Source organism: Kosakonia sp. Marseille-Q7440, from assembly GCF_965119485.1.
Genome location: NZ_CBCPLT010000001.1, coordinates 230,164 through 344,420, shown reverse-complemented (window position 1 = coordinate 344,420; position 114,257 = coordinate 230,164). Strand labels below are relative to the sequence as shown.

The following is a 114,257-nucleotide window of genomic DNA, read 5'->3' as shown; positions in this document are numbered from 1 at the left end:
GCCAGCGGCTGGTAGCCAGATGCTGATCGGTGTTTTTGTTCTCTTCGCTGTCGGCAACTTCCGTCTCTTCAGCGTTAAAACTCCATTCACCTTCAGTACGAGGGCTTAAACCGTGAGGTTCTTCGCCATAAACGCGCTCAAACGGCTGCAAATGTTCGTCGGTAAACGGTGTGCGCTTGCCGAAGCTCGGCATATTGGTGCGCAGGTCATACACCCACACGTCATCGGTACAGTTCTTATCCTGATTCGGGTTCGCCACCGTGCCTTTGGTAAAGAAAAGCACGTTAGTTTTCACGCCCTGGGCGTAAAAAATACCGGTCGGCAGACGCAGAATGGTGTGCAGATGGCACTTATCCATCAGGTCACGACGAATATCGGTACCTTTGCCGCCTTCAAACAGGACGTTATCCGGCACCACTACCGCCGCACGACCGCCGGGGTGCAGCGTTTCGATAATATGCTGCATAAAGCAGAGCTGTTTGTTGCTGGTCGGGTGAACAAAGGTGCGGGTAATGTTGGTGCCCGCCGCACTGCCAAACGGCGGGTTGGTGGCAACAATATGTGCCTTCGGCAATGTTTCGCCATCGCTACCCAGCGTATTACCCAGACGGATGGCACCGCCGTGGTCGAGATTACCTTCAATATCGTGTAGCAGGCAATTCATCAGCGCCAGGCGGCGGGTGCCGGGCACCAGCTCAAGGCCGATAAACGCGCGATGGATCTGGAAATCCTGGGTATCGCCATCAAGGTCATCCAGATCGTTGGTCTGCGACTTAACGTAGCGGTCGGCTTCAATCAGAAAGCCCGCCGTTCCCGCAGCCGGGTCCTGCACCACTTCGCGCGGCTGGGGTTTTAGCAGCTGGATAATGGTTTTGATTAGCGGACGCGGGGTAAAGTATTGACCCGCGCCAGACTTGGTTTCGTTGGCGTTCTTCTGCAACAGCCCTTCGTACATATCCCCGAAGTCATCGCGAGATTTGCCGTGCGCGCCGTTGTACCAGTCCAGCGAATCCATATTGCTGACCAGCTCGGTCAACTGTTTCGGCTGGGTAATGGTGGTATTGACGTTCTGGAACACCGCCTGCACCAGCTTTTGGTTATCGGCACCGAGGTGAACCAGCAGGTTACGGTAGAACTGCAACTGTTCCTGGCCAATGCGGGATTTCAGATCATCCCAGCGGTAACCTTTTGGCAGGTAGTCAGCCTCCTGCCCGGTCTCTTTACACATTTTCAGAAACAGCAGCGAGGCGAGTTCATTAACGTAGTTTTGATAGGAGACGCCGCCATCGCGCAGGTTGTCGCACAGCTTCCACAGCTTGGCGACCAGATCGTTATTGTTCATTGAGGGTTCCGTAAATAAACAGCGGCCCTTATCGGGGCCGCAGAGGAAGAAATTGCCGGAAATGATAACGCGTTAAGCAGGCTCATCCCAGATGTAATCACTGAACTTATCGAGCAGGCTGTCGAGATCATCGTCGAACGTTTTTTGCAGCATCGCCTTGCCGCCACGGCGATGGAAATTGCCCGTTTTGAAGACATCATCGTCGAGCACTACCTTCTCTTTCAGCGCCTGAGCCAGACGCTCGAGCCAGCTTAACTGCTCGCTGTTCCAGTCGTTCTCGCTTTTGATGCGCGTCAGCGCATGATCGACTCGCTCATCGAACGGCATCAACGCATCGCCTACCGCTGCACGGCGAATATGACCGATTAGCCGGGCGGCGATATCTTCATTACGCGTCTCTTTCCACGCTTTACGCAGGGCGGATTCATCAAAGTGCTGGCGATCAAACCACTCCTGCAGCTCGACAAGCCCCTTGCGAGTGAGGTCGCGGGGCCGATTGATCACCGCCTCCAGTGCCGGCTGCGCATTAGGCGAGCGCTGCACCAGCGAATCAAAGGCTTGGAGGAAATCCTGCGGCGTGTCGTATTCACCATACAGCGATTTAACGCTCACCACTTCATCGTCAATATCGAGGAAGATCGGTGACGCAGTCAGGTTATTGATGTCAGTTTTCAGTTTTTCCAGACGGGCAATAAAGCCAGGCAGCTTGTTGAGGACTTCGGCACTCCAGTGCGCTCCTTTTTGGCGCAGGCATGAAGCGAAGCCGTTAAAGTTAACGCCCGCCGCGTCCAGGCATAGCTCATCCAGACGACGCACTTGCTTATCGATCGTCTCACTACGGTCACGGTTAAACGTTGCCAGACCGATAATACGCTGCAGCTTGGCGACCAGCTGTTCATGGCTGTGCTCGGCGAAGCTGCGACCATCCGCTTCGATGGTTTTGTAAGTCTCGGAGTCGGTGATTTCGTTAACCAGAGTTTGCAACTCAACCTGAGGACGTACCACCACCGGCCGCATGGTATCGACACTTTCCAGCGAGCTGTAGATATCAACGCAGTCGAAAATCTTGAAGCTGGTTTTATTCACATCCGGGCATAAGCGTGTGGCACGGCCTTTCATCTGCTCATACAGAATGCGGCTACGTACCTTGCGCAGGAAAACGATATTACAGATCGACGGAATATCAACGCCGGTTGTCAGCAGGTCGACAGTGACCACGATATTGGGCAACCGCTCTTTATTAAAGCGGGTGATCATGGTCTGTACTTTCCGCGCGTCTTTATCGGCATCACCAGTGATCTTGATAATCGCGTCATGCTCCAGCTGCGGATACTTTTTCTTAAACGCGGTGCGCAGCTCATCTACCACCATATCGGCATGAGCATTGGTGACGCAGAACACCAGCGTTTTTTGCGGCCCGGTCGGGTCGAGATAATTAGTGAGTTCGTTACAGACGGCGCGGTTAAACTCAGGAATAATCAGGCCACGGTTAAAGTCAGCCACCTCAAAGTCCTGGTCATCTTCCAGCGTATCGTTAATCACTTCTCCCTGCGGGCTGATGCGCTCTACCTGCTCGCCCTGAGAGAGATAAACGCCATCTTGTGCGTTGCGGGTAATGATCTGGATCGGCGGATCCTGATCGATCAGATAGCCATCAATTACCGCGGTACGGTAGGTGTAGCGATAGACCGGTTCACCAAAAATCTGCACCGTATGCAGTGCAGGCGTGGCGGTCAGAGCAACCTTGACCGCATCAAAGTGATCAAGAATACGGCGATAAGCAGAGACATAATCAAGCTGGCTACGGAATTGCAGCTCGCCCTCGGTCTGCTCTTTATCGAGAATGTAGCCACGATGAGCTTCGTCAACGACGATACAGTCGTAACGGCCTACCGGCATCGTTTCATCCGATTGCAGCGTGCGTTTAACCAGCGATTGAACCGTGGCCACGTGAATTTTGGTGCTGTCTTCCGGGAATTTGTCGGTCAACCCTTTGATATCAAAGATGCTGTTAAACGTATCGCCATTAATACGCGTATCTTCAAACGCGCCAAGCGCCTGCTCACCGAGTGAACGGCGGTCAACCAGGAAAAGAATACGTTTGAAACGCTGGGACTGGATTAGGCGGAACATCAGCGCAATCGCAGTACGGGTTTTACCGGTACCGGTAGCCATAGCCAGCAGGATCTCTTGCTGGCCATTAACGATGGCGTTTTCCACCGCACGCACGGCATCTTCCTGATAATAGCGCAGGCCCAGCTCGCTCATTGCTGGGTTATTAGCAAACCACTGATTTTGTTTCTGCGGATCGCTGCCGAGCATTTCCAGCAGCTCTTCCGGGCGATGCCACTCCGGTAATGCTTTCGACATGTTGGTGGTATGGCGGACATCGCGATACCAGATGCCGCTTTTGGTTTTCATCGCAGCGCGATATTCACGCCCGTTGGTGGAGTAGCAAAAGGGGATTTTGAAGCGCTGTTCGCCGCTACTATCCTGCCAGTTGATTTCATACACCGGTACCGCTTCGTGCACTTCGTCAGGGGCGTAATGCTCCAGCAGTGTGTCGCGTAAGAAGGCATTATCGAAGTATTTGCTGTAGCGATACGACTCGTTGAGTTTGCCGGAAACATCAACGTTTTTACGTTTTGCCTCGACAACCGCGATGGGCCTAAGGCCGACAAACAGAACATAGTCCGCAAAGCCTTGTTTGCCCGTTTCATCAATAGCGGTTGGCCATTCGGCAATCGCTTTGTTAACGCCAGGCTCCGGGCGGGCGCCTTTAGAGAAGCGCAAGGTTTTGCTGTCGGCCTGCCAGCCCGCTTTACGCAGCTGGGCGTCAATCAGGAAACGGCTCTCTTCTTCATTGAGGTTGAGCGTGCGCTTAATCGCCTGATCGGTAATTTCTTTATGGTAAGCCTTACGCTCCAGCTCGGTCTGTTTCGCCAGCTCCGCATTTTTCTCGGCTAACTGTGCTTCCAGAGCCGCAAGCCGTGCCTGTGTTTGTGCTTCAGTTTCCTGCTGCTTACTTTCCAGGATGGCAATATAGCCGTTCAGGGCAATCATCTTCTGGTGCTGTACTGCCAGCTCTGTCTGACTCTGCTCTTTTTCACGAAGCTGTTGTTCGATTTGCTGTTTCAGCGTCAGCACTTCCTGGTGATAGAGGCTTTCACCACGTTCCGGCAAAACAAAAACCGGCACCGGGAAGTCATAATCTTTAGTGACCAGGCGGTAGTACCAGACAGCCAGGCGAAAGCCCAGCCGCAGACACATCTGCGCGTCGTCAAGATCGTTATGATATTCGTGTACTGCCTGGTTACCGACCCGGCGCAATTTGTGGAAGACAGAAAGAATGTTGTCATCAACGAATGCGATCTTGCCGAGTTCACGTAGCAGATCGTGTTGATTTTCGCAGGGGGGGATGTCCAGCAGCAGGCCAAGATGTTTCGCTGTCGCTTCGCCAAACATACGCATTTTAACAAGCGCAGTATTGGGATCATCCGGGTAGTTATTTTCCGCCGCACAGGCGATAGCATAGGTAAAGTCGTTGATGCCTTTCAGGAAATCAAAATTGGACTTAGTCATCTTTAAGTATCAATCCATCACTGTGCAGGCCTGACCATACATTTAAGACCTGTAACTCTTTATCATAACGTCCAATGTTGGCCTGGACAATGGCAAATTTCACAGTGATAGGGTAATTCTTAAGGGTCGGTTTGAAATTTGCAAAGCTCCCGTCCCCAATTTAGTCATGTTCAGCTCATCGAGGATATAGAATGTATCTTAGGCTCTGAATAAAGCGTTAACTAACAATTTAGAGGATTATCCTACACTAGTCTGTATAGATGCTATTTAGCCTCATTTTTTTAAATATATCCACGGATATACCCGCATCATTAAGTTGAGGCTGGTTAAATGAAAAAGCGCAGACAATCCTACGGGCTCTAAATTTTATACAAAAAACTTCTAATCGAATTATTTTTGCATCTTATGGTGAGATGGGCGGGCTCGAATCGCAAGGTTAATCAAATAAATTATAAGCAGTGAACGATTAGCACTTTGACAAAGCATACTCAGTTTTATAATTAATGGTTTTCCTTTATAGCTCATCAAATACACTAAATGGCCAGCTATCTTTTCGTTAGAGCACCTTTCACCCAGGGAATTAAGTAAATTACTTTTGTTTAGCATAAGTGATTTTTATATAAATAGAAATTTTACCGCACAGTCTGATGTTATTAATACTGATCCAGCTTATACCTTCGCAGTACGATATAACTAAGATCACCACACCATAGTATTGGTTTACCTGTAGTAGCATATGCACAAGTACCAATAATTAGTGCATGACATCCATCTAACTCATCAAGACTATTTTTAACCTTGAATTGCTCTTTGAAGTCATTTGAAATTTCTTTATTAATACAGACACTTAATCCAGACTTAATATTTCCCGCATTTAACCAAATTTTGCCATCTCTTGTTTGCCCAACATCACTAATAAACCCCCAAAATATTCGACGAGCACCATCCATCCATGGTAAAACATTCACAAATTCAACAAATAGTTCTGCCCCATTTTCCGGTAGTTCGCTAAAAGATTGATTTTTAAAGCCCACCTTTTTATCGGCGTAACATAGTCCTTTGGACTTAACCAACTTGTAAAGTAATTTTTTTAAAGTAAAATGTGCCGGATATTTTAAACTTCCACCATCAACAGTTTTTTTACCTGTGAACCTTTGGCCATGAGGTGTATTTTCAGAGGTATCCGCTGCTGTTTTGACATCAATGTCATAGCTTTGAGTTAATCCCAAATCTAATACTATGCCACTGTCAGCATCTGATGCAGGTAACCCTTTATTTTCATCCCCTTCTCCAACCGCTTCGTATGAAGTCCCGAGTGAGCAATTTTCTTGGTGATGGGCACAAAAATGTGGTGAATCATTTCCGTAACTTGAGCGTCTAAACCATGCATCACCCTGACATTCAGTACAGAGTAAACTCCGTTTCTTTAGTTTTACCTCAGCAAGCGGCAATGCGTAAAATGCATCCGCGCCCCATTCTTTTTGATCAATAGTACAGAAAGCTTTATCCACAACGACCTCCTCGCGCAAGCTACCTATCAATCTTACCATTACTTATTAAGAACGTTTAGTTAGATGGTATGATCTAGCTCAAGTTATTAGAAAAACCTGCGCACTAATTTATCTTTACTCTTTTTCTCAACCTTAATCGTAGTTATTGGCATAGTAATACGGTGCTATTTTTTGGTTTCGATTAATGCCGAGAAAATCAGCTCATTTCTGTACTATTAAACTACGTTCATTCAGATTCTCAGAAGTATGAATATAAGCAGTGCGAACATTATTACGTTCTGAATGGCTCAGCTAGCGCTCAATAGCACCTTAGCTTCACAACCCTGACTAACCTAAAACGTCACGCGCCATCATCCAAAAACCACGACCGCAAAATTCATTTTTAATGTTATAGGCCATGTCTGAACGGTAGAACGCATAATGGCCGTAACACGCTATTGCAGGCGCTGAGCGACGTCATGCTTACCACTGGCAACAGCTTTCTCGATAGGGGATAGAAGATAGCTGGTTTTAAGATAACGAATATTAGACGGGCCGATATAAGGAAAGATATACAGCTCAAGATAACGGAGAACGCGCGATCTATGGTCTTCACTCCAGCGCTTATTGCTGGAATGTCATTCGAGAAAGATTGTTTGAAAAGTCTATGTCCCTACGTTTCCAACCTGACTTTCCTTCTGTTCAACTTTTGAATCCATGCCATGCACTAACAGCTTTTTAGCTTCATCACTCTTTGCTCTTGCCTGAGCAAACGTCACAGTAGGCCAAAAAATGTCATGCGCACTTTTTTGTCAATAGGACGTAAGTATTTCATTCTCAGTGCTTGCAACCAATCAGCGACATCATGCCATCACGATCAGATTGAGTCACGTTGACACAAGTTGATTTAAAAGCGCAAAAATTGCTACGGTCTTTGGATTTCAGACACAAAAAAAGCCGCTCCAGGCGACTTATCTTTGCATCTTATGGTGCCGAAGGCCGGACTCGAACCGGCACGTATTTCTACGGTTGATTTTGAATCAACTGCGTCTACCGATTTCGCCACTCCGGCACGGAAGGGGATGCGGGAACGTGTTGGATTATACCTGTCAATCGCCTCCATGCAAGCAGCGCCGCGCGTAACGTCTGCCAAGTGCTGAAATTTTCAGCGTTAAACCTCCCCCTCTCCTCCCCTCATAAATTCACCGAACTAATTGTTGGGTGATTTACATCACTGCGCATTTGTTATGTGATCACGTAACATTCACCGGTAATCCATCACCAGGAAAACCTATGCGTTTTTACCAGGTCGATCCCACGCTGGAAAACTACTGGCGGGGAGTGATCCTCTTTGGCAACAACTTCGCGACCTATAAGTTCGCGCTGGCGCATGCGCTGTACGATATCGATCGCAGCAACACATTCATCTCCTTGCAGGATCTGGCGGTCCCCTTTAGCCAGCATATCTGTGCGCACCTGAAAAACGCACCCAAGCAGATCCTCAACACCAGCAAGCCTGGCCCGTTTATCACCGCCTGCTTGCAGTTTAATCGGGGTGAGATTAGTTACGATGAGCTGTTGCAGGTGACGGCGAAGCAGGGTTTTAAGGTGGTGCTGAAGGCGTTTCATAACGTCAATGGCGGACCGATTGAGAAGCAGTTTTTTATTGATGAGCAGCGCGAAGGCAAAGGCATTCGCCTGACGGATGATTTTTACCGCCTGACGCAGACGCCGCAGTTCCAGAACCTGGTGCATGAGACGGACGCGCGCTGGACGCTGGTCGAAAAGGCCTGGGAGATGAACCTGCCGCCGCAGCTATTGGATGTTCACTATGATGACGAGCAGCAAACGCTCTTTACCCAGCTTAAAAGCGCGCGCATCACGCTGACCAGTTGCCGGAACAGCCTCAATGGTTACCAGAAAGGGCACTGTTTTTACTGCCATGCGCCGATAAGTATCGAAAGCAGCGATCCGTTATTAGCCGATGTCGATCACTTTATCCCGTTGATGGCGCGCGCAGGGCTGCCGGGCGTCAACCTGAACGGCGTCTGGAACCTGGTGCTGGCCTGCCAGAGTTGCAACCGTGGCACACAGGGTAAGCTTGCCCAGTTGCCGACATTGCCGCTGCTGGAGCGCCTGCATGCCCGTAATGAGTATCTTATTAATAGCCGCCTGCCGCTGCATGAGGCGATTATCAACCAGACCGGTAACAGTGAACCGAAGCGCAAAGCCTTCCTGAATGACCGCTGGAACAGGGCGCTGGCTTCACAGCTGAAAACCTGGGCTCCAGAGAGACAACAACAGAGAGTGCTCTGATGACGATGAATTACTACCAGAACCATGCGCAAACCTTCTTCGACGGCACGGTCGATCTTGATATGTCGCCGCTGTACGCCGACTTTATGACGCACTTGCCGGAACAGGCGTGCGTGCTGGATGCGGGCTGCGGCTCCGGGCGCGATGCGCTGGCCTTTGCCCGCAAGGGTTACCACGTGGAAGCGTTCGACGCCTCTGCCGAACTGGTGGCGCTGGCGCGTCACTACAGCGGGCTGCCGGTCAAGGAGATGGCCTTCGACCAGCTGAATGAAACGCAGAAGTACGACGGGATCTGGTGCTGCGCCTCGCTGCTGCACGTCCCGTATAACGAATTACCTGCGGTGATAAACACCCTGGCGCGCGCGCTGAAACCCGGCGGGATCTGGTATCTGTCATTTAAATATGGCGATAGCGAGCGCGAACTGGCGGGCCGCCGTTTTAGCGATATGACGGAGTCCCGGCTGACCGCGCTGCTGGCGCCACTGCCTGAGCTGACAATCCATAAAATGTGGATAACGCAGGATCAGCGCCCCGATCACGATGAAAGCTGGCTAAACGCGCTGGTTAACAAGCGCTAACCCGCCTGCAAAAACAGCGCCCGCTCTGCTTCGCGCCGCCGTGTCAGGCCGGGCAGCACTCTGCCGCCCGCTTTGTTCCAGCGCAGAAACTGGTCGGCGGCCTGCGTATATTCGCCCTGATTTAACAGCTTGAGCAGCGTCGAGCTCTGCAAGTTCCCGGCGCCAAGGTTGAAGGTAAACGACACCAGCGCGTCGAACTGGTCCTGGTCGAGATCGACCGTCACCAGCCTGTGCACGCCACGCTCGCTCGTCTGCAAATCCTTGCGCAGCAGCGCGTCAGCCTCCGCTTCGGTAATCGGACGGGGGAAGTTCTCGTTCGGCAGGATCAGGTGCCCGTAGCCAATGGTCCACTTGCCAACGGCATCGCGATACTTCTCCAGCCGTAGTCCTTCAAAGGATTTGATTAATGCGACGCCAGCATCGCCGGTGTGTTGCGGTTGATTCGCCATCATCGTTGCTCCTGTAGAGAGAGAATGGCGCTGAGCGTTGACTGCGCGTTGCGCCCTTATTTGAGGATGGTTCGGACACATCGTGTTGCAAAGTCGCTGCGGCTTAATATGCGGATGGAAAATCCTAAAAAACGCGGCTTTCAGAGCAATCGCTTAACGAAACGGGCGGTATGCACAGCCGCAGGCTGCCAGAGCGCCGGCAGATGCCCTACACTTCAAGCGTCTCCCTCAACATAAAGGAATCCGTGATGAGCATCATCAAAAACTACGCCGCGCCACAGGCTGGCGCCGAGCTTGAGCTTCAGGAATACGATGCAGGCCCGCTGGCGGCTGAAGATGTTGAAGTCGCCGTGGATTATTGCGGGATCTGCCACTCTGACCTGTCGATGATCGACAACGAATGGGGCTTCTCCCAGTATCCGCTGGTTGCCGGGCATGAAGTGATTGGCCACGTGGTGGCACTGGGTGACGCCGCGCAGAACAAAGGGCTGAAAGTGGGTCAGCGCGTGGGTATCGGCTGGACGGCGCACAGCTGCGGGCACTGCGACGCCTGTATCGACGGCAACCAGATCAACTGCCTGGAAGGCGCGGTGCCGACCATTCTGAACCGCGGCGGCTTCGCCGATAAGATCCGCGCCGGCTGGCAGTGGGTGATTCCCCTGCCGGACAGCATTGATATTGAAACCGCCGGTCCGCTGCTGTGTGGCGGCATCACCGTCTTTAAACCGCTGCTGATGCACAACATCACCGCCACCAGCCGCGTTGGCGTGATCGGTATTGGTGGTCTGGGCCATATCGCCATCAAACTGCTGCGCGCGATGGGCTGCGAAGTGACGGCGTTCAGCTCGAACCCGGCAAAAGAGGCGGAAGTGCGTCTGATGGGCGCGGATTATGTGGTCAACAGCCGCGATCCGGAAGCGCTGAAAGCGCGCGCAGGTCAGTACGATCTGATCATCAACACCGTTAACGTCGATCTTGACTGGCTGCCCTTCTTCGAAGCGCTGGCGCACGGTGGTCATTTCCACACCGTTGGTGCCGTGATGAAGCCGCTGGAAGTACCGGCCTTTACGCTGATTGGCGGCGATCGCAGCGTCTCCGGTTCCGCAACCGGTACGCCGTACGAGTTGCGTAAGCTAATGAAGTTTGCCGGCCGAGCGAAGGTTGCGCCGACCATCGAGATGTTCCCGATGTCGCAGATCAACGAAGCGTTGCAGCATGTGCGCGACGGTAAAGCGCGTTACCGCGTGGTGTTGAAAGCGGATTTTTAAGCCGTTCAGCCCGGTGAGCGCCAATGCCGCCGGGCAGGTTTAACGCCGTACGGCGCGTTGTTGGGCGTGCGGGTTAAATGCCGGATGGCGCGTAAACGCTTATCCGGCCTACGCGGTTTCAGCCAGCCGCATAATCACATACCGTTTGAGCAGGGCGCACAATCATATGCCGGATGGCGCGTGAACGCTTATCCGGCATGCGCCGTTTCAGCCAGACGTATAATCACATGCCGTTTGAGCAGGGCGCACAATCATATGCCGGATGGCGCGTGAACGCTTACCCGGCATGCGCTGTTTCAGCCAGCCGCATAATCAGATGCCGTTTGAGCAGAGCGCACCATTACGTAGGCCGGATAAGGCGAAGCCGCCATCCGGCAACTGTGCCCGGTTAACCACCGGGCACCCCTTCTTATTTCCCTATCGCGGCAAATACTTCGGCAATCGCTACTGCGCCGGGATCGGTCACGCCTTCAAGGTTCTCACTGTTGACGTAAGATGAACGCCCCGCGCCCGCTTTCTGCATGGTGGCGGTGCTCTCTGCCCCTTTGTTCGCGGCATCGATGGCAGCGGCTAATCCGCGATCGCGCAGGGCTTCCAGCGCCGGTTGTAGCGCATCGATCAGCGTGCGGTCGCCGAGATCCGCCCCGCCATAGTGTTTCATCTGCTTTAACCCCAGCAGCAGCGCGTCGGGCAACGGCGTGGCGTTATGCACCGCCTGGCCTGCGGCGGTAAAGAAGATCGACATCAGCACGCCGCTGGAGCCGCCCATCACCGTCGCCAGCCGCTCGCCAATCAGTTGCAGCAGTTGTGCGGTGTTGTTCAGCGGCAGCGCGTTCTGCTCCAGCAGGCGCTTGATCTCGCGTGCGCCTTCGGCAAAGGTCGAGCCGGTATCGCCATCGCCCACTTTCGCATCCAGCGCGTTAAGGCGGTTTTCCAGGTCGATCAGCGTCTGCGCGGCGGTGCCCATCAGCGCTTTTACCTGCGGGTTATCAGAAGGCTCAATCTCCAGCCCGGTGTAGACCGCTTTGTGCGGCTGGGTTTTCATCGGCGCGAAGGCGACCGGTTTCTGCCAGCCAACGGTCTGCACTTCGGCGCAGAGCGCCTGCTCAAACTCATCCGTTAAGCGCAGCAGCGAAAGGGAGAAGCCTTTCATATCGAGCGAACTGACCAGCGGTGCGGGGCCAATCAGGTAGGCCAGTTGATCTTTCAGCGCCGAATGGGCCAGCTCTTTGGTCAGCAGCGCCATCTCCAGCGCGGAGACGCCGCCGAGGTTATTGATCAGCACCGCCACGCGATCGCTGCCCACCTCCGCGCGCAGCGGTTCAACCAGCGTATCGATCAGCGATTTACTGTTGTGGGTCTCAAGGGTACTCGCGCCCGGCTCGCCGTGAATACCAAGGCCAAGCTCAACGTGGCCCTGCTGAATGCGCCCCTCTTCGCTGTCGCTACCCGGCAGGTTGCAGCTCTCCATCGCCAGACCGAGGCTGTAGACGTTGTCGCAAGCCTGCTGGGCGAGGTCGCGCACTTCGCTCAGGGATTTGCCCTGCTCTGCGGCGTAGCCGGCAATTTTGTGCACCAGCGCCGTGCCGGCGATGCCGCGCGGCTGTTTGTTGTCGGGCAGTGCGATGTCATCGGCGACAATCACCATCTCCACTTTCAGGCCGTAGCGTTTGGCTTTTTCGGCGGCGAGGCCGAAGTTGAGCCGGTCACCGGTGTAGTTTTTGACAATCAGCAGGCAGCCGCGATCGCCAGTCACTGCCACAATGGCGTTCAGCACCGCGTCTACGCTCGGTGAAGCAAAGAGATCGCCGCAGACAGCGGCGGTGAGCATGCCTTTACCGACAAACCCGGCGTGGGCCGGTTCATGGCCGGAGCCGCCGCCGGAGATAACCGCTACGCGGCTTTTATCCCAGTCGCCGCGGGCGACGATGCGGATCGCCGGATCGCTCTCAAGGCGTACAAGGTTGCCGTGCGGGGCGGAGATCACCAACCCTTCGATGGCGTCGTTGACCAGCTGTTTGCGGTCGTTGAAAAAGAATCTGGACATAATCTTCCGGGAGTGTAGTGAAACATCCCTCAAGCATAGCCCGCGCCGGACGCAGCGGGGCAAAGACCAGATTTTACTGAAAGGTATCAGGGCGTGGTGCGGCCAAAATCGGTGGTGTAACCGTGAGTATTACGCAACTTGTCGAGGCGGTTGCCCTGCCAGAAGGTAACGGCCATAGCCAGCAGCAGCAGGCCGCCATGCAGGTACATCGCAAGGTGCGTATCGAGGAGGAAAAACCCGGCAATCACCGGCAGCAGGGCGCTGATCGACAGCTCACTGAGCAGGGTCTCCGCCGCGGTAAAGCGTGCCAGCACGTGATCCGCCTGCGCCTCTTCGGGCGAGCCGCGGCGCACCGTGCCGACAGCTTGCGCCAGCGCATCGGCGCGGCGGATAAGCCACTGCACCAGCAGCAGCGCCAGCACCACCACTGCGGCTTCAAAAGCCAGCAATGCGCTGTCGCCCATAGCCGAGGTTAGCCACTGCCCGCTCAAAACTGCCATGGTGAAAAGGGCGTTGAGGATGCCGAACAGCAGTGCGGTAGAGAAGCGGAGCGCAAAGCGCCTTGCGAGGGAAAACATCGTGTGCTCCTTGCAAAAAAGAAGAGAGGCCGCAGCCTCTCTTGATGTTTTACTGGCTCTTGCGTGACATCAGCCACAGGCTCAGCAGGAAGAAGGATGCGCTTGGCAGCAGCGCCCCGACCACCGGCGGAATGCCGTAGACCAGCGTCAGCGGGCCGAAAATCTGATCCAGCACGTAGAAGACAAAGCCGAAGCTGATGCCGGTGATGACGCGCACGCCCATCGCCACGCTACGCAGTGGGCCAAAGATAAACGACAGCGCCATCAGCATCATCACCGCCACGGAGAGCGGCTGGAAGATCTTGCTCCACATATTGAGCTGGTAGCGCCCGGAGTCCTGACCACTCGATTTCAGGTACTTCACGTAGTTGTGCAGGCCGCTGATAGAGAGCGCATCGGGATCGAGCGCCACCACGCCGAGCTTGTCCGGCGTCAGGTTGGTTTTCCAGGTCCCGGTCACGGTCTGCGAGCCGGTCACCTGTTTCGGGTCGGTCAGGTTAGACTCATCGACCTGCGACAGATTCCAGATTTTATGCTCCGGGTCGAACTTCGCCGACGCGGCATAGCGCACCGACTGCAAACGACGATCTTTGGTGAACGCATAGATGCTGACGCCACCCAGTTCGGTATCGCTCTTCACCCGTTCGATATAGATAAAGTTACTGCCATCTTTCGCCCACAGGCCAGCCTGGGTCGAGAGCAGCGAGCCGCCGTACATCGACTGCGCACGCTGGTTACGCGCCATCTGTTCGCCCTGCGGCGCAACCCACTCGCCAATCGCCATGGTCAGCAGCACCAGCGGGATCGCGGTTTTCATCACCGCCAGCGCAACCTGCATACGGGTGAAGCCAGAGGCCTGCATTACCACCAGTTCACTGCGCTGCGCCAGCATCCCAAGCCCGAGCAGTGCACCAAGCAGCGCCGCCATCGGGAAGAAGATCTGAATATCTTTCGGCATGCTGAGCAGGGTATACCAACCTGCGCCGAGGGCATCGTAGCTCCCCTGCCCCGCTTTTTTCAGCTGGTCGACAAACTTGATGATGCCCGAGAGCGACACCAGCATGAACAGAGTCATCATGATGGTGGTAAAAATGGTTTTACCGATATAGCGGTCGAGAACGCCAAAAGCCTGCATTATACCGCTCCTCTACGGGTAAAACGGGCACGAACCCGGCGCATCGGCACCGTATCCCACAGGTTCAGCACCACGGCCAGCGCCAGATAGAGCAGGTTAACTGCCCACATCCAGATCATCGGGTCGAGCTTCCCTTTCGCGCCATTGGAGCGCAGGGTGGTCTGCAACAAGAAGAAGATGAGATAGAGCAGCATCGCGGGCAGCATCGAGAGCACGCGGCCCTGACGCGGGTTGACCACGCTCAGCGGAACCACCATCAGCGCCATCATCACCACGGCGAAAATCAGCGTTAAACGCCAGTGCAGCTCGGCGCTGGCGCGCGGATTGTCGGTATGGAACAGCGTGCGCATCCCCATCTGCTCGGTATCCGTCGGATCGAGCGCCACGGCCTGGTGACCGACAACGGCCTGATAGTTCTGGAAATCGGTAATGCGGAAGTCGCGTAGCATCGCGGTGCCTTCAAAGCGCGTGCCGCTGTTGAGGGTCACCACCTGCGAACCGTCTTTATGCTGGGAGAGCTGGCCGGAGTCCGCCAGCACCACAGAAGGACGGGCGTTGCCTTTTGGACGCAACTGGGCAAGGAAGACATTAGTGAAGTTCTTGCCGTCCACGCCTTCGATAAAGAGCACCGAGTTGCCGTCCGTCGCCTGCTGGAACTGCCCCTGCGCCAGCGCCGCCATGCCAGGGTTGGCTTTGGCATCGGCCAGCACCTGATCCTGATGGCGCGAAGACCACGGCCCGGCCCACATTACGTTTACCGCCGCCACAGCACCGGTAAAGAGCGCCAGCACCAGCGCCGCTTTTACCAGCACCGCGCGGCTCAGGCCGCAGGCGTGCATCACCGTAATTTCACTTTCTGTATAAAGTTTACCCAGCGTCATCAACAGACCCAGGAAGAGGCTCAGCGGCAGGATAAGCTGCGCCATCTCTGGCACGCCAAGCCCGAGCAGAGAGAGAACGAGGTTCGTGGGGATTTCGCCGTCAGCGGCTGCGCCTAAAATCCTGACCAATTTCTGACAAAAGAAAATCAGAAGCAGGATGAATAGGATTGCAAGCTGGCTTTTCAGCGTCTCCCGCACCAGATATCTTGTGATTATCACTTTAATTACGCCCGTAAAAACCAGTCTTTTTGCTGGAAAATCGCTTGTTTCATGGCTTAAACGTCATTTATTCTCTTGAGTCGTCGAAATGATCGCTAAGATTAATATACTCAGCGGATACGTGCGTGAGACCCGATTCTGACGTGCCGAAACCGCAGTAACGTTAAGATTAACACGAAGTCACCGCAACAGCGGACCTGAGTTACGAAAGCTTGCAATTCTATCCGTAGCCGCCGCCGTTGTCTTTAAGATTCAGGAGCGTAGTGCATGGAGTTCAGTGTAAAAAGCGGTAGCCCGGAGAAACAGCGGAGTGCCTGCATCGTTGTTGGCGTCTTTGAACCGCGCCGGCTCTCTCCGATTGCCGAGCAGCTGGATAAAATCAGCGACGGTTATATCAGTGCGCTGCTGCGTCGCGGCGAACTGGAAGGCAAGCCGGGTCAAACCCTGCTGCTGCACCATGTGCCAAATGTGCTTTCCGAACGTATTTTGCTTATTGGTTGCGGAAAAGAGCGTGAATTGGATGAGCGTCAGTACAAGCAGGTCATTCAGAAAACCATAAATACGCTGAATGATACCGGCTCGATGGAAGCCGTCTGCTTCCTGACCGAACTGCACGTTAAAGGGCGCAACACCTACTGGAAAGTGCGCCAGGCCGTTGAGACGGCGAAAGAGACGCTCTACAGCTTCGATCAGCTGAAGACCACCAAAAGCGAGCCGCGTCGCCCGCTGCGTAAAATGGTCTTCAACGTGCCGACCCGTCGCGAGCTGACCAGCGGCGAGCGCGCGATCCAGCATGGTCTGGCGATTTCCGCCGGTATCAAAGCGGCGAAAGATCTTGGCAATATGCCGCCAAATATCTGTAACCCGGCCTATCTCGCTTCCCACGCGCGCCAGCTGGCGGACTCCTACAGCAAAAACGTCACCACCCGCGTGATTGGCGAACAGCAGATGCGCGAGCTGGGCATGTGCTCCTATCTCGCCGTTGGCCAGGGTTCGCAGAACGAATCACTGATGTCGGTGATTGAGTACAAAGGCAACCCGTCTGAAGACGCGCGCCCGATTGTGCTGGTCGGCAAAGGGCTGACCTTTGACTCCGGCGGTATCTCGCTCAAGCCTGGCGAAGGCATGGATGAGATGAAGTACGACATGTGCGGCGCGGCGGCAGTGTATGGCGTGATGCGCATGGTTGCTGAACTGCAACTGCCGATCAACGTTACTGGCGTGCTGGCGGGCTGTGAAAACATGCCTGGCGGACGCGCGTACCGCCCGGGCGATGTGCTCACTACCATGTCCGGTCAGACGGTTGAAGTGTTGAACACCGACGCCGAAGGCCGCCTGGTGCTGTGCGATGTGCTGACCTACGTTGAGCGTTTCGAGCCGGAAGCGGTGATCGACGTGGCGACGTTAACCGGTGCCTGCGTGATTGCGCTGGGCCACCACATTACCGGTCTGCTGTCGAACCACAATCCGCTGGCCCACGAGCTGATTGGTGCGTCTGAGCAGGCGGGCGATCGCGCATGGCGTCTGCCGATGAGCGATGAGTATCAGGAGCAGTTAGAGTCCAATTTTGCGGATATGGCGAATATCGGTGGCCGTCCTGGTGGTGCAATCACCGCAGGCTGCTTCCTCGCGCGCTTTACCCGCAAGTACAATTGGGCGCACCTGGATATCGCTGGCACCGCGTGGCGTTCCGGTAAAGCGAAAGGCGCAACTGGTCGCCCGGTCGCGATGCTGTCGCAGTTCCTGCTCAATCGCGCCGGATTTAACGGCGAAGAGTAACATGTGACTTTGTGCGCCGGATGGCGGCTGCGCCTTATCCGGCCTACAAAACAGCGTAGGCCCGGTAAGCGTAGCGCCACCGGGCTTTGCATTTAAAACCTCAACCAAAAGCCCCATATATGAAAAATGCGACGTTCTATCTTCTCGACAATGACACCCAACAAGATGGTTTAAGCGCCGTCGAGCAGCTGGTGTGTGAGATTGCCGCAGAACGTTGGCGTCATGGCAAACGCGTGCTGATCGCCTGCGTCGATGAGCAGCAGGCCATTCGTCTTGATGAAGCGCTGTGGGCGCGACCGGCGGAGAGTTTTGTGCCGCACAACCTGGCCGGTGAAGGCCCGCGCGGCGGTGCGCCGGTCGAGATTGCCTGGCCGGCGAAACGTAACAGCAGCCCGCGCGACATCTTAATCAGCCTGCGCGCGGAATTTGCAGATTTTGCCACCGCTTTCACAGAAGTGATAGACTTCGTCCCTCACGAAGACTCTCTGAAACAACTGGCTCGCGAACGCTATAAAGCCTACCGCGTGGCCGGTTTTAACCTGAACACGGCAACCTGGAAATAATGGAAAAGACATACAACCCCAAAGATATCGAACAGCCGCTGTACGAGCAGTGGGAAAAGCAGGGCTATTTCAAACCGAACGGTGATGAAAGCCAGGAAAGCTTCTGCATCATGATCCCGCCGCCGAACGTCACCGGTAGTTTGCATATGGGCCACGCCTTCCAGCAGACCATCATGGACACCATGATCCGCTACCAGCGCATGCAGGGGAAAAACACCCTCTGGCAGGCCGGTACTGACCACGCGGGTATCGCAACCCAGATGGTGGTGGAGCGTAAAATTGCCGCTGAAGAGGGTAAAACCCGCCACGATTACGGCCGCGACGCCTTTATCGACAAAATCTGGCAGTGGAAAGCGGAATCCGGCGGCACCATTACCCGCCAGATGCGCCGTCTCGGCAACTCCGTGGACTGGGAGCGCGAGCGCTTCACCATGGATGAAGGCCTCTCCAATGCCGTGAAAGAGGTGTTCGTCCGTCTCTATAAAGAGGATCTGATTTACCGTGGCAAACGCCTGGTAAACTGGGACCCGAAACTGCGCACCGCCATCTCCGATCTGGAAGTGGAAAACCGCGAGTCCAAAGGCTCAATGTGGCACATCCGCTACCCGCTGGCTGACGGCGCAAAAACCGCCGACGGTAAAGATTACCTGGTAGTTGCCACTACCCGTCCGGAAACCCTGCTCGGCGATACCGGTGTCGCGGTAAACCCGGAAGATCCGCGCTACAAAGATCTGATTGGCAAATTCGTGCTGCTGCCGCTGGTTAACCGCCGCATTCCGATTGTTGGCGACGAACACGCCGATATGGAAAAAGGCACCGGCTGCGTGAAGATCACCCCGGCGCACGACTTTAACGACTACGAAGTGGGCCGTCGTCACGCCCTGCCGATGATCAACATTCTGACCTTTGACGGTGATATCCGTGAAAGCGCAGAAGTGTATGACACCAAAGGCAACGAATCTGACGTCTACGCCAGCGATATCCCGGCTGAGTTCCAGAAGCTGGAGCGCTTTGCCGCGCGTAAAGCGATCGTTGCTGCCGTTGACGCTCTTGGCCTGCTGGAAGAGATCAAACCGCATGACCTGACCGTTCCGTATGGCGATCGCGGCGGCGTGGTGATCGAACCGATGCTCACCGATCAGTGGTACGTGCGCGCCGATGTGCTGGCGAAACCGGCCGTTGAAGCGGTCGAGAACGGCGATATCCAGTTCGTGCCGAAGCAGTATGAAAACATGTACTTCTCCTGGATGCGCGACATTCAGGACTGGTGTATCTCCCGCCAGCTGTGGTGGGGCCACCGCATTCCGGCGTGGTACGACAACGACGGCGACGTCTACGTTGGCCGCAGCGAAGAGGAAGTGCGCCAGGAGAACAGCCTCTCTGCGGATGTCGCGCTGCGCCAGGACGACGACGTCCTCGACACCTGGTTCTCTTCCGCGCTGTGGACCTTCTCTACCCTCGGCTGGCCGGAAAACACCGACGCGCTGCGTCAGTTCCACCCGACCAGCGTGATGGTGAGCGGCTTCGACATCATCTTCTTCTGGATCGCGCGCATGATCATGATGACCATGCACTTCATCAAAGATGAGAACGGTAAACCGCAGGTGCCGTTCAAGACCGTCTATATGACGGGTCTGATCCGCGATGACGAAGGGCAGAAGATGTCGAAATCGAAAGGCAACGTTATCGATCCGCTGGATATGGTTGACGGTATTTCGCTGCCGGATCTGCTGGAAAAACGCACCGGTAACATGATGCAGCCGCAGCTGGCGGAAAAAATCCGCAAGCGCACCGAGAAGCAGTTCCCGGACGGCATCGAGCCGCACGGCACCGACGCCCTGCGTTTCACCCTCGCGGCACTGGCCTCAACCGGTCGTGATATCAACTGGGATATGAAGCGCCTCGAAGGTTACCGTAACTTCTGTAACAAGCTGTGGAACGCCAGCCGCTTTGTGCTGATGAACACCGAAGAGCAGGATTGCGGCTTCAACGGCGGCGAAATGGTGCTGTCGCTGGCGGATCGCTGGATCCTCGCCGAGTTCAACCAGACCATCAAAGCGTACCGCGATGCGCTGGACAGCTACCGCTTCGATATTGCAGCCGGCATTCTGTATGAGTTCACCTGGAACCAGTTCTGCGACTGGTATCTGGAGCTGACCAAGCCGGTAATGAATGGCGGTTCAGAAGCCGAACTGCGCGGCACGCGCAACACGCTGGTAACGGTGCTGGAAGGTCTGCTGCGCCTGGCGCACCCGATCATTCCGTTTATCACTGAAACCATCTGGCAGCGCGTGAAAGTGCTGAAAGGTATCGATGCCGATACCATCATGCTGCAACCGTTCCCGAGCTTTGACGCCGCCCAGGTCGATGAGCAGGCCGTGGCCGATACCGAGTGGCTGAAGCAGGCGATCGTTGCGGTGCGTAATATCCGCGCCGAGATGAACATCGCGCCGGGTAAACCGCTTGAGCTGCTGCTGCGCAGCGCCAGCCCTGAAGCGCAGCGTCGCGTAAACGACAACCTGAGCTTCCTGAAGACGCTGGCGCGTCTGGAGAGCATCACGCTGCTCTCTGCCGACGAGAAAGGGCCGGTTTCGGTCACCAAGATCGTTGATGGCGCGGAGTTGCTGATCCCGATGGCCGGTCTTATTGACAAAGAGGCCGAGCTGGCGCGTCTGGCGAAAGAGGTGGCGAAGGTTGAGCAGGAGATTGGCCGCATCGAGAGCAAGCTGGGTAACGAAGGCTTTGTTGCCCGCGCGCCGGAAGCGGTGATCGCTAAAGAGCGTGAGAAGCTCGACGGCTACGCGCAGACCAAAGCGAAGCTGATTGAGCAGCAGGCGGTTATCGCCGCGCTGTAATTCTCAGTCAAAGAAAAGCCGGGCATCGCGCCCGGCTTTTTTATTGGCTGCGGGATAAGAAGATTCCCCTACCCAACTGCTTTTGTCGGCCGGATAAGGCGACTCCCCTGCCCGACTGCTTTTGTCGGCCGGATGAGGCAACTTCTCTGCCCGACCGCTTTTGTAGGCCGGATAAGGCGTAGCCGCCATCCGGCACTTTCCACCGAACTAAATCGCAGCCGCCATCCGGCACTCTCTACCGAACTTAAATCGCCGCCGGATAGAACGACAAACCACGCGCCAGCAGGTTGGCCGGATCTTTCGCCGGCTGCACGCCGTGATCTTCCAGCGTCAGCGCTTCCAGGTTGCCGTGCACATGGGTATTTTCCAGCAGGTAGCGGGTCATACGCACTTTCGCCCACGGCCACGCCAGGAACAGCGTCACCAGGCACACCGCCATATTACTGATGGCGATCCACAACATGCGCCCAACGGTCACCGTGGAAGAGAAGCGAATATCCCCTTCCAGCACCAGCTGGCTGTAGAGGTAAGCGCGCAGCTTCACAAAGGCAAAGGTAAAGCAGACAATCGCGCCGAGAATATAGATCAGGTAGGTGAGCATGATTTTGCCGTACATCGGGCCCATCATCATCGCCATCTGCTCTGGATCGCCCTGCAGTAAATAGGCGGACTGCATCAGTTCAATCATCGCTGGCACAATCAATACCATCACCAGCGCGATAAACGGAATAAACAGCAGCATCGACAGCAGCACAATACCGATACATTTTTTCATTGAGAAACTGCCGGAGAATTTTAATTTGCCGTACTGCAAATTATTCGCCAGCATGCCATACCACTGCGCGGCAAATACGCCCTGCATCACGCCAATACCCAGCAATACGGCCAGCGATCCCACGATGCTTACCGTAACAATAGCGCTAATTGAGCCGCTGCTTGCCGCCATGGTCGCGAAGATAGAGAAAATAATCCCCACGCCAATGATAATCAGCAATGGGCAGCCCATCATCACCCACCACGCGCGCAGCGGGCTGGCGTAAAAGTTAAAGCGCACGCCGTTAATCTCGGTCATCAGCATCTGATAACGCAGACCCTGCGTAATTAACCATGGGAAGAAGAGAATAAATAAACCCATCATGCAGAGTTGCAGAATAAAGTTCTCATTCACCACGTTAACAATAAAAATCGCATACAGCGCCAGCAGGCAGAGCCAGCCAACAAAAATGGAACTGCCGGTCGCATGGTAAGAGAAACGCGCGCCCTCCAGCTCGGTGTTTTCGTAGAAATAACGACGCGCGCGAATTAACGCCCACGGTAAATAAATCCCCAGCGTTATTATGGTCAGCAGAATATTAACCAGCCAAACAACGAAATAGCCTTTCCCGCTACCCTGAAAGCGGAAATGGCGCACGGGAGCCGCCACAGAAGCATGAATGTCGGAAGTCATAACAATCCTTATTGTAAAAAAGAGGTGCTAACGGAGTTAACCACAGCAATATTGCTTAAGAATTATCTCCACTGTGCAGTGTAAATACCTTACGGTCAAAAAAATAGCGCCCAATATTCCTGGTCTTGCCAGATGCGCCCTGTAGTGGTATTAACCAGGATCCCCGAAAAAGCAACAGACAGAGTGCGAAAATGAATGTAACCGCGCCGGTAGAGGTCAAAATGCGCCGCATTGCCGCGACAGATAATGCGGCTATCGCCTCGGTGATCCGTCAGGTGTCAGCCGAATATGGCCTGACGGCTGATAAAGGCTACACCGTTGCCGATCCTGAACTGGACGAGCTTTATCAGTTATATAGCCGCGAAGGCTGCGCTTACTGGGTCGTTGAATTAAATGGCGACGTAGTGGGCGGCGGCGGCGTGGCGCCCCTGAAGTGCAGCGAGCCGGATATCTGCGAACTGCAAAAGATGTATTTTCTGCCCTGCGCGCGCGGCCAGGGGCTGGCGAAAAAGCTGGCGCTGATGGCGCTCGATCACGCGAAAAAAAGCGGCTTCACGCGCTGCTATTTAGAGACCACCGCCTTTTTAACCGACGCTATCGGTCTGTATGAGCATCTGGGGTTTGCGCATATCGACGGCCCGCTGGGCTGCACCGGTCACGTCGATTGCGAAGTGCGAATGTTAAAAACGCTCTAATCAAGTGCGGGCACATCGGCCCGCATCATCACTGCTCTTCCGTCGCCAGCACCAGCCGCACAATCGCGGCGGCTTTCTGCGGCGGTAGCGCCAGTACATCACCCCAAAGCTGTTGCAGCATATCGCAGACCAGCTTCTCTTTGCCGATGGCATTCTGCGGCGCATCCAGCAGTTGCAGATCATGACCATACTTCTGCGCCATCGGCTGCACTACCGTGGCGATATCCCGCTGCGCATTGGCGCGCTCTTCGGCAGTTACCGTATGCTTATTGGGCCCGTAAGAGGCGTTGAGCATCGCGGCTTCAGTGTCGAGGCGACGTTTTAACATCTCCGGGGAGATAAAGCGCACCGGGTTGATGCCCCCTTTTACCGCCGGGTATTGAAAGCGGAAGCAGGCATCATCGCTTTTCGCCTGGATCTCGGCGGCCTGCTCCATCATCACGCGCATTTCGGCGACCACCAGATCGTCTGGCGCAAACTGCAAACGCTGCATCTGCACCGCGAGGATCTGCGGCTGAATGGCGTCGATCACCTTCTGCTCATTCGCCCCCTCTTTCATCATCACCATCACCTGGGCGCGCAGTTTCGCCATCAGGGCGGGATCGTGCTCGGCGATAAATTTCCACGCCGGGACCTGCTGCACCGTCGCGTCAAACTTCTCATCCGCGGTCTGGGCTAACTTCTCTCCCTGCAAATATTTAATGTCGATCACGTTCCACAGGGCGATAAATACCACCACCAGCACGATCGCGCTCCCTTTGCTCAGCCACCCTTTTTTACGCAGCAGGCTGGCGACCACGGCGATCGCCATCCCGGAGTAGCCCGCCATCAGGATATGTGTCCAGTTCATTATTTTCCTTTGATCTCAAATCAGGCCGGTACGCCGCTGTGAAAACGGAACTCCGTATCCGGTGAGCTAATCAGCGCCGCTTCCACTTCGCCGAAATGGCGCACGCGCGGCGCAATATCGGTGGCCGAAATCTGCTGCGCCAGCGCGAGGTAATCCTGATAGTGGCGCGCTTCGGATCGCAGGAGCGACAGGTAAAATTTTTGCAAATCCGCGTCAAGACACGGCGCAAGTGCGGCGAAGCGTTCGCAGGAGCGCGCTTCGATATAGGCACCGCAAATTAATTTATCGACCAGAGTCAGCGGTTCATGAGTGCGAACTTCTTTCAGCATCCCTTTGGCATAGCGGCTGGCGGTAATTTTCACATAGGGAATGTTGCGGGCGAGCATCGCTTCGCGCACTTGCCAGAAGTGGTGCAGCTCCTCTTTAATCAGCAGCACCATGCTGTCGATCAGCGCCTGGCCCCAGGCATCATCGGTCTGCGGCATCACGCTTTTGCCGATCTGCTTATGCAGGGCGACAAAGTCCGGTTCCGGGCCTTCGCGGAAGGCAAACTCTTCATAAGGTTTCAGCCAGGCGAGCAGCGCTTCTGAGCCGGTTTTATCGGCAACGTAGCGGCGCACCAGCAGCATGGCGGTTTGTGCGGCCTTCAGTTCGCAGACCAGATGGTCGGTGAGCAGCAGCGGCAGCATCTCGGGCTGACGGGCTTTCTCTATCCAGGCGGTGGGGGTTGGGCAGTGCAGAAAAGCGCGAACCGGGGCGAGTAGTTGCGGGTAATCCATGGCATTTCCTTGCTTTGCGGCAGCGGGGCGCTGCCGCAACGTTCACTTAGTGACGGACACCGTCATCTTCTTCGTCAACGTAATCTTCGTCGTCTTCGTCGTCGCCCTCTTCGCCGTTCGGGTCTTCGTAGTACGTGCCCCAACCGTCGTACTCAACGTCGAATTTCTCTGCCAGGTTGATCAGTTGCTCAACCTGCGCGTCGATCAGATCGGCATTCAGCGCGCTTTCGCTCAGCACGTCGCAGCAAATGACCACTTCGCCCTCTTCCAGCTCCAGCTCTTCCGGCTCGGTCACTTCGTAGCCGAGTTTGAAGGCTTCAACGGCCGCTTTTTCCAGCGTTTCGAAATCATCTGCCGACAGGTGATGCTCAATGGTGTAAAGCGCATCAGGATCGCTGCCATCTTCCAGCAACTCTTCAATAATCAAACGCGTCTCTTCGCGCTGCTCTTCCAGGTGTTCCGGGTTTGCCATGGGTCGTTCCTCATCAAAGTGGCAGATACTCTTATTGTCACACACCGCCGCCATTGCCTCCACTCTTCGCCGAAAAGATTTATCCCTCAGGGTTGCAAATGAATATTCATCCATATAGATTGAATTTTAATTCAATAAGTGGCGTTCGCCATGCGAGGAAAAAATGTCACCTTTTTACCAGAAACATTTTCTGAAACTGCTCGATTTTACCCCTGCTGAAATCCACGCTCTGCTGCAACTTGCCGCGCAACTCAAATCTGATAAGAAAAAAGGCCAGGAAGTCCAGAAGCTTACCGGCAAAAATATCGCGCTCATCTTCGAAAAAGACTCTACCCGCACACGATGCTCTTTCGAAGTTGCCGCTTACGATCAGGGCGCTCGCGTCACCTACCTCGGCCCAAGCGGTAGTCAAATCGGGCATAAAGAGTCAATTAAAGATACCGCGCGCGTGCTGGGCCGGATGTATGACGGCATTCAGTATCGCGGCTACGGCCAGGAGATTGTTGAAACCCTGGCCCGCTTCGCGGGCGTGCCGGTGTGGAACGGCTTAACCGATGAGTTTCACCCCACGCAGCTGCTGGCGGATCTGCTCACCATGCGCGAGCACCTGCCGGGCAAAGCCTTTAACCAGATGACGCTGGTTTATGCAGGCGATGCGCGTAACAACATGGGCAACTCAATGCTGGAAGCCGCCGCGCTGATGGGCCTCGATCTACGCCTTGTGGCACCGAAAGCCTGCTGGCCGGAGTCGAGCCTGGTGGCGGAGTGCCAGGCGCAGGCGGTGAAAAACGGCGGCAATATTCTGCTCACCGAAGATGTCGCCGTCGGCGTGAAAGATGCGGACTTTATCTACACCGATGTCTGGGTATCGATGGGCGAAGCGAAAGAGAAGTGGGCGGAGCGCATCGCCCTGCTGCGTCCTTACCAGGTCAACAGCAAAATGTTGTCGCTGACCGGCAACCCGCAGGTGAAGTTTCTCCACTGCCTGCCGGCGTTTCATGACGATCAGACCGCGCTTGGCAAGCAGATGGCGCAGGAGTTCGGCCTGCACGGCGGGATGGAAGTGACGGATGAAGTGTTTGAATCGCGGGCAAGCGTGGTGTTTGATCAGGCGGAAAACCGCATGCACACCATCAAAGCGGTGATGGTCGCCACGCTCAGCGAGTAAGGCGTTTCCCCTCTCCTCGCAGAGAGGGGGAACAATCAGGCCACCAGCAGCTTAACCACCACTTTGCGTACTTGCGCGGGCACGTTGACCGCGCAGAGCGGTTTATGCACTTCGCCCGGGTAGAAGACGACAAAATCCCCGGCGCTCAGCACCACGGTTTTCTCCTGCTCGCCCTGCGGCAAAAAGGCGATATCTTTGTCCGCCAGCCAGTCGGTATCCGGCGCGCCCGCAGGCTGCGTGCTGAAGGTCATCCCCTCTTCGCCTTTTAAAACAATCTGGATATCCAGATAGCGCGCGTGGTACTCGGCGCGGCGCTCGGCAAAGGGCTGCGTCATATCTTCCGATACGAGGTAAAAGAGGCGGTTGCCATCGATATCGTGTTTGCCAACAGGCGTCGCTGCGGTCACATGCTGCTTGATATGCTCAATCGCCTGGCGCAGCTCTTCCGGCAGCCAGGGTTGTAGGTTGTGAATATTGCCAACGATCATTGCTAAACCCTCAATTAAAACAGCGTTTCATTTGCACCATTTATACGAGGATTCCCCCGCGCCTGCTACCCCAATCTGCCCGAGTTTTGCGTTAACGCATGTTTCATTCTTAGCGAGCCGCGGGCGCGTAAGCGGCGTGAAAAACGCATTACTATTCATAGAGAACCGTTTGCACTGCGTAAAGTGTGCATCAAACCCTTGATCCGCGAAAACAGCTGCGTATAATCCGGGACAATTTGCCGGGAGGAAGCATGGTCCAGTGTGTTCGAGAGTCTCTCTTACCGCGTCTGAATACAGGCGCTGGCCTGCCGTTTTTCGCTCCCGTGGCTTACCCCATATCCAGCCCCTCTTTTGAGGGGCTTTTTTTTGCGCCGTCGTCAGGAGATAACCATGGCTAATCCGCTATATCAGAAACATATCATTTCCATAAACGATCTCAGCCGCGAAGAACTTGAACTGGTACTCCACACGGCGGCGAGCCTGAAGGCTAACCCGCAGCCGGAGCTGCTGAAGCATAAAGTGATCGCCAGCTGCTTCTTTGAAGCCTCCACCCGCACGCGTCTATCCTTTGAAACCGCGATGCACCGCTTAGGCGCAAGCGTGGTCGGCTTCTCCGACAGCAGCAACACCTCGCTCGGCAAGAAGGGCGAAACGCTGGCGGACACCATTTCGGTAATTAGCACCTATGTCGATGCGATTGTGATGCGCCACCCGCAGGAGGGCGCGGCGCGCCTGGCGACGGAGTTCTCCGGCGGCATTCCGATCCTCAACGCCGGCGACGGTGCGAATCAGCATCCGACGCAGACGCTGCTGGATCTCTTCACCATCCAGGAGACTCAGGGTCGGCTGGAGAATCTCAATATCGCGATGGTAGGCGATCTGAAATATGGCCGTACCGTGCACTCGCTGGCGCAGGCGCTGGCGAAATTTAACGGCAACCGCTTCTACTTTATCGCCCCGGACGCGCTGGCAATGCCGCAGTACATCCTCGATATGCTTGACGAAAAAGGGATCGCCTGGAGCCTGCACGCCAGCATCGACGAGGTGATGGCCGAGGTCGATATTCTCTATATGACGCGCGTGCAGAAAGAGCGCCTCGATCCGTCGGAGTATGCCAACGTCAAAGCGCAGTTTGTGCTGCGCGCCGCCGACCTTGAGGGCGCACGCAGCAATATGAAAGTGCTGCACCCGCTGCCGCGCGTCGATGAGATCACCACAGATGTCGATAAAACCCCGCACGCCTGGTACTTCCAGCAGGCCGGGAACGGTATTTACGCCCGCCAGGCGCTGCTGGCGCTGGTTCTGAATCGCGATTTGGCTCTGTAAGAGGGAAACGACAATGACGCATGACAACAAACTTCAGGTCGAAGCCATCAAACGTGGCACCGTGATTGACCATATTCCGGCGCGTATCGGCTTTAAGCTGCTGACGCTGTTCAAGCTGACGGAAACGGATCAGCGCATCACCATCGGCCTGAACCTGCCTTCCGGCGAAATGGGGCGTAAGGATCTGATTAAAATCGAGAATACCTTTCTGACCGACGAGCAGGTGAATCAGCTGGCGCTCTACGCGCCGCAGGCGACGGTGAACCGCATTGATGAGTATGAAGTGGTGGGCAAATCGCGCCCAAGCCTGCCGGAGCGCATCAGCGGCGTGCTGACCTGCCCGAACAGCAACTGCATCAGCCACGCCGAGCCGGTATCGTCGAGTTTTGCGGTGAAAAAGCGCGAAAACGACATCGCGCTGAAGTGCAAATATTGTGAAAAAGAGTTCTCGCACCACGTGGTGCTGGCCAACTAATTGCGGCTGGTAAAGCCGGATGCCCTCCCTATAATGGATCGGCATCCTTTTTACCGCAGATTACAGGAGTGATTTATGACTAAAGTTATCGCCACGGAAAACGCGCCAGCCGCGATTGGTCCTTATGTGCAGGCCGTCGATCTGGGCAATATGATCCTGACTTCCGGTCAGATCCCGGTTGATCCGAAAACCGGCAGCGTGCCGGATGCGATCGATGCCCAGGCGCGCCAGTCGCTGGAGAACGTGAAAGCGATCGTTGAAGCGGCAGGTTTGACCGTGGGCGACATCGTGAAAACCACCGTTTTCGTCAAAGATCTCAACGATTTCGCCACCGTTAACGCCACCTACGAAGCCTTTTTCACCGAGCATAACGCCTCCTTCCCGGCGCGCTCCTGTGTTGAAGTGGCCCGTCTGCCGAAAGATGTGAAAATCGAAATCGAAGCCATCGCCGTTCGTCGTTAATGCCCCCCGCCGCCATCAGCGCCCTTGCCTGATGGCGGCTTCGCCTTATCAGGCATGGGGAAACCCATGTTGCTGAAACGGCGTAGGCCGGATAAGCAAAGCGCCATCCGGCAAACAGCCCGCACATTGCCGACCGGCGCAATGCCTGATGGCGGCTTCGCCTTATCAGGCCTACGAAACTGCGCCTTATCAGGCATGGGGAAACCATGTTGCTGAAACGGCGTAGGCCGGATAAGCAAAGCGCCATCCGGCAAGCAGACCGCACATTGCCGACCGGCGAAATGCCTGATGGCGGCTGCGCCTTATCAGGCCTGGGAAACTGCGCCTTATCAGGCATGGGGAAACCATGTCACTGAAACGGCGTAGGCCGGATAAGCGAAGCGCCATCCGGCAAACAGCCCGCACATCGCCGACCGGCGAAATGCCTGATGGCGGCTTCGCCTTATCAGGCCTACGAAACTGCGCCTTATCAGGCCTGGGAAAACCCATGTAACTGAAACGGCGTAGGCCGGATAAGCGAAGCGCCATCCGGCAAACAGCCGCTTTCCGCAGGCAATGCGGCACGCTATCTAGCGGTTAACCGTCGCGCGCAGCAGTTTTTCCAGCGGATACACCGCCGCAATAACCACTTCATCCTGCACCTGCGCCGCGCTATCCAGTTCACGCTGAATCGAAGCAATCTCCTTATCATCAAGCGTTCCCTGACGGGCAACGAGATCGGTTAACCGCAGGCCAATTGCCGCCAGTTTGTCGACCTCCTGCACCACCGGTTTCATCGCTTTCAGCTGGTAGTTAGCCTCGCAGAGTGTGAGCGCATCGCTGGTATTGTTTTGCCAGCGCATAAACAGATGCCGCAGCGCCCCGGCGCTGGCGTTATCTTCCGCGTCGCTAATTAGCCGATCTGCCCATTGGTTCATCTGCCGCACCGTGCTGCTCTCGGCAAACAGCGCATCGGCAAGACGGTTAAGCGGCTCAAACTGATGATAATTCCCCGCCTGAAACTTCAAATGCTGACGCGTGTAATAGTGCGCAGGCTCAAGGGCCTGGGCGAGGATTTGCAGCGGCACGGTATCGGCGCTGTTCGCCAGCCGGGTGAACTGCGTCAGTTGCTGGCTATGCTGCTGCAGGCCAACCGAGACCGAAGACCAGCTATCAACGGCCTGCAAACGCATATACATATTCTCGCTGTCGTTGACATCCTGCGCCGACCACAAACGCTCCGCCACCGCAAAAGCGCGCGGCCACAGCTTGATATCCAGCACCGGCGCAGCAACGTTTTCCGCCCACAGTGCCGCTTCTCCGCCGAGCAGATTCGCCTGCTGCGCGGCATCCGGCACCACCGGCGCGATCCCTTCTGGCACCGTTTCCAGCCGCGCGCCGCTGATGGGGTAACGCACATTGCCCAGCAGGAAATAGCCGCTCAATTTATCGTCTGCGAGGGTAACAACCGGGCGCGTCTCGCCCATCCAGCTGTCGACGGTAAAGGTCACCTGATCGTCGCTGCGCCAGCTGATATTCTCTACCGCGCGGCGGGATTTGCCTTTGAAATCAATAAATCCGCGCCATCCCTCGTCACCTTTCACTAGCGTAAAGCTGCCCTCAACCGGGCTGCCTTTCAGGCGCGGCATCGAAAATGACCAGCTCTGCGCGCTCTCGTTGTCGCCAATCACATCCACACCCTTTAACCCCTGCGGCACAATCTCATTGCGGTAGTGGTATGCGGTGTACTGCGGTTGATCGAGATAAAAACCGGTAGAGAGAATGCCTTTGTAGCCCTGCTTCGCGACCTCGCCCAGCGCGTCCTGGCCCTGCCAGGATTGAATCAAAATACTTTTCGGCAGATCCGGGTGAAAGATCTCATCCCAGCCGACCATCTGCCGGTGTTGTTTTTCGAGGATCGTTTCCAGCTTGCGGTTGAAGTAAGCCTGTAACGCGTGGCTGTCTTTGAGCTGATGATCGCGCATAAATTGCTGGATCTGTGGATTGTTTTTCCACTGGGTATCGTCCACTTCATCGCCGCCGATATGCAGGTAGGCATCCGGGAAGATCGCCGCCAGTTCGCTCACCATCGCCTCCGCAAAGGCGTATGTCGCCTCGTTTGTCGGATCGAGTACCGGTTTCAATACGCCCCAGTGACGCTCCATGGCATAGGGCCCCGGCGCGCTCAGCAACTCCGGGTAGGCAACCGCAATCGCGGAAGCGTGGCCCGGCATATCAATCTCCGGCACCACGCGGATGCCGCGCGCCGCCGCATAACGCACGACTTCGCGCATTTGCGCTTCACTGTAGTAAAGCCCGTCGCTGGCAAGCTGCGTCAATTTCGGGTAGCGCGTCGAGGCAAACCGCCAGCCCTGATCGTCGGTCAGGTGCCAGTGCAGCACGTTGAGCTTTGCCGCCGCCATGCCGTCAATTTGCCGCTTAATATCTTCAACGGGAATAAAGTGACGCGCTGAATCGAGCAGCAGCCCGCGCCACGGGAAGCGCGGCGCATCTTCGATGGTTACCCAAGGGAGTTGCGTCTGTTCGGCGCTATTTTGCAAAAGCTGAAGCAGCGTCTCGATACCGCGCTGCGCGCCAAAGCGGGTGTTGGCTGCAATTTTTGCGCCACTGCTGTCGACAGTCAGCGTATAGCGTTCATCGCTATCCAGCGCCGGAATGGGTGCCACCTTGTGGGCAATCGCGATCGTAATCGTGGCATTCGGTGGATTTGCCGCCTGCGGCTGCAGCGTCCAGCCAGTTTGCCGTGCAATACGCTGGCGTAGCTGCGTGATTATCTCGTCGGCATCGTCGCCGCTGACGCGGATGGTCAGTTGATTATTCAATGCCAGCGCGCCCTGCTCAGCCGGACGCGTCACGCTGGCAGGCCAGGGCATTAAGGGCAGATCGCCCGCCGGTGCGGCAAGAGCAGAGAAGCCGAGCAGCAGTCCGGCGGACAAGAGGCTGTAACGTAACATGCAGGTTCCTTAAGCGGGGAAAGCGAAGCAAAACACTCAGGTAACATGCACACATTTTCACCGTCAAGCGCGCCGCCCGACGGCGATCACACGCCGGTTCATTTAAGAGAAATGCCCGGTAAAACAGCACCGCCCCTGTGCCGGATAAGCGCAGCGCCATCCGGCAAACAGCCCGCACATCGCCCTCCGGCGAAATGCCTGATGGCGGCTGCGCCTTATCAGGCCTACAAAACTGCGCCTTATCAGCCCTACAAACCATGCCACTGAAACGGCGTAGGCCGGATAAGCGCAGCGCCATCCGGCACTTATCCGCGCTATTGCCAGCCGTAACGGCGGTAAAAGATCCCCTTCACACACTGGGTCAGGATCATATACCCCGCCAGAATTGCCACCAGCCACGGGAAATAAGCGAGCGGCAGCGCCTGCAATTGCAGGTAACCCGCCAGCGGTGAAAAGGGCAACGCAATACCAACGCAGATCCCCATCAGCGTCATCGCCACCAGCGGCCAGGCGGGGCGGCTCTGAATAAACGGCACACGGCGGGTGCGGATCATATGCACAATCAGCGTTTGCGACAGCACGCCCACCACAAACCAGCCGGACTGGAACAGGGTTTGCGCCTCTACCGTATTCGCCTTAAATACCCACCACATCACGGCGAAGGTAATAATGTCGAAGATGGAGCTTATCGGCCCGAAAAAGACCATAAAACGCCCGAGATCCGTCGGGTTCCAGCGCTGCGGTTTAGCGATCTGCTCCTCGTCGACGTTATCAAACGGGATCGCCACCTGCGACACATCGTAAATCAGGTTCTGAATCAGCAAGTGCAGCGGCAGCATCGGCAAGAAGGGCAGAAACGCGCTGGCCACCAGCACGCTAAAGACGTTCCCGAAGTTCGAGCTGGCGGTAATTTTGATGTACTTGAGCATATTGGCAAAGGTGCGACGCCCTTCGATTACCCCCTGCTCCAGCACCATCAGGCTCTTCTCCAGCAGGATGATATCCGCCGCTTCACGGGCGATATCGACCGCGCCATCCACCGAGATACCAATATCCGCCGCCCGCAGCGCAGGCGCATCGTTAATACCGTCGCCCATAAAGCCCACCACATGCCCTTCGCGTTTCAGCAGGCGCACAATGCGCTCTTTGTGCATCGGCGTCAGGCGGGCAAACAGCGTCACATGCTGCGCCACGTGCGCCAGCTCGTTGTCGCTCATGCGTTCGATTTCGCTGCCAATCAGCACATCGCCCACCGCTAAGCCCACTTCGTGGCACACTTTGCCAGCGACCAGTTCGCTGTCGCCGGTAAGGATTTTGACGGTGATGCCGCTGGCTTTCAGCGCCTTTAACGCCGGGGCGGTGCTCTCTTTCGGCGGATCGAGAAATGCGATATAGCCTTCGAGGATCAGATCCGACTCATCAATCCGCTGATAGTCACCGCTGCGCGCGGGCAGATATTTGGTCGCTACCGCCACGACGCGCAATCCCTGGCGGTTAAGGGTGCTGGTGACGCGCTCAATGCGCCGCAGCATGCTGTTATCCAGCGGCACAATCTCGCCGTTGTAGCGCACATGGCCGCAGACGCTGAGCATCTCGCTGAGCGCGCCTTTGCAAATCAGATGATGCGCATCCGCATCCTGCGCCACCACCACCGACATGCGGCGGCGCTCGAAATCAAAGGGAATTTCATCCACTTTGCGCCACTGTGTGGCGAGCGTCTGCGCCATCTCCGCCTCCACGCTCTCCAGCACCGCGGTATCGAGCAGGTTTTTCAGCCCGGTCTGGTAATGGCTGTTAAGCCACGCGCAATGCAGCACGCGCTCGCTCACTCTGCCGCTGATATCGGTGTGGTTCTCCAGCACGATTTTGTCCTGCGTCAGCGTGCCGGTTTTATCGGTGCAGAGAATATCCATCGCGCCAAAGTTCTGAATGGCGTCGAGGTGTTTCACAATCACTTTCTGTTTTGACAATTTCACCGCGCCGCGCGCCAGCGTCGAGGTGACAATCATCGGCAGCATCTCCGGCGTCAGCCCAACGGCGACAGAGAGGGCAAACAGCGCCGCTTCCCACCAGTCGCCTTTGGTGAAGCCGTTAATCAGCAGCACGATGGGCGTCATCACCAGCATAAAGCGGATCAGCAGCAGGCTGACGCGGCCGATCCCCTTCTGGAAGGCGTTCGGTTCACTCTCCTGCTCGCCGACGCGGCTGGCGAGTTGCCCAAACCATGTCTGGCCGCCGGTAGCAATCACCAGCGCCTGCGCGGTGCCGCTCACCACGTTAGTGCCCATAAAGCAGAGGGTGTCGCACTCCAGCGGGTTGCTCTGCGCCACCTGGCGGGTGATGGCGCTCTTCTCAACCGGCAGTGATTCCCCGGTCAGCGACGCCTGGGCGACAAAGAGATCCCGCGCCTGCACGATGCGCAGATCCGCCGGGATCATATCCCCGGCTGAAAGCTTAACAATATCGCCCGGCACCAGCTGATCGATTGGCAGCTCGCACCAGTCGCTCTCGCCGCTATCACTCACCACGCGCCGCACCGTCGCGGTGTTGGTGACCATCGCTTTTAGCGCATCCGCCGCTTTGGTCGAGCGCGCTTCCTGTAGCCAGTTCAGCAATGTGGAGATCGCCACCATCAGCGCGATCACTCCTGCGCCAAAGAGATCTTCCGAGGCATAGGAGATGATGCCGAGCACGGTGAGCAGCAGGTTGAACGGGTTGCGGTAGCAGAGCCAGAGATGCACCCACCACGGCGACGGTTTCTGCGCCGGAATCAGGTTTTCTCCGTGGATCTCCCGCGCCAGCCGCACCTCCTGCGCGTTTAACCCCTCCGGGTGGCTGTGAAAGGTTTCCCACAGCTGCGGCTGCTCCATCAGCGCCGTTTGCAGGCAGCGTTCACTCATTGAGGGCGGGATCTCGCCCTGGGTGGCGCTACGCACGCCGGGAAGCGGATCGCGCGCGACCAGGCGGCGCGGTAAGTGGCGATTCAGGCGAGCGAAAAGCTGCCGGGTAAATGTTTTCAGCATAGCGATCTCCTTGCCCCCGCATCACGCGGGTGCGTTAACTACGGGCGCGACAATGCCGCACCAGCAGGTATCAATAACTCGGGCAGGGACGATAGGGCGTCGCTGCCTTACGCATCCGGTAAGGCAGCACAGGCGGGCTTACCGGAAGGGTCTTCTCCATCGGGGATGAGGGGTGGGATCGGGATCCATAGCGCCTCCGGTAAGGGTTAAAAGGGAATGATTACGCAGCGGTATCATATACCCCGAAACGTAAACCGAACGTATACGACCGCAACTCGGGAAGCGCAGGGATAAACCAGACTTTACTCATTGTTGTTATTTGCGCTGAAGTGCAACACTTTCTGACTCTGCCAACCCCCATCGCCAGTATCAGGAGTGCTGCATGCCAAACCGGCTGACCATTAATGACATCGCGCGTTTAAGCGGAGTGGGAAAATCGACCGTCTCGCGCGTGCTGAACAATGAAAATGGCGTCAGCCAGCAGACGCGCGAACGGGTGGCGGCGGTGGTGAATCAGCACGGCTTCTCCCCTTCCCGCTCCGCACGCGCCATGCGCGGGCAGAGTGACAAAGTGGTAGCGATTATCGTGACGCGGCTCGACTCCCGCGCCGAAAACCTGGCGGTGCAAACCATGCTCCCGGCCTTTTATGAGCAGGGCTACGACCCGATCATGATGGAGAGCCGCTTTCAGCCGGAGCTGGTGGCGGAGCATTTACAGATGCTGAGCCAGCGTAATATCGACGGCGTGGTGCTGTTCGGTTTTACCGGCATTACCCCCTGCCTGCTTGCCGCCTGGCGCGACTCGCTGGTGGTGATGGCGCGCGACGTCAGCGGCTTTTCCTCCGTCAGCTATGACGATGAGGGTGCCATTGAACTGCTGATGGCAAAGCTCTACGCAGAGGGCCACCGGCAGATCGGTTTTATTGGCGTCCCGCACAGCGATGTCACCACCGGCAAGCGTCGCCACCAGGCTTATGAGGCGTTTTGCCGCCAGTACAATCTGACGCCGCGCGCGGTGCTGCCCGGCCTGGGTATGCAGCCGGGTTACGATCATGTCGCGCAGGTGCTGACGCCCGAAACCACGGCGCTGCTCTGCGCCAGCGACAGCCTCGCCCTCGGTGCCAGCAAATATTTGCAGGAGCGGCGCATCGCGCTTCAGCTTGCCAGCGTCGGCAACACGTCCCTTATCAATTTTCTCCACCCGGAGATCCTCACCGTCGATCCGGGCTACGCCGAAGCCGGTCGTCAGGCGGCGGCGCAGCTGATCGCCCAGGTGACCGATGTTGACGCCCCCCGCCAGCACGTCATCCCTGCCCGTCTGGTTTAACTTTTGCGCGCTTTTTTGATGCATTTTTAATCATCATAAAAGCGTGAAATTTTATATCTCCCCTGAATGCCCCGCCCGCTGTAGCGTCAGATTTTTACTTTGTCCTGAGTCAAAAAAGACGTAAACATCTTTGATGCAAATCACTATATATAGAAATTAGAATGCTCGCCGGCCCTACATGTTGTAGTTCTTGACTATTATACGAACAAACCTACCGCCCGGAATGCAGGTCATTCTGTGGATAATCGGGGCCAGAACGGGACGAACTTATTGGTTTTAATAATGAATAACCAACCGATGGGGCGTCTTTATCGTGTGGATAACCTGTTTTTGCAGAAGGGAGTGATCATGACACCGCATGTGATGAAACGAGATGGCTGTAAAGTGCCTTTCAGCTCGGCGCGGATCCAGGAGGCAATCTGGCGCGCCGCAACCGCAGCGGGAGTCGATGACGCAGACTATTGCGCCACCGTCGCAGCAGTTATCAGTAGCCAGATGCAGGATCGCGCGCAGGTCGATATCAGTGAAATCCAGACCGCCGTTGAAAATCAGCTGATGTCTGGCCCTTATAAGCAGCTGGCGCGCGCCTATATTGAGTACCGTCACGATCGCGATATCGCCCGCGAAAAGCGTGGCCGCCTGAACCAGGAGATCCGCGGCCTGGTGGAGCAGACCAACTCGGCGCTGCTTAACGAGAATGCCAACAAAGACAGTAAAGTGATCCCGACCCAGCGCGACCTGCTGGCGGGGATTGTCGCTAAACACTATGCCCGCCAGCACCTGCTGCCGCGCGATGTGGTGCAGGCTCATGAGCGCGGCGAGATTCACTACCACGATCTCGACTACTCACCCTTCTTCCCGATGTTCAACTGTATGTTGATCGACCTGAAGGGGATGCTGACTCACGGCTTTAAGATGGGCAACGCGGAGATTGAGCCGCCGAAATCGATCTCCACCGCCACGGCGGTGACCGCGCAGATTATCGCCCAGGTCGCCAGCCATATTTATGGCGGCACTACCATCAACCGCATTGATGAAGTGCTGGCACCGTTTGTTACTGAGAGTTTTGAAAAGCATCGCAAAGTGGCAAACGAGTGGCAGATCGCGGACGCCGACGCCTACGCCCGCTCGCGCACCGAGAAGGAGTGCTACGACGCGTTTCAGTCGCTGGAGTATGAAGTCAACACGCTGCATACCGCCAACGGCCAGACGCCGTTTGTCACCTTCGGCTTTGGCCTCGGCACCAGTTGGGAATCGCGCCTGATCCAGCAATCGATTCTGCGTAACCGCATCGCAGGCTTAGGTAAAAACCGCAAAACCGCGGTGTTCCCGAAACTGGTTTTCGCCATTCGCGACGGGCTGAACCACAAGTTCAGCGACCCGAATTACGACATCAAACAGCTGGCGCTGGAGTGCGCGAGCAAGCGCATGTACCCGGACATTCTCAACTATGACCAGGTCGTGAAAGTGACCGGCTCGTTTAAAACCCCGATGGGCTGCCGCAGCTTCCTCGGCGTGTATGAAGAGAACGGTGAGCAGATCCACGACGGGCGTAACAACCTTGGCGTTATCAGCCTCAACCTGCCGCGTATCGCGCTGGAAGCGAAAGGGGATGAAGCCGCTTTCTGGAAGCTGCTGGATAGCCGCTTAGCGCTGGCGCGCAAAGCGCTGATGACCCGCATCGCCCGCCTCGAAGGGGTGAAAGCGCGTGTAGCACCGATCCTCTATATGGAGGGGGCGTGCGGCGTGCGTCTGCAAGCGGATGACGATATTGCGCCGATTTTCAAAAATGGCCGCGCGTCGATCTCGCTGGGCTATATCGGCATTCATGAGACCATCAATGCCCTTTCCGGCAATAAACATATTTACGACAGCGAAACCCTGCGCGCGAAAGGGGTGGCGATTGTTGAGCGCCTGCGCCAGGCGGTGGATCAGTGGAAAGAGGAGACCGGCTACGGTTTCAGCCTCTACAGCACGCCGAGCGAAAACCTCTGCGACCGCTTCTGCCGCATCGATACCGCCGATTTTGGCGTGGTCGATGGCGTGACCGATAAAGGGTATTACACCAACAGCTTCCACCTCGACGTGGAGAAGAAGGTGAACCCATACGACAAAATCGACTTCGAAGCGCCCTATCCGCCGTTAGCCAGCGGCGGGTTTATCTGTTACGGCGAGTACCCGAACATTCAGCACAACCTGCGCGCGCTGGAGGATGTGTGGGATTACAGCTATCGGCATGTGCCCTATTACGGCACCAATACGCCGATTGATGAGTGTTATGAGTGTGGTTTTACCGGCGAGTTTGCCTGCACCAGCAAAGGCTTTACCTGCCCGAAATGCGGCAACCATGACGCCTCCCGCGTGTCGGTCACCCGCCGCGTGTGCGGTTATCTCGGCAGCCCGGACGCGCGCCCGTTCAACGCCGGTAAGCAGGAAGAGGTAAAACGCCGCGTGAAGCATCTTGGCAATGGGCAAATGGGTTAAGCCCGGAGATGTGCCCGATGGCGCGACGCTTATCGGGCCTACGGTTGCGCCATACCGGTTTTTGCAAAGCGACTCTGAAGCGATTTCGCAACACAGTTATGGCGGCAAGTGGGAAGCGAAAATGAAATATCACCAATACTACCCCGTCGACATCGTCAACGGCCCCGGCACCCGCTGCACCCTGTTCGTCTCCGGCTGCGTGCATGAGTGCCCAGGCTGCTACAACAAAAGCACCTGGCGGCTGAACTCCGGCCTACCGTTTACGCAGGAGATGGAAGATCGGATCATCGCCGATCTCAACGACATGCGTATCAAGCGCCAGGGGATCTCCCTCTCCGGCGGCGATCCGCTGCATCCGCAAAACGTGCCCGATATTTTAAAGCTAGTGAAACGCATCCGCGCCGAGTGCCCCGGCAAAGATATCTGGGTGTGGACCGGCTACAAAATCGATGAGCTGAACGCCGCGCAGCAGGAGGTTGTGGATCTGATCAATGTGCTGATCGACGGCAAGTTTATGCAGGATCTGAAAGACCCGATGCTGATCTGGCGTGGCAGCAGCAATCAGGTGGTGCACCATTTGCGGTGATGGGGTTACAGGCGGTGAGTGGCGCTGTGGTAAGCGGCCTCTTTTTCACGTTTACCGATCGCCACGACAAACACCGTCACCACGTTGTCCCTGACCTGGTAAATCAGCCGATAGCCAGAGGTGCGAAGCTTGATCTTGTAGCAATCCGGCAAGCCATGCAGCCGGGCCTTTTCAATTCTTGGCTGAACCAGCACCTCTGCGAGCTTCTTTTTAAACTGCGCCTGAACCGTCACGCCCAGTTTTTTCCACTCTTTCAACGCGCGCGGATCAAACACCAGTTCATAGATCATCCAGCCTGACCTTGATCCCTTTTTGCGGGTTCGCCAGGCGCTCTCTGACCACCTCCAGCAGCGCCGCTTCGTCTTCGCTCACCGTTACAGTTTTAACCGGCATGCGGCCATTTTCGGCAACGTATTGAAACAGCAGGCGCACCGCTTCGGTGGGCGTAATGTCGAGTTTCTCCAGCACTTTCCAGGCCTCCTCTTTGAGCTTGTCATCCAGTCGAACATTGAGCGTTGCCATTATGCCTCCGGGCATGTGGGAATGTGTAATGCAATATAGCATTACATTGGCATTACATCCGTTTTTGGATAACCGCTCTCAAAACCGGCTTACGCAGGCCATTGCCACGCGTTGAAAGGTGTCGAAATCGGCGCAGGCGCAGAGCCTGGCGGTGGCGCGTTCGCGCAGGAAGGTGACGAAGATATCGTAGATTGCCATCGCCTCTTCATACTCGCTTTTGCTGATCGCCAGTAAAAAGATGACGTGCGCGGTTTCATCGCCCCAGGCGATGCCCTGCGGGGCCAGCACGGTGTAAACCACGGTTTTCTTTGCCAGCAGGCCAAGGGCGTGCGGCAGCGCGATGCCTTCACCGAGCAGGGTGCTGACAATCGCTTCGCGCTCCACCACCGAATCGAGGAATTCACCATCGACAAAACCCTCCTGCTGTAGCTCGGCGCAGAGGGTGCGGAACAGGGTTTGCTGATCCATCGCCTCATCGATAATGCGAAAGTGGGCGGCGTCGAAATACTTCTTCAGCATCCACGGGCGGGTGCGATCCACCAGCACCAGTTTGCCAATCTGCTCCAGCTGGTAGTCGCTGGGGAACGGCGCGATGGTCACCACCGGTTTATCTTTTTCGCTGATGCGCGCGGTAGAGATAACAAAATCTTCCGCCAGCGTGTCGCACTGCTCGTAATCGCGCAGCGTCACGGTGCGGGTAATGACGATTTGCGGATATTTGCGTGCCAGCACCGCTTCAATCATCCGCACCATCGCATTCCCGGCATCGCACACCAGCAGCACGCGCGGCTGGCGCTGGTAGCCGACGTTGTAGTGCCGCTCCAGCCCGACGCCGATATGCAGCACCAGAAAACCGATCTCGTTTTCGCTGATGGTATAGGGCGTATATTTCCCCCAGCTCGACACCGCCGCCAGCGTCATATCCCACGCCATCGGGTAGTGCTGTTTAATGTTATCCAGCAAGGGGTTAGGGATCATGATCTGGTAGCGAACGCGGGTGATCATGGTTTTGATATGGGTCAGCAGGTCGGCATGCAGCTGCGCATCGCCCTGCAGGTTGTAGTTATAGTGGGTGTTGATATAGCCAAGGATGTAGTTCACCAGCGTTTCGTCATCATCAGCGCTGATGGCGCTGGGCGCCGGATCCTGCACCCGCCGGGCGGCAATATGCACCCGCAGCCAATGCTCCTCCGCCTCTGCCAGCGGTTTGCCCGCCAGCTGCTGCAACGCACTGGCAATATCCCGCGCGGCGTGGTGCACCTGCTCATCACCATCGTCGGCGGTGAACTCTGAGAGCGGAAACCCTTCGCTGATACGCCGCACGGCGACGGCGCAGTAGAGCTGAATAAAGCGATCGCCCTCATCGGTGAGGCGAATATGGTAGCGGCTAAAGCAGTCGTGCAGAAACGGCGCCAGCGCCTCGGGCACGCCCGCGTTAAGCGCATCTTCAGTAATCAGCGGGTTATGGGCGTTGTGCTGCGCCAGTTCCCAAAGCAGATCGGTCAGGCAGGCGCGCAGCGCCATTTCGCTGCCGAAGAGCTTCATGCCGTGGCGCGGCCGGGTCTCCAGCGTCAGGCGGTAGCGGGAGAACCACTCGCGCACCTCGGTCATATCGTTTTGCAGCGTGGCGCGGCTGACAAACCACTCGTCAGCCAGATCCTCAAGCTTGAGCGAAAAGGCCGAGGTGAGAAAGCGCACCACCAGGTAATGCACCCGCTCCGGCCCGGTGCGCGGAATGCGCAGCGCGCGCGGGCGGGTGGCTTGCAGCGCATGATAAAGCGCGGCATCAAGCACCTTCAACTGGTAACCGCTGCCGCGGCTCAAAATAAACTGCGCGCCGTGGTTCTCCAGCAACGCATTGAGCGCAGTGATATCGGCGCGGACGGTACGCGTGGAGACCGACAGCCGCTGCGCCAGCTCATCCTGCGGCAGCGTCTCGTTTTGCAGCAGGCTGAAGAGTTGCGCTAAACGTTGGTTCGGAAATCGCACGTCGTTACCTCATGGTTAAAAGTGCCGGAGATTGCTGATATATATCCAAATAATCAGGCCGGATAACGCCGGTGACAGGCCTTACACCAGCGCTTTAGTCATCATGAGCAGCTGGCGGACATCCGCCGGGCGGGTCTCGCCACTCACCTTATCAATAATTGAACTATAAATGTGCGGAATGATTTTGCTGACGCCCGCCGCCAGCGCGATCTCGACGATCTCACTGAAATTATCCAGATCGATGCCGCCGGTCGGCTCCAGCCAGAAGTCGTGCCGCGCGCAGGCTTCGGCAACGGCTTTGTACTCCTCGCGGCATTGCAGCCCGCCCATCGGGAAATATTTGATTGAGCTACCGCCCATATCTTTCAGCAGGGCAATCGCCGTTTCCACCGGCACAATCGCATCGGCGGCCTGGCTGCTGAGCGGCCCGGTGGAGATTTTCACCTGCCCTGGCGTGCCGGTGGGCGAGACCAGACCATTAACCACCGTCTCATTCTGCCCGAGCAGCGCGCGGCTGGTGCCCACGCCGGTAAAGACCTGATTCACATGCTGCGGCTGCACTTCGCGGGAGATGGCGCTGACCATCGCCGACTGGTTCGGATCGCCCGCGCCGAGGCCGACGGAGAGCGCATTATCGATCCTCAGCGCATACTGGCGCATATCGGCCACCGCCGAGTCGATATCCGGGTAGTTTTTTGACAGCACGCCGACCAGCACATGCCCTTCCGCCGCTTCATAGATGGCGCTGGCGTTATCGATGCTGCCTGCCAGCACGTTCAGGCATACGCGGTCGTGGTAAAAATTGGGGGTCAGTTTCATGGGCGTGGCTCCTTATTCAGTTCCTCGGCGATGCGTTGCGCGATGATGGTCAGTTGCTCAGAACTGACGCTGCGCACATCGGCTTCGATAATCCCTTCATTGGCTTTATAACCGCGAAAATAGATGGCGTACTCGCCCTGTTTGAGGGCATCGACCAGCTCACCGGTGGCGATGCCGGTGACGGCTTCATCAAATTTGATTTCACTGCGGGCGATGTCGCGCCCGGCGCTGTCCCACACCACGCGGGCGCTGACGCCATTAAGATTATTGAGCTGTTCAATAAAGGGCGTCATTTTGGCGACCATCTCCGCCCCGCTCTCCTTTTTCGCGTTGAGATAGTGCTCGATGGCACAGGTGAGGCCAAGAATGCCCTCTTTGCCTACCTTCATCGCGCGGCCAATGCCCGCCGTCTGGCGTTTCACCCACTCGACATACTGCGTTTTGCCAATCACCAGCCCGCTGGTTGGCCCTTCAATCGCTTTCGCGCCGCTGTAGATCACCAGATCGGCCCCGGCGCGGTAGTAGCACTGCAAATCCTCTTCGGCGGCAGCATCGACAATCAGCGGCAGGTTATGTTTACGCGCCACCACGGCGGCCTGCTCGACGCTGAGCATGCTCTTCTGCACGCAGTGATGGGACTTGATAAAGAGGATCGCCGCAGTGCGTGGGGAGATCGCCGCCGCCAGCTGATCGGCGGAGCATTCGTTGGCGTAACCGGCTTCAACTACTTTGCCGCCGCCAAGCGCCACCATCGTGCCGACCGGCGCGCCGTAGTTCACGTTGTGCCCGCGCGGCAGCACGATCTCATTGTTGTCGATCCTTGTGCTGTGCAGGTTCTCCAGCAGCCAGTCGCTCTCTTTCACCAGCACGGCGGCAACGGCTTGCGCCAGCCCGCCCGAGGCGCAGGAGACCACGGTCGCGCCTTCCACATCCAGCAGCTTCGCAATGTAGTCACCGGTTTTATTCACCAGGTCTTTCATTTCGAAGTAGTGGTTCATGCCCTGCAACGCTGCCTCAACCACTTCCGGGCGCGGGGTCGAGACACCGAGCGCCGTCATGCGCCCGGAGGCGTTAATCACCTGTTTTAACTGGTACTTCTCATAAATCGAAGACATGCTCTGCCCTCCCTTGTTCGGTCAGATAGCCCCGGCCCGCGCGAATGGCGGCCAGCGGCGTAAGTAACTGTTCGGCCTGCAAGGCGCTGTTCTCTGCATCGGTGAACAGCACCGGCTGGCGGCGAAGATCGAAAATTGTCAGATCGGCATCGAAGCCCACGGCCAGCCGCCCCTTTTTCGCCAGGCGCAGGCCGTCGGCGGCGTGGTCGGTCACGCAGGCGATTACCTGCGGCAGCGAGAGGCCGATGGCGAGAAATTTGGACATCACGTTCGCCAGCGATCGCACCGGGCCATCAATGCGGTTGCGGCAGTAGATATCGGAACTGATGGTGTGCGGCAAAATGCCGAGGCTGATAGCCTGCTTCGCCACCGCAAAGCTGAAGCTGGCGCTGCCGTGGCCGACATCGAGGCGCACGCCGCGCGTAATGGCGCAGGTCACCGCGGCGCGCAGTTCGCCGCCCGGCGTCAGAATGCGGTTCGGCTTGCCGTTATAGCAGTGGGTGATGATGTCCCCGGCGCTCAGCAGGTCGGCAATTTCATCGAGGTTCGGCGGGTTATTGCCGATATGCACCATCAGCGGCAGATCGCCATTCTCCTGCTGCATCGCCTTCGCGCGCTCCAGCGGCGTGATGCCGTTGTCGCCAACCACGCTGCTGCTCATGCGCGCCTTCAGGCCAACAACAAAATCGGGGTGGCGCTGCACGGCGTCGCGCACGGCGCTGGCATCAATATTGTCGAGGTTCGCCAGCTCGTTCTGCGCAATCAGCCCGACGCGGGAAATATTGAGCAGGGCGTAAACGTCGGTCGTTGCCTGGCGGGTGATGGCGTAGAAGTCATCAATATCATCCGCGCCGGTGCTGCCAGCATCGATAACCGTGGTGACGCCGGTTTCAATCCCGACGCTGTCCGGTTGGTCGTGGTAAATCGGCGAGTTGGGGTAGCAGTGGACGTGGGAGTCGATCCACCCAGCGCTGACATAGTGTTTGCCCGCCAGATCGACGCTTTTCACCGCCGGGCCGCTAATCTCACCAAGTGCGGCGATTTTCCCGTGGCTCAGAGCGATATCCGTTACCGTATCGTCCACCAGACGCGCCCGGCGCAGGAGTAAATCAAACATATCTCTCTCCAGAAGTGACGGGTGCCGCAGCACCCGTATCGATCAGAGTGCGACCGGGAAGATCGCGCCCAGCAACATTGCGCCGAGGATAGCGCCGCCGGTAATCGGCTTTTGCCAGAGGTAAAAAAGCAGCGCGCCCACCAGCGAGCCAATGCCAATCGGAATCGAGGCGGTCATTGCGCTTAAGATAATCAGCGGGCCAAGAAAACGACCGGAAGCGTTACCCGCACCCATCATTACGTCTGCGCCGTAGGTGGAGTCGCTCTGATTAATGGTGAATTTACGCGCCAGAATAATCAGGTAACCAATCGCCAGGCCAATCACCAGCCCGGTGGCCAACGAGGCAACAAAGTTGGCGACCGGGAAGACAAAGCCCGCGCCGAGCAGCAAGGCGGGCACACCAAGGCCAACACCGGTCTGGATCGCGCCGCCAATATCGAGAATGCCGACCAGCGACCCTTCGATAATGCGCGCAAACAGGAAGCTGGCACCGAAGGCGGCGACCGCGCCGTAAACGCCGGTATCCATGCCTGCGCGCAGCATCGAGACAAACGCCACTTCGTTAAACGCGCCGATGCCGTAGAGATAGTACATGTGCGTTCCGGCAAAGACGCCGGAGGAGAGCAGGCCAACGAAGATCGGGAATGACCAGTCGGCGTACCAGAAGCCTTTATTCTCTTCCATTGCAGATCCTTATTTGCCGCTCAGCGAGTTGTGGATGAGCTCCAGCCAGTTCGGCGCGCTCAGGTGGAATGACTCAATCATTTTCAGATCGAAGCCGCGGAAGAAGGCGCTCAGCACAAACAGGGCGACAATGGCGCTCATCATCACTTTGGTGACGCGGTTCCAGCCGCTCTCTTCCACCCCTTTACCGATCAGGATGCCGAGCACCAGGCCCGGTACGGCGTTGCCCATAATCAGCTGCGCCGCGCCGCCGAATACCGTCGCCCAGAAGCCCGATTTTTTGCCCGCGTCGATCGCCGCCAGCCAGAAGATCACCGGCATGATGGTGTTGACCAGCAGGTTAGCGGCCGGTACCAGCACTTTCACGGCGGTGACTTGCAGCGCTGCCGGCACGGAGGAAGCCGTAAGGTTAAGGAAGGTGACGACCACCATGCCGATCACGCCACAGGCAATCGCCATCTTTTTCGGATTGTGCAGGGTTTCGCCGACGTTGCGGTTTTTGACCATCAGCGCCGCCGCGCCCCAGTTCGGGATGATGCGGTGGTCAACGTCCTGGGTGAACGAACCCGCCGCTACCGACGAAGCCCAGGCGTTAAAGAAGAAGCCTAAACCAAAGGAGAAGTGCGACGCCGGATCCCCTTCGCAGGAGTTCAGCTCGCCCAGTGTACGAAATGCGCCCATTCCCTGAGTGGTTGGCGCGTGAAACATGCGTGCAGCCCCGGCGCCCACACCGACGCCGACCAGGCCGCCGATAATGAGCGATTTTATTAGTATGAGTAAGAACATCAGTCTGCCCTCTTCTACCCTGCCAGCAACGCCTGCGGGGTATGCGGTAAGTTAGTGCGTGACGAACTCCACCTTATCGAGATTGATGGCGGTCACGTTGACGGTCACGTCCAGCTCCACGCTGTACGAGCGTCTTTCGCGACGCAGAAAGAGGAACAGAAAGGCCTCTTTGCGCGTCGTTTCCTGCGCCTGAACGACCTGCACATCCTGTGGCTCAATACGCAGTAAAATGTGCGGCGACGCCTTCATCACCGCGGCCTGAACATGGTTCAGCGCGTCAGCAAAGGCGCGCGTTTTGGCGTCGCCCTTGCCCTTCACCCTGACCGTGGTGGTGAACTGTTCTTTCATGGTTATGCGCCGTGTTTTTTCTGCCACGCCTGCACCAGGCGCTCGCCTAACTCTTCTTTATCCATAAAGCCGAAACCGAGTACTTTGCACCCTTCGTTGATGGCGGTGACGCCCTCGTCGATGGAGCGCATGCCGTGTTTCGCTTTATAGCCATATTTGTTCTGCGCGGTGATGGCACCTGCGCCGCCGCTGCCGCAAAAGGAGATGCCGAAGGTGGCGTTTTCCGCGTTCATCACATCGCCAAGTTTCATATCCGCCGCCACGCCCGGTACCACTACCGCGCGGCCGCCCGCTTTTTCGACGCCTGCCGCGACTTTCTGCCCTTTGCCCAGGCGGTCGCCAATCACTACGGTAATCTGTTCCATGGTTTGCTCCTTAAAGGTTCTCTTTTGCCACTTCGAAGTGCACTGACAGCAGCCAGGCCTCTTCTTGCGGGAGATTGCCAAACGCCGCTACCACGTCGTGGGCGAGGCGCATCGATTCAGGCGAGATCTCATCAAACAGGCTGGCATCCACTTCCGGCAGCGGCTCGCCGGTCACCGACCGGTGCGCCATCGCGCGAAGATGGGAGGTCAGCATCTGCTGCTGCACCGCATTCGGCGTGATGTTCTGCGCATGAAGCAAGGTGTAGACCTGCGACAGCATGCGCTCCGCCAGGGTTGCCGTTTGCGCCGCCTGCATGGTCGCATCGTTCATTACCGCTCCGTTATTCACTCGTCGTACCCCGTTGATGGCTCAGGGATAAAGCTAACGGCGCGAAGGCAGAGTTTGTAGCGAGGAGTTTTCCACTTCGAAGTGGAAACCGGGAGGGCGTTAGTGATCTGCGCCACAAAAAAAGCGCGTGGAGGGATTTTTCACTGAACGGCGGTCACAACGTTGGGCGATGAGGGTGGGATTTCATGCCCGATGGAGCAGAAAAAAAGGGGCAAGCGAGAGGAGAAAGTGTGAGGGGGATAAGGTTTGCTTATTGGGGGAGCCGCTGGGGTTACGGAATCGCTGAAACCGCGTAGGCCGGATAAGGCGCAGCCGCCATCCGGCAATGGCGTTTGCATGTGGCTTTGGTGGAATGGTTCCGTTCACCAGGCGTTCGGGAGTTTCATTAATCTCTTATGCGGTGAACGGGATAAGGGGAGCGGCCGTGTATGAACCGGGCACATAGGTAACACTTTAAACCGGGCACATGGGTAACAGGTTATAACGGTACGGTAAACAGCTGACGGAGGTTTACCGTGCCCTGGACTGAGACTGTTACCATGCAACGTTTGCAGTTTGTTGCGGCCTGCCTTGAAGGCAACCTCACGGTTGCCGAAGTGTGCCGCCGCTTTAATATCAGCCGTAAGACCGGCTACAAGTGGCTGGCCCGTTTTTCACCCGATGATGCCACCTCCCTCAGTGACCGTTCCCGGGCCCGCCATCACCAGAACGCAACGTCTGAACCCATGGTGAAGCTGCTGCTGGATACGAAGCAACAGCATCCCCTCTGGGGGCCTGAGAAGATAAGGCAGCGCCTTCTTAACCTGAACATCACCGGCGTTCCTGCCGCCAGTACCATTGGTGAGCTGTTCCGCAGTCATGGTCTGGTTAAAAAACGTAAGCCCCTCACCTTTAAGCCCACGAAGCGGCATGAGCTGCACGCTGCCGTGCGGCCAAACGATGTCTGGAGTGCCGATTTCAAGGGGCAGTTCACCCATGCCGGCGGCCGCTGGTGCCATCCCTTCACGCTGACCGATAACTGCAGCAGGATTGTGCTGGCCTGCGATGCCACCTATACGCCTGATGGCCGGTTTGTTATCCCCTGCCTTGAGCGGGTGTTCCGGGAATGCGGGATGCCGCAGGTGCTGCGTACGGACAACGGTCCTCCCTTTGCCGGGGCCGGTCTGTGGGGGCTGAGCCAGATGTCCGTATGGCTGATTAAATGTGGTGTCCTGCCGGAACGTATCCGGCCGGGTAAACCCACCGAAAACGGAAGACATGAGCGGATGCACCGCACCCTGAAGGATGCGCTGAAGCGACATGCGAAGTTCACTTCTCTTGAGGAGCAGCAGATCTGGATGGATGCATGGCGTCATGAATTTAATGAGATACGCCCCCACAGGGCGCTGGGCGGAAAAACACCCCGTTCGGTCTGGTATCCGTCAGAGCGCATCTTTACCGGCCCGCTGAAGGCAATGCCCGTACCGGATGATGCCCGGACACTGCGTGTCTCATTAAAAGGCGATTTATGCTTTAACAGCACACGGATATTTTTATCAGAAGCGCTGAGAGGAGAATGGGTATGGATGAAGCAGGTCGGGGAAGAGCTGGACGAAATAGGTTTTGGTGAACTGATACTGGCCCGGTACGACAGACGGAATCATCGTATAATCCGGGCCGACTGAAGCAAAAAGTGTCACCCATGTGACCGGTCAGATCTGTAACCCATGTGACCGGTTCATACAGCCGCGCTCCCCTTATCAATCCCCGCGGCCCCGCGAGGAAATCGGTGCTGCGCACTGCGCTCACCTCCCGCGTGCCTGACTGCGGCCGGCTCGACTCGACATCCTGTCTCGGTTCGCCTCTGTCCGCCATCCATGGCGTCCAGACCTTGTCATTCACGCTTCGGTTCGCCGATTTCAGCGGGGGTCAACACCGCCGCTGTGAGACCGAAGGTAAAGGCAATATCGGTGTGGCTGTAGGTACGGTTTGGTAGGCCGGATAAGCGTATAACGCGCCATCCGGCAATTGTGCCGCGGAGATCATGCCGGATGGCGGCTGCGCCTTATCCGGCCTACCACGGCGCATCACCTATGCCGGAAAACGGTATAAAAAAAGAGCCGCGACGGTGAGGTGGCGGCCCTTTCCTGATGGAATTCGGTTAACGGAATTTCTGATGATAGGTGTTGCGGGTACCGGCAATATCCTTCGCTGCGGCCTTCGCCTCTTTCACTTTACCTTCGTTCGCCAGCTTCATCGCGCCGTCGATCTGGGCAATCAAAATATCAAAACCGTGGCGGAAATCTTTCATCTCCGGGCTGTCCGGGGCTTTGCCTTCCAGCTTCGGCGGGGTCTCTTTCTGGGCGTCCTGCGCGGCGGTGCGCATTTTCCCTAACGCCTCTTTCAACTCAGAAGCATCATCGGTTTTCTGCACCACTTTGTAGTTGTTATTCAGCGTTTCCATATCATCTTCAAGGTCAGCGGCAAAGACCGCTGAACCCACAAACAACGACGACACCGCAAGGATCGCTAACAGGTTTTTACGCATTGCTCATTTCCTTTTTTATTATCACGCTTGAAGGCGCAGAACGCCGCGCCACGAATTATTGTCCGGCGATCTTCATCTCCGGCAGCAACACTGAACCACACTGGATGTTGCTGCGCTGTTCGATATCGTCACCGATGGTAACAATATTGCGCCACATATCCTTCAGGTTGCCGGCAATGGTAATTTCGCTCACTGGATACTGAATTTCACCGTTTTCTACCCAGAAACCAGACGCGCCTCGCGAATAATCCCCGGTGATGCCGCTCACGCCCTGGCCCATCAGCTCGGTGACCACCAGACCGGTGCCCATCTCTTTCAGCATCTGCTCAAAGCTCAGGCCGCGCCCGGCGATGCGCCAGTTGTGAATACCGCCCGCGTGACCAGTGCTTTTCAGCCCCAGTTTGCGCGCTGCATAGCTGGTCAGCAGCCACTGCATCAGAACGCCCTCTTTGACGATATCGCGGCGCTCGGTGCGCACGCCCTCGCTGTCGAACGGCGTGGAGGCCAGCCCTTTACGCAGGTGCGGATGCTCTTCAATGGTTAACCACTCCGGCAGGATCTGCTTGCCGAGGTAATCGAGTAAAAAGGTCGATTTGCGGTAGACCGCGCCGCCAGCAATCGCGCCGACCAGGTGACCAAACAGCCCGGTTGCCACTTCGTTAGCGAAAATCACCGGCGCTTTCATGGTTGAGAGTTTACGCGGCGAGAGGCGCGACAGTGTACGGCGGGCGCACTCTTCACCCACCCACTCCGGCGTTTTTAACTCATTGATATCACGGCTAATGGTGTAAGCGTAATCGCGCTCCATATCGCCATTCGCTTCGGCAATCACGCTGCTCGACAGCGAGTGGCGGCTGGAGCAGTAGCTCTGCAACATGCCGTGGCTGTTGCCGAAAACTTTAATGCCATAGTGGCTGTTGAAGCTGCCGCCTTCGGTGTTGCTGATGCGTTTGTCCGCTTTCAACGCCGCCTGCTCGGCGCGTGCCGCCCACTCGATCGCTTCATCGGGGGTCACTTCCGCCGGATGGAAAAGATCGAGATCCGGCGCGTCAAAGGCCAGCAGCTCTTTTTCTGCCACTCCAGCGAACGGGTCTGGCGAGGTGTAGCGGGCAATATCAAGCGCCGCCTGCACCGTGCGGGCAATCGCCTCCGGGCTCAGATCCGTCGACGAGGCGCTGCCTTTGCGGTTCTGGTGATAAACGGTGATGCCCAAAGCACCATCGCTGTTAAATTCGACATTCTCCACTTCACCATAGCGGGTGCTGACGCCGATACCGGTGGTTTTGCTGACCGCCACTTCCGCGCCATCCGAACGGCCTGAGGCCAGATCAAGCGCGGTTGCGACCGCTTCTTCCAGAACTTTGCGCTGTTGTGCCACTTGTGTGATTACTTTCATCGCCAATGCCATAATTAAGGGAGAGAATCTTTGAAGTCTAACAGAGAACCGTTTTTCAGTGCGCGCCTTAACTGGTAACATTAGCCTCTTTTTTAAGGAGCCTGAGATGACAAAGCAGCCCGACGACTGGCTCGACGACGTGCCCGGTAACGAGAGCGAAGACGAAGATGATGAGATCATCTGGGTCAGTAAGAGTGAAATTAAGCGCGATGCTGAAGAGTTAAAGCAGCTTGGCGCTGAAATGGTAGAGCTGGGAAAAAACGCGCTGGATAAAATCCCGCTCGACCAGGATCTGCGCGACGCCATTGAGCTGGCGCAGCGCATCAAGAAAGAGGGTCGCCGCCGTCAGTTGCAGTTGATCGGTAAAATGCTGCGTCAACGCGATGTCGAGCCGATTCGCCAGGCGCTGGATAAGCTGAAAAACCGCCATAACCAGCAGGTCGCCTTCTTCCATAAGCTTGAACACCTGCGCGATCGCCTGATTGAAGAGGGTGATGACGCGGTGCCGGACGTGCTGAATCTGTGGCCGAATGCTGATCGCCAGCAACTGCGCTCGCTGATCCGCAACGCCAAGAAAGAGAAAGAGAGCAACAAGCCGCCAAAAACCGCGCGTTTAATCTTCCAGTATCTGCGTGAGCTCGCAGAGAGCAGCGAAGAGAGCTAAACCGCACAGAACCCTCTTTAACCGAAGAGGGTTTTTTATTCCCATTTAGCTGAAACGTTAAAGCTAAAAGTACGCCACTTCACATATTCACACCCTCCATTATTTTCATTTCATCAATAAACGAGATCAATTTCTCCCTTTCCGCCTCTGCCCGGCCCTCATTTTCAGCAGATGAAACGGATCACATTTTCCTGGCGGCGCAAAACGTAGATTCCTGCTGTAACGCAGGTAATCGATTCAGCTAATAAGGAAAATAAGATGAAAAAGACCGTGATGCTCTCCGCTATTGCGCTGCTGGTTTCCGCGCCGGTGATGGCAAAAACCTGGGTGCTGACAAGTGCTGAAGGCAACATCGAGCAGGGAAACTGGCGTATCACCAGCGATCAGCTGAACATTAAAGATCAGCAGTTCAGCATTGAGCAGGTGGTGCTGCACGGCGGTAAGCAGGAGGGGAGCAAAGTCATCAAGCTGACCAGCAAAAACGGCCTGACCATTGCCCTTAGCCCGACGCGCGGGATGAATTTACTCTATGCCGATGGTTTCGGTGTGCATATGGGCTGGAGTTCGCCGGTGAAAGAGGTGGTGAACCCGGCGTTTATGAACCTGGAGAGCCGCAACGGGCTTGGCTGGCTGGAAGGGTTCAACGAAATGGTGGTGCGCTGTGGCTATGAGTGGACGGGTCACCCGGTCACTGCTGACGGGCAGCTTTACACCCTGCATGGTAAAGCGGGTAACACGCCTGCCTCGCAGGTTTCCGTCGATGTTAGCGAAAAAGCGCCGTATGAGATCCGCATCCGCGGGCTGGTGAAAGAGAGCACCTTTAAGAAAGCCGATCTGCAAACCGAGATGGAGCTGCGCTACATTCCGGGCAGCAACAGCTTCAGCCTGCATGACGTGCTGACCAACCACGCCGACTACCCGCATGATTACCAGATCATCTATCACAGCAACTTCAGCAAACCGATCCTCGAAGAGGGCGCGCGCTTTATCACGCCGCTGGAGAGCGTCAGCCCGTTCAATGACTACGCCAAAGGCGGCATGAAAACGTGGCAAACCTATGCCGGGCCGACCAAAGGCTTCGACGAAATGGTCTTTAATATCAAACCGCTGGCCGATGCGAACAAGCAGACCGTTGCCGCGCTGCTGAACAAAGCGGGCGATAAAGGCGTGGCGATTGACTACAACACCGATCAGCTGCCGGTGCTGACGCTGTGGAAAAACACCGATACCGAAAAACAGGGATACGTCACCGGTATTGAGCCGGGCACCAGCTACGCCTACCCGGTCACCATCGAGCGCGAGCAGAAACGCGTTAAGCAACTGCAGGCAGGCCAGAGCACCCGCTTCGATCTCACCTATACGCTGTTGCACAACCGCGCTCAGGTGGCAAAAGTTGAAGAGCGTGTGAAAACCATTCAGGGCGACAAAGCGCCGCAATCCATTGATACGCCGATGGCGAAAGAGTAACGCCAGGCATAAAAAAAACCGCGCCGGTCTCCCGTGCGCGGTTTTTTTACGCGTCAGCTATCAGGCTTTTTCAGCCGCGAGCTGCGCTTTCTTCTCCAGCTTATCGAGCAGCTTCTGATGAATGCCGCCAAAGCCGCCGTTGCTCATCACCAGAATGTGATCGCCCGGCTGGGCGCTTTTCACAATCTGATCCGCCAGCGTATCGACATCCGCGCTCCAGTGCGCAGGCTGGATACAGGCCTCCGCCACTTCCGCAACTTGCCAGGGAATATGCTGCGGTTGCAGGAGGAAGACCTCATCGGCGCGGCCCAGCGACGGTGCGAGATCGTCTTTGCACAGCCCCATTTTCATGGTGTTGGAGCGCGGCTCCAGCACGGCGATGATCTTCGCCGTGCCGCCCACTTTGCCGCGCAGCGCGGCGAGTGTGGCGAGGATTGCCGTCGGGTGGTGCGCGAAATCGTCATACACGCAGACGCCGTGCGCTTCACCGCGCAGCTCAAGGCGGCGGCGGGCGTTGATAAACGAGCCGAGCGCATTGGCGGCATCCGCAGGCGTAACGCCAACATGACGCGCGGCGGCGATCGCCATCAGGCCGTTATGCATGTTGTGCTCGCCCACCAGGCCCCAGTTGACCTGGCCGACGCATTCACCATCGAGCCACACTTCCCAGCTTGAAGCATCGGTGGTCAGCTTCTTCGCCTGCCAGTGGCCCTGATCGCCCACCAGCTCCTGCTCGCTCCAGCAGCCCATCGCCATCGTCTGTTTCAGGTTGATGTCGTTTTCCGGCCAGATGATTTTCCCCTGCCCCGGCACGATGCGCACCAGGTGGTGGAACTGCTTCTGGATCGCTTTCAGATCGTCAAAAATGTCCGCGTGATCGAACTCAAGGTTGTTGAGGATCAGCGTGCGCGGGCAGTAGTGGACGAATTTGGAGCGCTTATCGAAGAAGGCACAGTCATACTCGTCAGCTTCGATAACGAAAAAATCGCTCTCGCCGAGGCGCGCGGAAACTTCGAAATTGCCCGGCACGCCGCCGATGACAAAACCGGGTTTATAGCCACAGGCTTCGAGGATCCAGGTCGCCATCCCGGCAGTGGTGGTCTTGCCGTGCGTACCGGCAACCGCCACAACCCAGCGGTCGCGCAGCACAAAATCATGCAGCCATTGCGGGCCGGACATAAACGGAATGTTCTTCTCCAGCACCGCTTCGACACACGGATTTCCGCGAGTCATCGCATTGCCGATAATCACCAAATCCGGCGCGGGATCGAGCTGGCTTGCATCATATCCCTGAATTAAATCAATGCCTTGCTTCTCAAGCAGCGTGCTCATCGGCGGATAGACATTGGCATCCGAACCCGTTACCTGGTGGCCCAGCGAGCGCGCCAGCATTGCCAGCCCGCCCATGAAAGTGCCACAAATCCCCAAAATATGAATGCGCATACGTCATTATCCTTGCTTAACCTGGCGCACATTTTACGCATATGTTTAACGTCTGAGAAATGCATTTCAGGATAATCCGTACCCCGCTGGCGCGATTCACCTGTGCGCGAAGTTTTGAATGTTTGTTAGTATTGTTGCATGTCCGCTGCGTTTTCGTTTGCGAAAGCTCGGGTTGTTACCGTTTCGTTGGTTATCAGCCCTGAACTTCTCCGCCAAACACGCTGAAAACCGCAGGCTACAATCGCTTTACTCCATATTCAAAAATGCAGGGAAAGTGTTATGAAAACGTTAGGTGAATTTATTGTCGAAAAGCAGCATGAGTTCTCGCATGCCACGGGTGAACTGACTGCTTTACTGTCGGCGATAAAACTGGGCGCCAAGATCATTCATCGCGATATCAATAAGGCCGGTCTGGTCGATATCCTGGGTGCCAGCGGTGCTGAGAACGTACAGGGCGAAGTGCAGCAAAAACTCGACCTGTTTGCGAACGAGAAATTGAAATCCGCGCTGCGCGCCCGCGATATCGTCGCCGGGATCGCCTCTGAAGAAGAAGATGAGATCGTCGTTTTCGAAGGGTGCGAACACGCTAAATACGTGGTGCTGATGGATCCGCTGGATGGCTCCTCCAACATCGACGTTAACGTCTCTGTCGGCACCATCTTCTCTATCTACCGCCGCGTTACGCCTGTTGGCACGCCGGTTACCGAAGAGGATTTCCTGCAGCCGGGCAACAAACAGGTTGCTGCCGGTTATGTGGTTTACGGCTCGTCGACAATGCTGGTTTACACCACCGGCTGCGGCGTTCACGCCTTCACCTACGATCCGTCACTCGGCGTCTTCTGTCTCTCCCAGGAGCGCATGCGCTTCCCGGAACGCGGCAACACCTACTCGATTAACGAAGGGAACTACATCAAATTCCCGCAGGGCGTGAAGAAGTACCTCAAGTTCTGCCAGGAAGAGGATAAAGCGACCCACCGCCCTTACACCTCGCGCTATATCGGTTCACTGGTGGCGGATTTCCACCGTAACCTGCTGAAAGGCGGCATCTACCTCTACCCGAGCACCGCCAGCCACCCGCAAGGGAAACTGCGCCTGCTGTATGAGTGCAACCCGATGGCCTTCCTCGCGGAACAGGCCGGCGGCAAAGCGAGCGACGGTAAAGAGCGTATTCTCGATATCCAGCCAGAAAGCCTGCACCAGCGCCGTCCGTTCTTCGTCGGCAATGAGCATATGGTGGATGATGTTGAGCGTTATATGCGTGAGTACCCGGACGCATAACAAGTTGTGATGGCCGGAGGGCGCGATAGCCCTCCGGCAAATCTTTACTTCACAAAGGTACGCTTCACGCGTTCGGAAACGATGAAGTAAGGGATCCAGATACAGGCGCTCAGCACATTGCGCACCAGCGGTTTCACCGTCTCAAAGACATAAGGCACATCCAGATAGTGGTGCTCCAACAGCAGATTGACGGCGACAAAGGCCGTACCCACCCCCACCAGTACAATGTAATGCCGCGGCAGCTGACGCTTCTTACGGAAAAAGAGGCTGCTGACAAACAGCGCATAGGCAAACATGCCGACAAACGCCGCCAGCTCGAAAAAGAGGATCCCCTTTTGCGCCCCGCCAATCAGCGCGAAGTTCTCCATTAAAAAGCGCAGCGTAAAGTTAATGGATATCAGGTTGACGATGATCGTCGCGATCAACCCCAGCGCCGGAATATAGAGCCAGCCGCGAATTTTTTTAAACTCGCGCTCCTCGCAGACGGCACAATAGTCGCTGCCCTTCAGCGCCTCGCTATCACATTGAATACATACAGCCATGACACATTACCTTTGATTATGCTTGCGTCTGCAAACGGAACGACGCCATCGCTTCAAGCAGCTCTCGTGATTGCTGCTCCAGCGAGCGCGTCGCAGCAGACGATTGTTGTACCAGCGCCGCATTCTGCTGCGCCGTTTCATCCATCTGACTCACTGCAATATTAACCTGCTCAATACCGCGGCTCTGCTCCTGGGACGCATTGGCTATCTCGCGCATTAATTTAGTCATGCGCAACACCTCTTCGGCGATTTCGTCCATCGTTTCGCCGGCCTGCATCGCCAGATCGCTGCCTTCGGAGACCTGCGCCTGCGAGCTGCTGATAAGCTGGCGGATCTCTTTCGCGGAATCGGCGCTGCGGCTGGCGAGGCTGCGTACTTCGCCCGCCACTACCGCAAAGCCTCTGCCCTGTTCACCCGCGCGCGCCGCTTCGACGGCGGCGTTGAGTGCCAGAATATTGGTCTGGAAAGCAATGGCGTCGATCACGCTGAGAATATCGGCGATGCGGTCAGAACTGCCAGCGATATCGCGCATTTTCTCAATCACATAGCAGACCATTTCGCTACCGCGATCGGCGGTATCAGAAACCGCTTTCGCCAGCTTATGCGCCTGCTCGGCGTTGTCGGCGTTAAGTTTCACCGTGGCGGTGATCTGCTCCATGCTGGCGGCGGTTTGCTCCAGCGAAGTGGCGGTGGATTCGGTGCGCTGCGAGAGATCGAGGTTGCCTGCCGCCAGCTCCCGGCTGCCGGTATCAATCTGCGAACTGGCATCGCGCACGCGCATCACAGAGCCGATCAGCGCATGGCGCATCTCCTCAATCGCCGCGTTCAGGCGGTTAAACTCTTTACCCGTCACCTCGGTTTTTGCGGCAATCAGGTTGCCCGCCGCCACCTGTTCCAGTTGTTGAATCGAGGTGTCGAGGGGTTTAAGCAGCATATGGCGCAGCGCCAGCCAGGCGAGCACGATAATCCCGGCCACCAGCAGGGCGACAACAAAGATCAGCGACATAACAAAGCGCTTACTGCTCTGTACCGCCGCCACTTCGGTTTTACCGCGCGCTTCACCCCACGCCTGGAAGGCCTGCATATCGTTATCGAACTGGCGGGAGACGGGGATCAGTTTGCTTTCGAGGAGTTCGTAATAGGCATCAGCGCTCTGTTGGTTGAGCGCGTCCTGCATCGGCTTAATGCCCAGGCTGACGTAATCGCCATAGCTTTTCGCCACCTTTGCCAGCAGCGCTGCGCCCTGCTCATCATCAACACCTGCGCTGATAACGCCAGTAAGGGAGTGCTCACCGAGCGCGATTTCGTTATTAATCAGTTTCACGGAGTTGGCTGCATCATCAAGCAGACCCACCTCCATCATGCGCACCGCCTGGCCGGCTTCGTTGCGCGCGCGCAGAATCATGGTGTAGCCGCTGTTCAGGCGCGCCATCTTTTCGCCCTGTAGCTGGTTGATTCGCGCCAGCGAAGCGGAGCTCTTATTGAGCGCATAAATACCGATGCCGCTGACCAGCAGCAGCAGAAGAGTCATAACAGCCAGCAGAGAAAGTAAGCCCGTACGGATCGAAAGCGTTTTAAGCATGATGTGGATTCCGGTAGCGAAGAACTTTTTGGCGTAAATTAAGCCCATTCGTCAGTTATCGACCGCTACCGGAATTCCTTTAGAAGAAAAATAGTAATTTCAATATCTTGTTACTTTGTTGCCGTTGGGCTTACCCGCGTCACCGGCGAGTTCTGCCGGCTCTCCCACAGCACCGTCAGGCCGCGTTGCAGGGCGATAAAGATAAACAGCAGGATGCCGATGGCGATCTTCGTCCACCAGGAGCTGAGCGTGCCGTCGAAGTTGATATAGGTCTGAATCAGCCCCTGGATACCCACGCCAAACAGCGTACCAAGCACCGTGCCAACGCCGCCGCTGAGCAGCGTGCCGCCGATCACCACCGAGGCAATCGCGTCCAGCTCGACGCCAACGCCCGCCAGCGCATAACCCGCCTGGGTGTAGATCGAGAAGACAATCCCGGCAAGCGTTGCCAGCCCCGTTGAGAGCATATAGATGCGAATCGTGGTGCTGCGCGTCGAAATGCCCATCAGGTTCGCCGAGGTGGCATTGCCGCCAATGGCGTACACTTCGTTGCCAAAACGGGTGCGGTGGGCGAGGAAAATACCGACCACCACCACCATCAGCATCAGCAGCCCCATTGCGCTCAGCCGCCCGCCGCCGGGGATGGTCCAGGCGAGGCTGGAGAGGGTGTCATACATCGGGTGGTTAATGGGAATCGACTCTTCCGACAGCAGGTAGCTGACGCCGCGCAGAAAGAACATCCCGGCGAGGGTGATGATAAAGGCCGGGATTTTCAGTGCGTCGATCAAAAGCCCCATAAAGGCCCCGAAAGCGCAGCCCATCAGCAAAATCAGCGGGAAGGCAAGCAGCGGCGAGATGCCCCAGGCACCAATCGCTTTTGCCAGAAAGACGCCGGTGAAGGCGATCACCGAGCCGACGGAGAGATCGATACCGCCGGAGAGGATCACAAAAGTCATGCCGACGGCGATAATGCCGAGAAAGGCGTTATCCGTCAGGATATTACAGATGACGCGCGTCGAGGCGAAGCCGGGAAACTGCGTCAGGCAGTAGAGATAGCCGAGCACGAAAACGCCCAGCGTGATCATCAACGGCAGGTTACGTTTTATCATGACCGCGCACTCCTTTAAGCAACGCAATAAAGCGCGGCGACTGGACAATCAGCACACACATCACCACCACCGCTTTCACTACCTGGTTAAGTTCCGGCTGAAAGCCGGAGAGCAGAATACCGGTGTTCATGCCCTGAATAATCAGCGCCCCCACCACCGATAGCACAATGTTGAAGCGCCCGCCCATCAGCGAGCCGCCGCCAATCACCACCGCCAGAATGGCGTCCAGCTCCAGCCACAGCCCGGCGTTGTTGGCATCCGCGCCGCGAATATCCGCCGTGACAATCACCCCGGCGATGGCCGCGCAAACGCCGCTCAGCACGTAGGTCAGCATCACCACCAGCCGCGTATTCACCCCGGCGTTTTTTGCCGCGCGGATATTAATCCCCACCGCTTCGATAAACATGCCCAGCGCCGTTTTGCGGGTAAAGAGCCAGAAGATAACTAACGTCACCAGCGCGATGATCACCGGCGTTGGGAAGAGCAGCAGCGAGCCGCTGCCGAGCCACGCCAGCGATGGCGCGTTAAAGGTGACAATCTGCCCGGAGGTGATCAACTGCGCCACCCCGCGCCCGGCGACCATCAGGATCAGCGTGGCGACAAAGGGCTGGATCTTGAGGATCGCCACCAGAATGCCGTTCCACAGCCCGGCCAGCACGCCGGTTGCCAGCGCTGCCAGCAGCACTACCGTCAGGCTATGGCCGGAAACGGTTAATGATGCTGCCGTCGCGCCGGCAATCGCCATCACCGCGCCGACCGAGAGATCGATGCCGCCGGTTGCAATCACCAGCGTCATACCGATGGCCAGCAGCGCGACCGGGGCTGCGCGGTTAAGAATATCGATTGGGCTGCCGAACAGGCGGCCATCCTGCAACACCACCTGGTAAAAATGGGGCGCGACCAGGCTGTCCACCAGTAAAACCAGCAGCAGGGCTAAGATCTGCGGCGTGCCGGTCGGCCAGCTAAAACGGCGCTTCGGCTGCGCCTGTTGGCCCAGTGATTGAGGCATCACACTCTACTCCTTACGCCGCAATGGCATTCATGATCGCCGGAACGGAAAGCTCGGCGAGCGGGATCTCGGCGACCTGCTTGCGATCGCGCATGATGATCACCCGATCCGCATAGCCCACCAGCTCCTCCAGCTCAGAGGAGATCACCAGCAGCGCCAGCCCGTCGGCGCAGAGGGTTTCGATCAGACGGATGATTTCAGCATGCGCGCCAACATCAATCCCGCGCGTCGGTTCATCGAGGATCAGGAACTGCGGGCGCGTCAGCAGCCAGCGCGAGAGCAGCACTTTTTGCTGATTGCCGCCGGAGAGAAACTCAATCGGCTGTTCGGCGCTCGGCGTGCGAATACCCAGCTGGCGGATAAAGCGCTCGGCAATCGCGTTCTGCTCTTTACGCGGGATTGGACGCAGCCAGCCGCGCTGGGCCTGTAGCGCCAGCACGATATTCTCGCGTACCGAAGCGGCGGCGATAATGCCGTCGGTTTTGCGATCTTCCGGGCAGAAACCGATCCCGAGGCACGAGGCGCGATGGGGCGAGCGCAGGGTTTGCGGCTGGCCTTTGATCATAGCGCTGCCGCTATCGGCGGGCTTGATGCCGAAGATCACCTCTGCCGTTTCGGTGCGCCCGGAGCCGAGCAGCCCGGCGAGGCCGACGATCTCTCCGGGGCGAACCTCAAGATCGAACGGAGCGATCACCCCTTTCTTGCCGTAGTTGCTAAAGGCGGCCACCGGCTTGTTGCTGAGCAGCGTGCGCCCGGCGCGTTGCAGAGCGTTACTCTCCAGTTCGCGGCCCAGCATCATCTTCACCAGCTCAATTTGCGGCAGCTCGCGCGTTTCGCGACAGCCGACAAAGCTGCCGTTGCGCAGCACGGTGATGCGGTCGCAAACGGTGTAAACCTGGTCGAGAAAGTGGGTGACGAAGATGAGGCTGACGCCCTGATCGCGCAGCTGGCGCATCAGGGTGAAGAGCATCTCCACTTCCTGGGTATCAAGACTGGCGGTTGGCTCATCGAGGATCAGCACTTTTGCCGAGAGATCGATAGCGCGGCAGATGGCGACAATCTGCTGCATCGCCACGGAGAAGCGGTTAAGCGGCTCGCGCACATCCAGCGAGAAGCCGTAAGATTGCATCAGTTTGCTGGCGCGCTGCTCCATCTCTTTGCGGCGCAGCAGGCCGAAACGACGCGGCTCGCGGCCAATAAACAGGTTATCCGCCACCGACATATTCGGCAGCAGGTTCACTTCCTGGTAAACGGTGCCGATCCCCAGTTGCTGGGCATGGGCGGTATTTTTGGGATTGATGGCCTGGCCTTCGAGCCAGATGGTGCCCTTATCCGCGTGGTAAACCCCGGTCAGCGCTTTGATAAGCGTCGATTTTCCCGCGCCGTTCTCACCGAGCAGGGCCATGATTTCACCGCGTCGCAGCGAGAAATCCACGTTATCGAGCGCTTTTACGCCGGGAAAGAATTTACTTAAGCCTTCGGTACGCAGGATTTCCTGGTGTGCTTCCGCGTTCATTGTTGACCCCTTACACAGATGCCCTCTCCCCGGCGGGGAGAGGGACGACAGGACTCAGTAACCCATGTTTTTCTTCTTCTCCAGCTCCTCTTTCGCCGTGTCCGGCAGATAGAGGGTGGATTTGGTAATGGTCAACTTCGGCGGCTCGGTGCCATCCTTTTTGAATTTCTCCAGCGCGTCGAATGCCGGGCCTGCCATGTTCGGCGTCAGCTCGACGCTGGCATTGGCTTCGCCATCGATCATCGCTTTATAGATATCCGGTACGCCGTCGATAGAGCCGGTGAGAATATCTTTGCCCGGTTTCAGACCTGCTTCTTTAATGGCCTGAATGGCGCCAATCGCCATATCGTCGTTATGGGCGTAAACCATGCAGATGTTTTTGCCGTTGTTCTCGGCTTTGATAAAGCTCTCCATCACCTCTTTACCTTTACTACGGGTAAAGTCGCCGGACTGAGAGCGGATAATTTTGATGTTAGAGGCTTTAGAGATCGCTTCTGCGAACCCTTTCTTACGGTCGATGGCAACGCTTGCGCCAACGGTGCCCTGCAGTTCAACCACGTTACACGGTTTGCCGGCGACGGTTTTCACCAGCCATTCACCAATCAGCTTCCCTTCGAGGACGTTGTCAGCGGTGACGGTAGTCATATAGAGCGATTTGTCTTTCACATCAATGGAGCGGTCGAGCAGGAAGACCGGGATCTTCGCCTCTTTCGCTTCTTTCAGCACCGGCTCCCAGCCGGTTGCAACCACCGGGGCGATAAAGATGGCGTCAACGCCCTGCGCGATGAAGGAGCGCACCGCTTTCAGCTGGTTCTCCTGTTTTTGCTGACCGTCAGCAATCTTCAGGGTAATGCCGCGTTTGCTGGCTTCGCTTTTCGCGACGTTGGTTTCAGCGGCACGCCAGCCGGACTCCGAACCGACCTGTGAAAATCCCACGGTTAACGACGCAGCCATCGCCATAGACGACATAGCTGCCGAAACTGCTGTGACAAGAAGTAAACGCTTCCACATAAGAGCATCCTCGTAGGGTTATTGTTGGCTACTACTTCGCCTGCGGGGAAACTATAGACAATCGGAGATGTAACAAAATGAGTTACATCACAAATCGGAAAAGTGAATGAATTGTTAGTTATCAGTTGCGATCTGGCGCGCGAAAAGGGGAGGCGAAACACAGCAGGAATCTCCCTTGAAATTGCAGAAATTTACTGGCATAGCAAAAACGCATTTTTACGCTGTAACCGCTTACACAAAATTATTCAGTATGCTGCTATGGATATGGACAAAGTTGTCATAAAAAGGCGCCGGTAAAGGCTCTGAAAAGTGGCGGGCGAGTAAAAGAGCCCAAGACATTCACCGCCAGTTGGCTATAATACCCGGCACTTGTTTGCCACACATTTTAAAGGAAACAAACATGAGCTTACTCAACGTCCCGGCGGGTAAAGATCTGCCAGAAGATATCTATGTTGTTATCGAAATTCCGGCTAACGCTGACCCGATCAAATACGAAGTCGACAAAGAGAGCGGCGCGCTGTTCGTTGACCGCTTCATGTCCACCGCGATGTTCTATCCGTGCAACTACGGTTACATCAACCACACCCTCTCTCTGGATGGTGACCCGGTAGACGTGCTGGTGCCGACGCCGTACCCGCTGGAGCCAGGCTCTGTGATCCGCTGCCGTCCGGTTGGCGTGCTGAAAATGACCGACGAATCTGGTGAAGATGCCAAGCTGGTTGCGGTTCCGCACACCAAGCTGAGCAAAGAGTACGATCACATTAAAGATGTGAACGACCTGCCGGAACTGCTGAAAGCGCAGATCACTCACTTCTTCGAGCACTACAAAGATCTCGAAAAAGGCAAATGGGTGAAAGTGGACGGTTGGGACAACGCTGAAGCGGCGAAAGCTGAAATCGTTGCCTCCTTCGAGCGCGCTGCCAAGAAGTAAGCCGTTTTTGTAAGAGAAGCCCTGTCGCGCAGTATGCGCACAGGGCTTTTTTTATTTGTGCGGGTTGGTTGGGATTGCCGGATGGCGGCGATGCCTTATCCGGCCTACAAATTCTGCCGGATGGCGGCGATGCCTTATCCGGCCTACGAAGTTCGCCTTTGGCATGCGAGATAACAGTGGTTGCGGTCAAACGTAGGCCGGATAAGCGCAGCGCCATCCGGCAAAAATGCGCGGCGCAAAAAAAACCGCGCCATTGGCGCGGTTCTCTGTGACTGATTACTACTTTTGATAATGGTCGCGGTCAAGCCAGTCGCCGCTTTCAATCAAGGTTTTCCCCTCAACAGAACGCTGGTAGACGTACATCCATGCGCCACCGTACGGCGTCTGGATCAACTGCCGTTTATACTCGCCGCCTGCGGTACGCAGGGCGTCCAGCTCACCGAGCGTTGAGGCGTCGATGCGATAGACTTCACCCAGCACGCTGCCGTTGCCCGGCACCGCGCCTGGGTAGTGCCCCAGGCTGTACAGCTGATGATTTTCAACGCTGAAGTCGCCCAGCCACTGAGCGTTGGTCATCCAGTGGCTGTTGCCCTGCTTGCGTCGTAAACTGCCGTAGACAAATATTCGCATTGCTAAAACTCAAACTGATAGAGCAAATCAAGTGCCTGATCTACGCCAGACACCGCTTCAAGATACAGCTTAGGCATCAGGCGATAACGTAACGTGAGAGTCGCCAGTGAGTCAAAAATTCCTACACCATATTTTACTTGTAGACCCGGCAGCACATAGCCGCTGACCACCACTTGTGAGGAGTCGCCGACGCCCTGTGTGTCCAGCGCCAGGTTGCTGACGCCAAAGGTCTCGCCGATTTTACCCACAACCTGCCCACTTTGCGCAACCCCAAGACCAATTAACATCGAGGTCATTGCCGCACTATCGCTCTGTTCGCTCTCCAGCCCCTGCCCACGAAGCAGGTAGGACAACGCTTCCTGCTGCGACATCGCCGGGTCGGAGAAGATCTCCGCTTTCGGTTCATCCGCAGAGCCGGTGACGCGCACCCCGGCAATCACATCGTTCTCCGTCGCTTCCGGGTTACGGATCGCTTCGAGGTTAAGCAGCGGCTGATCCGGCGGGCCGGAGAAGAGCAGCTCACCTTTACGCACAATCAGATCCTGCCCGTATGCGCGGAAGCGCCCTTCCGGGATATTGATCTGCCCGTTCAGCCCCAGTCCCTGTTTATCCTGCGCCACTTTCAGATCGCCCGTCAGCCGCGCTTTCAGGCCGAAGGCCGAGAGCCGCACGTTGTTGCCGACATGCACCGTCACATTGCTGTTGATCGGGATCGACGCGTGCTGCTCCTCTTCCGGTTGCAGCTGATCGTTGAGCATCACCTCATCGCTGGAGACGCCGACGGCGCTCTCCGGCACATCGTGCACCACAATGCGCGCCCACGGCACATCCACATCGCCGTCGAGTGTAAAGAGGCTCGGCGTCGCTTCAAACACCACATCCGGCGAGACATCGAGGCGTACCATTGGCGGCACGGTGATGCGCACCTTGCTGCCTTTTGCCGCAATGCGCGCGCGCCAGTTATCGATCTGGCTCCAGTCCGCATCGCCGCTGAGGTTGATCTGCCCCTGGCTGGTACGTACCACGCCTTGCAGCGTGGAAGTGGTTCCGTTGAAGTTCATCGCCAATTGGCTCGGCTGCATGTCGAACGGCATAAAGTTGCCCTCAACATCCAGCGCATTCAGCCCAAGCTGACCAAACAGCTGCGGGCTTTGGGCATTACCGCCAAGGCGCAGGTTGGCATTGAGCGTCCCCGCCGCTTTCTCGCCGCGGCTGAAGATGGCATTCGCCATCGCCAGCGAGAAGTTGCGAATGTTCACCGTCCCGCCGAGATTGCGTCGACCTTGCGGATCGGTGACCTGAATCTGGCCGTCGAACTGGCCATTATTGGTCAGCCGCATCAGCCAGCCGAGATCGGCGCGATCGTTTTGCAGCTTCGCATTCAGGTTCAGCGTGTCGAAGGCGACCGGCAATGGCGCACCGTTGACCTCCTGCGTCACTTTCACCCCACGCCCGGCAAGCGTCACCTGCCCCTGTGGCAGCCCCGGTTTGGTGCTGTCCCAGCTGACATCCGCTTTGCCGCTAAAGACGCCGCTCGCCTGCGTCGCTTCCGGCATAAACGGTTTCAGCATCGCGAGGTCGAAACGATTAAGATTAACCACCGCGCGCCCTGCTGCACCGGCATCAATGGTTTGCGGCACGCACAGCTCGGCATTCGGGTTGAGCCAGCAGTGCGGGCCAATGGCGATCTTCTGCTCCTGGTTGCGGTAATCGAGCGCAATCGGGCGCGTCAGCGACCATGGCCCAACCGGCGTGGCGAAACGCGTGTCGCTGAGCGTCCCTTTCCAGCGCTGCTGCTGACGGTCGAAACTGCCGGCCAGCGCCAGCTGACCGGAGACCGGTTCGCCCTGCACGCGCAGCTGCAATTTATGCTGCTTCTCATTGCCGTCGGCGGCCAGCGTCACCAGGCTGATGTTAACGCCAGGCTGGGCGATACGCTCAACGCGCACGTTCAGCTTGCCGCCAATCTGATCGCTTGATTTCACATCCCCTTCCACGCGCACGCGGGCGATGGAGAGCTCCTGCCAGCGCAGATTGTTGGCGGTAATGTCCGCCAGCGCCTGCGGCGCATCGACGGTGCCGCGCACTTTCACCACCCCTTTCGCCGTGCCGCCGAGTCCCGGCAGCGCGTTATCGAGGCCAGGCGCATCGATAGTGGCGTCAAGGTTGAGATCTTTTACCCCCAGCTCGCCTTTGATATCAGCACTGTTTTTGCCCAGCTCAAGGTGCAGGCCTGGGATCACCCATTGCAGGTAGCTGTTGCCTTTCAGCTGCCCGTCGACCTTGACCCGGTTCTGCTTAACGTTGCCGTTGAGCTTCAGCTCCGGCACATCCATCTGCCAGCTGCCGCCGTAGAGGCTGCCGCGGGTTTTCACCAGGCCATTGAGCTTCGCAGGCCATTCGGGGAAGGCTTTTGCTGTATCAATGCCCTTCAGCGTCAGTTCGCCGCGCCAGCTGATCGCCTGCTGCCAGTCGAGCAGCGCTTTCAGTTCGGTGGTGCCCTGTAGCGCAGCGATAGAGAGCTTATCGATACTGATCTGCTGCTCGTTGCCTTTACCGTCCAGCGTGATGGTAGCCGGCGGAACCTGCTGCCCTTTTACCGCCGTACGGAACGAGAGCGCGTAGTCGGTCATTTTGCCGCTGAGCTTCAGCTTCAGGTTATCGGCCTGGTACTGCTTCTCGCCGGTAAAGGGCCAGTAGAGCTGCTGGCTGGTGATATCAAGATTGAGCGGTAGCCCCGCTTCTGCCAGCCGCGTTTGCGCCCGCAGCACCATATCCACCGGGCCGGAGAGGTTAACGCCAAGCTCCAGCTGCTTGCGCATTTCGCCGCCCACTTTCAGCTTCACCTTCTCGCCTTTCAGCGGATCGACATTCAGCGTCGAGTTGAGCGTAATATCGACCGGCCAGCTGTCGCGCAGCTGCGCGGTGCCGGTGGCGTTGACCTGGCCCTGATTCGAGTCGATATCGAAGGCGTCGAGTTTCATCTGCCCGTCAATGCTGCTCACTTTCAGCAGCAGGCTGCGCACCAGGATATCGGTATCGCCGGTCAGGCGCAGCTGCTCGCCGCGAAACTCTTCAATATTGAGGTTGAGCGGCAGATGCACATCCTGCATCTCCGGCAGCAGCGGCTTCTCAAACAACGCTTTCAGCGTTTCGCCCAGCGGTTTCTCTTCCGGCCTGGGGTTGTGCACCTTCGGATCGAGGACCTCTTCCTGTGCCACATCGGCCGCTTTCGGCAGCGCAATCAGCAGGCCCTGTAGCGAGGTCGGTTTGAGGGTCAGGTTTTTCTCCTGCCAGTTCAGGCCGGAGCTAAAATCCATCAGCGAGACGGTGGTGTCATCGATTTTGATATTGATGTTTTCCAGCGCCACCCGGCTCAGGGTAATCGGATACGGCGTGGAGAGGTTCAGCGGCCCGCTATCTTCCTCTTCCACCTTCTGCGCAGGCGGCATCTTTTTGGTGTCGATCGCCACATTGATATCTTTCAGCGACAGATCGTTGACGCAAACGCTGCTGTTGCGCAGGCAGCCGAGGTTAAGCGCAAAGTGGATCTGCCCCGCGTCGACCGCCACGCCCGGCTGGGTATAGCGGATATTTTTCAGCGACAGATCGCGCCAGCCTCCGGTGACCTGGCCGATCTCCAGCCCCGGCACCCAGCGGTTCGCCGCCTTAAACAGCAGATGCAGGCCGCTGGTGGTGCCGACCAGAAAGATCGCCGTGCCCAGCAGTAACACAAGAAACGCCACCACGCCGAGGCTGATCTTCTTCCATAAACTCATAATTCTGGCCCCAACCCGATGTAAAACTGCAACCCGTGCTCCTCTTTATCGCCGACCGGTACCGCGAAATCGAGCTTGATCGGCCCGACCGGCGACTGCCAGCGCACGCCGACGCCGGTGCCGGTTTTAAAGTTGCTGCGGCGGATATCGCTCACCGCTTCGCCGCTGTCGACAAACACTGCGCCCCACCATTTGCCAGTGACGTTGTACTGGTACTCCAGCGAGCCGGTCGCCAGTTTTGAGGCACCAATCAGTTTGCCGCGTTCGTTCTCCGGCGAGATCGATTTGTATTTATAACCACGAATGCTGCGATCGCCCCCGGCGAAGAAGCGCAGATCCGGCGGCACGCGCTGGAAATCACCGGTTTCGATCCAGCCGAGGTTGCCGCGCGCGATAAAGCGGTGGCGATCGTAGAGCGTACGAATCCAGACGTTTTGCGCCTGCAAGACGAGGAAGTCGACATCCGATCCCCAGGCGGTGTTGGAGTAATCGACCGAGTAGCGCTGGGAGTCGCCCCAGGTTGGCATCAGCCCGCCGCGCGAGCGGGTACGGCTAATCATCACGCCCGGATAGAGCAGCATGGTGGTGTTGGTGACGTTGGCCTGGGTAAAGTGATCGAGGCTCCAGCGCAGGTTGATCGCCCGCTGCCAGCCGCTGGAGAGATCCCAGTAGCGCGACAGCGCGAGCGTCGTTGAGTCCGCTTCCGTATCGTTAAGATCGGTGCGCTTAAAGCCGCCCTGCACCAGGTAGTACTGCTCCAGCGGATTTTTCAGCAGCGGCATCTTGTAGCTGAAATCGAGCTGCTGCTCCGGCGCGGAGACGCTCATACTGGTGGTAAAGCTATGGCCGTAGGAGTTGACCCACGGTTTTTTCCATGTCGCTTTGACGCGCGGCCCGACATCGGTGGAGTAACCGACGCCGGTCTCAATGGTGTTTTCCGTGCGTGGTGAGACCACGCCTCTCAGCGGCAGCACTTTGGTCTTACGCGCTTTGTCGAACTCCGGCGCGACGATCACCGAGTTAAACCAGCCGGTGGCGGAGAGGCGGCGGTTAAGCTCGGCCAGATCCTGGGTCTGGTAATAGTCACCCTCGTGGAAAGGGATGAGGTTTTGCAGATATTCGTCGCGAATTTGCGAGCCCTGGAAGGTAACATCGCCGAAGCGGTAACGCTGACCGCTGTCATAGTCGATATCCCAGAACGCCTGGCGGCGATCCAGCGCAATGCCCAGCTGGCTTTTGTTGAACTGGCTGTCGAAGTAGCCTTTGCGCAGCGCGACGCTGGTCAGGGATTTTTTAAAGCTGTCGTAGTCGTGGTGGTTTAACACCGTGCCGATGGCCGGGCGCTTTTTCAGCAGCGAAAGGTAATCGCTGTCGGTGCGCGCGCCGCCGCGCAGGATCACGTTGTTACCGCCGATGCGCACAGGCTCACCCGCCGTAACACGGGCGATCAGCACCTGGCGGCCCTTCTCCGGCGGCGGACGCAGTTCGAAAACAATGGTTGGCTCGTAGTAGCCTAACGCTTTTAACCCTTCGCGGATGGCATCATCAACGCGCGCCTGGAAACGGCGGTCGGGCGTCACTTCATCACTCTGGATAGTCGACAGTTGGGCGCGCACATTTTTCTGCAGTTGCCCGGTTAACCCCTCAAGTTGCAATCGCACATTGGCGGCGAATGCCGTTTCGCTCACCAGCAACAAACCGGCAAAACATAAAAGACGGATCTTTGGCACGTTCTCTCCTGAATATCCTCGCTCCCACTCCTGGAAGGAAACGTAAGCGCAGCTCCGCGCTGGGCCTGATTGTGCCACGACAGCAGCAGCCAGGCTGATAAAAACCCGCATTATCGGGTTGAAAAACGGACGACTAGCCCAAAATTTCTTATGTTTAAATCTAGTCTGATTTAGGTCGTACATTGTGTTAAAACACCATCCTTAACACAACCCTAACCGCAATGACACTCGCCGGGAGGTATTACCGTGAGCCTGTTCGATAAAAATAACCTTGTTTCTCAGTCTGATGCTCTGCCCGGACGCCCGACGCCGATGCCTGTCGCCAGTTTACACGCTGTTAACGAGCACTCGATGACACATGTGCCGGAGGGCATGGAAGTGGCGATTTTCGCCATGGGTTGCTTCTGGGGCGTGGAACGCCTCTTCTGGCAGCGCGAAGGGGTCTACAGCACCGCCGCAGGCTATACCGGCGGCTACACGCCAAATCCGACCTACCGCGAAGTGTGCAGCGGCCAGACCGGGCATGCCGAAGCGGTACGCGTGGTTTACGATCCGAACGTGGTGAGCTACGAGCAGCTGTTGCAGATCTTCTGGGAGAACCACGATCCAGCCCAGGGGATGCGTCAGGGCAACGATCGCGGGACGCAATACCGCTCCGCCATCTATCCACTCACCCCGGAGCAGGACGCCGCCGCGCGCGAAAGCCTGTCGCGCTTCCAGGCCGCGATGCGTGAAGCGGGCGACGCGCGCACCGTCACTACCGAAATCGCCAGCGCCAAACCGTTCTACTACGCGGAAGATGAGCACCAGCAATATCTCTATAAAAATCCGCAGGGCTATTGCGGGATCGGCGGCATCGGCGTGTGTTTGCCGCCGCAGCTTAACCAGTGATTAAACAGCCGGTTCTATGGAGGATCGGCTAATATTTTCTGTTCATTTTGATAGGAAATTAAAAATGCAGGTGCATAACAAAAAGGATAAAGATGATTTTGACCGTAGAGCTGCTGCCTTAAGATCCCTTGCTCACAATTTAGCGACGAAATATATCCAGTACTTCTCGTCCGATTTTCTCTCGCAAGTTGAAGCCTTTATCCGCGGCCTTGAAAAAGAGATTGGCATGCACTGCTTGTCTTACAAAGGTGGTGCAGAACTAATTAGCAAAGAAATTGAGCATCTCAGTCAACAGGATGTTCAACTTACTTTTAACCAGGCTCGCATCTATTTGATTATCGAAAAAGAAAAAGAAAATCAAAAACTTAACTTGGTTCTGAAAAATGTTGGTTTTGTGGCTGGAGGGGCACAAGTCGTTGGCGGTTTTGGGATATGTGCCGCTTCGCTTGGTGTGGCTTGCGCTGCATATGGAACGCCAATGATGCTGCAAGGATCGAATAATGTGTACGAAAATGGCTACTATTTGCTATTCCGCGAAGACAGAAGCGGTACAGTCAGAGATGCTTATAGATATGCTGCCAGCCAGCTTGGATATGGCAACACTCAAGCTGATTTCGTATATGGTGCGGTTGATCTCGCAATGAGTGGCTATGGTGCAACTCGCTCAGTACTATTACCCAGAGAAAAATCCTGGAGCTTGTTCAGAAATATTAGTTCGGACTACATCCGGGGATGGCAGGAATCAACTAAAACAGCCCTGCTGTTGGATGGGATAAGTTCAACATCAACAACATGGTCGATGTATCAATTGCAAGGAGGAAAATAAATGGAGCTATTTCAGCCGCTGCCTATATGGCCGATTATTCTCTATTACACTCTTTCAATAGCGATATTCGCGCTACTTTTTACTATCAAAACTAAGATCAACAACAGAAATTATTATTGGCTCTTTGTGTTTTATACTTTTTTTGTCGTTGCGGTGGCCGCCATTCAGTTTTGTATTTTGATGCATGGCACCTCTTTTATGAAAGGCTTCTTGCATATCAATCTCGATGTCGATCGATACGATTCAATACGCTGGGGTGCCGGCTTTTTTGCCTTGATAAGCTATTTCGCTATGCCGCAGAACAAATACGTTAAAGTTGCCAAATAACCTTAATTATTGTGCGTAATTTTAACTATCAGGCGGTAAGTAAACCGGAAAAGACCCGATGTTTTTCTGCGCAGTAACAAAGCGACTACGCCTCTGGCAGCGTCACCGGAGCTTACGCTATACTAACGGCGCAATTGCCGGTCCACCGCTTCGGGCCGGCATTCATTGTGTTTACCACATGGATATTCCAAAAAAACCTTCCGAGGATCCGGTTAATAACTGGATAAATTATGTTAAACAGTATCTTAGTCATACTCTGTCTGATCGCGGTGAGCGCGTTTTTCTCGTTATCTGAGATCTCGCTTGCCGCATCGAGAAAAATCAAACTTAAACTGCTTGCCGATGATGGCAACATCAACGCCCAACGCATCCTGAAAATGCAGGAAAATCCCGGCACCTTCTTCACCGTGGTGCAAATCGGCCTTAACGCCGTCGCCATTTTGGGTGGTATCGTCGGTGACGCCGCCTTCTCCCCCGCGTTTTACAATCTGCTGCTCAATGTCGTTTCACCGGAGCTGGCCGATCAGCTGAGCTTTATCATCTCGTTCACGCTGGTAACGAGTCTCTTCATCCTGTTTGCTGATTTGACCCCGAAACGCATCGGTATGATTGCGCCCGAAGTTGTGGCTTTGCGCATCATCAACCCGATGCGCTTCTGTCTCTTCGTTTTCCGCCCGCTGGTCTGGTTCTTTAACGGCATGGCGAACGTCATTTTCCGCATCTTCAAACTGCCGATGGTGCGCAAAGATGACATCACCTCAGACGATATCTACGCCGTGGTGGAAGCCGGTGCGTTAGCCGGGGTGCTGCGTAAGCAGGAGCATGAACTGATTGAGAACGTGTTTGAGCTGGAGTCGCGCACCGTTCCGTCGTCGATGACTTCGCGTGAAAACGTGATTTGGTTCGATCTGCATGAAGATGAGCAGAGCCTGAAAAATAAAGTGTCGGAGCATCCGCACTCGAAGTTTCTGGTCTGTAACGGCGATATCGACCATATCGTCGGTTATGTTGATTCGAAAGATCTGCTTAACCGCGTACTGGCGAACCAGAGTATGGCGCTGAACAGCGGCGTGCAGATCCGCACGACGCTGATTGTGCCGGACACGTTGACGCTCTCTGAAGCGCTGGAAAGTTTCAAAACTGCGGGGGAAGATTTCGCGGTGATCATGAACGAATATGCGCTGGTGGTCGGGGTGATTACCCTGAACGACGTAATGACCACGCTGATGGGCGATCTGGTCGGCCAGGTGGAAGAGATGATCGTCGCCCGTGATGAAAACTCGTGGCTGATTGACGGCGGTACGCCGATTGATGACGTGATGCGCGTGCTGGATATCGATGAGTTCCCGCAGTCCGGCAACTATGAAACCATCGGCGGTTTTATGATGTTTATGCTGCGTAAAATCCCGAAACGCACCGATGCGGTGAAGTTCTCCGGCTACAAGTTTGAAGTGGTGGATATCGATAACTACCGTATCGATCAGCTGCTGGTAACGCGAATTGATGCGCGCACCACGGTGCTGACGCCGAAACTACCGGATATGGAAGATAAAGGCGCGGCGTAAAGCCAGAAGCGGAAACATCAACGGCCCCTGTGGGGCCGTTTTTTATAGGACTTTATTACTGCATAGCACAACAGATTAAGCCATTTCGGTCTGCAGGCGCAGAACCTGGCGGTTAACTTCAGACATAACAGAAAAGTGCTGTTTGTCTTTCACTTTCGGCAGAAGGATTTTGCCCTTATCAAACTCGAAAGCGCCAACGTCCTTGATATACAACCGTCCACGGAACAGGATCTTGACGTACTTAGCCACCTGAAGTGGGTTGTAACGCTGGAAAATTTTCATTCTTCTATCTCTCCTGTAAAACAGATTACGCCCTTGCGGTGCCACATTTGGTCCGACGTTGATGAGCGCAAATTTTGATGCCCAGTGACTATAGTCCACAACATGAGCGATACATAGTCTGAATGGGTTTATTTACCTTTTGATGACAATTAATCAGAATTTTCTTTTCAAACCCTGAAACTTCGCAGTATAAGCCTACGTTTTTTAACCGATATGTGCGTTAACCCGCAAACTGGCACCCCAATTGCGGGAAAAGCGTATTGATCGCACATATGATTAAACTGCCGTACCGAGTGGTCGGATCACCTGCATATAAACATGAGAGATGGAGACACCATGACCCTACGTAACATTCTGGCAGCGACATGCTTGTTACTGCCGCTGGTCGCTTCAGCGCATAACTTTGAAACCAACCAGCGCGTGCCGCCTGTGGGCGTTGCCGACCGCGGGGAGCTGCTGCTGAATAATGACAAGTTTAGCTATAAAAACTGGAATAGCGCGCAGCTTGCTGGAAAAGTGCGCGTGGTGATGCATATTGCCGGTCGCACCTCGGCAAAAGAGAAGAATGCCGCGCTGATTGAGGCGATCAAAAGCGCTAACCTGCCGCATGACAGATACCAGACCACCACCATTGTTAACACCGATGATGCCATTCCGGGCAGCGCGATGTTTGTGCGCAGCAGCCTTGAGAGCAATAAGAAGCTCTATCCGTGGTCACAATTTATTGTCGACAGCGAAGGTTCCGTGCGTAAAGCCTGGCAGCTGGAGGAGAAAGGCTCCGCGATTGTGGTGCTCGATAAAGAGGGTCGCGTCGAGTTTGCAAAAGATGGCAGCCTGAGCCAGCAAGAGGTGCAGCAGGTGGTTGCCCTGCTGCATAAACTGCTTAGTAAATAGAGACGCGAAAGCCGGGGTTGAGGAAGGATTCACGCGGGGTGTAATCGAGTGTGCGCCCCTTCCAGTCGTGAACATGTGCCCCGGCCGCTACCGCCACCGCGTGGCCGGCTGCCGTATCCCAGACGCTGGTCGGCCCAAAGCGCGGATAGAGCTGCGCTTTCCCCTCCGCCACCAGGCAGAACTTCAGCGATGAACCAATCGCCGTGGTTTGATGCTCGCCAAGCTGGTGCAGATACTCCTCCAGCTCCGGATCGTTCGAATGCGAGCGGCTGATCACCACCAGCGGCGGTCGCGCATCACGCACCTGAATCGGCTGGCGATGACCGCCCTCCTCTTTCCATGCGCTGCCCTCTGCGGCGGCGTACATCACATCAAGCACCGGGGCATAGACCACGCCCAGCACCGGTTTGCCCTGCTCAATCAGCGCGATATTGACGGTAAATTCACCGTTACGCTTGATAAACTCTTTGGTGCCGTCGAGCGGGTCCACCAGCCAGAAACGCTGCCAATTCTGGCGCGTCTCCCACGCCGGGGGATCTTCTTCAGACAGGATCGGAATATCCGGCGCTAACGCCTGTAACCCGCGCACAATCACATGGTGCGCGGCGATATCTGCCGCCGTCACCGGCGAGTCATCCACTTTACTGGTCACATCCATCGGCTGATGGCCGTCATACACCTGCATAATGGCATCGCCCGCGTCGCGCGCGAGCTGACAAATTGCATCTAACATATCCACCTCTCTCTGTGCAGTGGTGTGTAACTCATTGTTTTACTTATATCGCATTGCGCCGCGATCTGCCAACTGTGAGAGGGATTGCAGTTTTATTGCTCACTTTTATGGCACTATTCACAATTCTGTAAGCAACACACTGTACATAACAATTTCTTTTGTGGCTTAGATCGAAAAGGACGCCTCTGATGATTAAGTTTAGTGCAACGCTTTTGGCCACGCTGATTGCGGCCAGCGCGCAAGCGGCAACGGTGGATTTACGTATTATGGAAACCACTGATTTGCATAGCAATATGATGGATTTTGATTACTACAAAGACTCGGCAACGGAAAAATTTGGCCTGGTGCGCACCGCCAGCCTGATTAATGCCGCGCGCGGCGAAGCGAAAAACAGTGTGCTGGTCGATAACGGCGACTTAATCCAGGGCAGCCCGCTGGGCGACTATATGGCGGCGAAGGGGCTGAAAAAGGGGGATATTCACCCGGTCTACAAAGCGCTGAACACCCTCGATTACGCGGTTGGCAACCTCGGCAACCACGAATTTAACTACGGGCTGGATTACCTGCATATGGCGCTGGCCGGGGCGAAATTCCCTTATGTGAACGCCAACATCATTGATGCTAAAACCAACAAACCGCTCTTCACCCCTTATCTGATCAAAGAGACGCCGGTGGTGGACAAAGAGGGTAAAACCCACACCCTGCGTATCGGTTATATCGGCTTCGTGCCGCCGCAAATTATGGTGTGGGACAAAGCCAACCTGAGCGGCAAAGTAACGGTAAACGACATCACGGAAACCGCCCGCCACTATGTGCCGGAGATGCGCGCGAAAGGCGCCGATCTGGTAGTGGTCGTTGCCCACTCCGGTCTCTCGGCGGAGCCCTACCAGGCGATGGCGGAGAACTCCGTTTACTACCTCAGCCAGGTGCCGGGCGTCGATGCGATCCTGTTTGGTCACGCGCACGCCGTCTTCCCGAGCAAGGAATTTGCCGCCATCAAAGGCGCGGATATCAGCAAAGGGACGCTGAACGGTATTCCGGCGGTGATGCCGGGCATGTGGGGCGATCACCTCGGCGTGGTCGATCTGGTGCTGAATAACGATTCTGGTAAGTGGAAAGTCAGCGACGCGAAAGCCGAAGCGCGACCGATTTATGACGCCGCTGCCAAGAAAGCGCTGGTGGGCGAAGATGCCAAACTGGTGCAGATCCTCAAGCACGATCACGACGCCACCCGCGAGTTCGTCGGTAAACCGATTGGCAAATCGGCGGACAACATGTACAGCTACCTGTCGCTGGTGCAGGATGACCCGACCGTGCAGGTGGTAAACAACGCGCAGAAAGCCTATGTTGAGCACTTTATTCAGGGCGATCCGGATCTGGCGAAGCTACCGGTGCTCTCTGCCGCCGCGCCGTTTAAAGCGGGCGGGCGTAAAAACGATCCGGCCAGCTTTGTTGAAGTGGAAAAGGGGCAGCTCACCTTCCGTAACGCCGCCGATCTCTACCTCTACCCCAATACGCTGGTGGTGGTGAAAGCGACCGGCAAAGAGGTGAAAGAGTGGCTGGAGTGCTCCGCCGGGCAGTTCAACCAGATCGATCCCAATAGCGACAAGCCGCAGAACTTAATCAACTGGGACGGGTTCCGCACTTATAACTTCGACGTTATCGACGGCGTGAAGTACCAGATTGATGTCACGCAACCGGCGCGCTATGACGGCGAGTGCCAGAGCATCAATCCCAAGGCGGAGCGCATTAAGAACCTGACCTTTGACGGCAAGCCTGTCGATCCGAATGCGGTCTTCCTTGTTGCTACCAATAACTACCGTGCTTACGGCGGCAAGTTTGCCGGTACCGGCGACAGCCATATCGCCTTTGCCTCGCCGGATGAGAACCGCGCGGTGCTGGCGAAGTGGATCAGCAATGAGACGCAGCGCGCAGGGGAGATCCACCCGGCGGCGGACAATAACTGGCGACTGGCACCGATCAGCAGCAGCCACAAGCTGGATATTCGCTTTGAAACTGCGCCAACGGAGAAAGCGGCGGCGTTTATCAAAGAGAAAGCGCAGTACCCGATGCAGAAAGTCGGCAACGACGAGATCGGTTTCGCGCTCTACAGCATCGATTTACGCAAGTAAGCAAATTACCCGCAGTCGGTAGCGGCTGCGGGTTGATTACGCCACATCGCGCTCGCGGTGATGGGCCAGCACTTCGGGCAAGTTCAGTTCAATCCAGTCTGCCAGCGCGGCAACCTTTTCACTCACCTGCTCACCAAGCGGCGTCAGGCTATATTCAACATGTGGCGGCACCACCGGAAAGGCGACGCGGTTAACAAAACCATCCTGCTCCAGCCACTGCAGGCTCTGCGCCAGCATCTTCTCACTGACGCCGCCCATTTTGCGGCGCAGATCGCTAAAGCGGTGCGTTCCTTCGCGCAGGGCAACCAGAATTAAGACGCCCCAGCGGCTGGTGACGTGTTTCAGCACATCCCGGGAGGGGCACTGCTCGGCGAAGAGATTGCCGTCGCGCATCTGTTCGCTCAGGGTTTGCGGGCGAGTTTGCTGTTTCATACTTACCTTTTTGTACGTACTTACTAAAAGTTAGTTAGGGTGCTAGCCTACCACAACACTTACCCCCACGCAGGAGAAACATCATGATTGCACTCACCGGCGCCACCGGCCAACTCGGCCAGTTTGTTGTAGAAGCCCTGTTAAAAACCGTTCCCGCAAAAGAGATTGTTGCCATTGTGCGTAACCCGGCGAAAGCCGAAGCGCTGAGCAAACAAGGCCTTATTGTTCGCCAGGGCGATTACAACGATCAGGCCGCCCTCACCCAGGCGCTGGCGGGCGTCGAAAAACTGCTGCTCATCTCCAGTAGCGAAGTCGGCCAGCGCGCTGCGCAGCACCGCAATGTGATCAACGCCGCGAAAGCCGCAGGGGTGAAATTTATCGCCTACACCAGCCTGCTGCATGCCGACACCTCACCGCTTGGCCTGCACGTTGAGCATGTGGAAACCGAAAAGCTGCTCGCCGAATCCGGCATCCCGTTTGCCCTGCTGCGTAACGGCTGGTACAGCGAAAACTACCTTGCGAGCGCACCGGCGGCGCTGGCGCACGGCGTCTTCCTCGGTGCGGCGGGCGAGGGCAAAATCGCCTCGGCAACGCGTGCCGATTATGCCGCTGCTGCCGCGCGTGTAATTAGCGAAGAGGGTCATGCCGGCAAGGTTTACGAACTGGCGGGCGACAAGGCCTGGACGCTGAGCGACCTGGCGGCACTGCTGAGCGAGGCCAGCGGTAAAAAGGTGGTTTACCAGAACCTGAGTGAAGCAGATTTTGCCGCCGCGCTGAAAGGCGCAGGTTTGCCGGATGGGCTGGCAGAGATGCTGGCGGATTCCGATATCGGTGCCTCGAAAGGCGGGCTGTTTGACGACAGCCAGACCCTGAGCAAACTGATCGGTCGCCCGACCACCTCGATCGCCGACAGCGTTAACGATCTGCTGTAACGTTAATAATTGGTTAAATTTTATAGCCTCTCACCGGGCCATCCCTAATAATAGAGGGCATGTTCCGGGGGAGGTGAAGTGTGGAAGGCGTACCTGAGCAGTTTATTGATGAGCGCGACAGCGCGCGGTTTCGCCACCTGGCGCAGTTGCCGGGGGTGGAGTTGTACCATGCGCACATCTCCCGCTACGCCTTTGAGCCCCATACCCATGAAGCGTTTGGCATTGGCGCGATTGAATCCGGTGCCGAGCGCTTTCGCTATCGTGGGACGCAGCATGTCGCCCCGACCAACGCCATCGTCACCATGAACCCCGATGAGATCCACACCGGCGAAGCGGTAGGTGAAGAGGGGTGGCGCTACCGCATGGTCTATCTCGACCCCGATCTGCTCGAGCAGGTAACCGGCGTGCGTCACTGGTGGTTTCGCGACGTTACGCGGCTCGATGCGCTGCGCGCCCGCCAGATCTGCGGCCATATTTATGCCCTCTGGCACACCGACGATCCGCTGGCGCAACAGGGTGTGCTGCTCGATCTGATTGATACCTTTCGCCCGCTGGCGCAGCACGCGCCGCAGCGCCGGGAAGGGGCGCACCGTTTTGAGCGGGTGCGCGAGTATCTGCATGACAACTATATGCGCAGCCTGACGCTCGACGATCTGGCAAGCGTCGCGGCGCTCAGCCCCTACCATTTCCAGCGCCAGTTCAAAGCCCATTTTCACGTCACGCCGCACCAGATGCTGATGGCAATCCGCCTGTGGCGCGCCAAGCATTTTCTCACCCAGGGAATGCCTGCGGCAGATGTTGCCGCCTTAACGGGCCTGACGGATCAATCCCACCTCACCCGCGCCTTCACCCTGCGCTACGGCATTACTCCGGTGCGCTACCAAAAGCAGGTTGCGCGCCGATAATGCGCAATCTCCTACAATACGCCCCCGCCCTGCTCCCCTACACTGGCGTCAACCAGATAAAAGAGGTGAAGAGATGGTAAGTGGTGTGTTGTATGCCTTGCTCGCCGGGCTGTTTTGGGGGCTGATTTTTGTCGGGCCGCTGATCGTGCCGGACTACCCGGCCGCCCTGCAATCGACGGGGCGCTACCTGGCGCTGGGGCTGATCGCGCTGCCGTTAGCGTGGCTTGGGCGTGCGCGTCTGCGCCAGCTAACGCGCGGCGACTGGTGGACTGCACTGTGGCTGACCTTGATGGGTAATCTGATCTACTACGTCTGCCTTGCCAGCGCTATCCAGCGCACCGGTGGCCCGGTGTCGACGATGATTATCGCCACGCTGCCGGTGGTGATCCCGGTGTGCGCTAACCTGCTCTACAGCCAGCGTGACGGCAAGCTCGCCTGGGGACGACTGCTGCCCGCGCTGATCGCCATCGCCGTCGGACTGGGGTGTGTGAACGTTGCCGAACTGCGCCAGGGGATTGCGGATTTTAGCTGGAGCCGGTATGGCTCAGGCATTGCGCTGGCCTTTGTTTCGGTGGCCTGCTGGGCATGGTATGCGCTGCGTAACGCGCGCTGGCTGCGGGAAAATCCGGATAAGAACCCGATGATGTGGGCAACGGCGCAGGCGCTGGTGACGCTGCCGTTGTCCCTGGTAGGCTATCTTGCGGCGTGTCTGTGGCTTGACGTTCAGCAGCCCGACTTTGCGCTCCCCTTCGGCCCGCGTCCGCTGCTGTTTATCGGCCTGATGTTCATCATTGCGGTGCTCTGCTCGTGGGTGGGTGCGCTGTGCTGGAATATTGCCTGCCAGCGTCTGCCGACGGTGATTGTCGGCCCGCTGATCGTCTTTGAAACCCTTGCCGGGCTGCTCTATACCTTCCTGCTGCGCCAGAGCCTGCCGCCGCTCTTAACCCTGCTCGGCATTACCCTGCTGATTGGCGGCGTGGTGATGGCTGTCGCGTCGAAACCGCAGAAAGCCCGTATCACATCCCTTGAGCAGCCATAAAAAAACCCGGCTTACGCCGGGTTTTAATCAGAAGGTTTCCCAGTTGGCTTCGTTAACGCTGGCCGCAGCCGGCGTCTTCGCCATGGCAACCGGCGAGCGCAACGCAGGACGCTGAACGTCACGGCTGCGGTTCACTTTGAACACCGCAACGGTTTCGGTCAGGCGAGCGGCCTGCTCTTCCAGCGCAGCGGCCGCAGCGGCGGACTCCTGCACCAGCGAGGCGTTCTGCTGGGTCACGCGATCCATCTCGGCAACAGCCTGGCCAACCTGGTCGATACCACGGCTCTGCTCATCAGACGCGGAAGAGATTTCGCCCATGATATCCGTCACACGCGTTACCGCACTGACGATTTCAGCCATGGTTTCACCGGCTTCGTGAACCAGCGCTGAACCGGCGCTTACGCGATTACCGGAGTCATCAATCAGCCCTTTGATCTCTTTCGCGGCCTGCGCGCTGCGCTGTGCCAGCGTACGCACTTCACCTGCCACTACGGCAAAACCACGACCCTGCTCACCGGCACGGGCAGCTTCAACTGCGGCGTTCAGCGCCAGGATGTTGGTCTGGAAGGCGATACCATCGATCACGTTGGTGATCTGGGCAATTTTGCTGGAGCTGGCGGCGATTTCGTCCATGGTACGCACCACGCCATCTACCACTTCACCGCCTTTCTTCGCGGTACCGGAGGCGTTAAGCGCCAGCTGCGTTGCCTGACGGGCGTTGTCGGCGTTCTGTTTCACCGTCGCGGTCAGCTGCTCCATGCTGGCTGCGGTCTCTTCCAGCGAGGCCGCCTGCTGCTCGGTACGCGAAGAGAGATCGTTGTTACCGATAGAGATTTCACCGGCACCGGTATAGATAGTGTCTGCGCCATCGCGCACCACGCTAACGGTTTTCACCAGCGACTGCTGCATCTCCTGCACGTTCTGCGCCAGACGCGCCATCTCGTTGGAGCCTTCGGCGTGGATCGCATGAGTCAAATCACCGGTAGCGATATGGCGAATGTGGCCCATAACTTCATGCAGCGGCTTCAGCAGCACGCGCTGCATTGCCACCCAGCTCATGGCGATAACAGCCAGCACGACGACCATTACTGCCGCCAGGATCCAGAGAATGCGGATGTAGTCATGTTCGTTCTGCTGCACGCCGTCGCTGGCAAGCTTAGCCTGCTCGGCGCGCCAGGCACGGTAGCTCTTCTCCATCCCTTCCTGTTTTTTCTGCGCATTCTGACGGAACATATCTTCCAGCTTACCGGCCAGCAGCAGGCGGTTCATCTCGGTCAGCGTTGCGTGGTAGGTGCTGTACTGCTTCTCCAGCTCGTCAGAGAGTGCCTGGTCCATACCCGGCGTCTGCGGCAGCTTGTAGTAAATATCGTAGTGCTGCTGCGCCTGGTTAAGCAGGTTGGTGGCGTCTTGCACCAGCTCACCAAGTTGGCCACCGTTAATTTGGCTGGCGGTGCTGCTCTGTAAGCGCAGCATGCCGCGGTTCAGGGTGACACGCGCCTGGTTGAGGCTGATCCACGCATCGGTAAATTCGGATACGTTCTGGCTCGATACCTGGGAAACATTGAAGTTGTGCTTGTCATTGTTTAGCGCACTAATGAAAACGCCAGCTGAAATCAGCTGAAGTGCGCCAAGCACAACTAAAACCATGATTAATAAAGTTATAACTTTGATACGTTTGAACATCGTCGGCCTTTATTGCGTACAGAATATTGTCAGAACAGAGACTATCGGCAGCGATGAAAAGTTGTTTAATGTCAATAATTTGCCCTATCCAAAACTTTCCAGAAAAAGTAATTGTATTCAATGTGTTAATTTCGAAAGATTTTTTGTGACGAGTATCACGGTTTTTCACGCAAGAAAGGAATAAGGAGTGCCCCGTTCTCCGTAAGGGGTATATCATCGCGCTAAAGATGCATTTAAAATACAACTTATAGACTCCACGATGAGGTAACTGCTATGGCTTTCCGCGATCAACCGCTGGGCGAGCTGGCGCTCTCCATTCCGCGCGCTTCTGCCCTGTTTCGTAAATATGATATGGATTACTGCTGCGGCGGTAAGCAGACGCTGGGCCGCTCGGCGGCGCGTAAAGCGCTCGATATCGACGCCATTGAAGCCGAACTGGCGAAGCTGGCTGAGCAACCTCTCGACAAGGAGTGGCGCACGGCACCGCTGGCAGAGATCATCGACCACATCATTGTGCGTTACCACGATCGCCACCGCGAACAGCTGCCGGAGCTGATTCTGCAAGCCAGCAAAGTGGAGCGCGTCCACGCCGATAAACCGAATGTGCCGCGCGGGTTAACCAAATACCTCACCATGCTGCACGAGGAGCTCTCCAGCCACATGATGAAGGAGGAGCAGATCCTCTTCCCGATGATTAAACAGGGCATGGGTGCGCAGGCGATGGGGCCAATCAGCGTGATGGAAAGCGAACATGATGAGGCGGGCGAGCTGCTGGAGGTGATTAAGCACACCACGCAGAATGTGACGCCACCGCCGGAAGCCTGCACCACCTGGAAGGCGATGTATAACGGTATCAACACGCTGATTGATGATTTGATGGAACACATCAGCCTGGAGAACAACAACCTTTTCCCGCGTGCCCTCGCAGGTGAAAAATAAAAAGACGCCCGAGAGCGTCCTTGATATGGAAGTTTAGAGCCGCCTCGCGGCTCTTTTTTTATGGCTTGCGGTTAGCAATGCGCTTCTTACCGGCAAAGATCCAGCCCGCGCCCAGCACCACAAACCACAGCGGTGTGACGATCAGCGCCTGGCGAGTGTCCGCTTCCAGCGTCAGCAGCACCAGCACAAACAGGAAGAACGCCATGCACACCCAGCACATCACTTTGCCGAGCGGCATTTTGTAGATCGATTTTTCGTGCAGTTGGGGGCGCTGTTTACGATAGACCAGATACGAGCAGAGAATGATGGTCCAGACGAACATAAACAGGATCGCCGATACGGTGGTGATCATGGTGAACGCCGCAATCGCGCTCGGATTGACATAGAGCATCACCACACCGCCCAGCAGGCAGATGCAGGAGAAGGTGAGCCCTTTCGCCGGTACCGCGCGTTTAGAGAGTTTGGCGAACGCTTTCGGTGCCACGCCATCCTGCGCCAGGCCAAACAGCATACGGCTGGTGGAGAAGACGCCGCTGTTGGCGGAAGAGGCGGCTGAAGTCAGCACCACAAAGTTGATGATGCTCGCTGCCGCCGGAATGCCAACCAGCACGAACAGCTCAACAAACGGGCTCTTATCGGCAACCACGGAGCTCCACGGCGTGACCGACATAATCACAATCAGCGCGAAGACGTAGAACATGATGATACGAATCGGAATCGAGTTGATGGCGCGCGGCAGGGATTTCTCCGGATCTTTCGTCTCCGCGGCGGTTGTGCCGACCAGTTCGATACCGACAAAGGCAAACACTGCTATCTGGAAGCCTGCAAAGAAGCCGCTGATACCTTTCGGGAACCAGCCGCCCTCATTCCACAAGTGGCTGAAGGAGGCTTCAACGCCGGTCGGCGATTTGAAATGCATCAGCACCATACCGACGCCGACAATAATCAGCACCACAATGGCGACGATTTTGATCATCGCGAACCAGAACTCCATCTCGCCGAACATTTTCACTGTCGCAAGGTTGAGGCTCAGTAGCACGACGACCACGGCCAGCGCGGCGACCCAGTCGGCAAGGCCGGGGTACCAGAATTGTGCATAAGCAGTAATGGCGACCACGTCCGCCATGCCGGTGACGACCCAACAGAACCAGTAGGTCCAGCCGGTAAAATACCCCGCCCACGGCCCGAGCAGGTCGGCGGCGAAGTCGCTAAAAGATTTATATTCGAGGTTGGAAAGCAGTAATTCGCCCATCGCACGCATAACGAAAAACAGCATAAAGCCGATGATCATATAAACGAAGATGATTGACGGGCCAGCGAGGCTAATTGTTTTGCCGGAACCCATAAATAAACCGGTACCAATAGCACCGCCAATAGCAATTAGCTGAATATGCCGGTTTGTAAGATTACGCCGTAGCGACTGTTCAGCCGGGGCCGCATTATCAGCGTCGGCTTTAACTTGATCTACCATGTTGTTTTCCTGTCTGTGTTGTTGGGCTCTGCTGGCCTTTACGTGTCTGCTTCGTCCTTAATGGACGCATCGATATTAGGTAAGAATCGGCGGGATGAATACTCTGAATTAAATCGAATGTTAAATATTTGTTTAAAGTGAGTGTTATATCACCTGGCAAATGCGAAACAGCTCACAAAAATACACCTGATTGTGCGCTTTGCAAGATAATATATTGCTAATAGTTCTGTTTACCAACGATTCACGAAGTTAAAACCCCTCTCCTCTATTAAAAGAGAGGAGTTTTGCGCCGAAACTTACAGAATTTCCAGCAGTTCCACTTCAAACACCAGCGTGCTGAATGGCGGGATGGATGCGCCAGCGCCGCGCTCGCCGTAAGCGAGGTTGTGCGGAATGGTCAGTTCCCATTTGGAGCCAACCGGCATCAGGGTCAGGGCTTCGATCCAGCCAGCGATCACGCCGTTAACCGGGAATTCAGCCGGTTCGCCGCGCGCGACGGAGCTGTCAAATACGGTGCCGTCGATCAGCTTACCGGTGTAGTGGACGCGTACGCGGTCGGTGCGTGCCGGGATAGCGCCTTCGCCCTGGGTGATAACGCGGAATTGCAGACCGGATTCGGTGCTGTTAACGCCTTCGCGCTCGCGGTTCTCATCAAGGTATTTCACGCCTTCTGCCGCCATCTCTTCGAAACGGGAGCGACGAACCGCGTCAGCACGTTCGTGGATTTCACGCAGCGCGCGATGAACAACGTCTACCGGTACAGCAGGCTGTTTGCCCGCCAGCGCATCGGCGATACCCGCGACCAGCGCTTCCGGTAACAGCCCCTCTAACCCGGATTCGCTCAGCTGCTGTCCTACCTGCAAACCAATGCCGTAGCTGGCTTGCGCTTCGATCGTGTCAAAAGTTGGGGTGGTCATGGGTTTTCCTTCCATCGCTTTTTAAAGTAGCGCGCAGCATAACAGCCGCCCTGGGCCGGGCACAACTTTGTCACGGGAAAGATGACAAAAGGGCGCGAAAGGGAAAGAATGGTTCACGTTAGCAAAACCCTGCATTGTGGTGACAAAATAGTACTTTGTACGGGCTTTCATGCGCTTAAACGCCGCGAACGCCAATGCAGGGAGATAAAGTGTATATACTCAACGAGACAGGATATTAAATGACGCGGAGCAGGAGGAGAGCCATGCCCGGGCGATTTGAACTGAAACCTACCCTTGCGAAGATCTGGCATGCCCCGGACAATTTTCGCCTGATGGATCCGCTCCCGCCTCTTCACCGCCGCGGCCTGATTCTGGCGGCGCTGCTGGTTATTATCGGCTTTCTGCTGCCGACAACGGATGAGAGCGTGCCGCAGCGCAGCGGTGAGGCGCGCGATGCGCAGCTCGATCTGCAAAACTCGCCTAATGTCGCGCCGCCGCAGGTGGTCAACGACCCGCAGCTCAACGCACCCAGCGCGGAAGCGTCGATGCAGCAGCAGGAGTCGATTGAGCAGCAGCCTTCAACCGAGCAGCAGCCCACCGCAGAGCAAAACAGCCAGCCGCTGGCGACCAGTAGCGGCATTGAGCAGCAGTGGCGCACCTACCGGGTAGGCGAAGGGAAAACTCTCGCGCAGCTGTTCCGCGACCACAATTTGCCGCCAACGGATGTCTACGCGATGGCGAAGGTCGAGGGCGACGGCAAGCCGCTCAGCAATCTGCAAAGCGGCCAGATGGTGAAGATCCGCCAGAACGCCAGCGGCGTGGTCACCGGCCTGACGATTGAGACCAGCGGCCAGCAGGTGCTCTTTACCCGCCAGCCGGACGGCAGCTTTATCCGCGCCCGCTAAACTTTATGCGCCGGGCAGCGATCACCCGGCGCGCTTATTGACCCACGCGATCCCCGTACAGACCAGCACCAGCGCGACAGCGTATTTCCACTCCAGAATATTCTCGCCGAGGAAGATGGCCGACAGCACCGAGCCTGCCACCGGAATCACAAAGTTAAAGGGGGCGATCATGCTGACGCGGTTCACTTTCAGCAGGGCACTCCAAAGAGCGAAGGCGACAGAAGAGAGCAGCGTCAGGTAGGCGAGCACCGCAACCGCCGCCGCGCTATCCACCGCCAGCGTTCCGCCCGTAAAATAGCCGCCCGCCAGCAGCGCCAGGCCGCCTATCGCCAGCTGCCAGCCGGTCATCACCGTTGGATCGACCGTTTGCGAAATCCGCTTACCGTACAGCGTGGCGGCAGAGAGGATAAACGCCGCCAGAATGACAAAGCCGTCGCCCTGCCAGACAAAGCGGAAATCCGCCAGCCCGCCGTGGAAGTTCACCAGCATCACGCCCGCGAAGCCCAGCACACAGCCGAGGGTTTTGTTATAGCTCAGCTTGTCATTGTGATAGATGAAGTGCGCCAGCAGCACGCTGAAGAAGGTGCCGGTAGCATTCATGATCGATCCGTTCACCCCCGTCGTATAGGCAAGGCCGATATAAAAGAAGGTGTATTGCAGCGAGGTCTGGGTCAGCCCGAGCAGCGTCAGCTGCCCAAACTGCGAAGCGCTAAGCCTGGCGATCGGTTTACGCTGCGCCAGCGCGAACAGCAGCAGTAGCGCCCCGGCAAAGAGAAAACGGTACCCGGCAAACACCACTTTGGAGGGGATATCGTCGGTAGCGATATGAAACAGTTCATAACCGCTTTTGATCGCCGGATAGGAGCTACCCCATAACAGACAGCAGAGCGTGGCGCAGGCGTAAGCGATATGACGACGGGCAAAAACGGGAGCGGGCAGAGGGGAATCCATGGCTAATCTCAAAAATAAAATTGCGTTTCAATTTAGTATCTGAGAATGCGGCGCAAATAGCTACCGGGAAAGGCGGGAATTGTCGGCGGGGCAGAAAAGCAAAACGCCGGCACAAGGCCGGCGCTTCGTCTCTCGTTGTCGTCCATGTTGCAGAGGCGTTAGCGCCTGCAGACCCGAACAACTCAGAGCGCAGTGAAGAGTAAAAAATTACTCAGCAACTACGTTTACAGTCAGCTTAGCGAATACTTCGCTGTGAACCTGGAAGTCCACTTCGTGCTCACCGGTGGTACGCAGAACGCCGTTCGGCATACGAACTTCGCTCTTCGCCACTTTAACGCCAGCTGCAGTTACAGCGTCAGCGATATCGCGGGTACCGATGGAACCGAACAGTTTACCTTCGTCGCCTGCTTTAGACGCGATGGTAACGGTGCCCAGTGCATTGATTTGCTCAGCACGAGCGTTAGCAGCCGCCAGAACGTCAGCCAGTTTGGCTTCCAGCTCAGCGCGACGTGCTTCGAAATACTCAACGTTTTTCTTGGTAGCCGGAACAGCTTTACCCTGCGGTACCAGGAAGTTACGAGCGTAGCCCGCTTTAACGTTAACCTGATCACCCAGGCTACCCAGGTTTGCTACTTTATCAAGCAGAATAACTTGCATTACCTTATCCTCTCAAAGTCGTATTAATGGACCGTGACCGATTACTGATGACGATCAGTGTACGGCAGCAGGGACAGGTAGCGAGCGCGTTTGATAGCGCGTGCCAGCTGACGCTGATATTTTGCACGGGTACCGGTGATACGGCTCGGGACAATCTTACCGCTTTCGGTGATGTAGTTTTTCAGCGTAGCGATATCTTTGTAATCAATCTCAACAACGCCTTCCGCGGTGAAACGGCAGAACTTGCGACGACGGAAATAACGTGCCATTTGGCTAGTCTCCAGAATCTATCAATTCAATCTGCTCGGCATGCAGAACCATTTTGCTCAGGCCGTTCTTTGCCTTGTGGCAACTGATGAACCCCTGAACGGTTACTGCGCTACCGACCGTTATACTGTGAGTAATGGCCTGGTTCTCCTGCCCGCTGATTATTACAGGCATTTGGCACCACGCCTGCCGGTGAAAACCGGCTTCCTCCTGCACAGAGCGGTGCTCAAGCACGAACTGGCAGTGTGGAATTCCTGACGGGCTGACCTTTCGCAGCGGCGTCCTGCACACGGTGCCGGACAACACCAGACGGTTGGTCATCAGGAATTACTCTTCAGAATCCCCAGCATCTGCATCATCTGCGGTTTCATTTGCGAAATCATCGCGACGCTCACGGCGCTCGTCTTTCGCTTTAACCATCGGAGATGCTTCGGTTACCGCGTTCTTAGTACGCATAACCATGCTACGGATAACGGCGTCGTTGAAGCGGAAGTTTGTTTCCAGCTCATCGATCGCTTCCTGCGGCGCTTCAACGTTCATCAGAACGTAGTGTGCTTTGTGCAGTTTATTGATCGGGTAAGCCAGCTGACGGCGGCCCCAGTCTTCCAGACGGTGGATCGTACCTTCTGCTGCAGTGATTGCACCAGTGTAACGTTCGATCATGCCCGGAACCTGTTCGCTCTGGTCAGGATGGACCATAAAAACGATTTCGTAATGACGCATCGAATTGCTCCTTACGGATTATTCAGCCTCCTGTCTGGGTCAGCCGAGGCCCGGGGAGGCAAGGAACGTGTTAAAGGTCGGCTGAAAAATTGACGCGTCATAATACTGGCGTCCCCCCAGGAACTCAAGGTGAATTGCACAATTAATTCGCACTAAGCGCCAAGAGAAGCCGCCACGGCGAATTACACTTAACCAGCGCACCTCACAACCATAAGGAGAAGAGATGTACAGGCGATAGTTCCCGAAGACGTACTGGAGCGTAATATCATGAAATACATCGCACTTTTACTAGCAACCCTGCTGCTCAGCGCCCAGGCTAGCGCAGCGATCAACCTTCCCCCACCGCAAGCCCGCAATATGGATGACGTGCAGAGCTTAGGTGTTATCTATATTAATCATAACCTTACCGACGGAAGCGACGCCGAACCGGTGCTGATCCAACGCCCGGATCCCGCCCCGCCGCTTAAAGATGACGGCTAAAAAAGCCGACCGTCGCCTCCAGCGCCTGCGGCGTAATGCGATGAGCAACTCCCGCTTCCCACAGAGTGGTAAGCCTGGCGTCACACTGCGTGTCGGCCAGCGCCTGCTGTAATCGGAAGGATTCCGCTGCGGGCACGACATCATCCGCTTCGCCATGCCACAGCAGCAGCGGGCGATCGGCGACTCTCTCCAGCTGGCCCGTCACTTCCCACTTCGCCAGCGGCGCGAGAATAGCGTCGAAAGTTTCCTGTTGCGCGGCGTTAGTGATTTCAAGCGGCGGAAACAGCGTGCGGGCAAGCGAGGTGAAGTAGCCCGATCCCATCAGGCTGGCGACGCAGCGCACCTCCGGGTGACGAGTCATAATGCCCAGCGCCGTCATGCCGCCCATGGATGCGCCGCCCACCGCCAGCCGGTTCTCTTCAATCAGATTGCGCTGGTGCAGCGCATCACGCAGCGCGGCAAACTCTTCAAGATTGCCCTGCAAGATTTGCCAGAACTGACGCAAGCGGCGCTCAGCGTTGCCGCTAAAGCGCGCGCCATGATCGGGCGCGTCGGGCATGATCACGCGAAAACCCGCCTGCGCCAGCGCGACGGCGAAGTAGCTGTAAACCAGCTTTGATGAGGTGAAGCCGTGGTAGAACACGACGCAGGGGAGCGGTTGTTGCCCTTTTCCGGCCGGGAAGGCGTGCAGCGCCTCATTACCTGCAAAGTGGTCTGTCTGAATTTCAATCATTTTTCCCTCCGTGATCTATAGTGCAGATATGCCACCCGCAGCGCGCTGGCGCAAGCCAGATTCCGCATAAGCATTGCGCATGATGAGAGCCAGCTTACGCTTTCAAAACACTTTCATTCGAAATCAGTGCTCAAGCTAACACTTCGGGAACATGACCCCCAAAGTGAAACCCATCAGGAACTACACTATGGCTATCAGTAGAGATAAGAAACCGATGCGTGCCCTGCTGCCGCTGTTGTTTGCCCTGCTTATCAGCGGCTGTGCCGCGCTGGAAGGCAAGCCGCAGCCAGCGCCGCCAGCAAAAGAAACTCCGCAAGAGATTAGTCGAAATCAGACGCAGGGATTGCGGGAGATCGGGGCGGTTAACGTCACGGTAATGGGCTCGCCCATGGATGTAGAAACAGCGCTCAAAGCCAAAGCCTCCGAGGCGAAAGCAGACTATTACGTCATCATAATGATGGATGACAGCGTATTCCCCGGCCGTTGGTATGGTCGCGCCCTGCTTTATCGATCGTAGCGAGGTATTGATTTTAAGGACTTTTACACTGCTTTGCGTCCATTGATGTTCTTCTGTGCACTATTGGGTTCTGACTTCTCTTGTGCGTAAGGAAGCCCCGATCCGACTCGGGGTAGCGAAAAATGGAGCTGACGACAATGAAACAATCTCTCGCCTTAAACTCGCTGTTACTCTCTGCCGGTATGCTGAACACCACCGCGCAGTCCGCCGAGTTCGCCTGCGCCGACCGCGTCACGGGGCTTAACGAAATTGGCCTTATCTCGGTCGATAACGTCGCAGGCAGCCAGCAAGATGTTGAGCGTGTCATCGCCCTGAAAGCGGATGAACAGGGTGCTTCCTGGTATCGCATTATTCGCATGCAGGAGGCGATGCAGGTTGATTCATGGCAGGTGCAGGCGATTCTTTACGCCTGAGGGTCATCAATAAAAGCCACTAATTCAGGGCGTTTCTTTATGCCCCTACTTTCTTTAAGATTATGTTATTCGGGTGATACATCCGTGTAACATATTGTTACAAATCTACGCTAAATGTTGTCCGCGCCCTGCCGTTAAGGAGGCTCACACATACAAAAACGGACACATTATGAGCGCCCTCTTTCGTCGTGCCAGCCTTGGTGCAAAGCTCTCTTTGCTGACTGGTGCAAGCGTTGCGACGCTATTTCTTTTATTTACCTTTCTGATGAGCAACAACGCCAGCCAACAGCTGGAAACGCTGGCTATGGAAGATCTGCACAGCCAGTCCACCGGCGTGGTCGACATGGCAGAGATGTTCAACAGCAGCCTCACTGAAGAAGTTGAAAGCTACACCCGCTTGTTCGGCAGTTTCCTGCCGCAGCCGCTTGCCATTGACCCGCAACAGCGCCGCGAGATTAACGGCATCGATGTTCCGCTACTGAAAGCCGGTGATGTTGAGCTGCATAACAACAACGCTATTCCCGATGATTTCCTTAACCGTACCGGCGCGATTGCCACCCTCTTCGTACGCAGCGGCAATGAGTTTGTGCGTGTCGCCACTTCCCTGCGCAAAGAGAATGGCGATCGCGCGATCGGCACCAAACTCGATCCCGCCGGCCCGGCGTTTGCATCGGTGATGAAAGGTGAGGTCTATCGCGGCCTCGCGCTGCTGTTCGGCAAGCGCTATATCACCCAGTACCAACCGGTAAAAGATGCCAGTGGCAATACCATCGCCATTCTGTTTGTCGGCGTTGATATCAGCCGCTCCTGGCAGGTGATGCGCGGCAAAATCCTCGGGCGCAAGCTGGGCGAGAGCGGGCACTTCTTCGTGATTGACCGCAACCCAGGGAAAAACCTCGGCAACTACCTGTTCCACGACGCCCTGGAGGGCAAACGCCCGCAGTGGAGCGAAAGCGATCTGCAGGCGGTGCTGAACAACGAGAGCGGCACCCTGACACAGCAGAGCGCCGATGGCCGTACGCTGCTGCTCTCCTACACCGCGCTGCCCGGCTGGAACTGGGCGGTCGTCGGTGAAGTCGATAAAGCCACGCTGCTGCACGATGTTAACGCCATGCGTAACCAGTTCCTGCTGGCGGGCGTGATCGTCTCCCTGCTCTTCGCGACGATGTTTGTGGTGATTATTCGCCGCTGGCTATCGCGCCCGCTGCGTAGCGTGATCGATCTGGCACAGCAGTATGCCGCAGGCGATCTGCGCGCCACGCTGGCGGTGGATTGTCATGATGAGGTGGGAGAGCTGATCGCCGCGATCAATGGCATCGGCGATGGGCTGCATAAAATTGTGCTGCAGGTGCGCGAATCGGCCGCCGAGATTAACCTCGGCACCAATGCGCTGGCCGCCGACAGCAGCGAGATCAGCGATCAGATTAATAAGCAGGCCAGCAGCGTTGAAGAGACCTCCGCCAGCATGGAGCAGATTGCCGCCACCGTGCAGCAAAACGCCGCCAATATGGAGCAGACTCAGCACCTGGTAAATGAAACCACCGACGCGGTGAAAAAAGGTGGTCAGACCGTCGAACACTCCGTTGAGACAATGGAAGATATTCGCGCCGCTTCACAGCGTATCGCCGATATTACCCATGTGATCGAATCAATTGCCTTCCAGACTAACATCCTCGCACTTAACGCAGCGGTGGAAGCGGCGCGCGCAGGCGAGCACGGAAAAGGTTTTGCCGTTGTCGCCCAGGAAGTACGCGCCCTGGCGGCACGCAGCGCCAACGCGGTGAAAGAGATTGACGCACTGATTGGCGATACGCTGAAAAAAGTGGGCGAAGGCCACTCTCAGTCAGAGGCGACCCGCATTGCGATGCAGGCGATCATCAATCACATGAACAATATCAACCAGTTGGTGCATGAGATTAACCATGCTTCCCATGAACAATCTGCCGGGATTAATCAGGTGAACCTGGCGATGACGCACATTGGCGATGCCACGCACATCAACGCCGGACGCGTGACCCAGAGTGAAGAGACCGCGCGCATTCTGCGTGAAAAAGGGGCGCATCTGAGCGAGCTGGTCAGCCTGTTCCGCTTAAAAATGGATTAATGGGCTCCGCCCGTGGCGCGCAGCAGCAGGTCACTTTTGACCTGTTCATCAATCCGCGACGCGCCGCGGGTATCAAGCATCATCTGGCACCACGCCTGCGCTATCGGCGGCGATGCGTGCCGCAGCATTTGCGCACCGACGCCCAGGAGCCAAAGCTGCTGAGTGATTTCCCGCCCCTGCACTTCGTCCGGCTTACGCAGCCGCGGCTGGAGCTGTCGCCAGGCGCGTTCGAAATGGCGATCCCGCCCTTTGACCGCCGTAAACTCCTCGCTTAATAGCGCCAGCACGCCCGGCTGTTTGGCCAGCACGCGCAGCACATCCAGGCACATCACGTTTCCCGAACCTTCCCAGATACTGTTGACCGGCACTTCACGGTAGAGCCGCGGCAGTTCGCTCTCTTCGCAGTAACCGATACCGCCCAGCACCTCCATCGCTTCGGCAACGAACGGCATGCCGCTTTTACACACCGCAAACTTCGCCACTGGCGTAAAGAGCCGCGCCCATAACGCGTCCTGTTCATCCGCCCGGTTATCCCATGCGCGGGCGAGGCGAAAGATCATCGCCGTTTGCCCCTCCAGCTGGAGCGCCATGCGGCTGAGCACGTCGCGCATTAAAGGTTGATCGACAAGGTTTTTGCCAAACGCCTGGCGATGATGGGCATGATAGAGCGCCACGGAAAAGGCGCGGCGCATCAGGCCATGGCTGCCGAGGGCGCAGTCAAAGCGCGTCAGCCCGCCCATTTTGAGGATCTGGCGTACGCCGTCGCCCTCTTCGCCGAGCAGCCAGCCGCAGGCGTCAACAAACTCCGCTTCGCTGCTGGCGTTCGAACGGTTGCCGAGCTTCTCTTTGAGCCGCTCAAGGCGCACGCCGTTACGCTCCCCGTCCGGCAGAAAGCGCGGCACAAAGAAGCAGGATAGCCCGCCCGGCGTCTGCGCCAGCACTAAGTGCGCATCGCTTTGCGGCACCGAAAAGAACCACTTATGCCCCACCAGCCGGTAGTGATCGCCGCTCCTCTCCGCCCGCGTAGTGTTACTTAACACATCGGAGCCGCCCTGCTTCTCCGTCATCCCCATGCCGATAAGCAGCCCGCGCTTCTCCCCGCCCGGCAGCAGATGAGGATCGTAGCGATCGCTGAGCAGCGGTTGCTGCCAGCCTGCAAAAGCAGCGGGAAGTGCCTGCTGTAATAATGGCGTGGCGGCAAAGGTCATGGTGATGGGGCACAGCGTGCCGGACTCCACCTGCGCATGCAGCACGAAGCGGGCGCTGCGCGCGACAAACGATCCAGCGCGCGCCTGCTCTTCCCACGCCAGGTTATGCACGCGGTTGCTGCACAGTCCCTGCATTAAAAGGTGCCAGGCCGGATGAAAGCGCACATCGTCCAGCCGCTCGCCGGTGCTGCTGTAGCGCAGCAGTTCCGGTGGATTGGCATTTGCCAGCCGACCGAGTTCAAGAGATTCTGCCGTGCCGAGCTGCTGACCGATGCTGGCGAGCAGTTCTGCATCCCACGCCGCGCCCTCGCGCATCACTGCGTCGTAGAGCGGGCGGTCAGACAGAAACAGGTTGCTGTTATGCAGGGGAATGGGTTGGTTAAAAACGGTGTGCGTTTGCCAGCGCATGCTCTCGCCCTCCTTCAATGGCCACGCCGCTAAGTATGGACAGCCCGCGCTGGCGCTGCATGGGAGGGGGGTCACACAGCGGTAATATCATTGCGATCAATCGTGAAACGGCTCACATTATTCAGGAATAATATATTTCCCCGCTGACATTCTAATGAATAATTTATTCTCACCTTCCCAACGAGAATCATTATGCATTCACCTCACCCTGCGCCAGATGCGCATAAGCGTGCGCTTATCGCCGGCTCGATTGGCAACTTTATCGAGTGGTATGAATTTGCGGTGTATGGCTTTCTCGCCACCGTGATTGCGAAAAACTTCTTCCAGCTGGCGGGCGACACGGGGTTGACCAGCTTGATCCTCACTTACGCGTCGTTTGCCATCGCCTTTTTCTTTCGCCCGCTGGGCGCGGTGCTGTTTGGGCGCATTGGCGATCGGCTGGGGCGTAAACCGACGCTGATTATCGTTCTGGTGCTGATGACGCTGGCGACCGCCGCTATCGGCATGGTGCCGGTCTATGCCTCGATTGGCATTGCCGCACCGCTAATCATTACCGGGCTGCGTATTTTGCAGGGGCTGTTTGCCGGCGGCGAATATGGCGGCGCGGTGTCGCTGATGACCGAGTTCGCTCCGCGCGGTAAACGCGGGCTGTATGGCGCCTGGCAATCCTTTACCGTTGCGCTGGGGCTGCTCAGCGGCGCGGGCGTGGTGGCGCTGCTCTCGACGATCCTCACGCCGGAAGCACTGCACGAGTGGGGCTGGCGTATCCCCTTCTTCCTCGCCCTGCCGATGGGCGTGGTCGCGCTGTGGCTGCGGGTGAGCATGGAGGAGACGCCAAGCTTTGTGCAGCAGCAGGAGAAACCGGTCGCCCAGCAGGCCAACCGTGCCGCGACGCTGAAAGCGATTTTTATGGGTATCGGTCGGGTTATGGTGTGGTCCGCCGCCGGGTACACCTATCTGGTGATTATGCCGACCTACCTGCAATCGGCGCTGCATACCGGCTTTAACCAGGCGCTGCTGATTGCGGTGATCTCCAACGTCGGCTTTGCGCTGACCATCATACCTGCCGGAATAGCGAGTGACCGTTATGGCCGCCGCACGGTCATGGTGACGGCGACCATCTTGCTGCTGATCCTCGCGCTGCCGCTGCTCAAAATCTTGCAGGCAGAGTCGAGCACGCTGGCGGTGAAAGCGGTGGTGGTGCTGATTGCGGGTGGTCTGGTGGGGGTGCTGGCAGGCCCCGGCCCGGCGATGCTGTCAGAGATGTTTCCAACGCGCGTGCGCTACACCGGCCTGGGCGTGGCCTATTCGCTCTCAAACGCGCTTTTTTCGGGCTGTGCGGGGTTGATCATTACCGGGCTGATTAAGCAGACCGGTAACCTGGATATTCCGGCCTATTACGTGATGGCGACAGCGGTGGTGAGCATTGCGGCGCTGATGACGCTCAATAAAGATGACCATTTGCGTTCGCTTGAGGAGTAACAGCGCGATTTTGCGTAGGCCGGATAAGCAAAGCACTATCCGACATTATTGCGTAGGCCGGATAAGCGAAGCGCCATCCGGCATTAAACGCACTTAACTGCGCTGGCGTACCGCTTCAAACAGGCAGATACCGGTCGCGACCGAAACGTTCAGCGAGGAGACGCTGCCCGCCATCGGAATGCTGATCAGCTCATCGCAGTGCTCGCGGGTCAGACGGCGCATACCTTCACCTTCCGCGCCCATCACCAGCGCCATCGGGCCGGTCATTTTGCTCTGGAACAGGGTGTGATCCGCTTCGCCCGCAGTGCCGACGATCCAGATACTCTCTTCCTGTAACAGACGCATGGTGCGCGCCAGGTTGGTCACACGGATCAGCGGTACGTTCTCCGCTGCGCCGCAGGCCACTTTTTTCGCCGTCGCGTTCAGCTGCGCCGATTTATCTTTCGGTACGATCACCGCATGGACGCCCGCCGCATCGGCGCTACGTAAACAGGCCCCGAGGTTATGGGGATCCGTAACGCCATCGAGGATCAAAAAGAAGGGTTGATCGAGGCTGGCGATCAGATCCGGCAGATCGTTTTCCTGATACTGACGGCCAGGCTTAACGCGTGCAATGATCCCCTGGTGCACCGCGCCTTCGCTCTTCTCATCCAGATACTGGCGGTTCGCCACCTGGATCACCACGCCCTGCGCTTCCAGCGCGTGGATCAGCGGCAGAAGACGTTTATCTTCGCGGCCTTTCAGAATAAAGACTTCCTGAAAACGCTCCGGGGCGCGCTCCAGCAGGGCCTGCACCGCGTGGATGCCGTAAATCATTTCACTCATTGATGGTACTCATTTGGGGCGGTTTGCGCCGGGTTGTTAGGGCCGTGATAGATATCACCGGCGCCCATTATAACCAACCCACGCCTCAGGTCGAACTTAACCCGCCGCACAAGGCGGCAGGTTCAGGTAACCCCGGTCAATGCGCGTTAAAAACTCTCCCAGCTTGTCTCTGCCAGCGCCGGTTTAAGCGCGGCGGTCTTGCTTACCGCAGGCTTTTTCGCGGCCTGCGCTTTATGACCGGATAGGGTAAAGATGGAGATGGTCTGCTCCAGCTCGCGCGCCTGCTCTTCGAGGGAGCTTGCCGCCGCAGAGGACTCCTCCACCAGCGCGGCGTTCTGCTGGGTGGTGGTATCCATCTCTGCCATCGCCTGACCGATCTGCGAAATGCCGCGGCTCTGCTCTTCAGACGCGCCGGCAATCTCATTCATAATATTGCGGACCTGAGCCACAGAGTTGACGATCCCCTCCATCGCTTCACCGGCACCCGCCACCAGCTTAGAGCCGTTCTCAACCTGGCTGCCCGCTTCGTGGATCAGGGCTTCAATCTCTTTCGCCGCCGTGGCGCTGCGCTGCGCCAGCGTTCTGACCTCGCCTGCGACAACGGCAAACCCGCGTCCCTGCTCGCCCGCACGCGCTGCTTCTACCGCAGCGTTGAGCGCCAGGATATTGGTCTGGAAAGCGATGCTGTTAATAACGTTGATGATGTCGCCAATTTTGTGCGAACTGGCGCGGATCCCCTCCATCGTGGTGACCACTTCACCAACGATCTTGCCGCCGCGATCGGCGCTGGAAGAGGCCTCTGCCGCCAGTTTGCTGGCGTGGCTGGCGTTTTCCGCATTCTGTTTCACCGTCGAAGTCAGCTCTTCCATACTGGCGGCAGTTTCCACTACCGCAGCGGACTGCTGCTCGGTACGCGAAGAGAGATCGATATTGCCAGCGGCGATTTCCGCCGAGGCGCGTGATACGCTCTCCACGCCGCTACGCACACGGGAGATCACCTCTTTCAGGTTCTCATTCATCACGGAAACCGCTTGCAGCAGCAGCCCCGGCTCATCGCGACGTTGGGTTGAGATGGAGATGGTGAGATCGCCCTGCGAAATGCGCTCGGCAATGTGCAGCGTTTCACGCAGCGGGCGGGTAATGTTACGGGTGATGCGCCAGGCAATCAGCAGCGCAATCGCAATGCCTACTGCGGCTGCAAGCAGCATGATAGTCATCGCATGAGACATGGTTTCCTTCACCTGCGCCTGCTGCCAGACGAAGAAATTCTCAACGGATTCGTTTAACTGAGTGGCGGTGCCGGTCAGGGTTTTGGACTGCGTTGCCTGATTGGCAAACGTAGTAACGAACTGGTCAATATTCCCCTGCAGGCTGGCAAGCTCGGTGGTCAAGGCGGCATTTAAAGAGGCGAGTTCTCCGCCCTGCCCGGCGAGCGCTTTACCATATTCCGCGCTTTGCTGAAGTGCGGTGCTGAGACGGGCAGCCGTATCAGCGCTACCGGAGTCAATCAGCTCTTCAATTAACAGCGCCGACTCCTGCAACCGCGCTTCAAGGCGCACGGCCACCACCGCGCTTTCAGGTGGCAAGCTATCGCTGACGCTCAGTGAGGCGGCCTGCTGGGCGATATCTTCAATCTTTGCGCTACGTAATGCGGCGGCCAGCTCATTACGGCGTTGTATTGACGAAACAAAGGTACTCCTTTGTGCCATATAGGTTTCGGTTTGCTGTTGCAGGCTGTCAATTTTTGTCTGGCCTTCCTGGCTCCAGGAAAAGGTATCCAGCGTTTTCGCCAGCTCAATAATCTGTTGTAAAGCCTTGAGGTTTTTATCAGCGTTTTCTGCCGAGCCGGTATATTGATAAAGGGTGCGATTAAGCCGTGCGGTGCTGAGTGTATTTACCATCTGGACGGTAACCGCTTCTTTATCCGCATTTTCTTCAACTTTTTTAAAGCCAATAAGACCTGTTGCAACGGTAATCATCATAATAATAAGCACGATAATAAAACTGGAGGTCAGTTTTTTGCCGACGCTTAGATTATTCGCGATGTTTCCTATTAAAGCGGTAACGGACATACGGTTCACCATAAAGTTAGATTGGGGGCGCTATTTCTCAGTTATCGTCAGCCATAAAATTTAACTTTATGATTTATTCTGCACGTTATGCTTAAAGTGCAACATTCATGATCTAAATCACGTATTACTGCAACGAACAACGAATCCATTTCGGCATAAAATATTACCGCTTCGCTTAGGATATATCATATTTATTTAGCTTTTTAGCAGTTGCATTTTATTAGGGTGCTATTAATGTCGTTAAAAATAATTTTGCACCACGCGGTTGCGCACTGGACCAAGAGTGCCTGAGCGAAGCGGCACAGTCCTTCGGCAATGGTCGATAGATGATGCAAACTTGTAAGCAAGCAGGGTTATAGAGTTCATGCCACATATAATTATTTCAAAGAATGTAACTGCATATTAAGGTCAAAGAGAAATAATTATTATTAATTGCGATGGTAATACTTTTCACATTTAAAGCGATGGTTAAAAAACGAACAACCAGGGTAAATATTCACTATTAATTGAGGCGGGGAATTAAACCAACGCTAAACCAGACGGGTAACCAGCATTGACATCGTTAAATAATAGCCATAACGGGTATTAAATATCAGCCGTTACGCAATTTACATTTTGAGACCAGCGCAATTTTTCAGACAGCCGCTCACTTGATAAGTTCACTGCGAAATTATTGAGGAGTAACAAACGTGAAAAAATTATCAGTACTTTTATCTTTATCTCTGGTGATGGCATCGGGTTCCGCCCTGGCAATGGGTTTTACGGCGGAACAAAGTAAGAACTACACCAATCTCAATGCTGAATTAGGCAAAAGCTCAGACGGCTTATATGCAGAGAGCAACTGGGTAAAAAATACCAAAGATGGCGCGCAGCTGGGCAGCCTGGGCGTGGGCTATAACTTTGGCCTCGGTCCGTTGACCCTCTCTGCCGGTACGAAAGCCGTCTACCTCGGGCCGAAAAAAGGCGATAACGGCGTGGCCTTCCCGATTGGCGGCGGTATCGACTGGGCGCTGACGGACAGCATTCATCTCTATGGTGAAGGCTACTCCGCGCCGGAGGGTCTGACCAACAGCGTGAAAAACTATGTCGAAGCGAATGGCGGCATTAAGTGGACGCCTGTCACGCCGCTTACGCTTAAAGCGGGTTACCGCCACGCAAGCGTCGATGGCAAAGATGGTCGCCCGGGCCACACCATTATCGACGGGGCCTATTTAGGCGCTGGCGTTACTTTCTAATACTCGTGCATATCGGGGAGAGCGCTTCTCCCCGACTCCTCCGCCTTAAAATTGGCGTGCTGACAGGATCGATTCTCTACTGCGCCTCTCCTTCCAGTAACAAAGGCAAAACCCTGCGAGCCTGGGATTACCGCATAAATTTTATGTTTTACAGGGTTATATTCATTCGAATAATAACTTCTCCTGACCATCATATTTGTTACTATTTCGCTGTTCTTTATATCCGTTCAGGGCAACTAACCTATGGAATGAATAGATTATGAGTGAACAAAATATTTCGACTAAAAAGGCCGGGAACACGATCAATAAGCCGGTGTTTTTCACATCGGCGTTATTAATCGTGCTCCTTGTGGCTTTCGCATCGCTTTTCCCCGAGCTGGCTGACAGCAAATTCAAGCTGTTACAGCAGGAGCTTTTCACCAATGCCAGCTGGTTTTATATCCTTGCCGTCGCGCTGATCCTGCTGAGCGTCACCTTCCTTGGGCTTTCGCGTTACGGCGATATAAAACTTGGCCCCGACCATGCACAGCCCGATTTCAGCTACCACTCCTGGTTCGCCATGCTTTTCTCGGCAGGCATGGGTATCGGCCTGATGTTCTTTGGCGTGGCAGAGCCGGTGATGCACTACTTGTCCCCACCGGTGGGGACACCTGAAACCGTCGAGGCGGCGAAACAGGCGATGCGCCTGACCTTTTTCCACTGGGGTCTGCATGCCTGGGCTATCTACGCTATTGTCGCGTTGATCCTCGCCTTCTTCAGCTACCGCCATGGTTTGCCGTTGACGCTGCGCTCCGCGCTCTACCCGATTATCGGCGATCGCATTTATGGCCCTTTAGGTCACGCCGTCGATATTTTCGCGGTAATAGGTACGGTCTTTGGCGTGGCGACCTCGCTGGGCTACGGCGTATTGCAGGTCAATGCTGGCCTGAATCACCTATTCGGCGTGCCGATTAATGAAACGGTACAGGTTATTTTGATCGTCGTGATCACCGGCCTTGCCACCATTTCCGTGGTATCGGGGCTGGATAAAGGGATTCGTATTCTCTCTGAACTGAACCTCAGCCTGGCGCTGCTGCTGTTGGCACTGGTGATGCTGCTTGGCCCGACGGTCTTGCTGCTTAAATCCTTTGTGGAGAACACTGGCGGATATCTCTCCGAGCTGGTGAGTAAGACATTCAACCTTTACGCCTATGAGCCGAAGTCGAGCAACTGGCTGGGCGGCTGGACGCTGCTCTACTGGGGCTGGTGGCTCTCCTGGTCGCCGTTTGTCGGTATGTTTATCGCCCGCGTCTCCCGTGGCAGAACGATCCGCGAGTTTGTCACCGGCGTGCTGTTTGTCCCGGCAGGTTTCACGCTGCTGTGGATGACGGTGTTTGGTAACAGCGCGATCCATATCATCATGACCGAAGGCGCGCGCGACCTGGCTGACACCGTGCAGCAGGATGTCGCGCTGGCGCTGTTTAACTTCCTTGAGCACTTCCCTTTCTCCGGCATCCTGTCGTTTATCGCCATGGCGATGGTGATCGTTTTCTTTGTCACCTCCGCTGACTCAGGTGCCATGGTTGTGGATACCCTCGCCTCCGGCGGCTCAAGCCATACGCCGGTCTGGCAGCGCATCTTCTGGGCCGGGCTGATGGGCGTGGTGGCGATTGCGCTACTACTGGCTGGCGGTTTGAGCGCCCTGCAAACGGTGACCATTGCCAGTGCGCTGCCCTTCTCGGTGATCCTGCTGATCTCCATTTATGGGCTGTTAAAAGCGTTGCGCCGGGATCTCACCAAACGTGAGAGCCAGAGTATGGCGACCATCGCGCCAACTGCGGCACGCAACCCGATTCCGTGGCAGCGCAGGTTGCGCAATATTGCCTATCTGCCGAAACGCTCGCTGGTAAAACGCTTTATGGATGATGTTATCCAGCCGGCCATGACGCTGGTGCAGGAGGAGCTGAATAAGCAGGGAACACGCAGCACCATCAGCGACGCGGCGGACGATCGTATTCGCTTTGAAGTCGACCTGGGCGATGAGCTTAACTTTATTTATGAAGTGAGGCTGCGCGGTTACAACGCCCCGACCTTTGCGATTTCGGGTCTCGAGAACGATGAACAACAGGCGGAACAGCATAAGTACTATCGCGCTGAAATTTACCTGAAAGAGGGCGGGCAAAACTATGATGTGATGGGCTGGAATCAGGAGCAGCTGATCAACGATATTCTTGATCAATATGAAAAGCATCTACACTTCCTGCATCTGGTTCGTTAACCACGACAACACCGCCTGCGGGCGGTGTTTTTTCATCTGGTTATCAAGCCCTGGCGTGCTAAATTTTGCCGAAACGACAACGCGTTAATGGAGACTCTGGATGGCCAATTTTTTTAAGAAGTGGTTTGGCGGCGGTAATGATAAAGCGAAGGATGAAGTGCTTCGCGAACCCGACCTGACCATTGCCCGCGCCAATAATGAGATGCAGCAGCGTACGCAGGCGGCAACGGAGATGTGGGGGATCGACAGCGCCGAGTGGGGCGTCGATCTCGATGCAGGGACCATTACCTTTACCAATCATGAAAAGGGGTGGGTCATTACCGCGCCGGTTCAAGTAGTGGGCACCTATGATACCGAAGAGGGCTCCTGGCTATGGGGCTGGGATCACCCTTCCGTGCGCGAACCGCTGGGCGAATATGCCGCCTGCGTGCGCACGTTCGGCGAGCAGCATGGTCTGGAAGCGTTAACCACACGCCAGATTAGCGCCTCGACAGAAGATGCCTGGACCTTTACCGCACTCGCCTGCCATCTTGGCGGCGGTCAGGGTGGATATAGCGGCCTCGCTGGCACCACCAGGGTATTTATGGTCTATGACAATGTGACTATTAATAAACAAGCGTAACGGTATGTTGCAAATCTGGAAAATAACGACCAGAACGGCCTATTTTCCAGATTTAATGATTAAGCTAAATCTCAATTCACGCCCAACTGTTATCATAAAAATAGCGCAAACTGTTATGCTTTCTAATAACAAAATCAGCTGTTTTCTGATACACGCCAGCCTGACAAGGACATCACCTATCTCACTGAAAAATAAAATATTTAAAACCATACTTTTTCTGTTTTTTATTATCAGAAATAGAATAAAAAGCAGATAGTTCTCAAAAAAAGAAGAGAGCACAAATATCTTTTATAATTAAATAAACAGTGATTAATTCAAAATCGCGACTTATTATTTAATATACAAAGTGTTTCACCGCTTATAAGAAAACTTTTTTTAGCGACAATTCTTATAAGGCGATTTAAATATGCATCTTTATTCGTTCAGGGCGATTTTTTATTAATTAAAAGACGCAGGTTTGACTCAGCTGGAGATCTTTTCCAGAGAACGCTCACCAACGCAGGGGTGGCAAAAAAAGCAGAGCGCACTGAAAGAGTGAGAGCCTCGCTTCGCAGCCCCTAACAGGAGGAGACCATGAGCACCATTGATACCGAAAAAAAGGCAGGCGTGCTTATTGAGAAGGCGGTTAAACAGCTGCTGAACACCGATGAGGCAATCTCTTTTCGCGCCGTGCTGGAAATACTCAATGACAAACGCAAACAGGCAGTAAACCGCGAAGGTATTGCCGCCTGCGACAGCGCTATTGATGAGATTCAGGCGATGATTGCCAAAACGACGAACGAACGTTCGCGTGTGCCGGTGAGCCGTAAGAACTTCCTTGCACAGTGGAAGCCAGGCGCAGACGACAAGATCCATTAATAAAAAACGGCAGCCTCCACTTGCGCAGAGGCTGCCGTGCTAAATCCATTTATTTAGATATCATCCTGGGTGCGATGAACAATCATCTCCAGCGCGTTGCGCAGGATGTCGTTCTGGACAACATCGGATTCCGTTTCGAGGCGGCTAATAAGGGCCAGAATCAGATCCTTATTGGTTACCACGGTTTTCACTGATTTCAGTGCAAAGGTCAGCTCGTCAATAATCTGTTTTTCGGCCTCAAAGGCATGAAGCTTGCTGTCTGTAGTCTCAAATGTCTTAAAAGTCGCGTTATTCATCATAAACTCGCTAGAAAAAGTGACGTGGCTGTCCTTTGCAGTCAGCCCAGTATGTTGTACAGATTTCCCCACGAAACTTGTACAACACCGACAAGTTAGACGTGAAAACGTTAGCGCGCAATCTTTTTAAAGATATATCCTCTCGTTTTGATAACCTTCCCTCTACCGAACCCTTGTAGAGCGCGCTCTGGCGCAGCTTTGCAGAGTGGTGTTAACCTGCTCAGGAGAGAAGAGATGGGCTTCGATGAGTTCGATTTTTATGAAGATGATGAAGGTATAACCACAGATTTAACCCTGTCCGTTTTTGGCACGCAGGCGGTGCAATGCACAGCCCTTGAGTGCGATGTGGTGGATGAAAATATAAGGGAGACAATCGCCTTTCTTATTCATCAACAACACGCCATTTTTGATAAAGCGATTATCGAAGCGCAGAACTATACGGCGCGGGTCTATTCCGCACCGCCCGGCGATCTGACGCTAATAAAAATCTACGTGTTGCCGCAGGAGGAGAAGAGTTTCGGTTTACTCTTTTCAACGGAAATCGATCCTGAGCACGGCATGGGTATGAAATTCAAAGGATATGACTTAACGGAAATTGGCAGCGCGGAAACGGCTTTTCTCTGACGCGTTATTTCGCTGAGATTTATCCCCCTGCCCCAATAAAGAAAAACCCCCTCTTTGCAGAAGGGGTTTTGATTATCAATCGGCTTTTTTCTTGCGCGACGCGCGTTTGGCTTTGGTCGCGGCGGCTATTTTTTGCGTTTTCTCAGAGGGCTTTTTCGCTTTTTTCGCCTTGCCCTTGGCTTTATCGCCGCGGAATTCGCTATCCGGCTCGAAATTCACCTTTTTATTGGCCTGGCGACGCGGCGGTTTTTTGCTGGCATTGCTGCGCCCGGCGCTACCTTTTTTATTACGCTCGCGATCGGTTTTACCCGGGTTACGCGGGGCGCGCTCGCTGGAGATAAGCGAGAAGTCGATCTTGCGCTCGTCCATATTGACCGCTTCAACCTTCACTTCAACCCGGTCGCCGAGGCGATAGGTCTGACCGCCGGATTCGCCAATCAGGCGCTGACCAACCTGGTCAAAGCGGTAGTAGTCGTTATCCAGCGACGATACGTGCACCAGACCATCGATAAACAGGTCAACAAGACGCACGAAGAAGCCAAAGCCGGTGACGCTGGCGATGACGCCGGAGAAGGTGTTACCCACCTGATCCTGCATAAAGTCGCACTTCAGCCAGTCCGCAACGTCACGGGTCGCTTCATCAGCGCGGCGCTCGGCCATTGAGCAGTGCTGACCCAGCTGGAGGATCTCTTCCATGCTGTAGTGCCAGCCGCCCGTCGCGGTGCTGTTGCCCTTCTCGCCGTTCTCTTTCGCCAGCAGGTACTTGATCGCGCGGTGCAACGAGAGATCCGGGTAACGGCGAATCGGCGAGGTAAAGTGCGCATAGGATTGCAGCGCCAGGCCAAAGTGGCCGCGGTTTTCCGGATCGTAGATCGCCTGTTTCATCGAGCGCAGCAGCATGGTTTGCAGCATCTCGTGATCGGGACGATCGGCGATCGACTCCAGCAGCGCGGCATAATCGCGCGGCTCAGGCTTGTTACCGCCCGGCAGCTCCAGACCCAGCTCGGCGAGCACGGTACGGAACGAGGTAATAGCGTCGTTGGTCGGTTTATCGTGAATACGGAACAGCGCAGGCTCTTCTGCCTTCTCAACGAAGCGTGCCGCAGAGATATTGGCGAGGATCATGCACTCTTCAATCAGCTTGTGCGCGTCGTTACGCTGCGTCTGCTCAATGCGCTCAATGCGGCGCTCGGCGTTGAAAATGAACTTCGCCTCTTCGCTCTCAAAGGAGATGCCGCCGCGCTCGGCGCGCGCCTGCTCAAGGGTTTTATAGAGGGTATGCAGCTCTTCAATGTGTTTCACCAGCGGCGCGTATTGCTCGCACAGCTCGCCGTCGCCCTGCAGCATATGCCACACCTTGGTGTAGGTCAGACGCGCGTGGGAGCTCATCACCGCTTCGTAGAACTTATACCCGGTCAGACGCCCTTTGGCGGAGATGGTCATCTCACACACCATACAGAGGCGGTCGACCTGCGGGTTGAGCGAGCAGAGGCCGTTGGAGAGCACTTCCGGCAGCATTGGAACGACCTGCGACGGGAAGTAGACGGAGGTGCCGCGATTACGCGCTTCGTTGTCCAGCGGCGTACCGTGGCGCACGTAGTAGCTGACATCGGCGATAGCAACCCATAAGCGCCAGCCGCCGCCGCGTTTCTTCTCACAGTAAACGGCGTCATCAAAGTCGCGGGCATCTTCGCCATCAATAGTGACCAGTGGCAGATTGCGCAGATCGACGCGATCCACTTTGGCCTCTTCCGGCACCTGCTCTTTCAGGTCAGCAATCTGCTTCTCAACTTCTGGCGGCCACTGGTAGGGAATTTCATGGGTGCGCAGCGCCATATCGACGGCCATGCCGGTGCCCATGTTGTCGCCCAGCACTTCAACAATTTTACCTACCGCTTTGGTGCGGCGAGTCGGGCGCTGGGTCAGTTCGACCACTACCACAAAGCCCATGCGCGCGCCCATAATCTCTTCAGGCGGGATAAGGATATCGAAGCTCAGACGGCTGTCGTCCGGCACTACAAAGCCGACGCCTGCGTCGGTGAAGTAGCGGCCGACAATCTGCCCGGTTTTCGGCACCAGAACGCGGACAATGCGCGCTTCGCGGCGACCTTTGCGATCCGCGCCCAGCGGCTGTGCCAGCACCTGATCGCCGTGGATACAGGTTTTCATCTGCTCGCTGGAGAGATAGAGATCGTCTTTGCGGCCTTCGACACGCAGAAAACCGTAGCCATCGCGGTGACCAATAACAATGCCTTTCAGCAGGTCGAGACGTTCCGGTAAGGCGTAGCACTGGCGGCGGGTGAAGACCAGCTGCCCGTCGCGCTCCATGGCGCGCAGACGGCGGCGCAGGGCTTCATGTTGTTCTTCGCCTTCGATATTAAGCTCAACAGCCAGTTCATCGCGGCTGGCAGGCTTTTCGCGTTTGGAGAGATGGTCGAGGATAAATTCGCGGCTGGGAATAGGATTAGAGTATTTTTCAGTTTCGCGTTCGAGGAAAGGATCTTGTGACATAGCGGTTCCTCCGTTGTCAGCTCTGGCGGAGCGTTTCGTCATTCCACCAGCAATAATTTGTAAAGCGGTTGATTCTCTTCAACCAAATCGGCAAGCGTGTAGTTATCAAGTTCCTTCAGGAAACTCTGCACGGCTTTTGAGAGGGCGACTTTCAGTCGGCAAGCGTTGGTGATGTGGCAAAAATCGCTGTGGCAGTTCACCAGAGTCAGCGGTTCAAGGGAGCGCACAACATCACTGATACGAATATCTCGCGCGGGCTTACCCAGGCGGATACCGCCATTTTTTCCACGCACCGCCGCGACATAGCCTTCACGACTTAGCTGATTGATTATCTTAACCATATGATTACGGGAGACACCATACGTTTCTGTCACTGCAGAAATGTTGGTCATCTGCCCTTCCGGCAATGCCGCCATGTAAATCAAAGCGCGTAAACCGTAATCGGTAAAGCTTGTTAACTGCACACCAACCTCAATAACAGGAAAAAAAGCGAGATACCCGCAGGTATTGACTTTATTGATGATAAACCAGCCACCAGTCAGGTCGCTAATTTATTTGAACAGAAAGGTAAAAAAAGCGAGGAGAAAGGGCGCGGATTTCGCGCCCTTAAGCAGGATTATGCGTCGAACGGGTCGCGCAGAATCATGGTCTCAGTGCGATCCGGACCAGTAGAGATGATATCGATCGGTACACCAGTAAGTTCTTCAATACGTTTGATGTAATTGAGCGCTGCCTGCGGCAGACCGCTGCGCTCTTTCACACCAAAGGTGGTTTCAGACCAGCCCGGCATGGTTTCGTAGATCGGCTCGATACCTTCCCAGTTGTCGGCTGCCAGCGGCGTGGTGTCCACTTCGCGGCCATCCGGCATGCGGTAAGCGACGCAGATTTTCACCTCTTTCAGGCCATCCAGCACGTCCAGCTTGGTCAGGCAGAAACCAGAAAGGGAGTTGATCTGTACGGCACGGCGCACGGCAACGGCGTCCAGCCAGCCGGTACGACGACGACGACCGGTAGTCGCGCCAAATTCGTTACCCTGCTTGCAGAGGAACTCGCCGGTTTCATCAAACAGTTCGGTCGGGAACGGACCTGCACCCACACGGGTGGAGTAGGCTTTGATAATGCCCAGCACGTAATCAACGTAGCGCGGGCCAAGGCCGGAACCGGTCGCAACACCGCCTGCGGTGGTGTTAGAGGAGGTGACGTACGGATAGGTACCGTGGTCGATATCCAGCAGCGTACCCTGCGCGCCTTCGAACATCACGAAGTCGCCGCGCTTACGCGCCTGATCCAGCAAGTCGGAAACGTCAACAACCATGGCGGTCAGGATGTCGGCGATTGCCATCACATCGTCCAGCACTTTCTGGTAATCAACTGCTTCGACTTTGTAGTAGTTCACCAGCTGGAAGTTGTGATATTCCATCACTTCTTTCAGTTTATCGGCGAAGGTCGCTTTATCGAACAGGTCGCCAACGCGCAGACCGCGACGGGCAACTTTATCTTCATACGCCGGGCCGATACCACGACCGGTAGTGCCGATCGCTTTCGCACCGCGCGCTTTCTCGCGAGCAACGTCCAGCGCAACGTGATAATCAAGGATTAACGGGCAGGCTTCAGAGAGCAGCAGACGTTCGCGAACCGGGATACCACGGTCTTCCAGTTCTTTCATCTCTTTCATCAGCGCAGCAGGCGACAGCACAACACCGTTACCGATGATGCTGGTGACGTTTTCGCGAAGAATGCCTGATGGAATAAGATGGAGGACGGTTTTTTCACCGTTGATTACGAGAGTATGGCCTGCGTTGTGACCGCCCTGGTAGCGCACAACATATTTAGCCCGTTCAGTCAGAAGATCGACAATCTTCCCTTTACCTTCGTCACCCCATTGGGTGCCCAGTACGACGACGTTGTTACCCATTTTTTCAAAATCACCGTTTGCTTAAAAATGGATTCTACCACCGCTTTTTTAGAGAATCAGCACTTTTTCCGTGCAAAATTCCCGCGAGTTAGCCGATTATTGCCTCAGCCAATCGTTTTCCTCAACATGTAGTAGACAACGATGCCTGCGACCACAAGTCCGCCGCCAAAACGGCGCAAAATATTATCCGGAAGCTGGCTTAATGAGGCGATCATTCGCCGCCAGGCACGCGGATAGAGCATCGGGCCAAGCCCTTCAAGCACCAAAACTAACGCCAGCGCGAGCCAGATTGTTGCGTTCATGGGTCATCCTTACAAAAGAAAAACCACCGCCTGAGGCGGTGGTTTTCATTATCAAAAACCGTTGACGCGATATTAGCGCGCGGTGGACGCCGGCGTCTTCATATAACGGAAGAAATCGCTATCCGGGCTGAGCACCATCACATCCTGGTTGCTGTCGAAGCTGTTTTCGTACGCACGCAGGCTACGGATAAAGGCGTAGAAGTCCGGATCCTGGCTGAAGGCATCAGCAAACAGTTTCGCCGCTTCGGCATCGCCTTCACCACGCATGATGCGACCCTGACGCTCAGCTTCCGCCAGCGTTTTCGTCACTTCATAGTCCGCAGTAGCACGCAGTTTTTCCGCCTCTTCCTGGCCCTGTGAACGGTGGCGACGTGCAACCGCTTCACGCTCGGCGCGCATACGGTTGTAGATCGCATCCGACACTTCCGTCGGCAGGTTGATCTGCTTAATGCGCACATCGACCACTTCAATGCCCAGCGCCGCCATACTATTCGGGTTGATGACCGGCACTTTGCCGTTCGTTTCAGCCTGAACGCGTTCAGCGGCTTTCGCGATAGCATCGTCCGCCGCAGGCGTAACCACTTCATCTTCGGTGCCCGCAGAGCCGGAGTTCAGCGCGTCGCGCACTTCCGAGGTCAAACGGCCGCGGGAGTCGGTGACGATATCTTTAACATCCAGGCGACCAATCTCAGAACGCAGACGGTCAGAGAACTTACGTTTCAGCAGCACTTCTGCCTGGGAGACGTCACCGCCGCCGGTAGCCAGGTAGTAACGGCTAAAATCGCTGATGCGCCACTTGATATAGGAGTCGACGATCAGATCTTTCTTCTCTTTGGTCACAAAGCGATCCGCCTGGTTATCCATGGTCTGGATACGCGCATCGAGCAGTTTGACCGATTCAATAAACGGCAGTTTGAAGTGCAGGCCCGGTTCGAAGACTAACGGCTTGTTGTCGCCGTCACGCAGCACTTTACCGAAGCGCAGCGAAATTCCGCGCTCGCCCTCTCGCACCACGAAAATCGAGGTGAAAAACACTACCAGCACGATGATGATGATCGCGATTACTGACTTACGCATCGTTATTCCCCCTGACGCTGGTAGTCGTTACGCTGCGCGTTGACGCGGCGTTGATCCATGATATCTCCCGCTGAGGAAGTCGAATTGCTGTTGGCGCTGCTGCCGGAGTTGGAGGCAGGCGGCAGACGCAGCAGATTATTTGCGCCGTTGCTGTCGCTCTTCGCCGCCGGCGCGTTACCGCCTTTCAGCATCTGATCCAGCGGAAGCACCATCAGGTTGCCGCCTTTATCATTCACCAGCACTTTACGGGTGTGGCTCAGCACTTTCTCCATCGCTTCGATATAGAGACGCTCACGGGTAATTTCCGGAGCGGCTTTATACTCAGGCAGGATCTTGGCAAAACGCGCCACTTCACCCTGCGCTTCCAGCACGGTCTGCGTTTTGTACGCGCGCGCCTCTTCGAGGATACGCTGCGCCTGACCGTTCGCACGCGGCTGCACTTCGTTGGTGTAGGCTTCCGCTTCACGAATGAACTGCTGCTCGTTTTCACGGGCGGCAATCGCATCATCAAACGCGGCTTTCACCTCTTCCGGCGGACGAGCGGCCTGGAAGTTGACGTCCAGCAGGGTAATACCCATGTTGTAAGGACGAATGGTCTCTTCCAGCTCGCGCTGGGTATCGCTACGAATAACGGTACGCCCTTCGGTCAGAATACGATCCATGGTGTATTTACCGATTACGCCGCGCAGGGCGCTGTCGGTCGCCTGGCGCAGACTGTCATCGGCGCTGGCAACGCTAAACAGATAGCGCTCAGGATCGGTCACACGGTACTGCACGTTCATCTCAACGCGCACGACGTTTTCATCAGAGGTGAGCATCACGCCAGAGGCAGCCAGTTCACGAACGGATTCGACGTTTACCGCCGTCACGTTGTCGATAAAGGTCGGCTTCCAGTTCAGACCCGGTTCAACCAGGTGACTGAACTTACCAAAGCGTGTTACCACGCCGCGCTCCGCTTCTTTAATGGTGTAGAAGCCGGTTGCAGCCCAGATCACCACGGCAGCAACGGCAGCGATGCCGAACACGCGCCCGCCCAGTGGACTGCGAGGGCCAGAAGCGCCTGGATTACTCCCGCCGGTGCCTTTGCCACCGCCCAGACCGCCGAGCTTTTTGCTCAGCTTGCGGAAGATATCATCCAGATCAGGTGGCCCCTGATCGCGACCGCCTTTGTTTCCATTTCCCTCAGAGTTGCCGCCTGGTTTGCTGCTTCCCCACGGGTCGCGGTCTTGTCCGTTGTTACCGGGCTGATTCCACGCCATGTATGTGCTCCATATTTATTTTGCGGTGTATGCCCGCACAGGCGGGCACCCCCAAAGGGGAAAAATCTTCAGGCTTTGCCGATCAAACGATGTACTCTTCGAGCGCCGGTTCTTGTTTACAGAGTCGACGCCAGTCAACGATGGGCATCCGTATCTGCATACCTACGCTGCCATCCTCTTCCGTCCACTCTTTTTCTATTGCCTGAAGCTGATAAAACCGGCTTCTTAAACGCCCCTCTTCCGCTGGCAGTCGCAGCGTGTGCTGCGCAACTTCGCCGGCAAGACGTTCTGTCAAAGCCTGGAATAACAGTGGTACGCCAGCCCCCGTCTGGGCGGAGAGCCAGACGCGGGTCGGTTTGTTCTCTTCATCTCTGTCGATACGCGGTTCAAAATCCTCCAGCATATCGATCTTGTTCATTACCAGCAGCGTCGGGATTTCGTGTGCGTCGATCTCTTCGAGCACCGTGTTCACCGCGTCGATATTTTCCTGCACGCGCACATCAGCGCCGTCAATCACGTGCAGCAGCAGCGTCGCCTGGCGCGTCTCCTGCAGCGTTGCTTTAAACGCGGCAACCAGATCGTGCGGCAGGTGGCGAATAAAGCCGACGGTATCGGCCAGTACGGTTTCACCGACATCTGCAACGTCAATGCGGCGCAGCGTCGGATCCAGCGTGGCGAACAGCTGGTCTGCTGCGTAGACCTGCGCTTCGGTTATCTGGTTAAACAGCGTCGATTTACCGGCGTTGGTATAACCCACCAGTGAAACCGTAGGAATATCCGCCTTAGTACGGGAACGACGCCCCTGTTCACGCTGTTTCTCAACCTTTTCCAGGCGCGAGAGGATTTGGGTAATGCGATTACGTAACAAACGACGGTCGGTTTCGAGCTGGGTTTCACCCGGACCACGCAAACCAATCCCGCCCTTCTGTCTTTCAAGGTGGGTCCAGCCACGCACAAGGCGCGTCGCCAGATGGCGCAACTGCGCCAGTTCTACCTGCAATTTCCCCTCGTGCGTTCGTGCACGCTGGGCAAAAATATCCAAAATCAGGCCGGTGCGATCGATAACGCGACATTCGCACAGTCGCTCCAGGTTACGTTCCTGGGCAGGGGACAGCGCATGATCAAAGAGTACGACGGACGCACCCGTTGCTTTTACGGCTTCTGCAATCTCGACTGCTTTACCTTCACCAACGAAATATTTGGGGTGCGGTGCTTTACGGCTACCGGTAATCACCTGCATTGCTTCGACACCGGCGGAAGAG

103 protein-coding genes, 1 tRNA gene and 2 pseudogenes (2 of these 106 only partly in view) are annotated in these 114,257 nt (G+C 56.2%); 42 read left to right on the top strand and 64 right to left on the bottom strand.

Features of this window, described 5'->3' with window-relative positions; genetic code table 11:
- From hsdM to ACWPW2_RS01525, 5 genes and pseudogenes are all read right to left on the bottom strand, one after another.
- Positions 1-1,342, bottom strand: partial view of a type I restriction-modification system methyltransferase gene (gene hsdM / locus ACWPW2_RS01545; RefSeq protein ID WP_454121377.1) — the 5' portion only. 248 nt of this gene lie to the left of the window's left edge; only the first 1,342 of its 1,590 coding nucleotides appear in the window; it begins with the start codon at positions 1,340-1,342; its stop codon lies beyond the left edge, outside the window.
- Positions 1,343-1,414: 72 nt separating this feature from the next.
- Positions 1,415-4,924 (bottom strand): type I restriction-modification system endonuclease, encoded by a 3,510-nt coding sequence (hsdR, locus tag ACWPW2_RS01540; RefSeq protein WP_454121375.1) that lies wholly within the window; start codon positions 4,922-4,924, stop codon positions 1,415-1,417.
- Positions 4,925-5,577: 653 nt separating this feature from the next.
- Positions 5,578-6,435 carry a hypothetical protein gene (locus ACWPW2_RS01535; protein ID WP_454121374.1) on the bottom strand — a complete coding sequence of 286 codons (858 nt, stop codon included), beginning with the start codon at positions 6,433-6,435 and terminating at the stop codon, positions 5,578-5,580.
- 437 nt (positions 6,436-6,872) lie between these two features.
- Positions 6,873-7,252, bottom strand: a pseudogene (locus ACWPW2_RS01530) (phage integrase central domain-containing protein); the annotation flags it as partial.
- A gap of 149 nt (positions 7,253-7,401) precedes the next feature.
- Positions 7,402-7,486: transfer RNA gene (locus ACWPW2_RS01525), tRNA-Leu, on the bottom strand.
- 221 nt (positions 7,487-7,707) lie between these two features.
- Between ACWPW2_RS01525 and ACWPW2_RS01520 the strand changes: the two genes are divergently transcribed.
- Entirely contained in the window at positions 7,708-8,730 is a 1,023-nt protein-coding gene (locus ACWPW2_RS01520) for an HNH endonuclease (protein ID WP_454121373.1), read from the top strand.
- Positions 8,730-9,308: a class I SAM-dependent methyltransferase gene (locus ACWPW2_RS01515; RefSeq protein WP_454121371.1), complete on the top strand. Its 579-nt coding sequence runs from the start codon at positions 8,730-8,732 to the stop codon at positions 9,306-9,308. Before ACWPW2_RS01520 ends, ACWPW2_RS01515 begins: the two co-directional genes overlap by 1 nt.
- Here the strand turns inward: ACWPW2_RS01515 and ACWPW2_RS01510 are convergent.
- Positions 9,305-9,757, bottom strand: coding sequence for a lysozyme (locus ACWPW2_RS01510; protein ID WP_042714022.1), 453 nt, complete (start codon positions 9,755-9,757; stop codon positions 9,305-9,307). The two genes, ACWPW2_RS01515 and ACWPW2_RS01510, sit on opposite strands and share 4 nt — an antisense overlap.
- A gap of 248 nt (positions 9,758-10,005) precedes the next feature.
- Here ACWPW2_RS01510 and ahr point away from each other — a divergent pair, with 248 nt between their 5' ends.
- Complete coding sequence (gene ahr / locus ACWPW2_RS01505; protein ID WP_023480305.1) at positions 10,006-11,025, top strand: NADPH-dependent aldehyde reductase Ahr; 1,020 nt, start codon at positions 10,006-10,008, stop codon at positions 11,023-11,025.
- 409 nt (positions 11,026-11,434) lie between these two features.
- On the opposite strand, the gene ACWPW2_RS01500 is transcribed toward ahr, so the two are convergent.
- From ACWPW2_RS01500 to ACWPW2_RS01480, 5 genes are all read right to left on the bottom strand, one after another.
- The gene (locus ACWPW2_RS01500; protein ID WP_454121369.1) at positions 11,435-13,072 is read right to left on the bottom strand and encodes a dihydroxyacetone kinase subunit DhaK; all 1,638 of its coding nucleotides are present in this window, start codon (positions 13,070-13,072) and stop codon (positions 11,435-11,437) included.
- Between the two features lie 86 nt (positions 13,073-13,158).
- Positions 13,159-13,650, bottom strand: coding sequence for a hypothetical protein (locus tag ACWPW2_RS01495; protein ID WP_454121368.1), 492 nt, complete (start codon positions 13,648-13,650; stop codon positions 13,159-13,161).
- Positions 13,651-13,699: 49 nt separating this feature from the next.
- Positions 13,700-14,785, bottom strand: a complete 1,086-nt coding sequence (gene lptG, locus ACWPW2_RS01490; protein ID WP_454121367.1) for an LPS export ABC transporter permease LptG — start codon at positions 14,783-14,785, stop codon at positions 13,700-13,702.
- Positions 14,785-15,885: an LPS export ABC transporter permease LptF gene (gene lptF / locus ACWPW2_RS01485; protein ID WP_034813424.1), complete on the bottom strand. Its 1,101-nt coding sequence runs from the start codon at positions 15,883-15,885 to the stop codon at positions 14,785-14,787. Before lptF ends, lptG begins: the two co-directional genes overlap by 1 nt.
- Positions 15,886-15,948: 63 nt before the next feature.
- Positions 15,949-15,999 (bottom strand): hypothetical protein, encoded by a 51-nt coding sequence (locus tag ACWPW2_RS01480; protein WP_216848985.1) that lies wholly within the window; start codon positions 15,997-15,999, stop codon positions 15,949-15,951.
- Positions 16,000-16,152: 153 nt separating this feature from the next.
- On the opposite strand from ACWPW2_RS01480, the gene pepA reads away from it, so the two are divergent.
- From pepA to ACWPW2_RS01465, 3 genes are all read left to right on the top strand, one after another.
- Positions 16,153-17,664 (top strand): leucyl aminopeptidase, encoded by a 1,512-nt coding sequence (gene pepA, locus ACWPW2_RS01475; RefSeq protein WP_023480432.1) that lies wholly within the window; start codon positions 16,153-16,155, stop codon positions 17,662-17,664.
- A gap of 119 nt (positions 17,665-17,783) precedes the next feature.
- Positions 17,784-18,227 carry a DNA polymerase III subunit chi gene (holC, locus tag ACWPW2_RS01470; RefSeq protein WP_023480242.1) on the top strand — a complete coding sequence of 148 codons (444 nt, stop codon included), beginning with the start codon at positions 17,784-17,786 and terminating at the stop codon, positions 18,225-18,227.
- On the top strand, positions 18,227-21,082 hold the full coding sequence (locus tag ACWPW2_RS01465; RefSeq protein WP_454121365.1) for a valine--tRNA ligase: 2,856 nt from the start codon (positions 18,227-18,229) through the stop codon (positions 21,080-21,082). Before holC ends, ACWPW2_RS01465 begins: the two co-directional genes overlap by 1 nt.
- Positions 21,083-21,326: 244 nt before the next feature.
- Here ACWPW2_RS01465 and ACWPW2_RS01460 read toward each other — a convergent pair whose 3' ends face one another.
- Entirely contained in the window at positions 21,327-22,529 is a 1,203-nt protein-coding gene (locus ACWPW2_RS01460) for a YjgN family protein (protein WP_454121364.1), read from the bottom strand.
- A gap of 191 nt (positions 22,530-22,720) precedes the next feature.
- On the opposite strand from ACWPW2_RS01460, the gene ACWPW2_RS01455 reads away from it, so the two are divergent.
- A complete protein-coding gene (locus ACWPW2_RS01455) occupies positions 22,721-23,224 on the top strand; it encodes a GNAT family N-acetyltransferase (RefSeq protein WP_023480203.1) in 504 nt (167 codons plus the stop codon).
- Between the two features lie 28 nt (positions 23,225-23,252).
- Here ACWPW2_RS01455 and ACWPW2_RS01450 read toward each other — a convergent pair whose 3' ends face one another.
- The 3 genes from ACWPW2_RS01450 to rraB are packed head-to-tail and all read right to left on the bottom strand — an operon-like array spanning position 23,253 to position 25,325.
- Positions 23,253-24,074, bottom strand: coding sequence for a topoisomerase II (locus ACWPW2_RS01450; RefSeq protein WP_454121362.1), 822 nt, complete (start codon positions 24,072-24,074; stop codon positions 23,253-23,255).
- 20 nt (positions 24,075-24,094) lie between these two features.
- On the bottom strand, positions 24,095-24,853 hold the full coding sequence (gene miaE / locus ACWPW2_RS01445; protein WP_042714029.1) for a tRNA isopentenyl-2-thiomethyl-A-37 hydroxylase MiaE: 759 nt from the start codon (positions 24,851-24,853) through the stop codon (positions 24,095-24,097).
- Between the two features lie 46 nt (positions 24,854-24,899).
- Positions 24,900-25,325, bottom strand: coding sequence for a ribonuclease E inhibitor RraB (rraB, locus tag ACWPW2_RS01440; protein WP_023480438.1), 426 nt, complete (start codon positions 25,323-25,325; stop codon positions 24,900-24,902).
- 98 nt (positions 25,326-25,423) lie between these two features.
- On the opposite strand from rraB, the gene argL reads away from it, so the two are divergent.
- Positions 25,424-25,519 (top strand): putative translational regulatory protein ArgL, encoded by a 96-nt coding sequence (gene argL / locus ACWPW2_RS01435; RefSeq protein ID WP_225975695.1) that lies wholly within the window; start codon positions 25,424-25,426, stop codon positions 25,517-25,519.
- Complete coding sequence (argF, locus tag ACWPW2_RS01430; RefSeq protein WP_454121361.1) at positions 25,489-26,493, top strand: ornithine carbamoyltransferase; 1,005 nt, start codon at positions 25,489-25,491, stop codon at positions 26,491-26,493. The genes argL and argF overlap by 31 nt, the downstream gene beginning before the upstream one ends.
- Positions 26,494-26,528: 35 nt before the next feature.
- Here argF and ACWPW2_RS01425 read toward each other — a convergent pair whose 3' ends face one another.
- Positions 26,529-26,981 carry a YhcH/YjgK/YiaL family protein gene (locus tag ACWPW2_RS01425; RefSeq protein WP_454121360.1) on the bottom strand — a complete coding sequence of 151 codons (453 nt, stop codon included), beginning with the start codon at positions 26,979-26,981 and terminating at the stop codon, positions 26,529-26,531.
- Between the two features lie 251 nt (positions 26,982-27,232).
- Here ACWPW2_RS01425 and ACWPW2_RS01420 point away from each other — a divergent pair, with 251 nt between their 5' ends.
- The 4 genes from ACWPW2_RS01420 (at position 27,233) to ridA (ending at position 29,244) form a co-directional block, all read left to right on the top strand.
- Positions 27,233-27,379 carry a pyrBI operon leader peptide gene (locus tag ACWPW2_RS01420; protein WP_223284269.1) on the top strand — a complete coding sequence of 49 codons (147 nt, stop codon included), beginning with the start codon at positions 27,233-27,235 and terminating at the stop codon, positions 27,377-27,379.
- A complete protein-coding gene (pyrB, locus tag ACWPW2_RS01415) occupies positions 27,372-28,307 on the top strand; it encodes an aspartate carbamoyltransferase (RefSeq protein WP_023480227.1) in 936 nt (311 codons plus the stop codon). The genes ACWPW2_RS01420 and pyrB overlap by 8 nt, the downstream gene beginning before the upstream one ends.
- Positions 28,308-28,320: 13 nt before the next feature.
- Positions 28,321-28,782: an aspartate carbamoyltransferase regulatory subunit gene (pyrI, locus tag ACWPW2_RS01410; protein WP_023480436.1), complete on the top strand. Its 462-nt coding sequence runs from the start codon at positions 28,321-28,323 to the stop codon at positions 28,780-28,782.
- A 75-nt stretch (positions 28,783-28,857) separates the two neighbouring features.
- The gene (ridA, locus tag ACWPW2_RS01405) at positions 28,858-29,244 is read left to right on the top strand and encodes a 2-iminobutanoate/2-iminopropanoate deaminase (RefSeq protein WP_023480382.1); all 387 of its coding nucleotides are present in this window, start codon (positions 28,858-28,860) and stop codon (positions 29,242-29,244) included.
- A gap of 569 nt (positions 29,245-29,813) precedes the next feature.
- Here the strand turns inward: ridA and ACWPW2_RS01400 are convergent.
- The gene (locus ACWPW2_RS01400; protein ID WP_454121359.1) at positions 29,814-32,198 is read right to left on the bottom strand and encodes a beta-N-acetylhexosaminidase; all 2,385 of its coding nucleotides are present in this window, start codon (positions 32,196-32,198) and stop codon (positions 29,814-29,816) included.
- 314 nt (positions 32,199-32,512) lie between these two features.
- The gene (gene mgtA / locus ACWPW2_RS01395; protein ID WP_454121358.1) at positions 32,513-35,221 is read right to left on the bottom strand and encodes a magnesium-translocating P-type ATPase; all 2,709 of its coding nucleotides are present in this window, start codon (positions 35,219-35,221) and stop codon (positions 32,513-32,515) included.
- Positions 35,222-35,603: 382 nt separating this feature from the next.
- On the opposite strand from mgtA, the gene treR reads away from it, so the two are divergent.
- The 3 genes from treR (at position 35,604) to nrdG (ending at position 39,618) form a co-directional block, all read left to right on the top strand.
- Positions 35,604-36,548 (top strand): trehalose operon repressor TreR, encoded by a 945-nt coding sequence (gene treR / locus ACWPW2_RS01390; RefSeq protein WP_454121357.1) that lies wholly within the window; start codon positions 35,604-35,606, stop codon positions 36,546-36,548.
- A gap of 348 nt (positions 36,549-36,896) precedes the next feature.
- The gene (gene nrdD / locus ACWPW2_RS01385; protein WP_139966750.1) at positions 36,897-39,032 is read left to right on the top strand and encodes an anaerobic ribonucleoside-triphosphate reductase; all 2,136 of its coding nucleotides are present in this window, start codon (positions 36,897-36,899) and stop codon (positions 39,030-39,032) included.
- A gap of 121 nt (positions 39,033-39,153) precedes the next feature.
- Positions 39,154-39,618: an anaerobic ribonucleoside-triphosphate reductase-activating protein gene (gene nrdG / locus ACWPW2_RS01380; RefSeq protein ID WP_454123559.1), complete on the top strand. Its 465-nt coding sequence runs from the start codon at positions 39,154-39,156 to the stop codon at positions 39,616-39,618.
- Positions 39,619-39,623: 5 nt separating this feature from the next.
- Here nrdG and ACWPW2_RS01375 read toward each other — a convergent pair whose 3' ends face one another.
- The 11 genes from ACWPW2_RS01375 to ACWPW2_RS01325 form a co-directional block, all read right to left on the bottom strand.
- Entirely contained in the window at positions 39,624-39,908 is a 285-nt protein-coding gene (locus tag ACWPW2_RS01375) for a type II toxin-antitoxin system RelE family toxin (RefSeq protein WP_454121355.1), read from the bottom strand.
- Positions 39,898-40,140: a type II toxin-antitoxin system RelB/DinJ family antitoxin gene (locus ACWPW2_RS01370; protein WP_042714051.1), complete on the bottom strand. Its 243-nt coding sequence runs from the start codon at positions 40,138-40,140 to the stop codon at positions 39,898-39,900. Before ACWPW2_RS01370 ends, ACWPW2_RS01375 begins: the two co-directional genes overlap by 11 nt.
- Before the next feature lie 78 nt (positions 40,141-40,218).
- Entirely contained in the window at positions 40,219-42,129 is a 1,911-nt protein-coding gene (locus ACWPW2_RS01365) for a BglG family transcription antiterminator (RefSeq protein WP_139966751.1), read from the bottom strand.
- Positions 42,130-42,210: 81 nt separating this feature from the next.
- On the bottom strand, positions 42,211-42,948 hold the full coding sequence (dagF, locus tag ACWPW2_RS01360; RefSeq protein WP_454121354.1) for a 2-dehydro-3-deoxy-phosphogluconate aldolase: 738 nt from the start codon (positions 42,946-42,948) through the stop codon (positions 42,211-42,213).
- On the bottom strand, positions 42,945-44,063 hold the full coding sequence (locus ACWPW2_RS01355; protein WP_454121353.1) for a DgaE family pyridoxal phosphate-dependent ammonia lyase: 1,119 nt from the start codon (positions 44,061-44,063) through the stop codon (positions 42,945-42,947). Before ACWPW2_RS01355 ends, dagF begins: the two co-directional genes overlap by 4 nt.
- Positions 44,047-45,180: an amidohydrolase/deacetylase family metallohydrolase gene (locus ACWPW2_RS01350; RefSeq protein WP_454121352.1), complete on the bottom strand. Its 1,134-nt coding sequence runs from the start codon at positions 45,178-45,180 to the stop codon at positions 44,047-44,049. The genes ACWPW2_RS01355 and ACWPW2_RS01350 overlap by 17 nt, the downstream gene beginning before the upstream one ends.
- A 42-nt stretch (positions 45,181-45,222) precedes the next feature.
- Positions 45,223-45,864: a DUF4310 family protein gene (locus tag ACWPW2_RS01345; RefSeq protein WP_023480214.1), complete on the bottom strand. Its 642-nt coding sequence runs from the start codon at positions 45,862-45,864 to the stop codon at positions 45,223-45,225.
- Between the two features lie 9 nt (positions 45,865-45,873).
- Positions 45,874-46,650 carry a DUF4311 domain-containing protein gene (locus ACWPW2_RS01340; protein ID WP_023480218.1) on the bottom strand — a complete coding sequence of 259 codons (777 nt, stop codon included), beginning with the start codon at positions 46,648-46,650 and terminating at the stop codon, positions 45,874-45,876.
- A gap of 51 nt (positions 46,651-46,701) precedes the next feature.
- Entirely contained in the window at positions 46,702-46,998 is a 297-nt protein-coding gene (locus ACWPW2_RS01335) for a DUF4312 family protein (protein WP_023480238.1), read from the bottom strand.
- A 2-nt stretch (positions 46,999-47,000) separates the two neighbouring features.
- On the bottom strand, positions 47,001-47,363 hold the full coding sequence (locus tag ACWPW2_RS01330; RefSeq protein ID WP_023480243.1) for an SFCGS family glycine-rich protein: 363 nt from the start codon (positions 47,361-47,363) through the stop codon (positions 47,001-47,003).
- Positions 47,364-47,373: 10 nt separating this feature from the next.
- Positions 47,374-47,712, bottom strand: a complete 339-nt coding sequence (locus ACWPW2_RS01325) for a glycine dehydrogenase (protein WP_071789532.1) — start codon at positions 47,710-47,712, stop codon at positions 47,374-47,376.
- 515 nt (positions 47,713-48,227) lie between these two features.
- On the opposite strand from ACWPW2_RS01325, the gene ACWPW2_RS01320 reads away from it, so the two are divergent.
- Positions 48,228-49,376 carry an integrase core domain-containing protein gene (locus tag ACWPW2_RS01320; RefSeq protein WP_454121351.1) on the top strand — a complete coding sequence of 383 codons (1,149 nt, stop codon included), beginning with the start codon at positions 48,228-48,230 and terminating at the stop codon, positions 49,374-49,376.
- 476 nt (positions 49,377-49,852) lie between these two features.
- Here ACWPW2_RS01320 and cybC read toward each other — a convergent pair whose 3' ends face one another.
- Together cybC and pmbA are read right to left on the bottom strand one after the other, a co-directional pair.
- Complete coding sequence (gene cybC / locus ACWPW2_RS01315) at positions 49,853-50,239, bottom strand: cytochrome b562 (protein ID WP_454121350.1); 387 nt, start codon at positions 50,237-50,239, stop codon at positions 49,853-49,855.
- 55 nt (positions 50,240-50,294) lie between these two features.
- Positions 50,295-51,647: a metalloprotease PmbA gene (pmbA, locus tag ACWPW2_RS01310; protein WP_277173948.1), complete on the bottom strand. Its 1,353-nt coding sequence runs from the start codon at positions 51,645-51,647 to the stop codon at positions 50,295-50,297.
- Between the two features lie 94 nt (positions 51,648-51,741).
- Here pmbA and yjgA point away from each other — a divergent pair, with 94 nt between their 5' ends.
- A complete protein-coding gene (gene yjgA, locus ACWPW2_RS01305) occupies positions 51,742-52,299 on the top strand; it encodes a ribosome biogenesis factor YjgA (RefSeq protein WP_023478484.1) in 558 nt (185 codons plus the stop codon).
- A 258-nt stretch (positions 52,300-52,557) separates the two neighbouring features.
- Positions 52,558-53,766: an aldose 1-epimerase family protein gene (locus ACWPW2_RS01300; protein ID WP_454121349.1), complete on the top strand. Its 1,209-nt coding sequence runs from the start codon at positions 52,558-52,560 to the stop codon at positions 53,764-53,766.
- A gap of 60 nt (positions 53,767-53,826) precedes the next feature.
- Here the strand turns inward: ACWPW2_RS01300 and mpl are convergent, their stop codons facing one another.
- Entirely contained in the window at positions 53,827-55,209 is a 1,383-nt protein-coding gene (mpl, locus tag ACWPW2_RS01295; RefSeq protein WP_454121348.1) for a UDP-N-acetylmuramate:L-alanyl-gamma-D-glutamyl-meso-diaminopimelate ligase, read from the bottom strand.
- 279 nt (positions 55,210-55,488) lie between these two features.
- Between mpl and fbp the strand changes: the two genes are divergently transcribed.
- Positions 55,489-56,487, top strand: a complete 999-nt coding sequence (gene fbp / locus ACWPW2_RS01290) for a class 1 fructose-bisphosphatase (protein WP_023478503.1) — start codon at positions 55,489-55,491, stop codon at positions 56,485-56,487.
- 44 nt (positions 56,488-56,531) lie between these two features.
- Here the strand turns inward: fbp and ACWPW2_RS01285 are convergent, their stop codons facing one another.
- The 6 genes from ACWPW2_RS01285 to ytfQ form a co-directional block, all read right to left on the bottom strand.
- Complete coding sequence (locus ACWPW2_RS01285; RefSeq protein ID WP_454121347.1) at positions 56,532-57,029, bottom strand: DUF2569 domain-containing protein; 498 nt, start codon at positions 57,027-57,029, stop codon at positions 56,532-56,534.
- Positions 57,030-57,045: 16 nt separating this feature from the next.
- Entirely contained in the window at positions 57,046-58,611 is a 1,566-nt protein-coding gene (locus ACWPW2_RS01280; RefSeq protein WP_454121346.1) for a methyl-accepting chemotaxis protein, read from the bottom strand.
- A gap of 110 nt (positions 58,612-58,721) precedes the next feature.
- The gene (gene yjfF, locus ACWPW2_RS01275) at positions 58,722-59,720 is read right to left on the bottom strand and encodes a galactofuranose ABC transporter, permease protein YjfF (protein WP_023478490.1); all 999 of its coding nucleotides are present in this window, start codon (positions 59,718-59,720) and stop codon (positions 58,722-58,724) included.
- Complete coding sequence (ytfT, locus tag ACWPW2_RS01270; RefSeq protein WP_164483628.1) at positions 59,707-60,732, bottom strand: galactofuranose ABC transporter, ATP-binding protein YtfT; 1,026 nt, start codon at positions 60,730-60,732, stop codon at positions 59,707-59,709. The genes yjfF and ytfT overlap by 14 nt, the downstream gene beginning before the upstream one ends.
- A 10-nt stretch (positions 60,733-60,742) precedes the next feature.
- Complete coding sequence (gene ytfR, locus ACWPW2_RS01265; RefSeq protein WP_124970349.1) at positions 60,743-62,245, bottom strand: galactofuranose ABC transporter, ATP-binding protein YtfR; 1,503 nt, start codon at positions 62,243-62,245, stop codon at positions 60,743-60,745.
- 54 nt (positions 62,246-62,299) lie between these two features.
- A complete protein-coding gene (ytfQ, locus tag ACWPW2_RS01260; protein ID WP_023478471.1) occupies positions 62,300-63,256 on the bottom strand; it encodes a galactofuranose ABC transporter, galactofuranose-binding protein YtfQ in 957 nt (318 codons plus the stop codon).
- Positions 63,257-63,656: 400 nt separating this feature from the next.
- On the opposite strand from ytfQ, the gene ppa reads away from it, so the two are divergent.
- Positions 63,657-64,187 carry an inorganic diphosphatase gene (gene ppa, locus ACWPW2_RS01255; RefSeq protein WP_023478348.1) on the top strand — a complete coding sequence of 177 codons (531 nt, stop codon included), beginning with the start codon at positions 63,657-63,659 and terminating at the stop codon, positions 64,185-64,187.
- Positions 64,188-64,466: 279 nt separating this feature from the next.
- Here ppa and ACWPW2_RS01250 read toward each other — a convergent pair whose 3' ends face one another.
- The 3 genes from ACWPW2_RS01250 to tamA are packed head-to-tail and all read right to left on the bottom strand — an operon-like array spanning position 64,467 to position 70,326.
- Complete coding sequence (locus ACWPW2_RS01250; protein WP_023478402.1) at positions 64,467-64,817, bottom strand: gamma-glutamylcyclotransferase family protein; 351 nt, start codon at positions 64,815-64,817, stop codon at positions 64,467-64,469.
- A gap of 2 nt (positions 64,818-64,819) precedes the next feature.
- Positions 64,820-68,596: an autotransporter assembly complex protein TamB gene (tamB, locus tag ACWPW2_RS01245; protein ID WP_454121343.1), complete on the bottom strand. Its 3,777-nt coding sequence runs from the start codon at positions 68,594-68,596 to the stop codon at positions 64,820-64,822.
- Positions 68,593-70,326: an autotransporter assembly complex protein TamA gene (gene tamA / locus ACWPW2_RS01240; protein ID WP_023478416.1), complete on the bottom strand. Its 1,734-nt coding sequence runs from the start codon at positions 70,324-70,326 to the stop codon at positions 68,593-68,595. Before tamA ends, tamB begins: the two co-directional genes overlap by 4 nt.
- Positions 70,327-70,572: 246 nt before the next feature.
- On the opposite strand from tamA, the gene msrA reads away from it, so the two are divergent.
- The 4 genes from msrA to ACWPW2_RS01220 all read left to right on the top strand — a co-directional run bounded on the left by msrA (position 70,573) and on the right by ACWPW2_RS01220 (position 73,935).
- Positions 70,573-71,217 (top strand): peptide-methionine (S)-S-oxide reductase MsrA, encoded by a 645-nt coding sequence (msrA, locus tag ACWPW2_RS01235; RefSeq protein ID WP_454121342.1) that lies wholly within the window; start codon positions 70,573-70,575, stop codon positions 71,215-71,217.
- A 16-nt stretch (positions 71,218-71,233) separates the two neighbouring features.
- Positions 71,234-72,043 (top strand): DUF4225 domain-containing protein, encoded by an 810-nt coding sequence (locus tag ACWPW2_RS01230; RefSeq protein WP_454121341.1) that lies wholly within the window; start codon positions 71,234-71,236, stop codon positions 72,041-72,043.
- Positions 72,044-72,370 (top strand): hypothetical protein, encoded by a 327-nt coding sequence (locus tag ACWPW2_RS01225; protein WP_023478468.1) that lies wholly within the window; start codon positions 72,044-72,046, stop codon positions 72,368-72,370. It abuts the gene before it with no gap.
- A 230-nt stretch (positions 72,371-72,600) separates the two neighbouring features.
- A complete protein-coding gene (locus tag ACWPW2_RS01220; RefSeq protein WP_312121498.1) occupies positions 72,601-73,935 on the top strand; it encodes a hemolysin family protein in 1,335 nt (444 codons plus the stop codon).
- Between the two features lie 75 nt (positions 73,936-74,010).
- Here the strand turns inward: ACWPW2_RS01220 and ACWPW2_RS01215 are convergent, their stop codons facing one another.
- Positions 74,011-74,217: a DUF1107 domain-containing protein gene (locus tag ACWPW2_RS01215; protein WP_023478541.1), complete on the bottom strand. Its 207-nt coding sequence runs from the start codon at positions 74,215-74,217 to the stop codon at positions 74,011-74,013.
- A gap of 336 nt (positions 74,218-74,553) precedes the next feature.
- Between ACWPW2_RS01215 and ACWPW2_RS01210 the strand changes: the two genes are divergently transcribed.
- Entirely contained in the window at positions 74,554-75,111 is a 558-nt protein-coding gene (locus tag ACWPW2_RS01210; protein WP_023478441.1) for a YtfJ family protein, read from the top strand.
- Here ACWPW2_RS01210 and cysQ read toward each other — a convergent pair.
- The gene (cysQ, locus tag ACWPW2_RS01205; RefSeq protein WP_023478483.1) at positions 75,101-75,844 is read right to left on the bottom strand and encodes a 3'(2'),5'-bisphosphate nucleotidase CysQ; all 744 of its coding nucleotides are present in this window, start codon (positions 75,842-75,844) and stop codon (positions 75,101-75,103) included. The genes ACWPW2_RS01210 and cysQ overlap by 11 nt on opposite strands.
- 188 nt (positions 75,845-76,032) lie before the next feature.
- On the opposite strand from cysQ, the gene ACWPW2_RS01200 reads away from it, so the two are divergent.
- Complete coding sequence (locus tag ACWPW2_RS01200; RefSeq protein ID WP_454121339.1) at positions 76,033-77,976, top strand: bifunctional 2',3'-cyclic-nucleotide 2'-phosphodiesterase/3'-nucleotidase; 1,944 nt, start codon at positions 76,033-76,035, stop codon at positions 77,974-77,976.
- A gap of 36 nt (positions 77,977-78,012) precedes the next feature.
- Here the strand turns inward: ACWPW2_RS01200 and ACWPW2_RS01195 are convergent, their stop codons facing one another.
- Positions 78,013-78,408 carry a winged helix-turn-helix transcriptional regulator gene (locus ACWPW2_RS01195; RefSeq protein WP_023478486.1) on the bottom strand — a complete coding sequence of 132 codons (396 nt, stop codon included), beginning with the start codon at positions 78,406-78,408 and terminating at the stop codon, positions 78,013-78,015.
- 83 nt (positions 78,409-78,491) lie between these two features.
- Here ACWPW2_RS01195 and ACWPW2_RS01190 point away from each other — a divergent pair, with 83 nt between their 5' ends.
- The 3 genes from ACWPW2_RS01190 (at position 78,492) to ACWPW2_RS01180 (ending at position 81,284) form a co-directional block, all read left to right on the top strand.
- The gene (locus ACWPW2_RS01190; protein ID WP_454121336.1) at positions 78,492-79,340 is read left to right on the top strand and encodes an SDR family oxidoreductase; all 849 of its coding nucleotides are present in this window, start codon (positions 78,492-78,494) and stop codon (positions 79,338-79,340) included.
- An 80-nt stretch (positions 79,341-79,420) separates the two neighbouring features.
- Positions 79,421-80,245 (top strand): AraC family ligand binding domain-containing protein, encoded by an 825-nt coding sequence (locus tag ACWPW2_RS01185; RefSeq protein ID WP_454121335.1) that lies wholly within the window; start codon positions 79,421-79,423, stop codon positions 80,243-80,245.
- Between the two features lie 73 nt (positions 80,246-80,318).
- On the top strand, positions 80,319-81,284 hold the full coding sequence (locus ACWPW2_RS01180; protein ID WP_200134165.1) for a DMT family transporter: 966 nt from the start codon (positions 80,319-80,321) through the stop codon (positions 81,282-81,284).
- A 27-nt stretch (positions 81,285-81,311) separates the two neighbouring features.
- Here ACWPW2_RS01180 and ACWPW2_RS01175 read toward each other — a convergent pair whose 3' ends face one another.
- Entirely contained in the window at positions 81,312-82,967 is a 1,656-nt protein-coding gene (locus ACWPW2_RS01175; protein WP_139566759.1) for a methyl-accepting chemotaxis protein, read from the bottom strand.
- A gap of 273 nt (positions 82,968-83,240) precedes the next feature.
- On the opposite strand from ACWPW2_RS01175, the gene ytfE reads away from it, so the two are divergent.
- Positions 83,241-83,906, top strand: coding sequence for an iron-sulfur cluster repair protein YtfE (gene ytfE, locus ACWPW2_RS01170; RefSeq protein ID WP_279793762.1), 666 nt, complete (start codon positions 83,241-83,243; stop codon positions 83,904-83,906).
- Between the two features lie 58 nt (positions 83,907-83,964).
- Here the strand turns inward: ytfE and cycA are convergent, their stop codons facing one another.
- Positions 83,965-85,377 carry a D-serine/D-alanine/glycine transporter gene (gene cycA, locus ACWPW2_RS01165; protein WP_454121334.1) on the bottom strand — a complete coding sequence of 471 codons (1,413 nt, stop codon included), beginning with the start codon at positions 85,375-85,377 and terminating at the stop codon, positions 83,965-83,967.
- A 296-nt stretch (positions 85,378-85,673) separates the two neighbouring features.
- Positions 85,674-86,294 carry an FKBP-type peptidyl-prolyl cis-trans isomerase gene (gene fklB, locus ACWPW2_RS01160; RefSeq protein WP_054803029.1) on the bottom strand — a complete coding sequence of 207 codons (621 nt, stop codon included), beginning with the start codon at positions 86,292-86,294 and terminating at the stop codon, positions 85,674-85,676.
- Positions 86,295-86,557: 263 nt separating this feature from the next.
- Between fklB and ACWPW2_RS01155 the strand changes: the two genes are divergently transcribed.
- The gene (locus tag ACWPW2_RS01155) at positions 86,558-87,199 is read left to right on the top strand and encodes a LysM-like peptidoglycan-binding domain-containing protein (RefSeq protein ID WP_054803030.1); all 642 of its coding nucleotides are present in this window, start codon (positions 86,558-86,560) and stop codon (positions 87,197-87,199) included.
- 21 nt (positions 87,200-87,220) lie between these two features.
- Here ACWPW2_RS01155 and ACWPW2_RS01150 read toward each other — a convergent pair whose 3' ends face one another.
- The 5 genes from ACWPW2_RS01150 to rpsF all read right to left on the bottom strand — a co-directional run bounded on the left by ACWPW2_RS01150 (position 87,221) and on the right by rpsF (position 89,797).
- Complete coding sequence (locus ACWPW2_RS01150; RefSeq protein ID WP_312121470.1) at positions 87,221-88,150, bottom strand: DMT family transporter; 930 nt, start codon at positions 88,148-88,150, stop codon at positions 87,221-87,223.
- A 207-nt stretch (positions 88,151-88,357) separates the two neighbouring features.
- Complete coding sequence (gene rplI, locus ACWPW2_RS01145; RefSeq protein WP_042711846.1) at positions 88,358-88,807, bottom strand: 50S ribosomal protein L9; 450 nt, start codon at positions 88,805-88,807, stop codon at positions 88,358-88,360.
- A 41-nt stretch (positions 88,808-88,848) separates the two neighbouring features.
- Positions 88,849-89,076, bottom strand: coding sequence for a 30S ribosomal protein S18 (rpsR, locus tag ACWPW2_RS01140; protein ID WP_005974788.1), 228 nt, complete (start codon positions 89,074-89,076; stop codon positions 88,849-88,851).
- A gap of 4 nt (positions 89,077-89,080) precedes the next feature.
- Positions 89,081-89,395 (bottom strand): primosomal replication protein N, encoded by a 315-nt coding sequence (gene priB, locus ACWPW2_RS01135; RefSeq protein ID WP_023478447.1) that lies wholly within the window; start codon positions 89,393-89,395, stop codon positions 89,081-89,083.
- Positions 89,396-89,401: 6 nt separating this feature from the next.
- Positions 89,402-89,797 carry a 30S ribosomal protein S6 gene (rpsF, locus tag ACWPW2_RS01130; protein WP_023478405.1) on the bottom strand — a complete coding sequence of 132 codons (396 nt, stop codon included), beginning with the start codon at positions 89,795-89,797 and terminating at the stop codon, positions 89,402-89,404.
- Between the two features lie 267 nt (positions 89,798-90,064).
- Here rpsF and ACWPW2_RS01125 point away from each other — a divergent pair.
- Positions 90,065-90,247: pseudogene (locus ACWPW2_RS01125) on the top strand (hypothetical protein); the annotation flags it as partial.
- Positions 90,248-90,260: 13 nt separating this feature from the next.
- Here the strand turns inward: ACWPW2_RS01125 and yjfP are convergent.
- On the bottom strand, positions 90,261-91,010 hold the full coding sequence (gene yjfP / locus ACWPW2_RS01120; protein WP_454121331.1) for an esterase: 750 nt from the start codon (positions 91,008-91,010) through the stop codon (positions 90,261-90,263).
- 187 nt (positions 91,011-91,197) lie between these two features.
- On the opposite strand from yjfP, the gene bsmA reads away from it, so the two are divergent.
- From bsmA to ACWPW2_RS01105, 3 genes are all read left to right on the top strand, one after another.
- On the top strand, positions 91,198-91,527 hold the full coding sequence (gene bsmA / locus ACWPW2_RS01115) for a biofilm peroxide resistance protein BsmA (protein WP_071789431.1): 330 nt from the start codon (positions 91,198-91,200) through the stop codon (positions 91,525-91,527).
- 122 nt (positions 91,528-91,649) lie between these two features.
- Entirely contained in the window at positions 91,650-91,940 is a 291-nt protein-coding gene (gene yjfN / locus ACWPW2_RS01110) for a DUF1471 family protease activator YjfN (protein WP_034811924.1), read from the top strand.
- Between the two features lie 169 nt (positions 91,941-92,109).
- Entirely contained in the window at positions 92,110-94,044 is a 1,935-nt protein-coding gene (locus ACWPW2_RS01105) for a methyl-accepting chemotaxis protein (protein WP_454121329.1), read from the top strand.
- Here the strand turns inward: ACWPW2_RS01105 and ACWPW2_RS01100 are convergent.
- Positions 94,041-95,660: an isovaleryl-CoA dehydrogenase gene (locus ACWPW2_RS01100; RefSeq protein WP_454121327.1), complete on the bottom strand. Its 1,620-nt coding sequence runs from the start codon at positions 95,658-95,660 to the stop codon at positions 94,041-94,043. The genes ACWPW2_RS01105 and ACWPW2_RS01100 overlap by 4 nt on opposite strands.
- Positions 95,661-95,852: 192 nt before the next feature.
- Between ACWPW2_RS01100 and ACWPW2_RS01095 the strand changes: the two genes are divergently transcribed.
- Positions 95,853-97,142 (top strand): MFS transporter, encoded by a 1,290-nt coding sequence (locus ACWPW2_RS01095; protein WP_139966769.1) that lies wholly within the window; start codon positions 95,853-95,855, stop codon positions 97,140-97,142.
- 93 nt (positions 97,143-97,235) lie between these two features.
- On the opposite strand, the gene rlmB is transcribed toward ACWPW2_RS01095, so the two are convergent.
- Together rlmB and ACWPW2_RS01085 are read right to left on the bottom strand one after the other, a co-directional pair.
- A complete protein-coding gene (rlmB, locus tag ACWPW2_RS01090) occupies positions 97,236-97,967 on the bottom strand; it encodes a 23S rRNA (guanosine(2251)-2'-O)-methyltransferase RlmB (protein WP_023478470.1) in 732 nt (243 codons plus the stop codon).
- A 146-nt stretch (positions 97,968-98,113) separates the two neighbouring features.
- Positions 98,114-100,039: a methyl-accepting chemotaxis protein gene (locus ACWPW2_RS01085; protein WP_454121325.1), complete on the bottom strand. Its 1,926-nt coding sequence runs from the start codon at positions 100,037-100,039 to the stop codon at positions 98,114-98,116.
- Positions 100,040-100,728: 689 nt separating this feature from the next.
- Here ACWPW2_RS01085 and ACWPW2_RS01080 point away from each other — a divergent pair.
- From ACWPW2_RS01080 to ACWPW2_RS01065, 4 genes are all read left to right on the top strand, one after another.
- Positions 100,729-101,274, top strand: a complete 546-nt coding sequence (locus ACWPW2_RS01080) for a YfaZ family outer membrane protein (RefSeq protein ID WP_270221168.1) — start codon at positions 100,729-100,731, stop codon at positions 101,272-101,274.
- A 259-nt stretch (positions 101,275-101,533) separates the two neighbouring features.
- On the top strand, positions 101,534-103,531 hold the full coding sequence (locus tag ACWPW2_RS01075; protein WP_454121324.1) for a BCCT family transporter: 1,998 nt from the start codon (positions 101,534-101,536) through the stop codon (positions 103,529-103,531).
- A 100-nt stretch (positions 103,532-103,631) separates the two neighbouring features.
- Positions 103,632-104,153 (top strand): DUF6882 domain-containing protein, encoded by a 522-nt coding sequence (locus ACWPW2_RS01070; RefSeq protein ID WP_076769000.1) that lies wholly within the window; start codon positions 103,632-103,634, stop codon positions 104,151-104,153.
- 573 nt (positions 104,154-104,726) lie between these two features.
- A complete protein-coding gene (locus tag ACWPW2_RS01065) occupies positions 104,727-105,011 on the top strand; it encodes a hypothetical protein (protein WP_128483788.1) in 285 nt (94 codons plus the stop codon).
- Positions 105,012-105,064: 53 nt separating this feature from the next.
- Here the strand turns inward: ACWPW2_RS01065 and ACWPW2_RS01060 are convergent, their stop codons facing one another.
- Positions 105,065-105,310, bottom strand: coding sequence for a biofilm development regulator YmgB/AriR family protein (locus ACWPW2_RS01060; RefSeq protein ID WP_094192953.1), 246 nt, complete (start codon positions 105,308-105,310; stop codon positions 105,065-105,067).
- Between the two features lie 231 nt (positions 105,311-105,541).
- Here ACWPW2_RS01060 and ACWPW2_RS01055 point away from each other — a divergent pair, with 231 nt between their 5' ends.
- Complete coding sequence (locus ACWPW2_RS01055) at positions 105,542-105,931, top strand: hypothetical protein (RefSeq protein WP_454121322.1); 390 nt, start codon at positions 105,542-105,544, stop codon at positions 105,929-105,931.
- A gap of 75 nt (positions 105,932-106,006) precedes the next feature.
- On the opposite strand, the gene rnr is transcribed toward ACWPW2_RS01055, so the two are convergent.
- The 7 genes from rnr to hflX form a co-directional block, all read right to left on the bottom strand.
- Positions 106,007-108,442, bottom strand: a complete 2,436-nt coding sequence (gene rnr, locus ACWPW2_RS01050) for a ribonuclease R (protein ID WP_454121320.1) — start codon at positions 108,440-108,442, stop codon at positions 106,007-106,009.
- 38 nt (positions 108,443-108,480) lie between these two features.
- Complete coding sequence (gene nsrR, locus ACWPW2_RS01045; RefSeq protein WP_023478375.1) at positions 108,481-108,906, bottom strand: nitric oxide-sensing transcriptional repressor NsrR; 426 nt, start codon at positions 108,904-108,906, stop codon at positions 108,481-108,483.
- Positions 108,907-109,058: 152 nt separating this feature from the next.
- Positions 109,059-110,357, bottom strand: a complete 1,299-nt coding sequence (gene purA / locus ACWPW2_RS01040; RefSeq protein WP_023478343.1) for an adenylosuccinate synthase — start codon at positions 110,355-110,357, stop codon at positions 109,059-109,061.
- 104 nt (positions 110,358-110,461) lie between these two features.
- Positions 110,462-110,659 (bottom strand): DUF2065 domain-containing protein, encoded by a 198-nt coding sequence (locus ACWPW2_RS01035; protein WP_023478406.1) that lies wholly within the window; start codon positions 110,657-110,659, stop codon positions 110,462-110,464.
- A gap of 72 nt (positions 110,660-110,731) precedes the next feature.
- Entirely contained in the window at positions 110,732-111,736 is a 1,005-nt protein-coding gene (gene hflC / locus ACWPW2_RS01030) for a protease modulator HflC (protein ID WP_124970424.1), read from the bottom strand.
- A 2-nt stretch (positions 111,737-111,738) separates the two neighbouring features.
- The gene (gene hflK / locus ACWPW2_RS01025; protein ID WP_312121438.1) at positions 111,739-112,995 is read right to left on the bottom strand and encodes an FtsH protease activity modulator HflK; all 1,257 of its coding nucleotides are present in this window, start codon (positions 112,993-112,995) and stop codon (positions 111,739-111,741) included.
- Between the two features lie 82 nt (positions 112,996-113,077).
- On the bottom strand, positions 113,078-114,257 hold the 3' portion of the coding sequence (hflX, locus tag ACWPW2_RS01020; RefSeq protein WP_023478522.1) for a ribosome rescue GTPase HflX. It continues 101 nt past the right edge of the window; only the last 1,180 of its 1,281 coding nucleotides appear in the window; its start codon lies beyond the right edge, outside the window — the gene reads right to left on this strand; it ends in the stop codon at positions 113,078-113,080.

What these genes read in the sequence shown, in the direction of transcription:
- ACWPW2_RS01190 (WP_454121336.1), top strand. Translation starts at nt 78,492, where the DNA reads ATGATTGCACTCACCGGCGCCACCGGCCAACTCGGCCAGTTTGTTGTA.
- ridA (WP_023480382.1), top strand. Translation starts at nt 28,858, where the DNA reads ATGACTAAAGTTATCGCCACGGAAAACGCGCCAGCCGCGATTGGTCCT.
- dagF (WP_454121354.1), bottom strand. Translation starts at nt 42,948, where the DNA reads ATGAAACTGACCCCCAATTTTTACCACGACCGCGTATGCCTGAACGTG.
- ACWPW2_RS01520 (WP_454121373.1), top strand. Translation starts at nt 7,708, where the DNA reads ATGCGTTTTTACCAGGTCGATCCCACGCTGGAAAACTACTGGCGGGGA.
- ACWPW2_RS01220 (WP_312121498.1), top strand. Translation starts at nt 72,601, where the DNA reads ATGTTAAACAGTATCTTAGTCATACTCTGTCTGATCGCGGTGAGCGCG.
- ACWPW2_RS01180 (WP_200134165.1), top strand. Translation starts at nt 80,319, where the DNA reads ATGGTAAGTGGTGTGTTGTATGCCTTGCTCGCCGGGCTGTTTTGGGGG.
- rraB (WP_023480438.1), bottom strand. Translation starts at nt 25,325, where the DNA reads ATGGCAAACCCGGAACACCTGGAAGAGCAGCGCGAAGAGACGCGTTTG.
- ACWPW2_RS01460 (WP_454121364.1), bottom strand. Translation starts at nt 22,529, where the DNA reads ATGACTTCCGACATTCATGCTTCTGTGGCGGCTCCCGTGCGCCATTTC.
- ytfR (WP_124970349.1), bottom strand. Translation starts at nt 62,245, where the DNA reads ATGAACGCGGAAGCACACCAGGAAATCCTGCGTACCGAAGGCTTAAGT.
- ACWPW2_RS01510 (WP_042714022.1), bottom strand. Translation starts at nt 9,757, where the DNA reads ATGGCGAATCAACCGCAACACACCGGCGATGCTGGCGTCGCATTAATC.
- rnr (WP_454121320.1), bottom strand. Translation starts at nt 108,442, where the DNA reads ATGTCACAAGATCCTTTCCTCGAACGCGAAACTGAAAAATACTCTAAT.
- ACWPW2_RS01070 (WP_076769000.1), top strand. Translation starts at nt 103,632, where the DNA reads ATGGCCAATTTTTTTAAGAAGTGGTTTGGCGGCGGTAATGATAAAGCG.
- ACWPW2_RS01155 (WP_054803030.1), top strand. Translation starts at nt 86,558, where the DNA reads ATGCCCGGGCGATTTGAACTGAAACCTACCCTTGCGAAGATCTGGCAT.
- yjgA (WP_023478484.1), top strand. Translation starts at nt 51,742, where the DNA reads ATGACAAAGCAGCCCGACGACTGGCTCGACGACGTGCCCGGTAACGAG.
- fklB (WP_054803029.1), bottom strand. Translation starts at nt 86,294, where the DNA reads ATGACCACCCCAACTTTTGACACGATCGAAGCGCAAGCCAGCTACGGC.
- ACWPW2_RS01355 (WP_454121353.1), bottom strand. Translation starts at nt 44,063, where the DNA reads ATGTCTTCGATTTATGAGAAGTACCAGTTAAAACAGGTGATTAACGCC.
- ACWPW2_RS01215 (WP_023478541.1), bottom strand. Translation starts at nt 74,217, where the DNA reads ATGAAAATTTTCCAGCGTTACAACCCACTTCAGGTGGCTAAGTACGTC.
- yjfN (WP_034811924.1), top strand. Translation starts at nt 91,650, where the DNA reads ATGGAGCTGACGACAATGAAACAATCTCTCGCCTTAAACTCGCTGTTA.
- ACWPW2_RS01340 (WP_023480218.1), bottom strand. Translation starts at nt 46,650, where the DNA reads ATGTTCTTACTCATACTAATAAAATCGCTCATTATCGGCGGCCTGGTC.
- rpsR (WP_005974788.1), bottom strand. Translation starts at nt 89,076, where the DNA reads ATGGCACGTTATTTCCGTCGTCGCAAGTTCTGCCGTTTCACCGCGGAA.
- ACWPW2_RS01035 (WP_023478406.1), bottom strand. Translation starts at nt 110,659, where the DNA reads ATGAACGCAACAATCTGGCTCGCGCTGGCGTTAGTTTTGGTGCTTGAA.
- ACWPW2_RS01450 (WP_454121362.1), bottom strand. Translation starts at nt 24,074, where the DNA reads ATGAACTGGACACATATCCTGATGGCGGGCTACTCCGGGATGGCGATC.
- ACWPW2_RS01085 (WP_454121325.1), bottom strand. Translation starts at nt 100,039, where the DNA reads ATGTCCGTTACCGCTTTAATAGGAAACATCGCGAATAATCTAAGCGTC.
- miaE (WP_042714029.1), bottom strand. Translation starts at nt 24,853, where the DNA reads ATGGATTACCCGCAACTACTCGCCCCGGTTCGCGCTTTTCTGCACTGC.
- hflK (WP_312121438.1), bottom strand. Translation starts at nt 112,995, where the DNA reads ATGGCGTGGAATCAGCCCGGTAACAACGGACAAGACCGCGACCCGTGG.
- cycA (WP_454121334.1), bottom strand. Translation starts at nt 85,377, where the DNA reads ATGGTAGATCAAGTTAAAGCCGACGCTGATAATGCGGCCCCGGCTGAA.
- ACWPW2_RS01345 (WP_023480214.1), bottom strand. Translation starts at nt 45,864, where the DNA reads ATGGAAGAGAATAAAGGCTTCTGGTACGCCGACTGGTCATTCCCGATC.
- hsdR (WP_454121375.1), bottom strand. Translation starts at nt 4,924, where the DNA reads ATGACTAAGTCCAATTTTGATTTCCTGAAAGGCATCAACGACTTTACC.
- ytfE (WP_279793762.1), top strand. Translation starts at nt 83,241, where the DNA reads ATGGCTTTCCGCGATCAACCGCTGGGCGAGCTGGCGCTCTCCATTCCG.
- ACWPW2_RS01335 (WP_023480238.1), bottom strand. Translation starts at nt 46,998, where the DNA reads ATGAAAGAACAGTTCACCACCACGGTCAGGGTGAAGGGCAAGGGCGAC.
- ACWPW2_RS01425 (WP_454121360.1), bottom strand. Translation starts at nt 26,981, where the DNA reads ATGATCGTTGGCAATATTCACAACCTACAACCCTGGCTGCCGGAAGAG.
- ACWPW2_RS01280 (WP_454121346.1), bottom strand. Translation starts at nt 58,611, where the DNA reads ATGCTTAAAACGCTTTCGATCCGTACGGGCTTACTTTCTCTGCTGGCT.
- ACWPW2_RS01230 (WP_454121341.1), top strand. Translation starts at nt 71,234, where the DNA reads ATGGAGGATCGGCTAATATTTTCTGTTCATTTTGATAGGAAATTAAAA.
- ppa (WP_023478348.1), top strand. Translation starts at nt 63,657, where the DNA reads ATGAGCTTACTCAACGTCCCGGCGGGTAAAGATCTGCCAGAAGATATC.
- ACWPW2_RS01065 (WP_128483788.1), top strand. Translation starts at nt 104,727, where the DNA reads ATGAGCACCATTGATACCGAAAAAAAGGCAGGCGTGCTTATTGAGAAG.
- ACWPW2_RS01500 (WP_454121369.1), bottom strand. Translation starts at nt 13,072, where the DNA reads ATGTCCAGATTCTTTTTCAACGACCGCAAACAGCTGGTCAACGACGCC.
- ACWPW2_RS01175 (WP_139566759.1), bottom strand. Translation starts at nt 82,967, where the DNA reads ATGTTCAAACGTATCAAAGTTATAACTTTATTAATCATGGTTTTAGTT.
- holC (WP_023480242.1), top strand. Translation starts at nt 17,784, where the DNA reads ATGAAAAATGCGACGTTCTATCTTCTCGACAATGACACCCAACAAGAT.
- fbp (WP_023478503.1), top strand. Translation starts at nt 55,489, where the DNA reads ATGAAAACGTTAGGTGAATTTATTGTCGAAAAGCAGCATGAGTTCTCG.
- argF (WP_454121361.1), top strand. Translation starts at nt 25,489, where the DNA reads ATGTCACCTTTTTACCAGAAACATTTTCTGAAACTGCTCGATTTTACC.
- bsmA (WP_071789431.1), top strand. Translation starts at nt 91,198, where the DNA reads ATGGCTATCAGTAGAGATAAGAAACCGATGCGTGCCCTGCTGCCGCTG.
- ACWPW2_RS01075 (WP_454121324.1), top strand. Translation starts at nt 101,534, where the DNA reads ATGAGTGAACAAAATATTTCGACTAAAAAGGCCGGGAACACGATCAAT.
- ACWPW2_RS01055 (WP_454121322.1), top strand. Translation starts at nt 105,542, where the DNA reads ATGGGCTTCGATGAGTTCGATTTTTATGAAGATGATGAAGGTATAACC.
- ahr (WP_023480305.1), top strand. Translation starts at nt 10,006, where the DNA reads ATGAGCATCATCAAAAACTACGCCGCGCCACAGGCTGGCGCCGAGCTT.
- ACWPW2_RS01330 (WP_023480243.1), bottom strand. Translation starts at nt 47,363, where the DNA reads ATGGAACAGATTACCGTAGTGATTGGCGACCGCCTGGGCAAAGGGCAG.
- priB (WP_023478447.1), bottom strand. Translation starts at nt 89,395, where the DNA reads ATGACCAACCGTCTGGTGTTGTCCGGCACCGTGTGCAGGACGCCGCTG.
- ACWPW2_RS01420 (WP_223284269.1), top strand. Translation starts at nt 27,233, where the DNA reads ATGGTCCAGTGTGTTCGAGAGTCTCTCTTACCGCGTCTGAATACAGGC.
- treR (WP_454121357.1), top strand. Translation starts at nt 35,604, where the DNA reads ATGCCAAACCGGCTGACCATTAATGACATCGCGCGTTTAAGCGGAGTG.
- pyrI (WP_023480436.1), top strand. Translation starts at nt 28,321, where the DNA reads ATGACGCATGACAACAAACTTCAGGTCGAAGCCATCAAACGTGGCACC.
- mpl (WP_454121348.1), bottom strand. Translation starts at nt 55,209, where the DNA reads ATGCGCATTCATATTTTGGGGATTTGTGGCACTTTCATGGGCGGGCTG.
- ACWPW2_RS01200 (WP_454121339.1), top strand. Translation starts at nt 76,033, where the DNA reads ATGATTAAGTTTAGTGCAACGCTTTTGGCCACGCTGATTGCGGCCAGC.
- ACWPW2_RS01195 (WP_023478486.1), bottom strand. Translation starts at nt 78,408, where the DNA reads ATGAAACAGCAAACTCGCCCGCAAACCCTGAGCGAACAGATGCGCGAC.
- ACWPW2_RS01105 (WP_454121329.1), top strand. Translation starts at nt 92,110, where the DNA reads ATGAGCGCCCTCTTTCGTCGTGCCAGCCTTGGTGCAAAGCTCTCTTTG.
- ytfQ (WP_023478471.1), bottom strand. Translation starts at nt 63,256, where the DNA reads ATGTGGAAGCGTTTACTTCTTGTCACAGCAGTTTCGGCAGCTATGTCG.
- nrdD (WP_139966750.1), top strand. Translation starts at nt 36,897, where the DNA reads ATGACACCGCATGTGATGAAACGAGATGGCTGTAAAGTGCCTTTCAGC.
- ACWPW2_RS01300 (WP_454121349.1), top strand. Translation starts at nt 52,558, where the DNA reads ATGAAAAAGACCGTGATGCTCTCCGCTATTGCGCTGCTGGTTTCCGCG.
- ACWPW2_RS01150 (WP_312121470.1), bottom strand. Translation starts at nt 88,150, where the DNA reads ATGGATTCCCCTCTGCCCGCTCCCGTTTTTGCCCGTCGTCATATCGCT.
- ACWPW2_RS01210 (WP_023478441.1), top strand. Translation starts at nt 74,554, where the DNA reads ATGACCCTACGTAACATTCTGGCAGCGACATGCTTGTTACTGCCGCTG.
- hflC (WP_124970424.1), bottom strand. Translation starts at nt 111,736, where the DNA reads ATGCGTAAGTCAGTAATCGCGATCATCATCATCGTGCTGGTAGTGTTT.
- ACWPW2_RS01400 (WP_454121359.1), bottom strand. Translation starts at nt 32,198, where the DNA reads ATGTTACGTTACAGCCTCTTGTCCGCCGGACTGCTGCTCGGCTTCTCT.
- pepA (WP_023480432.1), top strand. Translation starts at nt 16,153, where the DNA reads ATGGAGTTCAGTGTAAAAAGCGGTAGCCCGGAGAAACAGCGGAGTGCC.
- ACWPW2_RS01285 (WP_454121347.1), bottom strand. Translation starts at nt 57,029, where the DNA reads ATGGCTGTATGTATTCAATGTGATAGCGAGGCGCTGAAGGGCAGCGAC.
- ACWPW2_RS01515 (WP_454121371.1), top strand. Translation starts at nt 8,730, where the DNA reads ATGACGATGAATTACTACCAGAACCATGCGCAAACCTTCTTCGACGGC.
- ACWPW2_RS01350 (WP_454121352.1), bottom strand. Translation starts at nt 45,180, where the DNA reads ATGTTTGATTTACTCCTGCGCCGGGCGCGTCTGGTGGACGATACGGTA.
- ACWPW2_RS01100 (WP_454121327.1), bottom strand. Translation starts at nt 95,660, where the DNA reads ATGCGCTGGCAAACGCACACCGTTTTTAACCAACCCATTCCCCTGCAT.
- rpsF (WP_023478405.1), bottom strand. Translation starts at nt 89,797, where the DNA reads ATGCGTCATTACGAAATCGTTTTTATGGTCCATCCTGACCAGAGCGAA.
- ACWPW2_RS01455 (WP_023480203.1), top strand. Translation starts at nt 22,721, where the DNA reads ATGAATGTAACCGCGCCGGTAGAGGTCAAAATGCGCCGCATTGCCGCG.
- ACWPW2_RS01225 (WP_023478468.1), top strand. Translation starts at nt 72,044, where the DNA reads ATGGAGCTATTTCAGCCGCTGCCTATATGGCCGATTATTCTCTATTAC.
- rlmB (WP_023478470.1), bottom strand. Translation starts at nt 97,967, where the DNA reads ATGAGTGAAATGATTTACGGCATCCACGCGGTGCAGGCCCTGCTGGAG.
- argL (WP_225975695.1), top strand. Translation starts at nt 25,424, where the DNA reads ATGAATATTCATCCATATAGATTGAATTTTAATTCAATAAGTGGCGTT.
- ACWPW2_RS01465 (WP_454121365.1), top strand. Translation starts at nt 18,227, where the DNA reads ATGGAAAAGACATACAACCCCAAAGATATCGAACAGCCGCTGTACGAG.
- yjfF (WP_023478490.1), bottom strand. Translation starts at nt 59,720, where the DNA reads ATGATAAAACGTAACCTGCCGTTGATGATCACGCTGGGCGTTTTCGTG.
- purA (WP_023478343.1), bottom strand. Translation starts at nt 110,357, where the DNA reads ATGGGTAACAACGTCGTCGTACTGGGCACCCAATGGGGTGACGAAGGT.
- ACWPW2_RS01095 (WP_139966769.1), top strand. Translation starts at nt 95,853, where the DNA reads ATGCATTCACCTCACCCTGCGCCAGATGCGCATAAGCGTGCGCTTATC.
- ACWPW2_RS01495 (WP_454121368.1), bottom strand. Translation starts at nt 13,650, where the DNA reads ATGTTTTCCCTCGCAAGGCGCTTTGCGCTCCGCTTCTCTACCGCACTG.
- ACWPW2_RS01060 (WP_094192953.1), bottom strand. Translation starts at nt 105,310, where the DNA reads ATGATGAATAACGCGACTTTTAAGACATTTGAGACTACAGACAGCAAG.
- yjfP (WP_454121331.1), bottom strand. Translation starts at nt 91,010, where the DNA reads ATGATTGAAATTCAGACAGACCACTTTGCAGGTAATGAGGCGCTGCAC.
- pyrB (WP_023480227.1), top strand. Translation starts at nt 27,372, where the DNA reads ATGGCTAATCCGCTATATCAGAAACATATCATTTCCATAAACGATCTC.
- ACWPW2_RS01375 (WP_454121355.1), bottom strand. Translation starts at nt 39,908, where the DNA reads ATGATCTATGAACTGGTGTTTGATCCGCGCGCGTTGAAAGAGTGGAAA.
- tamB (WP_454121343.1), bottom strand. Translation starts at nt 68,596, where the DNA reads ATGAGTTTATGGAAGAAGATCAGCCTCGGCGTGGTGGCGTTTCTTGTG.
- nrdG (WP_454123559.1), top strand. Translation starts at nt 39,154, where the DNA reads ATGAAATATCACCAATACTACCCCGTCGACATCGTCAACGGCCCCGGC.
- ACWPW2_RS01370 (WP_042714051.1), bottom strand. Translation starts at nt 40,140, where the DNA reads ATGGCAACGCTCAATGTTCGACTGGATGACAAGCTCAAAGAGGAGGCC.
- ACWPW2_RS01250 (WP_023478402.1), bottom strand. Translation starts at nt 64,817, where the DNA reads ATGCGAATATTTGTCTACGGCAGTTTACGACGCAAGCAGGGCAACAGC.
- lptG (WP_454121367.1), bottom strand. Translation starts at nt 14,785, where the DNA reads ATGCAGGCTTTTGGCGTTCTCGACCGCTATATCGGTAAAACCATTTTT.
- mgtA (WP_454121358.1), bottom strand. Translation starts at nt 35,221, where the DNA reads ATGCTGAAAACATTTACCCGGCAGCTTTTCGCTCGCCTGAATCGCCAC.
- cybC (WP_454121350.1), bottom strand. Translation starts at nt 50,239, where the DNA reads ATGCGTAAAAACCTGTTAGCGATCCTTGCGGTGTCGTCGTTGTTTGTG.
- cysQ (WP_023478483.1), bottom strand. Translation starts at nt 75,844, where the DNA reads ATGTTAGATGCAATTTGTCAGCTCGCGCGCGACGCGGGCGATGCCATT.
- rplI (WP_042711846.1), bottom strand. Translation starts at nt 88,807, where the DNA reads ATGCAAGTTATTCTGCTTGATAAAGTAGCAAACCTGGGTAGCCTGGGT.
- pmbA (WP_277173948.1), bottom strand. Translation starts at nt 51,647, where the DNA reads ATGGCATTGGCGATGAAAGTAATCACACAAGTGGCACAACAGCGCAAA.